The organism is Clostridium sp. AM34-11AC, assembly GCF_003435375.1.
Taxonomy (GTDB): domain Bacteria; phylum Bacillota; class Clostridia; order Lachnospirales; family Lachnospiraceae; genus Pilosibacter; species Pilosibacter fragilis.
This window is the reverse complement of sequence record NZ_QWGL01000002.1, coordinates 57,672-153,942: the sequence shown is the minus strand read 5'-3', so window position 1 is coordinate 153,942 and position 96,271 is coordinate 57,672. Positions and strand designations below refer to the sequence as shown.

85 protein-coding genes and 1 tRNA gene (1 of these 86 running past the window's edge) are annotated in these 96,271 nt (G+C 49.4%); 21 read left to right on the top strand and 65 right to left on the bottom strand.

What is annotated here, in order from left to right:
- Positions 1–631: transcriptional regulator (locus DW826_RS03835; protein WP_117552071.1), on the top strand; the 631-nt coding region annotated here is incomplete at its 5' end.
- 69 nt (positions 632–700) lie between these two features.
- A complete protein-coding gene (locus tag DW826_RS18045; protein ID WP_015521721.1) occupies positions 701–1,036 on the top strand; it encodes a hypothetical protein in 336 nt (111 codons plus the stop codon).
- Between the two features lie 776 nt (positions 1,037–1,812).
- Here DW826_RS18045 and DW826_RS03825 read toward each other — a convergent pair.
- The 9 genes from DW826_RS03825 to DW826_RS03785 all read right to left on the bottom strand — a co-directional run bounded on the left by DW826_RS03825 (position 1,813) and on the right by DW826_RS03785 (position 9,486).
- A complete protein-coding gene (locus DW826_RS03825) occupies positions 1,813–2,295 on the bottom strand; it encodes a zf-HC2 domain-containing protein (RefSeq protein WP_066545390.1) in 483 nt (160 codons plus the stop codon).
- Complete coding sequence (locus DW826_RS03820) at positions 2,288–2,773, bottom strand: sigma-70 family RNA polymerase sigma factor (RefSeq protein WP_117552070.1); 486 nt, start codon at positions 2,771–2,773, stop codon at positions 2,288–2,290. Before DW826_RS03820 ends, DW826_RS03825 begins: the two co-directional genes overlap by 8 nt.
- 204 nt (positions 2,774–2,977) lie before the next feature.
- A complete protein-coding gene (locus DW826_RS03815) occupies positions 2,978–3,349 on the bottom strand; it encodes a TnpV protein (RefSeq protein WP_066545385.1) in 372 nt (123 codons plus the stop codon).
- A 32-nt stretch (positions 3,350–3,381) separates the two neighbouring features.
- A complete protein-coding gene (locus DW826_RS03810; protein WP_117552079.1) occupies positions 3,382–5,328 on the bottom strand; it encodes a recombinase family protein in 1,947 nt (648 codons plus the stop codon).
- Positions 5,309–5,539 (bottom strand): helix-turn-helix transcriptional regulator, encoded by a 231-nt coding sequence (locus DW826_RS03805; RefSeq protein ID WP_007488123.1) that lies wholly within the window; start codon positions 5,537–5,539, stop codon positions 5,309–5,311. The genes DW826_RS03810 and DW826_RS03805 overlap by 20 nt, the downstream gene beginning before the upstream one ends.
- 89 nt (positions 5,540–5,628) lie before the next feature.
- Positions 5,629–5,814: a hypothetical protein gene (locus DW826_RS03800; RefSeq protein WP_007488117.1), complete on the bottom strand. Its 186-nt coding sequence runs from the start codon at positions 5,812–5,814 to the stop codon at positions 5,629–5,631.
- A gap of 15 nt (positions 5,815–5,829) precedes the next feature.
- Positions 5,830–7,119: a plasmid recombination protein gene (locus tag DW826_RS03795; RefSeq protein WP_117552069.1), complete on the bottom strand. Its 1,290-nt coding sequence runs from the start codon at positions 7,117–7,119 to the stop codon at positions 5,830–5,832.
- Positions 7,120–7,499: 380 nt separating this feature from the next.
- Positions 7,500–8,891, bottom strand: coding sequence for a phage/plasmid primase, P4 family (locus DW826_RS03790; protein ID WP_117552068.1), 1,392 nt, complete (start codon positions 8,889–8,891; stop codon positions 7,500–7,502).
- Entirely contained in the window at positions 8,866–9,486 is a 621-nt protein-coding gene (locus tag DW826_RS03785) for a CHC2 zinc finger domain-containing protein (protein ID WP_117552067.1), read from the bottom strand. Before DW826_RS03785 ends, DW826_RS03790 begins: the two co-directional genes overlap by 26 nt.
- 223 nt (positions 9,487–9,709) lie before the next feature.
- Here DW826_RS03785 and DW826_RS03780 point away from each other — a divergent pair, with 223 nt between their 5' ends.
- From DW826_RS03780 to DW826_RS03760, 5 genes are all read left to right on the top strand, one after another.
- Positions 9,710–10,837 carry a DUF6076 domain-containing protein gene (locus DW826_RS03780; RefSeq protein ID WP_117552066.1) on the top strand — a complete coding sequence of 376 codons (1,128 nt, stop codon included), beginning with the start codon at positions 9,710–9,712 and terminating at the stop codon, positions 10,835–10,837.
- On the top strand, positions 10,830–11,462 hold the full coding sequence (locus DW826_RS03775; RefSeq protein WP_021683574.1) for a hypothetical protein: 633 nt from the start codon (positions 10,830–10,832) through the stop codon (positions 11,460–11,462). Before DW826_RS03780 ends, DW826_RS03775 begins: the two co-directional genes overlap by 8 nt.
- 44 nt (positions 11,463–11,506) lie before the next feature.
- Positions 11,507–12,679, top strand: coding sequence for a hypothetical protein (locus tag DW826_RS03770; RefSeq protein ID WP_117515287.1), 1,173 nt, complete (start codon positions 11,507–11,509; stop codon positions 12,677–12,679).
- Between the two features lie 85 nt (positions 12,680–12,764).
- Positions 12,765–13,436, top strand: coding sequence for a response regulator transcription factor (locus tag DW826_RS03765; protein WP_117515285.1), 672 nt, complete (start codon positions 12,765–12,767; stop codon positions 13,434–13,436).
- Between the two features lie 2 nt (positions 13,437–13,438).
- Positions 13,439–15,664, top strand: a complete 2,226-nt coding sequence (locus DW826_RS03760) for a HAMP domain-containing sensor histidine kinase (protein ID WP_117515283.1) — start codon at positions 13,439–13,441, stop codon at positions 15,662–15,664.
- Between the two features lie 67 nt (positions 15,665–15,731).
- On the opposite strand, the gene DW826_RS03755 is transcribed toward DW826_RS03760, so the two are convergent.
- From DW826_RS03755 to DW826_RS03710, 10 genes are all read right to left on the bottom strand, one after another.
- Positions 15,732–15,977 carry a DUF6061 family protein gene (locus DW826_RS03755; RefSeq protein WP_117484580.1) on the bottom strand — a complete coding sequence of 82 codons (246 nt, stop codon included), beginning with the start codon at positions 15,975–15,977 and terminating at the stop codon, positions 15,732–15,734.
- A 24-nt stretch (positions 15,978–16,001) separates the two neighbouring features.
- Entirely contained in the window at positions 16,002–17,672 is a 1,671-nt protein-coding gene (gene rlmD, locus DW826_RS03750) for a 23S rRNA (uracil(1939)-C(5))-methyltransferase RlmD (RefSeq protein ID WP_117484581.1), read from the bottom strand.
- Positions 17,673–17,838: 166 nt separating this feature from the next.
- Positions 17,839–18,156 carry a hypothetical protein gene (locus DW826_RS03745; RefSeq protein ID WP_015554931.1) on the bottom strand — a complete coding sequence of 106 codons (318 nt, stop codon included), beginning with the start codon at positions 18,154–18,156 and terminating at the stop codon, positions 17,839–17,841.
- 835 nt (positions 18,157–18,991) lie between these two features.
- Positions 18,992–21,352, bottom strand: coding sequence for a UvrD-helicase domain-containing protein (locus DW826_RS03740; RefSeq protein WP_117552065.1), 2,361 nt, complete (start codon positions 21,350–21,352; stop codon positions 18,992–18,994).
- Positions 21,353–21,700: 348 nt separating this feature from the next.
- A complete protein-coding gene (gene ilvD, locus DW826_RS03735; protein ID WP_345941748.1) occupies positions 21,701–23,440 on the bottom strand; it encodes a dihydroxy-acid dehydratase in 1,740 nt (579 codons plus the stop codon).
- Positions 23,441–23,588: 148 nt separating this feature from the next.
- Positions 23,589–24,944: a gluconate:H+ symporter gene (locus DW826_RS03730; protein ID WP_117552063.1), complete on the bottom strand. Its 1,356-nt coding sequence runs from the start codon at positions 24,942–24,944 to the stop codon at positions 23,589–23,591.
- Positions 24,945–25,306: 362 nt separating this feature from the next.
- On the bottom strand, positions 25,307–26,044 hold the full coding sequence (locus DW826_RS03725; RefSeq protein WP_117503007.1) for a FadR/GntR family transcriptional regulator: 738 nt from the start codon (positions 26,042–26,044) through the stop codon (positions 25,307–25,309).
- 173 nt (positions 26,045–26,217) lie between these two features.
- Positions 26,218–27,885, bottom strand: coding sequence for a Na/Pi cotransporter family protein (locus DW826_RS03720; protein WP_117552062.1), 1,668 nt, complete (start codon positions 27,883–27,885; stop codon positions 26,218–26,220).
- A gap of 205 nt (positions 27,886–28,090) precedes the next feature.
- Positions 28,091–28,804, bottom strand: a complete 714-nt coding sequence (locus tag DW826_RS03715; protein ID WP_117552061.1) for a peptidoglycan recognition family protein — start codon at positions 28,802–28,804, stop codon at positions 28,091–28,093.
- A gap of 167 nt (positions 28,805–28,971) precedes the next feature.
- Positions 28,972–29,628 carry a Crp/Fnr family transcriptional regulator gene (locus DW826_RS03710; RefSeq protein ID WP_117552060.1) on the bottom strand — a complete coding sequence of 219 codons (657 nt, stop codon included), beginning with the start codon at positions 29,626–29,628 and terminating at the stop codon, positions 28,972–28,974.
- Positions 29,629–29,917: 289 nt separating this feature from the next.
- On the opposite strand from DW826_RS03710, the gene DW826_RS03705 reads away from it, so the two are divergent.
- Positions 29,918–30,673, top strand: coding sequence for a 4Fe-4S binding protein (locus tag DW826_RS03705; protein ID WP_117470645.1), 756 nt, complete (start codon positions 29,918–29,920; stop codon positions 30,671–30,673).
- A gap of 120 nt (positions 30,674–30,793) precedes the next feature.
- Positions 30,794–31,297, top strand: a complete 504-nt coding sequence (locus DW826_RS03700; protein WP_117470644.1) for a hypothetical protein — start codon at positions 30,794–30,796, stop codon at positions 31,295–31,297.
- 364 nt (positions 31,298–31,661) lie between these two features.
- On the opposite strand, the gene DW826_RS03695 is transcribed toward DW826_RS03700, so the two are convergent.
- The gene (locus DW826_RS03695; RefSeq protein WP_117552059.1) at positions 31,662–32,486 is read right to left on the bottom strand and encodes an EFR1 family ferrodoxin; all 825 of its coding nucleotides are present in this window, start codon (positions 32,484–32,486) and stop codon (positions 31,662–31,664) included.
- A 525-nt stretch (positions 32,487–33,011) separates the two neighbouring features.
- Here DW826_RS03695 and DW826_RS03690 point away from each other — a divergent pair.
- Complete coding sequence (locus DW826_RS03690) at positions 33,012–33,935, top strand: Rpn family recombination-promoting nuclease/putative transposase (RefSeq protein WP_117552058.1); 924 nt, start codon at positions 33,012–33,014, stop codon at positions 33,933–33,935.
- A 124-nt stretch (positions 33,936–34,059) separates the two neighbouring features.
- On the opposite strand, the gene DW826_RS03685 is transcribed toward DW826_RS03690, so the two are convergent.
- Positions 34,060–35,181: a DNA/RNA non-specific endonuclease gene (locus DW826_RS03685; protein ID WP_117552057.1), complete on the bottom strand. Its 1,122-nt coding sequence runs from the start codon at positions 35,179–35,181 to the stop codon at positions 34,060–34,062.
- A 167-nt stretch (positions 35,182–35,348) separates the two neighbouring features.
- A complete protein-coding gene (locus DW826_RS03680) occupies positions 35,349–35,756 on the bottom strand; it encodes a ribonuclease Z (RefSeq protein ID WP_117552056.1) in 408 nt (135 codons plus the stop codon).
- Between the two features lie 201 nt (positions 35,757–35,957).
- On the opposite strand from DW826_RS03680, the gene DW826_RS03675 reads away from it, so the two are divergent.
- Positions 35,958–36,030, top strand: a tRNA-Ala gene (locus DW826_RS03675).
- A gap of 256 nt (positions 36,031–36,286) precedes the next feature.
- Here DW826_RS03675 and DW826_RS03670 read toward each other — a convergent pair.
- The 5 genes from DW826_RS03670 to DW826_RS03650 form a co-directional block, all read right to left on the bottom strand.
- Positions 36,287–37,441: an N-acetylmuramoyl-L-alanine amidase gene (locus tag DW826_RS03670; RefSeq protein WP_347472272.1), complete on the bottom strand. Its 1,155-nt coding sequence runs from the start codon at positions 37,439–37,441 to the stop codon at positions 36,287–36,289.
- Positions 37,442–37,599: 158 nt separating this feature from the next.
- Positions 37,600–39,840: an SH3 domain-containing protein gene (locus DW826_RS03665; RefSeq protein WP_242994034.1), complete on the bottom strand. Its 2,241-nt coding sequence runs from the start codon at positions 39,838–39,840 to the stop codon at positions 37,600–37,602.
- Between the two features lie 196 nt (positions 39,841–40,036).
- Positions 40,037–40,987 carry a DUF1177 domain-containing protein gene (locus tag DW826_RS03660; protein WP_117484586.1) on the bottom strand — a complete coding sequence of 317 codons (951 nt, stop codon included), beginning with the start codon at positions 40,985–40,987 and terminating at the stop codon, positions 40,037–40,039.
- A 200-nt stretch (positions 40,988–41,187) separates the two neighbouring features.
- Positions 41,188–42,165, bottom strand: coding sequence for a TAXI family TRAP transporter solute-binding subunit (locus DW826_RS03655; protein WP_181967980.1), 978 nt, complete (start codon positions 42,163–42,165; stop codon positions 41,188–41,190).
- Positions 42,162–43,448: a galactokinase family protein gene (locus tag DW826_RS03650; RefSeq protein ID WP_015554948.1), complete on the bottom strand. Its 1,287-nt coding sequence runs from the start codon at positions 43,446–43,448 to the stop codon at positions 42,162–42,164. Before DW826_RS03650 ends, DW826_RS03655 begins: the two co-directional genes overlap by 4 nt.
- A 361-nt stretch (positions 43,449–43,809) precedes the next feature.
- Between DW826_RS03650 and DW826_RS03645 the strand changes: the two genes are divergently transcribed.
- Positions 43,810–44,742, top strand: a complete 933-nt coding sequence (locus tag DW826_RS03645) for a TIGR01212 family radical SAM protein (RefSeq protein ID WP_117552053.1) — start codon at positions 43,810–43,812, stop codon at positions 44,740–44,742.
- Positions 44,743–45,103: 361 nt separating this feature from the next.
- Here DW826_RS03645 and DW826_RS03640 read toward each other — a convergent pair whose 3' ends face one another.
- The 6 genes from DW826_RS03640 to DW826_RS03610 form a co-directional block, all read right to left on the bottom strand.
- Positions 45,104–45,946, bottom strand: coding sequence for a DegV family protein (locus tag DW826_RS03640; protein ID WP_117484590.1), 843 nt, complete (start codon positions 45,944–45,946; stop codon positions 45,104–45,106).
- A gap of 429 nt (positions 45,947–46,375) precedes the next feature.
- Positions 46,376–47,557, bottom strand: a complete 1,182-nt coding sequence (locus DW826_RS03635; RefSeq protein ID WP_117552052.1) for an iron-containing alcohol dehydrogenase — start codon at positions 47,555–47,557, stop codon at positions 46,376–46,378.
- Positions 47,558–47,747: 190 nt separating this feature from the next.
- The gene (locus DW826_RS03630; RefSeq protein ID WP_117552051.1) at positions 47,748–48,170 is read right to left on the bottom strand and encodes a hypothetical protein; all 423 of its coding nucleotides are present in this window, start codon (positions 48,168–48,170) and stop codon (positions 47,748–47,750) included.
- Positions 48,167–49,717 carry a DNA methylase gene (locus DW826_RS03625; RefSeq protein ID WP_347472271.1) on the bottom strand — a complete coding sequence of 517 codons (1,551 nt, stop codon included), beginning with the start codon at positions 49,715–49,717 and terminating at the stop codon, positions 48,167–48,169. Before DW826_RS03625 ends, DW826_RS03630 begins: the two co-directional genes overlap by 4 nt.
- Positions 49,718–49,763: 46 nt before the next feature.
- A complete protein-coding gene (locus tag DW826_RS03620; protein ID WP_117470633.1) occupies positions 49,764–50,408 on the bottom strand; it encodes a DUF4317 family protein in 645 nt (214 codons plus the stop codon).
- Positions 50,409–50,783: 375 nt separating this feature from the next.
- Positions 50,784–51,002, bottom strand: a complete 219-nt coding sequence (locus DW826_RS03610; protein WP_015554955.1) for a hypothetical protein — start codon at positions 51,000–51,002, stop codon at positions 50,784–50,786.
- Between the two features lie 327 nt (positions 51,003–51,329).
- Here DW826_RS03610 and greA point away from each other — a divergent pair, with 327 nt between their 5' ends.
- Positions 51,330–51,812 carry a transcription elongation factor GreA gene (gene greA, locus DW826_RS03605; protein WP_015554956.1) on the top strand — a complete coding sequence of 161 codons (483 nt, stop codon included), beginning with the start codon at positions 51,330–51,332 and terminating at the stop codon, positions 51,810–51,812.
- Between the two features lie 97 nt (positions 51,813–51,909).
- Complete coding sequence (lysS, locus tag DW826_RS03600) at positions 51,910–53,850, top strand: lysine--tRNA ligase (protein ID WP_117515814.1); 1,941 nt, start codon at positions 51,910–51,912, stop codon at positions 53,848–53,850.
- 182 nt (positions 53,851–54,032) lie between these two features.
- On the opposite strand, the gene DW826_RS18175 is transcribed toward lysS, so the two are convergent.
- From DW826_RS18175 to DW826_RS03555, 9 genes are all read right to left on the bottom strand, one after another.
- Positions 54,033–54,200 carry a hypothetical protein gene (locus DW826_RS18175; RefSeq protein ID WP_015554957.1) on the bottom strand — a complete coding sequence of 56 codons (168 nt, stop codon included), beginning with the start codon at positions 54,198–54,200 and terminating at the stop codon, positions 54,033–54,035.
- A 30-nt stretch (positions 54,201–54,230) separates the two neighbouring features.
- Complete coding sequence (locus DW826_RS18555; protein ID WP_117552049.1) at positions 54,231–55,091, bottom strand: LPXTG cell wall anchor domain-containing protein; 861 nt, start codon at positions 55,089–55,091, stop codon at positions 54,231–54,233.
- 39 nt (positions 55,092–55,130) lie between these two features.
- Positions 55,131–56,084: a hypothetical protein gene (locus DW826_RS03590; protein WP_117552048.1), complete on the bottom strand. Its 954-nt coding sequence runs from the start codon at positions 56,082–56,084 to the stop codon at positions 55,131–55,133.
- Positions 56,085–56,130: 46 nt separating this feature from the next.
- Positions 56,131–57,966 carry an isopeptide-forming domain-containing fimbrial protein gene (locus DW826_RS03585; RefSeq protein WP_117552047.1) on the bottom strand — a complete coding sequence of 612 codons (1,836 nt, stop codon included), beginning with the start codon at positions 57,964–57,966 and terminating at the stop codon, positions 56,131–56,133.
- A gap of 76 nt (positions 57,967–58,042) precedes the next feature.
- Positions 58,043–58,759, bottom strand: a complete 717-nt coding sequence (locus DW826_RS03580) for a class C sortase (RefSeq protein WP_015554961.1) — start codon at positions 58,757–58,759, stop codon at positions 58,043–58,045.
- Entirely contained in the window at positions 58,740–58,883 is a 144-nt protein-coding gene (locus DW826_RS03575) for a hypothetical protein (protein WP_117470627.1), read from the bottom strand. The genes DW826_RS03580 and DW826_RS03575 overlap by 20 nt, the downstream gene beginning before the upstream one ends.
- A gap of 1,076 nt (positions 58,884–59,959) precedes the next feature.
- Positions 59,960–60,163 carry a hypothetical protein gene (locus tag DW826_RS03565; RefSeq protein ID WP_117552046.1) on the bottom strand — a complete coding sequence of 68 codons (204 nt, stop codon included), beginning with the start codon at positions 60,161–60,163 and terminating at the stop codon, positions 59,960–59,962.
- A gap of 120 nt (positions 60,164–60,283) precedes the next feature.
- Positions 60,284–60,862 (bottom strand): site-specific integrase, encoded by a 579-nt coding sequence (locus DW826_RS03560; RefSeq protein ID WP_181967979.1) that lies wholly within the window; start codon positions 60,860–60,862, stop codon positions 60,284–60,286.
- Positions 60,863–61,037: 175 nt separating this feature from the next.
- Entirely contained in the window at positions 61,038–61,883 is an 846-nt protein-coding gene (locus tag DW826_RS03555; protein WP_117552044.1) for a LysR family transcriptional regulator, read from the bottom strand.
- A gap of 241 nt (positions 61,884–62,124) precedes the next feature.
- Between DW826_RS03555 and DW826_RS03550 the strand changes: the two genes are divergently transcribed.
- The gene (locus DW826_RS03550; RefSeq protein ID WP_117552076.1) at positions 62,125–63,504 is read left to right on the top strand and encodes an MATE family efflux transporter; all 1,380 of its coding nucleotides are present in this window, start codon (positions 62,125–62,127) and stop codon (positions 63,502–63,504) included.
- A 48-nt stretch (positions 63,505–63,552) separates the two neighbouring features.
- Here the strand turns inward: DW826_RS03550 and DW826_RS03545 are convergent, their stop codons facing one another.
- From DW826_RS03545 to gap, 6 genes are all read right to left on the bottom strand, one after another.
- Positions 63,553–64,458, bottom strand: coding sequence for an RsmB/NOP family class I SAM-dependent RNA methyltransferase (locus DW826_RS03545; protein WP_117552043.1), 906 nt, complete (start codon positions 64,456–64,458; stop codon positions 63,553–63,555).
- A 197-nt stretch (positions 64,459–64,655) separates the two neighbouring features.
- The gene (locus DW826_RS03540) at positions 64,656–65,081 is read right to left on the bottom strand and encodes a PPC domain-containing DNA-binding protein (protein ID WP_117552042.1); all 426 of its coding nucleotides are present in this window, start codon (positions 65,079–65,081) and stop codon (positions 64,656–64,658) included.
- A gap of 154 nt (positions 65,082–65,235) precedes the next feature.
- Positions 65,236–66,120 (bottom strand): DegV family protein, encoded by an 885-nt coding sequence (locus DW826_RS03535; RefSeq protein ID WP_015554969.1) that lies wholly within the window; start codon positions 66,118–66,120, stop codon positions 65,236–65,238.
- Positions 66,121–66,449: 329 nt separating this feature from the next.
- Complete coding sequence (gene tpiA / locus DW826_RS03530; RefSeq protein ID WP_015554970.1) at positions 66,450–67,199, bottom strand: triose-phosphate isomerase; 750 nt, start codon at positions 67,197–67,199, stop codon at positions 66,450–66,452.
- Between the two features lie 225 nt (positions 67,200–67,424).
- On the bottom strand, positions 67,425–68,648 hold the full coding sequence (locus tag DW826_RS03525; RefSeq protein ID WP_015554971.1) for a phosphoglycerate kinase: 1,224 nt from the start codon (positions 68,646–68,648) through the stop codon (positions 67,425–67,427).
- Positions 68,649–68,744: 96 nt separating this feature from the next.
- The gene (gap, locus tag DW826_RS03520) at positions 68,745–69,764 is read right to left on the bottom strand and encodes a type I glyceraldehyde-3-phosphate dehydrogenase (protein ID WP_117552041.1); all 1,020 of its coding nucleotides are present in this window, start codon (positions 69,762–69,764) and stop codon (positions 68,745–68,747) included.
- A gap of 418 nt (positions 69,765–70,182) precedes the next feature.
- Between gap and DW826_RS03515 the strand changes: the two genes are divergently transcribed.
- From DW826_RS03515 to DW826_RS03485, 6 genes are all read left to right on the top strand, one after another.
- Positions 70,183–71,865, top strand: coding sequence for an ATP-binding protein (locus DW826_RS03515; RefSeq protein WP_117552040.1), 1,683 nt, complete (start codon positions 70,183–70,185; stop codon positions 71,863–71,865).
- Complete coding sequence (locus tag DW826_RS03510; protein WP_015554974.1) at positions 71,853–72,539, top strand: response regulator; 687 nt, start codon at positions 71,853–71,855, stop codon at positions 72,537–72,539. The genes DW826_RS03515 and DW826_RS03510 overlap by 13 nt, the downstream gene beginning before the upstream one ends.
- A gap of 236 nt (positions 72,540–72,775) precedes the next feature.
- The gene (locus DW826_RS03505) at positions 72,776–74,026 is read left to right on the top strand and encodes a sodium/glutamate symporter (RefSeq protein WP_021905281.1); all 1,251 of its coding nucleotides are present in this window, start codon (positions 72,776–72,778) and stop codon (positions 74,024–74,026) included.
- Positions 74,027–74,440: 414 nt separating this feature from the next.
- Positions 74,441–75,691: a sodium/glutamate symporter gene (locus DW826_RS03500; RefSeq protein WP_117552039.1), complete on the top strand. Its 1,251-nt coding sequence runs from the start codon at positions 74,441–74,443 to the stop codon at positions 75,689–75,691.
- 211 nt (positions 75,692–75,902) lie between these two features.
- Positions 75,903–76,916 carry a TAXI family TRAP transporter solute-binding subunit gene (locus tag DW826_RS03490; RefSeq protein ID WP_117552037.1) on the top strand — a complete coding sequence of 338 codons (1,014 nt, stop codon included), beginning with the start codon at positions 75,903–75,905 and terminating at the stop codon, positions 76,914–76,916.
- A 147-nt stretch (positions 76,917–77,063) separates the two neighbouring features.
- Positions 77,064–77,684: a DUF1836 domain-containing protein gene (locus DW826_RS03485; protein ID WP_117485051.1), complete on the top strand. Its 621-nt coding sequence runs from the start codon at positions 77,064–77,066 to the stop codon at positions 77,682–77,684.
- Between the two features lie 146 nt (positions 77,685–77,830).
- Here the strand turns inward: DW826_RS03485 and DW826_RS03480 are convergent, their stop codons facing one another.
- From DW826_RS03480 to DW826_RS03400, 17 genes are all read right to left on the bottom strand, one after another.
- Complete coding sequence (locus tag DW826_RS03480; protein ID WP_117485049.1) at positions 77,831–78,151, bottom strand: YerC/YecD family TrpR-related protein; 321 nt, start codon at positions 78,149–78,151, stop codon at positions 77,831–77,833.
- Positions 78,152–78,345: 194 nt separating this feature from the next.
- Positions 78,346–79,179 carry a Cof-type HAD-IIB family hydrolase gene (locus DW826_RS03475; protein ID WP_117552036.1) on the bottom strand — a complete coding sequence of 278 codons (834 nt, stop codon included), beginning with the start codon at positions 79,177–79,179 and terminating at the stop codon, positions 78,346–78,348.
- A 34-nt stretch (positions 79,180–79,213) separates the two neighbouring features.
- Positions 79,214–80,836, bottom strand: a complete 1,623-nt coding sequence (gene ptsP, locus DW826_RS03470; RefSeq protein ID WP_117552075.1) for a phosphoenolpyruvate--protein phosphotransferase — start codon at positions 80,834–80,836, stop codon at positions 79,214–79,216.
- Positions 80,837–80,851: 15 nt separating this feature from the next.
- Positions 80,852–81,109, bottom strand: coding sequence for an HPr family phosphocarrier protein (locus DW826_RS03465; RefSeq protein ID WP_117552035.1), 258 nt, complete (start codon positions 81,107–81,109; stop codon positions 80,852–80,854).
- Positions 81,110–81,123: 14 nt separating this feature from the next.
- Positions 81,124–83,232, bottom strand: a complete 2,109-nt coding sequence (locus DW826_RS03460) for a PTS transporter subunit IIABC (protein WP_181967978.1) — start codon at positions 83,230–83,232, stop codon at positions 81,124–81,126.
- A gap of 115 nt (positions 83,233–83,347) precedes the next feature.
- The gene (locus DW826_RS03455) at positions 83,348–84,502 is read right to left on the bottom strand and encodes a M23 family metallopeptidase (protein ID WP_117552033.1); all 1,155 of its coding nucleotides are present in this window, start codon (positions 84,500–84,502) and stop codon (positions 83,348–83,350) included.
- Positions 84,503–84,567: 65 nt separating this feature from the next.
- Positions 84,568–84,984, bottom strand: a complete 417-nt coding sequence (locus DW826_RS03450) for a DUF3842 family protein (protein ID WP_117552032.1) — start codon at positions 84,982–84,984, stop codon at positions 84,568–84,570.
- Between the two features lie 48 nt (positions 84,985–85,032).
- Positions 85,033–85,947 (bottom strand): ketopantoate reductase family protein, encoded by a 915-nt coding sequence (locus DW826_RS03445; protein WP_117552031.1) that lies wholly within the window; start codon positions 85,945–85,947, stop codon positions 85,033–85,035.
- Between the two features lie 3 nt (positions 85,948–85,950).
- Complete coding sequence (locus DW826_RS03440; protein WP_117552030.1) at positions 85,951–86,937, bottom strand: TPM domain-containing protein; 987 nt, start codon at positions 86,935–86,937, stop codon at positions 85,951–85,953.
- On the bottom strand, positions 86,937–88,034 hold the full coding sequence (locus DW826_RS03435) for a TFIIB-type zinc ribbon-containing protein (protein WP_117552029.1): 1,098 nt from the start codon (positions 88,032–88,034) through the stop codon (positions 86,937–86,939). The genes DW826_RS03440 and DW826_RS03435 overlap by 1 nt, the downstream gene beginning before the upstream one ends.
- Positions 88,035–88,102: 68 nt before the next feature.
- A complete protein-coding gene (locus tag DW826_RS03430) occupies positions 88,103–89,425 on the bottom strand; it encodes an SPFH domain-containing protein (RefSeq protein ID WP_117552028.1) in 1,323 nt (440 codons plus the stop codon).
- A 90-nt stretch (positions 89,426–89,515) separates the two neighbouring features.
- On the bottom strand, positions 89,516–90,349 hold the full coding sequence (locus tag DW826_RS03425) for a deoxyribonuclease IV (RefSeq protein ID WP_117552027.1): 834 nt from the start codon (positions 90,347–90,349) through the stop codon (positions 89,516–89,518).
- Between the two features lie 3 nt (positions 90,350–90,352).
- Positions 90,353–91,291, bottom strand: coding sequence for an ABC transporter permease (locus tag DW826_RS03420; RefSeq protein WP_117552026.1), 939 nt, complete (start codon positions 91,289–91,291; stop codon positions 90,353–90,355).
- Positions 91,281–92,231, bottom strand: a complete 951-nt coding sequence (locus tag DW826_RS03415) for an ABC transporter ATP-binding protein (protein ID WP_117552025.1) — start codon at positions 92,229–92,231, stop codon at positions 91,281–91,283. The genes DW826_RS03420 and DW826_RS03415 overlap by 11 nt, the downstream gene beginning before the upstream one ends.
- Positions 92,231–94,708 carry a hypothetical protein gene (locus tag DW826_RS03410; protein WP_117552024.1) on the bottom strand — a complete coding sequence of 826 codons (2,478 nt, stop codon included), beginning with the start codon at positions 94,706–94,708 and terminating at the stop codon, positions 92,231–92,233. The genes DW826_RS03415 and DW826_RS03410 overlap by 1 nt, the downstream gene beginning before the upstream one ends.
- Before the next feature lie 109 nt (positions 94,709–94,817).
- Positions 94,818–95,954: a HAMP domain-containing sensor histidine kinase gene (locus DW826_RS03405; protein WP_117470607.1), complete on the bottom strand. Its 1,137-nt coding sequence runs from the start codon at positions 95,952–95,954 to the stop codon at positions 94,818–94,820.
- Positions 95,944–96,271: the 3' portion of a response regulator transcription factor gene (locus DW826_RS03400; RefSeq protein ID WP_117552023.1), read on the bottom strand. It continues 377 nt past the right edge of the window; the window shows 328 of its 705 coding nt (coding positions 378–705); its start codon lies off the right edge, out of view; the stop codon is at positions 95,944–95,946. Before DW826_RS03400 ends, DW826_RS03405 begins: the two co-directional genes overlap by 11 nt.

The following is a 96,271-nucleotide window of genomic DNA, read 5'->3' as shown; positions in this document are numbered from 1 at the left end:
AATTCAAGAGAGCGCCGCAGGCGGTCTTTCCTATAAAGCAAGAAATCACCCAAACGCTGATCTTGCAGACCTGCGTTTGAGTGATGATATGATTGAACTCTTGAAAAGTGGGTTGATAGATAATTCCCTCTTGTGTGAACTGGCAGTACACCCGGATTTTCCCCGGCTGATGGCTGACCTTGAAATCTATGTAAACGGTATCGCAGGAAAACAGGTACAGAGCGCAAACGCCATCGTGGACACCATGAGTGCAACGATTATGAAGCAGTACAATCCCGGCTTGTCCGACCCGCAGCTAAGACAACTTATCGCCGCTCATATTGATGATGACAGCTTTTGCCGCTATGTGATACAGCAGGACATAAACAAGATAGCCCTCGACCTGCGGGAAGCCCATAAGGACGATTTTTTCAGCGTTCCGGGGGACAACCCACTGGAAGATTTCTTGCAGACCGCCGAGGAAACTGCCAGTCCAGACAGCGACCCGGAGCAAGCAGCTTTGGCGTTTATCTGTAAGCGGCTCAAATTGAATTTGAAAAAGCTGTCCGAGGAAGAAAAGAAGTGGCTGAAAAAGATTGCACAGAAGTCGGACTTGCTGAAAAATCCAAACCCACAGCGGGGGAGGAAGTAAGGAAATGGCAAATACCAATTTATCGGAAGTTACACGGAGTGAGAAATCAGAAGTCGATGAGGAAAGCAAATGTATTATGAATTACAGCCGTTGAGAATTCAAGCAGGATGGAAAATACAATATAATAGCTTTACAGAGTACGATATTGAGATACATGGCTTAAATGATTTATTAGAGCTAAATGAAGATTTACTACAACTTTATAATGAAAAAGCAAATCTGATTATTGATTTAGGATGGTATCCCAGTCATAGTATAGACGGGAATTATATATTGCGGCTTGTTAAAAATTATAAATGGGATTGTCCCTTAGAGCAAATTACATCTAAATCAAAAAGAGAGATTATTGCCTGTATTGAAAAATGGACATGCTATGATTTTTTTGTGAAATATAGTAATCGCTAATTTCCAGTTTACCGGAAGATAGCAAATCCAGTCGAGCCAGTCAACGGTCAAGATGAACGGCACATTTTATGTGCCGCCGTTGACAGTCCTGCCCGTCTTTGCTAATAGTCAATCAAGGCGGGAAAGCCTTAAAATGGCTTCCCGCCCATTTCAATTTTGAGAGAAAAATCCGTCTGCTTTTTCGTAAGTGTGGCCACAAGTTCGGGACATTTTGTCCCGAAGTCCGGCGTGGGACAAGGGACGGGGGCTTTCATATACGCCCTGTCTGCTGGCGAAACCAGTCCTGCGCTTGCGGCTCCACGCCACGCAATCACAGCCCTGTTTTCCTGCCGTTTCAAATGCCCTTGCCCTCCCTGGGGGCAACCGCATTTTCGCGGCAACGCCGACAGAGCGTATAACACACTACACTTTGCAAGCAAAGTCGTGTGCCAAGGGGCAAGCCCCTTTGGAAACCCCTGACAACAAAACAGGCTGAATATCCCGCACTTTCCCGGTGCTTGATACTCAGCCTTTATTTGTTGTCAGCAGCCCCCGTTTCGTGGTCTGCGTGTAGTTCCTTGTAAACTGACCTAAGCTGATATTCATAGCACAATCGAGCAGTTGTTAATCATGGAGATAAAAACTTAACCACAAGTTAAAAGCCACGGCTTTCACTCTGATATGGAGTGCAGTCATGGCTCTTTCTAAATGATGTAAAAGGGCGATAGCATTTTATGCTGTCATCCCTTATATTTATTGCAAAACCAGATTGAAGCGATGGATACAGACCACTCTCTTTACGGTTGACTATTTCGACTGGTTTTGCTGTTTAGCTTTTTCTTGATTATAAACATAATAATCATATAAATAAGGCACACTATTACTCCAGAAACTGTCATTTTCAAAAGACCGATATGCCATGCGATTTGAAGTCGTGCCAGATAATAATCAGGGACTGCTCCGTTTAGAAGTACAGGTATGCCAACTTTCAATACAGGTAAACATGCCCCAAACAGGAAGCTGATGATTGCACCCAAAACAAAATTCATTTTTTGATATATGTTTATTTTTTTCAGATAATCAATCTCTTGCATTTTTGTAGCATTATTCCTGTTGGCTGAATTACTTAATTCTGCTTTAAACGTCCGGTATTCATTCTGACAATTTTGGCATTCTTCCAAATGCTTTTTAATAAATGAATTTGTTTCCTCGGATGTCAAATCATCCATGTATAAAGGTAGTAAATCATTGACTATATTGCACTGCAATTCTTTATTCATTTTTCTTCATCTCCTCAAATATTCTTTTTTTTCCACGATAAAAATTAACACGAGCCCAATTTTCACTTTTGCCTATTATTTCACCGATTTGAGCGAAAGATATTTCTCCAATCAACTGTAAATACATAACTTCCCTCATCGGTTCATCAAGATTATGTAGCGACTTCAATATCTCTACATTTTCCCACTGGATAAATAGTTCATCTTCAGCAGAAGAAATTGTCAACATGTCTTCATAATTTGATAAATCTTCAAATGATTTATTGTCTCTTAAATACTTGAGCCAAAGATTTTGAGCAATACCACAAAGCCATGTCAATACACTGCTATTTCCTTTAAACTTGTTAATACTATTTACAGCGCAAAAGAAAGTTTCCTGTGTTAATTCTTCTGCAAGTTCATGGTTACATGTTTTACTTAGTAGAAACGTATAGACCTTTTTTGAGTGGTTTTGGTATATTTCTTCCATTGATTCCATCGTACTTCCTCCTTTCTGCTAAGTTAGTACCCGGAAATCATCATTCGTTACACATAAATAAATAATTTGTAGAGCTTTGTATTTCCTTATGTGCATTTTAGTATATAAGCATAAATTTTTCTACAAAATCCCTTTTCATTCTCCAAAAGAGATGATATCTTCAGAATCGAGAAGGAGGGAATTCATCACTCCCTCCTTCTCGATTTAACAACATATCAATTCATTCAAAACAATTTCCTCTGCCGCATTTCGGATGTTATTGCAAGCACCAACCCATGCCATCTGATCACGAGCCTTTAATGCTTCGTTTATGCCCTGCTGCTCCTGCATTTGCAGGGTCAACAGTTCCATTCTTTGATTAGCGGTATCATCCACCTCATTCAGATGTTTGACCAGTTCTCCATCCAGCAAAAGTGTGTTGTACAGCATCTTATGGTGTTCTTTCAGATAGCGCAGACGCATTCTGCCGTACTTTCCGTAATGCGGTTCTTCCTCCGGAAGTTCCAAATCCGGATAATACATTCCATCTGCTCCGAGCGTATATGTACCGCCCATTTCTTCGAATAATGACTTCATATGCTATTCCTCCTTGAAATCAGCAATGACCTTTAGATCATCGCAAAATGTTCAAGAGCAGCTCGGATAGCATCTTTCTTTTCTTTCGGGCATTGTGGTACTTTCTGATTTTCTTTCTGTGAAATATTGTAATGTTCTCCTACATCAATACCACATTTGCGTTTAATTTGGGAAATATATAAAGTTGAAACCTTTAAGCCAAATTCTTTCAGCACATAATCCTTGATTTCCTGATAGGTAGCCTTTGACTCAGCAGCGGTAATATCAAGCTCATCCAAGTCTAAGTCGACCTCTATCGTATCATCCGGAGTTTTTCTGGACAAAAGAACTACCGTCTCGACTGTTGTTTCAGTTTCCAAGGGAAGTTCTTTCACTTCCTCGCCATCAACAGGCACAGGGAAGTTGAATACAATCTTCTTTATCCAGCTTCCGTCTTTTCTCTTTTCCGGGAACATCTCAATTCGCTCAATAAAGGCTTTCATAAACTCTTTCTGTTCTGCTTCCGTTGCGGAATGGTAGACTTCATCAAATGCCAGTAAGAGCCGATAAATGTTATCGCCGGAGATTTTCTCCTGCTGGATGCTGCGTATCTGACTTTGCAATTCGCCAATCTGAACTTCGATTTCTTCTATCGTATCATACTGTTCATCATATCGGCGCTGCAAATCCAAAATTTTTCTGTCATAGTGGGCATCGTTGATGTCCAAAGTATCCATCTGACGCTCCAAGCGGCTTTTCGTTCCAAAGGCTTGCTTTAGCTGTCCTTGCAGAACGGCGATCTGCTTTTCCATATCCTCTGTATCAACCGCCGTTCCAATTTTCGCTTGAATTGCTTCTATAAATCGGGGATTGCTGACCATAGCGGAGATGACCTTCGCCACAAATTTGTTGATTTCCGTCTGCTCGATATTCAGCCGGAAGCTGCACTCATGTCCCGTCGGCGTAACCGTATTTTTGCAGTAGTAATAATACCGTGTTTTCTTGTCCTTGCTATGAGCCTTGGCAATATTGCCGTACATACTCTTTCCGCAACACGGGCATTTCAAAATACCGGATAGGATGTGTGCGTGGTCTGGATTGTTGACCTTTTCCCGCTTAAAGGAATTGATCTTGCGCTTTTCCTGTGCCAGATACCAATCTTCTTCGGAAATGATGGCTTCATGCTGACCATCGTAAACAGGGAACTCCGACTGCTCGACCACGTGCATCTCATTTCTTGTACCTTGCCTCTTTTCGGTTCTCCGTCTGCCATAAGCAATTTTACCCATATAAACGGGATTATCCAGTACGTCCTGCACGAAGTTCCTTGAAAATCCGGGGATGGTGTTATTTTGCCGCAGCTTCTTCACAAACCCGTTGCGGTTGAGATATTTAGCAACTCCGGCAACGCCCTCATTGGTATGGATGTAGCGGTCATAAATAACACGGATTACTTCCACTTCATCCTCCGCAATGACAAGGTTTCCGCTTTCCAATTTGTATCCATAGGGAGCGAAACCGCCGTTCCATTTGCCCTCACGAGCCTTTTGCTCCCGTCCTGCCATTGTCTGTGTGCGGATATTCTCTCGCTCGATTTCCGCCACCGCAGACAGCACGGAAATCATAAGCTTTCCGGCATCCTTGGAGCTGTCAATGCCATCCTCCACGCAAATCAGGTTGACACCAAAATCCTGCATGAGCTGCAAAGAGTTCAGAACATCGGCTGCATTTCTGCCAAATCTGGAGAGCTTAAAGACAAGCACATAGGAAACGCCGTCTTTGCAGTCCTGGATGTCGTTCAGCATCCGTTGAAACTCCTGCCTCCCTTGGATGTTCTTGCCGGAAAATCCTTCGTCAGAATACTCCCCGGCAACGACCATATCCTCGTATGCCGCATACTTCCGCAACTTGTCCCGCTGGGCATCCAAGCTGTATCCGTCTACCTGCATGGAGGTGGACACTCTCGTATATAGATAACATTTAAGTTGCTTCTTTTTCAGAATCGCCACCTCCTTCGCTCATTTCTTTTACCATCAATCCCTCGTTGCGGATATAATACTCCAAAAGTCTAAGCACATAATCCGGTGCATGGCGGTTGTCCAATTCCCACTCGGTCATAGTCCGGTAAGGAATATGGACGAGCTTGCAAAAATCTTTCCGGTTCAGTCCTGTGCTTTCACGCAACTTAATAATTCTGTTTTTACAATCCATTCGTCTTTTCTCCCAAAAAGCAAAAATACACGTTGCGTACATATTATAGCATAGCCGCAACAAGTACGCAACGTGTAAATTGTAAATTTTTACGCAGCCTTATCCGTCAAAGGCTGCGCTTGCTTATCATCCTTGGAACACTCCACCGTTTGCGGTGTATCCTGCTCTAATTTATCCAAAACCTGATGCCCGTACTTCTGGAGCATCTGGCTCATAACATCCACACAGCGGTCAAATGCCGCATTATATTTCGCTTCCTCATAATATTTCTTCAATAGGCGATTCCTCCATCAAAGTTCCATATCCTGTCCACGCTTCCGGTCAGGGTGTTTGTGTTCCTGCGTTTCCTTTCCTCTGATGAGGATAGAATTGATAAAAGCCCGAACCCTTTCGGATGCAATTTCCAGTGCATCCAGAAAAGGCTGGGCTTTCTGTTTCAGTTCCATATATTTTTCGTTTACTGCTTCATACCGCTGTTTCCAGATGGAAACCGTCTTTTCAGCGGAAGCCAGTTTCTCCTTCAAGCGCTTGTTGTCAGCATTGGCGATAATGCCGTTGACCGCATAGCGTTTGAGCGTGTCGCACTCATCCGGTGTCAGCGTGATATTATTTCCGAATGTGGCTTTCTTTCCCATCGTTTCAATCTCCTGCACCGTCAGAGCAACGGTCTTTGCTGTTTTGGTTTCCTTTTGCAGAGCTTCCAGTTTCTTTTTCTGTTTCTCCGTGGCATCTTTGGCATTCTCCAACCCCCGCTCCGCCTGTGCCACCTGTCCGGTCATAGCTTCCAAACGCTGCTGTTCAGCCTGAACCTTGAACTGTGTCACTGTCAGATGTTCCTCGGTGCTGCCACGCTCTCCACGCTCCACATCGGTATATCCGGCATTTCGCATGAAATGAAAAAAGTCATCCTGCAACACACTGTAGGACGACTTCAAAATCTTTTTTCCGTTTGCGTTGAGCATGGGATTTCCGTTTTCATCAAGCAACGGCTTGGAGTCCCATTTCTTACTTCGGCTGACCTGTGTAATTGTTTCCTTTACCGTTCCCCGGAGTGCTTCATCCTTACACCGCTTCGACCAAAGAATCTGCTTTTCCACCACCGGGATATAAACCACATGAAGGTGATAGTGGTACACATCCTCGCCAAGAGCTTCGGACATTGCCCGGTTGCGCTCATCGGCGTGCATCACAGCGGAGAGGATATACTGCTCACCACCCACGATCTCCACAGCGGCTTTATAGGCATCGGTATAAAACTGTTTCGCAAATTCATAGCCGCCGTGGTTGTAGAAATAGGCGGAGTTCACATCAAACACCAACTCGCCGTATTTCACAGCATCCGGTTTCAGACCTCTTGTGGAGATCACATTATCATGCTCCATCTGCTCAAACATTTTCACATAATCATCCGTGGGTGCTTTGAAATGAACGTTCAGAGAAGTGCGCTCCGGCACGATGTCCTGATTGCTGTAGCTGTCCTTTTCACGCTCATTGTGTTCCTGTACCTTCGCCACATCCGCAGGCGTTTTCAAGTCCTGATTTCTGGCTATGGTACGGTCTATTCCATCATTTCTTGCCATTGAATTTTTGTCCTTTCTTTGAGATTTGCAGACAGTGGGGAGCTACGGAGAGGCACTTTTTCAAAGTGTAATAACCCACTATGACACTTTCATCCATACTGGCTGCAAAGTGCCGTGGGCTCTCCGAGGGCTCTCCCGAGGGGGAATGCGGTCACTGCGGTGACCTCTGCTGACCAAGGCGAAAATGTCTGCGCCTTTTCCCATGGTCAGCCCGTCTGCATGAAGCTGTTCTGTGTCAACTTCCTCTTGCAGCCGGTGTCCACAGACACTTTTTCAAAAGCCTGTGGACATAGAAACAGCCCGAACGAGAGGATGTGTGCTGTTTCTATAACAAGCGTTTTACGCTCTTTTGCTGCGTACATACATACCAGCAATGGGATTTACTCGACCTGCCGCCATTCCTCCGGAATGTCCTCCGGTACGTACGTACACGGCGAATCTCCGTAAAACCCATTTATATGAGGTCGTGCAATGGCTTCCACTCCCATGAATCCCCACACCCGCCGTCCGGCTGAGTTGGTGATGTTGTTGCAATGCTCCAGATTGAATTTCTTGGCATTGGCAATCATGGCGTCGCTGAAGCTGCGGACTTTCAGCGGAGCAAGAGAATTTTCCTCGCACCACATCCGATAGATTTCATAGAAATCCTTGGAGCTGATGGACGCATCCGCTTTACGCCGGATGTATCCCTCGGAATCCATGAAATCAAAGATATTGTTGTTGTCACGTTTGACCGCTTCCCGGTTTTCCCGGATACGGTCACTCTCCGTAAACTTAAAGTTGTTGGCAACAAGCCGCTGCAAGCCTTCAAATGCCCACAGGAAGATACCCTCGGATTCGGCTTTCATCTTCTCCGCAAGGTCGGGATCGTCAGCTCTGTCCACTGGCTTTTCCTTGGTGGTCAGCACAAGCTGTCTGCGGTAAAAACCATCGCTGCGATCATAAAGAGCTTGCAAATCGCCGTTGCTGAACGCAAGCAGCCGGGCGAACATCCAGCCCTGATAACTCTGCTTGCCTTTGCGTTCCAAATCCATCTTGCCCTGTGCTGTCACGATGGATTTTACATAGTTGGTCTGGCGCAGAGCTTCCATCCGCATATCATCATCCACGCACAGCAGGATGTGTTCCAGATCAGCACGGGCGAAGCGGTTTTCAGAAATCTTGCCGATGCTGCCGTCTTTCATATTCGTGCCAAAGATAGCCGAAAGCACAGCTCCGATTTGGGATTTGCCCTCGCCGCCATTGCCCTTAATCACCATCATACGCTGTCCCTTGTTGGAGGGAATCAGGCAGTAGCCGATGAACTCCTGCAAGGTGGGAATGTCCTCCGCATGGAGCAGTCCGTCCAGAAAGTTCAGCCAGATCACCGGCGCAGTAGCATCGGGATTGTAGGCAACCGGCAGACGGCTTCGCACGATAGTCGGCCTGCCCTTGGTAAATGTGCCGTCCAGCAGCACCGTACCGTTGGACACATGGATGCGATCCTGCTCCGGTGGAAAGTCAGGCACTTGCGCTTCCAGTTTCAGCACTTCCAGAATGTTGGTGATCTTCCGGGGGATGTTGTTCACGGCACAGAATTTCAGCTTGTCGTAAATCTCCCCACGCAGAGGAAGATCGTCCGTCACTCGACCATCGGGCGTGAAAAAAGCTCCGTTTGCGAAGATGATCCTGCGCTCTTGCAGAAATTCTTCACAAAACAGAGCTTCGTTGATGTTCTGCCCGTCAAACCACATGGGCAAGTTCATATCAGGCGTTTTCCGGTTCTTCGCCATGGTGCGCCACCTCCTTTTTCTTTCGTGCGGTATACTCTTGCAGAAAAGCAATTTTGCCGTCCAGCATCAGCTTGTCCACCAATGCCACCCGTTCTTCCAGATCACCCACCGTCAGCACATCTGCCATATATTCGATATGGCAGTGCATCTGGCAGGCTTCCACAAAACGGTCATCCAGAGCATCTTCCGGTGTCTTGGGAGCATAGCGCACTTTCCAATCTTCCAACAGATGCAAATAATCCGTCAGCACCCGGAAGCACAGCATTTCATCCTCCCGGAACTGACGGATATAGGGACGCTTCGGCTTGACCATAGCTGCGGCAGTGGGCGATTTCGGGTCAAGCCCGAAGTCCAAAGCCAGCTTTTGCGCTGCTTCATAACTGCTCAGATTGAACAGCCTTGCCACAAGGTCGATCACATCCCCTTTGGCTCCGCAGCCGAAGCAGAAAAAATAGTCCTCATTCAGCTTCAAGCTCGGATGCCTGTCGTTGTGGAACGGGCAGCAAGCCATGCCGTTGTGGCTCACTTTCAGCCCGTAGTGTTCGGCGGCTTGCTTGACGCTGATTGCCGCCTTGATGGTTTCATAGATTGTCATAGAAAACCCTCCGTTCATAATATTCTGGAAAGCACGAAGCAGCCGCCGTGATTGGCAGGTGCTTCGCTCCTTCTATTATGGTTATGACGGATTTTTCAAAAAACAGGGTAATCGGAGGACAACCCCGTTTCAAAAAACAGGACAACTTTTCAGAGAATATGGATTTCTTTACATTTGCATGATACAATCAAGAAAGTAGAAAAACAGGACAGGAGGGGCAAGCATGAACCAAGAACTGATGACATTGGATTTTTGGCAGGATACGGTTATATATGAGGGAAAAACACTTCCTGTCGGCACGCTTGCCTGTGATGCGCTGAATGTCCCTGCGGATACCATTTCAAGGATGAACGAGCAATGCGAGAACATCAATCTGCTGCTCGGAACATTAAACGCCGGACAGGATGCTTCTGCACTCTGTCCCATTGCAAGGGAAGCTACTCTGGCGATGTTGGATATTCTCAGCGAAACTCCGCCGTTCTCCTATATGGATATACCAAAGCACAGAAAACGGATTGAAAAAGTCTTTACTGTGGACAATACGCTGAAATATGTGGAGTTTGCCATAAAAGCCGCAACCAATTCTTTGCAGTTTGAAGAAATCCAGAACTTTACCGATGCGATGATGCTCCAACGCTATACCGCAGTTTTCGGGCATCTGGCATACTCCCTTGGGGAATACCAAACGGCCATGCTTGATTTTGCAGAAAAAACAGACGGCAACGAAGCAGACCGCACCGCAGAGGGTTTTGCAAAAATGTTCGGCAGCTATTTCCCGCCGGAGTTTTCCATCACGGAAGGCAATGCCTGGATGTCTACCCTGAACAATTCCGTTCAGTATGTATCCGTCATCCGTCCCGGCGAAAAAGTTGCGAAGCTGGTCAAGCGGATGCACTATGTATCCTTTGTAGGGATGTTCCGGTCTGATCTCTTTGAGGGCCTGTGTGTTGGTCATGCACCGAAGAAATGCAAAATCTGCGGCAAGTGGTTTCTGACCACCAACGCACGGCACACCAAATACTGTGGCGGCTATGCACCGGGGGACAAGCTGCACCGCACCTGTCGGCAGATCGGCAACCTGAAAGGCAGAGAACAACGGGAGCTTGCGGACGATCATCCGGTGAAACAGATTTATGAGAAACGGCTGAACACCATAAACCGCTATGTGAAGCGTGGTACTCTGGACGCTGATCTTGCAGAGGTTATGAAAAAGCTGGCAAAAGATAAGATGCTCCGGGCATTGAGCAATGTAGCCTATGCCAAGGGAGCTTATGAAAAAGAAATGGACCAGGCGGCTTTGAAAAAGGAAGCAAGTGCAAAAATATACAAAGAAAGGGACAAACATGAATAGAAAAGAACTTAGTCAGAATCATTGGAAATACTACTTAATGCTCGAAAAGCGTTTTGTTGAATCAATAGAGTTTGTAGAACTACATGAGGACAATTTTGATGCATTTTCTAACGGATATGCCCTCTTAATTCAAGCCATAGGGGCAGAGTTGGATACTGTATTCAAAGAGTTTTGCGGTTTCAATACAACGGATCGAAAAACGGTTGCAGACTATGCACAGTATATTTTGACCAACACACCGGATATAAAAAATCAAAAAATCAGTGTACAGGAATACGATATCGAAATACAACCGTTTATGAATTGGGATATTACCCAGCCCGCACAGTCGTTGCAATGGTGGGGAGCATTTACAGATGTCAAGCACAACCGCTATGAGCAGTTGAAGCAAGCAAAGCAGGAGAATGTACTAAATATCTTGGGAGCTTTGTATTTGATAGAAATGTTGTACTTGAAGAAAATCACTGATGGGACAGACGAATTTGATGTGTTTGATGAATCTTCCAACTTGTTTAGTTTGAAAAACTGGACTTCTAAGGCTGTGCCGCTGAGCCAAGCTTTTGCCGTGCTAAGCGATATGATGGACGACGAAAATAATACTACTAACAAAAAGTTCGATGCATAATTACTGTCGATATTGATAGAGAAAGAACCGAAAGGAGGTGCGCTATGCTGAGTGATTTTTCATGGGACATGACCGGATACATACCAAAACACGCTGTCAATCCGCACGGTGACGGCATCATTCCTTATGCGGCAGAGCGCATCTTCCAACTGGAACCGGAGCCTCCAGCGGTGGGCAATCTGAACGAATATATCCTGTCTGCCTTGCAGGAAAAGAATTTGATATATTTCTCATTCTTCCTACACCACTACGAGCCGCAACTTAACAAGCGCATCAAAGACTTTCTCGGTGTGGATGGCGGCGATCTGTACGACACAGACCGATTTATAGATATAAAGCTCTCCTGCCGGGAGCAAATGCTCCAAAAGCTGATGGACTATGATCCTGCCAAGGGTGCGAAGTATGCTACATACATTTTTCCATTCATTCGGGATGCTATGCTACGTTTTCGCATGGGAGAAGAAAAATGGTCGGTATCCTCCCTGACCAATTACAAAATGGTGCGGTCAATGGCTTGGCTCTACCATAACAGCAAGGATGCAGTCAGCGAATTTGCCAAGAAGTACAACTGTGATCTTGCCCTTGCGGAAGAATATCTGAAAGTTGTCCGTGGCATCCGCAATCAGCAGCCTTTCTATGTGACAGACGAGGACGGCGAGGAAACCGACGAAGATGTTGCCCTTGATGATACTTGGAACTATGCCGACATTCTCTGGAACGGCATACAGGCGGAAAAGGTGCAGCGGGCTTTTGAGAAACTGAACTACCGGGAGCAGACCTTGCTTGAAAAGCGGCTGGCAATCTGCATGACCTGTGGGCGTGTCGGCTCATGGAAAGGTCGTCCCACCTTTGAGGAACTTGCAGTTATGTTCGAGGGCAGCACAGCCAGCGGTGCAGAGCGAGCCTACCGGAAAGCGGTGGACAGGCTGACGGAATTATTGGTTGCCGAGGGCGCAATCCATGCTGTCCGGCTGAAACAGAAGTCCAAAACCAAGCGCAAAAAGAAAATTGCCGCCGCAATCTACGAATACCAGGCAGACTGCGACGGCGAATGGGGCGAGATTTCCTTGGATTTTGAAAACGGCACAGCGGAGATTATCCGACTTGCCGATTGGGATACCATGAAAACAAACCGCTTTGCCAACAAGGTAATATCCTACCTTTTGAGCTGCGAGAATGAGAAGCTGCCAAAGGAAACTACAGTAGCGTTTGAATAAGCTTATAAATATTAAAAATCATTTCTTTTGACACAGAGAATACAAATCGGTGTTGTACAGTAAGGGCGAAAGGAGGAAAAGTATTATGAACAGTAAGATTTTGATTGTAGAAGATGAGGCCAAGTTGCGGGAAATCCTGTGTGACTATTTCAGCAGCAAGGGAGAACTGCCTGTTGAAGCAAGCAACGGAATACAGGCGCTTGAGCTGATTGATGAAAATGAATTTGACGCAGTTTTGCTTGACATTATGATGCCGGAGCTTGATGGGCTTTCTGTCTGCCGTGCTGTGCGCAGAACAAACGATGTTCCTATCATTTTCCTCACAGCCCTTTCCGACGAGGAGGACAAACTGCTGGGTTATGAACTCGGTGCAGATGATTATGTGACGAAGCCATTCACCATGTCTGTCCTTTATGCAAAAACTATGGCGCTCATCAAGCGTAATCAGCGCAGTGTCCTTGCCGGTGACCGGATGGAGGTCAGCGGGATCACTCTGGAGCTGACTGCAGGCAGAGCTTATGCTGGAGGCAAGGAAGTCTTTTTGACGCCGAAGGAGTTTGCTCTCCTTCGCTGCCTGATGCAGAATAAAAACCTTGTCATGAGCCGTGAGCAACTTCTGGTTAAGTGCTGGGGTTACGACTACGAGGGCGAATCTCGGGCTGTAGATACCCATATTAAGCGATTGAGAGAAAAACTTGGCGACTATGCCGAATGCATCAAGACCGTTATTAAGGCGGGTTATAGATTGGAGGGGTGACGATGAAAAAAATCTCCAAAGGCTATCGGATTGCATCAGCTCTTTTCCTAATCTGGGCGATTGTTGATTTCCGCAATTATGCAACAATCGGGAAAGACCTTGTAGCTTATTATTCTGGTGAAAGCATTATTTGGGAATTAGTACAGGATAAACTGTTTCAAGGAATTGTAAAGGTTGTTTTGGCTGTCGCCATCATCGTGGTTGGTCTAATCAGAGCAAGGAAAAAGAAACAGCGTACCGCTCTGACAGCTATTACTTGCCTACTTTCCCTCGCATTGTTTGTAATTTGGGGAGCAGGAATGTTCTGCTTGACCTCCGTTACTGCTGAGTATGCCGCCACAAGATATCTAAATGGCTATCGCGATTTTGCATCTACCATCGCAACTCGAAGCTTTGAACACTGGTTGGGGAAAGGTTTTGATTCCAGTTATGCGAACTACGATGCAAATCGCCGGTGGGAGGCGGTAGACGACGGCGGACATGCAGATACTTTTTATGGTGCGAGATTTATAGTTGGTGAAGATGATGAATTTCTAAAGCGGCCAAACAGCAACAAGGTATATTCTGCTACTGCTGTTTATGATGCAGGAGGAAATCTTCTTGAATGTAGTTGGTCGGATTTCTTTTACTTCGAGTATTTGACAGAAAACCAATGGGATAATCGAGAGGAAAGATCCGGGAATAATGCCCGTGCTTTCTTTGATAGAGAAATGCTTACTGAGAAAGGTAAGGAGATACTCAGCAACAGCGTTCTGACATTCGATGCTGCCGCAATGCGCTTTACCGGGACTTTTGATGGTGTCGAGTTCACACCCATCAAAATTGAATATATCGATTGGGACGAATTCCAGCATGCCTTAGATTCAAAGGGAAGTGGTCAGTATACCGTTTCCGGCATCGTAGAGGATTACGATCTTCAATGGAACACCATGTACGAAGATGCCTCTGACGCTTTATCCAGTGAGGACGTTGTTGTATTCTACTCTGATTGGTTTGATGTTTGCTATAATGAGATATCTCCTGCTTTTTCGTACAAAGGAACAGACTATGAAAATGTAGCTTCCCTTGTTGCCAAACTTGGACCGGAACTGGCTGCCGGAGCAAAGAATTTGACTTTCTACGATGGCCTTGACCTTTTAATCCCAAGTGTGAACTACTGTCACAGCTTCGATGGAGAAACCTATTATGACCCATACTATTATGGGGAGGCTGCCTATGCAGAAGAAGCGCCTGATCTCCATTTTTATACCGTGAGTGTCGTGTACTGCTCTCCTTGGCGCACCGCATTTGGCGAACTGAGCGTTGTGTACTTAATTACACTTCTTATTGCAGTGGCACTTGTGTTCGTATTACGCTCCATAATAAAAAATCATTTAATCCAACCTGTCCTATCGGTTGGAGAAGCGCTGATGAGCGAAGAAGAGAAGAACTACCTATATCCGGAAATGTCAAAAGCTTGGTATGAAAGCAAGTTGCTACAAGAGGGTTTCGCCAAGCATAGCGATAAGAGCCGGATGCAAAGAAACGAGATTACACGCTTGAACACGGCACTTGAGTATGCAAAAGCAGCTGAGGAAAACCGTCGTCAGATGACCTCTAATATTGCCCATGAACTGAAGACTCCGCTGGCGGTGATTCACAGCTATGCAGAGGGACTGAAGGAACACATTGCAGAAGACAAACGTGATAAGTATGTGGATGTGATCCTTGCGGAAGCCGAGCGAACGGACGGTATGGTTTTGGAGATGCTGGATTTGTCCAGACTTGAAGCGGGTAAAGTGAAGCTCTCACGGGATGAGTTTTCGCTTGCCGATCTTACGAAAGCCATCTTCGAGAAACTCCAAATGGCGGCAGAGGCAAAGGAACTGCAGATCAGCTACGAGTTCCCGGAGCAAAGCACCATCGTTGCGGACGAGAATCGAATTGCACAGGTGGTTGAGAATTTTGCGACCAATGCAGTCAAGTACACCCCCGCCGGTGGCAGTGTCACAGTACGGATTCAGAACAATCGTGGTAAAACCACATTCTCCATCGAAAATGACAGCAAGCCTCTTTCCGCAGAAGCTTTGGCTAAAGTATGGGACACTTTCTATCGAGTTGATGAATCCCGCTCCGGAGGCGGCACGGGGCTTGGTCTTGCTATTGCGAAGAATATCGTGGAACTGCACGGCGGCAAGTGTTCTGTCCGAAACACGAAGACGGGTGTGGAGTTCCAGTTTACAATTTAAAACCTTGTTAGAAACAACACGGCCCACCGATCATTTTGACCGGTGGGCTGCGCTATGTTTATTCAGTTCAATCCATCAACTGATGTTCCGATACGCCTTGCACAAACCGTTCTAAATCACCGCCAAACACAAGCTGTGCATATTCCAGCGGCTTGTTGTAGATTAGCCAGTCCAGCTCCGACCGCTGATACATATTATCGGCAACCTCATTCTCCACGGCAATCGTGTCAATCGCAATCATGCTGCCATCTGCAAATTTCAGCTCCACACAGGCGTTATCCATGTTGAACTCACAAGAAATCAATCTATCCATAAGAAACCTCCATTCTGCGGGATGTTAGATCATCCCAAAATATTTGAATGCTTCTCGGATTGCTTTCTCTTTTTCTGGTGGACACTGGGGCTGTCTGGAATCCTCGGATTTCGGCAGATTATAGTTTTTGCCTACCTCAATCCCGCATTTCCGCTTAATCTGTGAGATATAGAGGTTGGACACCTTTAACCCGGTATGCTCCAACACATACTCCTTGATCTGCGGATAGGTAGCTCCATCTTGGAACTCTGACATATCCATATCTTCCAAAGAGAACTCAACCCGAATCTTTTTCGAGTCGACCTCGCCCTTGGAAAGCAAGACAACCGTCTCCACCTGCGTCGTCCCCGGGAACATGTCGACACAGCATACTCTTGTGACCTCATAACCTTTTGCCTGCAGCACAACGAGATCTCTCGCAAGGCTCGTTGGTTTGCAGGAAATATAGATCATTTTTTCACATCCATAATGGTCGATGATCTTTGGAAGCGCCTTCGGATGGATTCCGTCTCTCGGCGGGTCCAAAACGATGAGATCCGGGCGTTCCTCTAAGGTATCTAATACTTTTAAAACATCCCCTGCGATGAAGTCGCAGTTTGTCAGTCCATTCTGCGCCGCGTTCACCTTCGCCGCCTCAACAGCTTCCTCAATGATCTCCACGCCGGTCACATGTTCTGCCGCCGGAGCCAGGATCTGGGCAATGGTACCGGTTCCGCTGTAGAGATCGAAGACCTTTCTTCCGTCTGTCTCACCGATGTATTCGCGGGCTGTTTCATAGAGCACCTCCGCACCGAGAGAGTTGGTCTGGAAAAAGGAGAATGGAGTGATCTTAAATTTTAATCCCAGAAGCTCTTCCATAAAGAAGTCCTGTCCGTAAAGGATCACCGTACGGTCATTCTGAACCACATCCGCAAGGCTGTCGTTTTCTGTGTGGAGGATTCCGGCAAAAGAGCCTTCCAGATCCAGTCCCAGAAGTTTTTCTTTCCAGCCCTCAAGCAGCGCTTCCTCATTCTTATCACTCTTCCAGGTTCCCTCCGTCTGGGTGGAGGTCACAAGATCCACAAGGATCTCCCCGGTCTTCACACCGCGGCGGACGAGAAGATGTCTCAGATAACCGACATGCGCCATTTTTTTATAGAAGACTGCTCCGTGCTCCGTAAAATAATCCAACGTCGCTCTTAAGATCTTACAGCAATCCGGATGCACCAGCACACACTGGTCCACGGTCACGATATCATAAAAGCTGCCGCGTTTATGCATTCCCAGAGTCATGGGACCGTCCTTAAACTCATCTCCGAAGGAAAATTCCATTTTGTTGCGGTATGCCTTTGTCAACGGACTACCTTTGATCCCCTCAAAATTGTAGCCGGCCGGCAGAACCGGATCTAAAAGAGCCCGGACCTGCTGCTCCTTGATCTTTAACTGTTCCTCATAAGGAACCGTCTGGTACGTACATCCACCGCAGTCCGCACGATGAGGACATGCGCCCTCTGTATTTTCGTATGCTGCAGGAGTCACGACCTTAAGGAGTCTTCCCTCGCATCTTCCTTTGCGCTGCTTGGAGATCGCGATCTCGACGGTCTGCCCCGGGAGCGCGTTCTTTACAACTACCTTTTCCTCTCCGATATGGAGGATTCCTTTATTTGGAAAATCCATCTTTTCCACTGTACCGGTGTAGATCTCACCTTTTTTCATATAATTTTTGTACTCCTTTTTCTGCCGGGAATCGGATTTTTCCGTTTCTGATCGCACAGCGCGTAAACGATGCCTCGTTCCCTGATATGTTTTTATGCACAGAAAAAGGCTGTGCAAGCGATCCCTGCCACAGCCTCGTTCTCATTGTGTTTGTAAGCATTTCGGCTTAAGCTTCTTTCTCGTCATCCTTCTCGACAGCTTTTTTCGGAGTTTCCTCCTCTTCCTCGAAAAAGTCATCGTCGAAATCATCGTCGAAATCGTCTTCAAAATCTTCCAGATAATCCGGTGTAAAGAAGCGATATACTGCGTATGCGATTCCGGCTACAGCAGCAACAGCGCCGATGATAGCAAGCACCCAGAGGATACAATTCTTTTTCTTATCCTCTTCTTCTTTTTTATGAAGCAGTTCATTCAGCTTGGACGCGTTTATAAGCTCTTCCATTTTGCTGAGTGCGTCTTTACTCATCGTATCGAATTTGTTCATCCTCACACATCCTTTCTGTTTCACAGCCGCCCCGGACAAGAATGATCCGCACGGACAGATACTTTGTAATAGTATATCATGATTTTATGGTTTTTACTATCCCTAAATTTTCACAGTTTTATGCATCTCTTTTTTATACTTCGATATATGGAGTTTCACAAGCAAACATGATAAAATTAGGTCGCTGTCGAACCTCCAGTAGAAGGGAGGTGTTGTTTGTGGAATTCCTAAGTACATTTCTTCTCTCTGTTATGGCAAGCATAGTTGGCTACTATGTGTGCAAATGGTTGGACAGGGATAACAGACAGTAACAACCTAAATGGATCAGCTCACCGTAACGAGCAAGAAAACCCCTGAAGCGGCAACTTCAGGGGTTTTCGTGTGTCTGTGGACAATAAGTACATTTCTTAGCTACATTTCATTATATGCGATTATTTAGGAAAAATCAATACCAAACTTTTTCAATCACGTTTTGACTTTCCTTTCTCTTTTTTATACTTCGATATATGGAGTTTCACAAGCAAACATGATAAAATTAAGTCGCTGTCGAACCTCCAGCAGAAAGGAGGCGGTATTTATAGATTACATAAACACTTTCCTTGTCTCTGTCGCGGCAAGCATAGTTGGCTACTATGTTTGCAAATGGCTGGATAGGGACAACCGACAGTAACAGCCTAAATGGTTTAGCTCACCGCAAAGAGCAAGAAAACCCCCGGAGTGGCACCTCCGGGGGTTTTCGCGTACTCATAGACATATAAGCACTTTCCTTAGCTGTTTTTAATTATATGCGATTGCCTAAAAAAAATCAATACTAAATTTCTTTTGGCTGATTTATTTACAGCTTCTTCAGCTTCGCAAAGGAAGCAAACATCTTCCTTGTCCCGATCGCCGCATGATCAAAATCGACTGTGACCTCGAAATCTTTTCCGCCGTCCGCGATGGATTTCACGGTTCCGTCACCAAAACGCATGTGATGGACGCGGTCGCCTTCGGAGAAATCCAAAGACTTCGGTTTTTCTACGGTAAACGCCTTTCCGAAGGTCGGCGTGTTCTTCGGCGCCGCAGAAGTCCCGGAGGCATATGGATTCTTATAGGCATCGGATTTCTGTCCAAAAAGACTCACCCCCGCCGGGCGGTTCTGGAATCTTCCGGTGTGACCGTCAGCCGCTTTTCCGTCCGCGCCGGAAGCCTTCGCCCACGGAAGTCCTGCTTCCTCCGGAAGATTCCTGTATGCGTCCGCCATTTTCTTCCATCCGGTCTTTGAATCATCCCGATCCGGACGTTCCAGGCACACATCCGGGATCTCGTCAATAAACCGGCTCGTTCTCGCGTACTGCATCTCGCCCTTCACCATACGGCTCTTTGCGGCGGTCAGCGTCAGCCGCTTCTCCGCCCTCGTGATTCCCACATAGCAGAGACGGCGCTCTTCCTCCAGTGCCTCCGGTCCCTCCATCAGAGACATCATACTCGGGAAAAGTCCATCTTCCATTCCCGCAAGATACACATACGGGAACTCCAGACCTTTCGCGGAATGCAGTGTCATAAGGATAATTCTATCCTCTGACTCATCCATACTGTCGATATCCGCAACCAGGGCAACTTCCTCCAGGAACGCGGAAAGACTCGGTTCCTCGGCGCTCTCCCAGTAGGAGACTGCCTTGTTGATCAATTCCTCAATATTTTCCATTCTGGACTCGGCTTCCACCTCGCCCTCTTCCTTCAGCTCATCACGATATCCTGTCTTATCAAGGATCGCCTCAATCACATCCTTGATCGGAGTCTCTTCCTTTAACATCTTCCGGAACTCGCTGATCTGGTCTGTAAATACTCCGATCTTTAACGCCGCTTTTCCGATTCCCGGAACAGCCTGCACCCTCTCCAGCGCCTCATAGAAACTCATATCGTTTTCCATCGCGAACATGTTCACCCGGGCGACACTCATAGCTCCGATTCCGCGCTTCGGAACATTGATGATCCTCTGCACAGCCAGGTCATCCCGCCCATTGGCGATCGTCTTTAAATAGCAGAGAACATCCTTGATCTCTTTTCTCTGGTAGAAGTTTACACCGCCCACGAGACGATACGGGAGATTGTACGCAACACATTTCTCCTCGAATATACGGGACTGGGCATTCGTCCGGTAAAGGATCGCGTAATCCTTCCATGGACCGCCCTTTTTTACGATATCCCGCACGATCCACTCCGCTTCCTCAAAGGAAGAGCTGAACTCCCGGAACACCGGCCGCTCGCCCACCTCATTCTCGGTCCAGAGCGTCTTATCCTTTCTTCCGGTATTGTTCCTGATCACTTCATTCGCCGAATCCAGGATCATCTTCGTAGAACGGTAGTTCTGCTCCAGCTTGATCACCTTCGCCCCCGGGAACGTCTCCTCAAAGCTTAAGATATTTCTGATATTCGCACCGCGGAACCGGTAGATCGACTGGTCATCATCGCCCACCACGCAGATATTCCGGTATTTTGCCGCTAAAAGGCTCACAAGCTTAAACTGTACCGTATTTGTATCCTGATACTCATCCACCATAATATAGCGGAAACGGTCCTGATAATACTCCAAAACTTCCTGCTTTGACTGGAACAACTCCACGGTCTTTACAAGAAGGTCATCGAAATCCAGGGCATTGTTCTTTTTTAAACGTTTCTGGTACTCCATATAGAGCTCCGCGATCCGTTTCAGTCTCGAATCACCCTCAGCCTTCGCGCTGAGCATAAATTCTTCCGGACTGATCATCTCGTTCTTTGCGGAGGAGATCACGCCGAGGACGCCCCGTTCTTTTAATACCTTCGTATTCACCTCAAGATCCTTGAAGATCTGTTTCATCAGGGTTTTTGTATCATCGGAATCATAGATGGAAAAATCCGTCGTGTAGCCGATATTCTCAATAAATCTCCTTAAGATCCGCACACAGAGGGAGTGGAAGGTGCTGACCCAGACACTATCCGCGCCGTATTCCACAAGGCTGTTGACGCGGTCCCGCATCTCTCCCGCCGCCTTGTTTGTAAAGGTGATCGCCAGAATATTCCAGGGCTTCACACCCTTTTCCTCTATTAAATAAGCAACCCGGTGTGTCAGCGCCCGTGTCTTTCCGGATCCTGCACCCGCCAGCACTAAGAGCGGACCTTCCGTAGTTAAGACAGCTTCCCGCTGCATCGGATTTAATGTATCGTAATTGTTCATTCTGTTCCCCTTTCACGTTTCCGGATACCGACAGTTCTGCTCGTATCTCCCACATACTGAAACCACCGGTATTCCGGCAACAGATACTACCATTCTACCACAGGAACACTCGTTCGTGCAATCTTTATTATATGAAAAGTATGTGGCTGTTCCTGTATGCAGATAGGAATTTTCTGAACTGATAATTCCGTAACAGTACAGTGGCAGCAGTAGATTTTGCCGATTTGGAATGCGAAATGGTAATGATATAAAAACGCCCCGGATCAGAGAGAACTGTCATCTCAGGATCCGGGACGTTTCTTTTGCAGGCCGGCAGCCAGCATTTACTGCCAGTCTCATTTTATTTTTTTAGAATTCCAGATATGCACCTTTCATCGGGCTTGCCGCATGCTCACTGAACATGCGGAGCACACCGCTCTTGTAGCGGAGCTCTCTCGGCTTCCAGTTTTTCTTTCTCTCAGCAAGGACTGCGTCGATCTCCTCCGGAGTCTTTCTCTCGCCCTTGATACCGATGATGTTTAACTTTCTTTCCATCACATCGATCTCGATGAGATCGCCTTCCTCAACGAGAGCGATCGGGCCGCCGTCTGCCGCCTCCGGACTGCAGTGTCCGATAACCGGACCTGTGGATGCACCGGAGAATCTTCCGTCTGTGATCAGGGCGATGGAACGGCCAAGCTCCTTGTCGCTGCTGATGGCCTCGGAGGTGTAGAACATCTCCGGCATACCGCTTCCCTTCGGTCCCTCGTAACGGATGAAGACTGCGTCACCTTTCTGAACTTTATGTTTTAGGACAGCATCCAGACACTCTTCCTCGCTATCAAACGGTCTCGCCTTGAGAACTGCCTTGAACATCTCCTTCGGGCATGCGGTGTGCTTGATAACCGCACCTTCCGGAGCAAGGTTTCCGCGCAGAACTGCGATGCTGCCGTCGGTTCCGATGGCCTTGTCAGCCGGACGGATGATATCCTGTCTTGTGATGGAGATTCCGTAGCGCTCATTGAACTTCCGGAGCCATTTCTCGCAGCGCTCATAGAATCCGTTCTCTTTTAATTCCTTTAAGTTCTCACCGAGAGTCTTTCCAGTCACGGTCATGACATCAAGGTGAAGGTGGTCTTTGATCTCCTCCATGATCGCCGGAACGCCGCCTGCATAGTAGAAGCACTCTGCCGGCCACTTTCCTGCCGGGCGGATATCAAGAAGATACTTCGCGCCGCGGTGGAGTCTGTCGAAGGTGTCACCTGTGATCTCGATTCCAAGTTCATGAGCGATCGCCGGAAGGTGGAGTAAGCAGTTTGTACTTCCGGAGATGGCCGCATGTACAAGGATCGCGTTTTCGAAGCTGTCCATCGTCACGATATCACTCGGACGCATGTTGTCCATCTTCGCAAGCTTAACCGCCTGTTTTCCGGCCTCTCTCGCGTAGTTTAAGAGATCCGGGCTTGTCGCAGGCATCAATGCACTTCCCGGAAGGGCAAGGCCAAGAGCCTCGGCCATGATCTGCATGGTGGATGCAGTTCCGATAAAGGAACAAGCGCCGCAGCTCGGACATGCGTTATGCTTTGCCCAGTTTAAGCGTTTCTCATCGATCTCACCGCGCTCATACTGGGCGCTGTACATGCCAAGCTGTTCCAGGGTTAACATCTCCGGACCTGCATTCATGGTTCCGCCCGGAACAACAACCGCCGGAATATTCACGCGGAATAAGCCCATGAGGTTTGCCGGCATTCCCTTATCACAGCTTGCGAGATATACGCCTGCATCGAAGGGAGTCGCGTTCGCGTGGATCTCGATCATGTTCGCGATCATCTCACGGCTTGCAAGGCTGTAGTTGATTCCATCGGTTCCCTGGCTCTCGCCGTCGCAGATATCGGTGCAGAAATATTTCGCGCCGTGGCCGCCTGCCTCGGCGATTCCTTTTTTTACTTCATCTACAAGGATATGGAGATGTCCGCTTCCCGGATGGCTATCACCTGCCGTGCTTTCGATGATGACCTGCGGCATCGCAAGCTCTTCCGGCTTCCAGCCCGTTCCGATTCTTAACGGATCAAGCTCCGGTGCAAGTTTTCTCATTTCCTGACTCTTCAGACATTTCATGATATTTCCTTCTTTCTTCGTGGGGTGCTGCTCGTTACTGAGCGAATGATATATTTTATTGGAACTGTTTTTTCAATTTTGTTCATTCTCTGTGTTTCGAATGTACCGCGGCTTTAAGCTGCGTATCTGCATCTTTCTATTACGCAAAGAATGAAATTACAAGTGCTACAAGGAATCCGGTCACGCCGACTAAGGTCTCCATGATGGTCCAGGTTTTCAGAGTCGTCTTCTCGTCGATTCCCACGAGGGATCTTACCAGCCAGAAACCGGAATCATTGAAGTGGGAACATACGGTGGAGCCGCCCGCTACTGCCGCTACGGTACATGCCAGATATAACGGGGACAGCTCGCTGATTCCCGGAAGCGCCGCAACAATACCTGCCGCCATGGTCATGGCAACCGTCGCGGAACCGACGCTGATACGGACAAGGACTGCGATGATAAATGCAAGGATAACGATCGGAAGATTCATGGATGCAACCGCGTTTCCGATCACGTTTCCGAGACCGGAGTATTGAAGCACATAGCGGAGCACGCCGCCGCAGGCGGTAACAAGAAGGATGAGACCGGTCGGCTCTAAGGACTTTGTCATAACCTTCTCAAGCTCTTTCATCGTGTAGCCATGTTTTAAGCCGAGACCAAACATAGCAGCCAGAGTCGCAAGTAACAGTGCTACGAACGGCTCACCTAAGAACTCAAAGACCGGAGCAACACCGGCTAATGCCGGAACGACGCCGCAGATGGAGTCCAGAATGATGAGCACCAACGGGATCAGGATGATCCCAACGATCAGCCAGAAGCTCGGAAGCTTGGACTCATCGATCTCTTCCTGATTTGCCACGCTCTCCGGCACCGGAACATAAAACTTCTTACCACAGATGGATCCCCAGACCGGACCGGCTACGATCATCGCGAAGATTCCGCAGAAGATTCCGACTAAGATGACCCAGCCAAGATCTACATTTAACATCGTTGCTACGAGAACCGGTCCCGGTGTCGGCGGAATGAACGCATGTCCAACCGCAAGTCCTGCAAGGAGCGGGATCACATAGTGAAGAGAGGAACGCTTTGTCTTCTTTGCAAGGGAGAATGCTAACGGGATCAGAATGATCAGTCCTGCATCGAAGAATACCGGCATCGCGATCACGAGACCTGTGATTCCAAGCGCCCACGCGGCCTTCTCGTCACCGAATTTCTTTACCATCGTGACGGCGATCGTCTGTGCACCGCCCGAGACCTCCAGGATCGCGCCGAACATGGATCCTAAGCCTACAAGTAAGGCAATTCCTTTTAACGTGTTTCCAATTCCATCATTGACTGCCGCGATAATATCTTTCGTCGGCATTCCCGCAAGAAGTCCGATGCTGATCGCTCCGATCAGGATCGCGATCATTGCCTGCACATTAAACTTGATGATCAGGACGAGCAGGATCACAAGACCGATCAGTGCTGCCAGAACAAGGCGGGTCGGGTTGAGTACAACTCCTTCAGACATAGTGGATTTACCTCCCAGTGTATTTGTTTTGGTTGTTCCGCGCAAAGATCCGTATCATACCCCGAACCGGACTGCTCTGCGCTTCATGGTTTCATTCCGGAAAAACAGTTCACGTTTTGACTTTCCTGTTTTCCGTTTTCATCAGACATGTCAAGCCGTTTAGCAAGTTTTTTGATATATTTATCTGATGTCTTATGTCTATGTGCTTAATCTACCATTTTTCTGTGGAATTTGCAATACTTGTCTGATGTATTTTGCCTTTTCTCTTTTTCGCACAAAAAAAGCAGGGGAAAATTGTGCATTATTTTTCCCTGCTCGCTGCATTCTTATTCCATTTGAATGGCTTCTGACATTTTACTCTCCTACTGCTCTTTCTCCTCTTTTGTCTCGCCCTGCGCCTTATAAGCCGTCCGGCGTCTCAAAAGCTCCTGCCTGTTATACGTCAGATGCATCACCATTGCACACCGCGCCCCGGTGGAATCATGATTTGCGATGGCTTCCGTGATGGCCCGGTGGGTCGTGATCGTCTCTGTCCGCAGTGAGCGCCTCGTCAAGTTTACAAAGGTATTGATTCCCGAATTGATGATCGGGATCAGGGACTCCATGACCTGATTCTTACTGCACCGGGCGATCCAGGTGTGGAACTCAATGTCTTTCGGCATGTGATCCTTGTCCGCCAGATACAGTTCCTCCGTCTCCTTACACAGCCTCTTTAATGTCGCGATATCCTCGTCCGTCGCATAAACTGCCGCCTTAGCGGCGATCTCCGGCTCTAAGATCAGGCGGACGTCAAAGAGATCCAGCGCCAGCTTAAACCTGTCATGGAGCTTTGCGTTAAGCCTTAACGGATCATCCTCCGCAGGCGTCAGACTGCTGACATACGTTCCCGCTCCTCTCCGCACCTGCAGAACTCCTTTCGTCACCAGACCTTTTACCGCCTCGCGGATCGTGCTTCGTCCCACCTCAAACATCTCCGCAAGTTCAAACTCGTTCGGAAGCCGGTCTCCCACCTCCAACGGTTTCTCTTTTATATACTCTAAGATCCGGTCCTCGATCTGGCTGCCCAGAAGTTTCCGGTCATCTTTTTTCTTCGTCTCCATAGTTTCCCCCATGTTCTGTTACAAGTTGTCTGATGTCTTCATTATACGGAAGATCGCATATGCTGGCAAGCTGATTTTTCCAAATGACCGCAAATACTAAAAAAATCCCGCACACAGTCCGGATATTATCCGTAATCTGTATGCGGGATCAAAATCATCAGATGAAATGCGCTTTACAGCTCATCCTTCACATATCCGGCCACATTATAAGCATGGTCGGAGATACGTTCCAGATTGCTTAAGATATCTAAGAACACAACGCCGGCGGACGGGTTGCACTCGTTCTTGGAAAGACGCTCGATGTGCTTGTCACGCATCTCCTCCTCGAGAGTATCCACACGGTCTTCCAGCTTGCTGACCTGACGGATATCCTCCATTCCGCCATCCTGACGGGCAGCGACTGCATGGTCCACAGCTCCGATGGCCGCGCTCGAAATCTCTTTGAGATCCTCGATCCCGGTCTCTGAGAAAGCGAGTCCATGTTCCTTCAGGTACTGTGCCGCCTCCGCGAGGTTTTCCGCATGGTCGCCCACACGTTCTAAATCGCTGATGCTATAGAAGAGGTTGCTGACCTGAACTTTCTGCTTCTCATTTAAGGACAGGTTGTTGACCTTAATGAGATATTCGGTAAGCTTCTTATTTAAAATATCGATCTCTGTCTCGTTCTTAAAAACCTCATCCAGACATTCATATTTGTTTTCCAGAAGGACGCTTGTTGCAAGCTTTAAGTTTGCAAGGGCCATCTTACCCATATGAACGACTTCCATCACACCGACTTCAAGGGCAAAGGTCGGGGATTTGAAGATACGTTCGTCGAGAACCGGAAGCTCGTCCTCCTTTGTTTCCTTCTTCTCCTCTTCCTCGCCTGTCTCACGGACGATCAGACCGGAGAACGCAACGAGCTGTTTCGCGAACGGGAATAAGAGCAGGGTGTTCGTCACGTTAAAGAATGTATGGAACACCGAGATCTGGAAGGAATTGATGCTGCTCTGGGCAATATCCGGGCGCATCATGGAAATGATATACATACCGATTCCGAATACGATCGCACCGAAGCTGTTGAAGGTCAGGTGGATCACAGACGCACGCTTAGCGTTGCGGCTTGTACCGGCACTGGATAAAAGCGCAGTCAGACATGATCCGATATTCTGTCCAAGTGTAATATAAATCGCGGCATTTGCGGATACCACTCCACTCATCGCCAGAGTCTGTAAGATACCGACAGAAGCGGTGGAACTCTGGATGATCGCAGTTACAAGGGCACCTACAAGAATACCGAGGATCGGGTTCCTTCCGAGTACCGCAAACGCCTTCGCAAAGATCGGGGCATCCGTGTACGGTGCTACCGAACCTGACATGAAGGTCAGGCCCACAAACAGGAGGCCGACACCGATACAGATCTCACCTGCCAGACTCTCCTTTTTCTTCTTGGAAAACATCAAAAAGGCTGCACCGATGGCAACTACGAGCGGTGCGAAAAACGACGGCTGCAAAACCTTCATCGCATCCCCCAGAGAGTTTAAGGAAACCATCCATGCGGTGATCGTTGTACCGATATTCGCGCCCATGATGACCCCGACCGCCTGGGTCAGATTCAAAATTCCGGCGTTTACGAAACCAACCACCATGACGGTTGTGGCTCCGCTGCTGTGCAGGATCGCGGTGATCAGAGCGCCAAGACCGACTGCCAGAAGTCTGTTGTCCGTCACCATTCTCAGGAACTTGTTCAGCTTACTTCCCGCCGACTTCTGCATGCCGTCACCCATGATACTCATACCGTAAAGGAACATGCCCAGACCGCCGAGGAAGCTGAAGATACTTTCCAGATATCCGATATTCATAATGCCTTCTCCATTCTCTTTTGTCGCTGCCTGTTGTCTTAACACGGCGGCGTGGCAAAAGCGCAGTTTCGATCCGATTCTGCAAAATTTGCCTTCGTGTTCCATCATATCATAGAGCACACGCTTTTTTCAATTATAAATATAATATTTGTAAATTTTAGGTAAAGAATACAAAATGAATTTCGAATTTTTAGTGAATGTCCCGTTACTTCTTCAGAATCTTTATCGCTTTCTTTACATCCTTATGGAAGTCCTCCCATTTCTCCGGATAATCCACAAAATATTTCGGGCAGATCTTTCCCGTCACGTCGTAGTGGCGGATCACGTCATCCGGCTTCAAATCAAATTCCACACAGAGGTACGCGCATAAGTTTACAAGCGTCTGATATGTACTGTCATAAAATTTTCCGGTCTCATCCGGGTGGCAGCACTCGATGGAGATCGTGTCGCTGTTGCGGTTGTTGGATGCGTAGGCCACCTCATTTAATGGAACGCACTGGACGACCTCACCCTCCAGACCGATCACAAAATGGCTGCTGACAGAGGTGGTCTTCGAACCCGTCTGGTCCTTTAATCCCTCAAAATAATTCCGGTTTTCCAGAGCGGTGCTGCAGGGATTTGCGACATAGTGTACCACGATGCCGTTTACTTTCTCAAGCGGGATCTGCGGCCGTGAGTACTCATTCGGGGTCAGGAGATTCACGTTCACATACTCTGGCACTGCCACGTCCGCTGGATCCACCTGTTTTCTTCCTATAAGTCTCTTTGTCACGAGCACAGCTGTTGCGATCACGGCGATTCCGATCACGGCTGTCAGACCTCCTAAGATCATCCGGCGGATCCGCTCCTGTTTCCTTCTTCTTCTCCGGTTTTCTTCCCGGCGGATCCTGCGCTCTTCGATATCATCTCTGTATAGCATTGTTCTTTCCTTTCTTCTATATATAGAATTGTGATGTAACTTTTCAGTAAGTCTGCGCACTTGCTGCGCTGGCCGTAAAGGAACCTGGATGGAAGGCAAAAAACCATCGGCACAGCTGATTTGGAATGGATTTTTGCACGTAACCGCGAGGACACTGAACAGTTACGTTATAAAAGCGTAAAAAGGTTCTTCTCAAATTCAATCAGCCCGTCTTTTTTCATTCTGGAGAGTTCTGCGGACAGAGCGCTCCTGTCCACCGCGAGATAATCCGCGAGCTGCTGGCGGTTAAAGGGGATCCCGAAGGTCTTTTTCTTCTGTTTTTCAGACTCAAAGGACAGGTACGCCATCACCTTTTCCCGGATGGACCTCTGTCCCATGTGGTCGATCTTCCGCGTCAGCATTAGATTTTTCTTCGCCATGATATAGAGAAGGTTGTGGATCAGGCGGTTGTGATGCGAACATGCCGGGGTGCAGACGTTTAGGATCTTTCCGATGTCCAGAAACAGGATCCGGCACTTCTCCGCCGCCTCCACATTTACCATCAGAGGCTCGCCGGGCATACAGGCATAGGCCTCTCCGAAGAGCTCGCCGCTCCCAGCATGTCCAAGGACCTGCCTGTTTCCCCAGAAATCGTCCCGGGAGATATCGACACTTCCGGAGAGGATGAATCCCATGGAGCGGATCGCAGTTCCTGCAAGAAAGACCGCGTCGCCTTTTTCGTATTTCTTTTCGACTGCGGAGAGACATTTCAAGATGCTCTCCTTTTCTTCCGGGTGGATTCCGGCGAAAAGCGGGGAATCCGGAATTTCTTCTTTGTGGATCATAGTTTTCCTTTCCTTCACCTAACACAGGCGGCCATTTGCACTTTCCTGTTTCCTTCTTCCATCACGTGCGGTCTACCTTTTTTCAGTTCTGAATGTACCGCATTGTGAATTTTTCGTTGGAAATACAACATACTTTTTGTCATCATTGTAGTATATTGACGATACAAAAGTCAATACGTGACACTTACAAAATCTGCCACGATCCGCTTTTTCCGGATGCATGGCAGCAAATACACCGCAATGAAAATCACTGAGACAATATTTACACGCTTTGAAAGGGGAACTTAAATTGAAAAGAACGATCGTAAAAATTGATGAAGAAAAATGCAACGGCTGCGGAGCATGCGCAGCGGCCTGTCAGGAAGGCGCAATCGCGATGATCGACGGAAAGGCGAAACTGATCCGCGACGATTACTGTGACGGTCTTGGAAACTGTCTTCCGGCCTGTCCGGCGGACGCCATCAGCTTTGAGGAACGCGAGGCTGCCGCTTACGACCATGAGGCGGTTCTGGCACACATGGCGGCAAGAAAAGCTGCTTCCCTCATGCCGACAGAGGCACCGTCCCCGAAGCCGGAATTTACAGGATGCCCGGGAAGCATGAGCCGCACGATCACACATGCCTCCGCGCCTGCATCTAACAACGCAGCGATTCCGGGACACACTGCACCTGTCTCCATGGAGAGCAGACTATCCCAGTGGCCGGTTCAGATCAAGCTCGTCCCGGTCCGCGCCCCGTACTTTGACGGTGCGAAGCTTCTCGTTGCCGCGGATTGCACCGCTTACGCATACGGAAACTTCCACAACGATTTCATTGACGGACATGTGACACTGATCGGATGTCCGAAGCTGGATTCCGTAGACTATTCCGAGAAGCTTACAGAGATCATCCGCAATAATGATATCCAGAGCGTGACAGTTGTTCGCATGGAGGTTCCGTGCTGCGGAGGAATCGAGGCGGCTGTGAAGAACGCGCTGATGGCAAGCGGGAAGTTTATTCCGTGGCAGGTATATACAATCGGTACCGATGGACGGATCTTGAAATAAGATCTCGTCCCTGCCAGTTCTTCTGGAAAATCCCATCGGCATAGCCGATCTGGAATAGATTTTTCCTTGTAACTACGAAGGTACTGAATCGACATTTTTATATTTAAGAAGGTAACTGATATGTCTCTCTCAACTACTACAAACACCTCTGGCCGCACCCCGGAGCAGGACGCTGTCATCTGCGCCCTCATCGGACTCGCCCGCGCCGCGGAGGCAAAGGAAATCCCGGCTGGAACTGCTCCGGTCCTTTTTGCAGCCCTGGCATCCGTGGCTCCGGGCGGCTCGCTCTCCTCTTCTGCCGCCAATGACCTTGTGGAACAGATCCACAAGCAGAAATCTATTGTCTCCCCAGACTGCGCCGCTTGCCCATCCCCCTGCGGAAGGACTGCGGACTTTCTTCCGAAGGACTTAAACTGCACCGACAACGGCCTCTTCGAGGACCGGAACCGGCTGCTCGCAGAACTCAGCCAGCACGCGAAAGAGGAATGGAAGCGCATTCTCGCGGAGCAGGAAGATCCGGAGATCACACGACTCTTTATGGACTGCGTGTTCATGGCGGGATATGCATATGAAAAGGAGCTGTTTGCGCCGTATTTTGAAAAATTGGCGGCACTGAATGACTGAATGCAGGAGTCAAAGTCCTGTGCCAGGTCTCCCACGGATCATCCCGGGAACAGGCTCCGGCAGGCAGGCTTCAAACCTGTTTATCTCAGTCGGAGACCTGACTCCCATTGAGACAGATTTGTGATTACTCACCACCTGTTATGAAGTGACTTTTGTCAAGAGTTAATTTTTAGAAATTCTTCTTAACTCCAGTCACATTTTTTCTGACAGCATTAGAAAAGAGTTCTATTTTAACAGTCCCCGGCAGTTGGCCACTCTAAAAAAGTGGGAATCTTCTCGAATGAGAAAAAAATTGATACAGGGAGCCTATGTTCGCCCTCTGTATCAATCTTTTGCATTGATTTTTTATACAATCATAGAATCATCAGATAAACCACTCTGCCTCAGCCCGTCTCTGGTAATTCTGTTTTAACATTTCCACATGAGATAAAAATGCCTCGTCATCAAAATACTTTGCGCCTGCCGGACATGCCTTGATGCAGGCATGGCACTTGATGCAGATTCCGGTGCAGGTATCCGGCGCGTCCTTCGGGATGGATCCCATCGGACAGACTGTCGCACAGATTCCGCACTTCGTGCATTTTTCCGGGTCTGTCTTCGGTTTCGCCTTTAAGAACACTGCAGGTTTTCCATCCGTTCCAAGCGGTGTATAGTAGGCAGTCACCGGATCATCGCCGCGGACCTCGATCTTTGCCGGGATCTCCGTCATATCAGCAACTTTCTTCGCGACCTTCTCACCAAATTCCGCAATCTTCGCGAGATCATCCGCATCCGGACGTCCTGTCGCAAGCTTATTGCTGAACACATGCTCTGTCGGAATTCCCGCAGCCGCAATCGTATGGAAGCCGTGAAGTTCCAGCTCGTTGCGAAGCTCGATCAGACCGTTGTCAAAGTTTCTGTTTCCGAATACCGATACCGGTACTGCAAATGCGCCGTTTCCCTCAAAAGCGCTCTGCACATACGGCAGCATCTTATTCGGAATTCTTCCCGCGTAGACCGGTGTGCTGAAAAATACAAGATCCTCACTTTCAAAGCTCGTAACACCTTCCCGGTTCTCCGGAAGTGTAAAATCAAATGTCTCCATCGGCGCAGAAAGAACTTCCGCCGCCTTTTTCGCCATCGTTGTGATTACTTTTTTCGTGTTTCCTGTGGGGCTGAAATATACCGCCCATACTTTTGTGATCTTCATAATACCTCACCTTTTCCCTTGATATATGATTCTTTATTAGCAGATAAAATCTGCTTTATGAATTTCTTCCCATCAGTATAGCATATTGCAATGCAAAAAGAAACCTCCTTCCCACAAAAACAGAAGCCCCTGGAATTTTACTTCCGGGGACTTTTCCATTTTCTGTTTCGTGAAATTTACAGTTCCGGTGCCTCATCGAGTACGAACTCTACGCTGGCATCTTTCTTGATTTCTACGGTGTCTTCAGCTTCCTCGATTTCGGTGGAATCTTCTGCTTCTGTGTCCTCAATGAGTTTATCAATTTTTAATATTTTTTAATACCCAACTACATTGCCATCCCCACTCCTACATGCTAATATAATCCCAAGCAAGGTTTCTAACGAATTCTATGATCTATTTTCTATTCTGGCCATTACGGCATCTGAAGACTCTTTGCTGAAATCACCCAAACAACTGGCAGGGAGTCGGGGATGTCTCGTATCAATTCCTCTCCTGCCCAATTTTCCAGGAAAGGAAGGTAACTGAATGGAAAATCAAGTGATCCATGCTCTCATCTCCACTGAAGAGTATAGGGAATCGCCCGATTTTATGAATGTCAATCTCAGCGATTTCGCCCTGTTTCTCGCGGTAATGAAGCACAAGGAGGCGCAGGAATGCGTACTCAGTATTATCCTGGATGAACCAGATCTCAGGCTTACACAGGTAAGGGTTGAGGACGTTATTCTCAACAAAAACGGAAGACGCGGAATCCGGCTCGACGCCTGGGCATTGGCGGAAGATTCCAGGCAATTTGCTACAGAGATGCAGAATGATGCGTCTGAGGACGATCTCAGGAAGCGCTCCCGGTATTATCAGGGACTTCTTGATACACCGGCGCTAAAGGCAGGAAAACACACAAAATACCGCCACTTGCCATCAACGATCGTGATATTCATCACCCAAACTGATCTCTTCGGAATGGATCGCGCAATGTACACATTCACAGAGCGCTGTCACCAGATTCCGGGGATGGAACTGGGGGATGAGACAATGAAGATATTTTTGAATATGAGCAGTAAGAACGAACGGGATGAACTCGTGAGTCTTCTTCAATATATGAAAAACTCTACGCTCTCCAATCCCGAGATTATTATCCTTGATGACAGGATCCGCAGGCTGGACGCAATTGTTACTGAAGTAAAGCAGAGTGAAGAATGGGAGGATGCACATATGAGTATTTTATCTACTGGTATTGACATCGGACGTAAGGTAGGCCATGAAGAGGGCCTTGAAGAAGGGCGCAAAGAAGGGCGCAAAGAAGGGCGCCTTGAGGGAATCCATGCGATCATAAATGTTCTAAAAGAACACAATCTTACCGATTCCGAAATCATTCAGCAGCTATGTAAATCTTTTCGCTTAGATACAGGCACTGCAGAAAAAATGTTTCATGATTTCTCACATCATGATTAATCTCTGATATTTCAGTTTAATCTTATGTCAAATATGGACTGAATAAACGCCCGGCTCCATACACTGATTGCATAAAGCCGGGCGTTTGATATTGTCTTAATTTTATATGTTTTTGAAATATTCTCTATGGTTTACAACTTTTACAAGCTTCATATCCCTCATCAATCAGCTTCTCCCGCTCCCCCGTATACTTTTTTCGGTTCTCAGACTTGATATTCTTCACAGAATCGCAGTCCGTGCGGTGGAATTTCATGGTCTTCGTGTTGAGGATATAGGTTCCGCTCTCTTTTCCAGAGGTTCCTGCATCGTTTTTTCCGGTACCTCCAGATGCCCCTGATGAATTGTTTCCAGTAGACGATGTACCTGACGTTTTCCCGGTACCTGACGCACTTCCGCTTTGACTGCCTCCTGCACCTCCGCTCTTCGCCAGTTCACTCTTTCCCGTCGCGTAGTCAATCGTGACTCCCGGCTGAACATTGTAAACATAAACACAGAACAGGACTCCGTCGCCTTCGTCCTCCACGGACTTCGCTTCCATCAGAACTCCGGATGCCACAAGATTATCACCTTCGAAGATCGGCGTCACACGGTACATCACATGGTTTCCGGTTTCTTTTACATAGTCGGCTGTCAGGTTCTCAAACGGCAGCATTCCCTGAACATTAAGGTATCTCGTACCCGTAATCAGATTCTTTTCGTTCGCGTTCTCCGCAGTCAGCTGATATCCGATCAGATGGCATCGGTTATACAGATATTTTCCATCCACAAAATCATATTTCGCATTGATCCACCCTGTTGGCTTTACCTCTCCGATGGAACCCCGCTTTTCCGTCGGCATCGTATCGGTACTGACGGAGGCGTAAGCCACACCGCAGCGTCCTAATGAATCCAGATCACTGTAGCGTTCAAAGGAGACATCCGTCAGGTCATCCTCCGTAAAATACGGAACATTTCCATTGACCGCCACATAAGGGGAGTCCGTATACTCCGGAATATCGGAGAGACGGAATTCCCCGGTTGCCGACGGGTTTCCTGCCATCCCCGATGACGTTTTATTTCCCTGTCCGCCGCTGTTTCCGGCGCCGGAGTTCTCCGCCGCCTCAGCAAGGCTTTCAAGGATATTTCCTGCCGCATGGGCAACATCTGCCGCCACACTGGCTTTAGCGGCCGAATCGCCCTCACAGGCCGTTACAGTCAAAGAGACCGCCGCGATCACGCAAAGCAGCCATTTTCTTAAATTCTTCATATTCTGTCATTCCCCTCTGTTGCCATACTTTCTATCGCAGTCCACCTTTCCGCCAAATGCTCTGTACATGCTCCCCCTGTCCCAATCTCCAATATCCCGCTATATTTTCTGAAATATCGGAATTGGAACTGTCTCCAGCGCCATTCTGCCTATCATACATTCATATTTTAACGGGTATACCGCTCTCTGGTAATTTTCTCATGGGAAGATCCCGCAAATTCTTTCGTCTCCATGCACTTCCACACGCTGAGATCCACTGGAAAATACACCTCCGCGGGATAATCCCTGTTCCAACGGTAGAGATAGATCTCCTCGATCCGCTCCACACAGCCAGAGACGTCCGCATTCTCCACAAAGCAGAACTCCCCGTCCCCCGCAGCATCGAGAAACGTCTCATCCACCAGGATTTTCTCCGCATCACTCTCCGCAAACTGTTTTCTGCTGTAGGCATTCATCCAAAGTTTTTTTCCATCCGTAAGTTCCAGAATATCTGCCCGCAGGACGCGGTCCTGGCTCTGGCGGCGGTGATTGAACATCATTCCATTATGGTCGTCCACACATACGATCAGTATCATATAGTCCCCTCCCTCTCCGTTACATCTGCCTTCTGCCTTCTATTTTACCACGTTTTCCGCAATGATACAACCATACGTTCGATTCTTTTATCTTGTACCGCGCCAGCGGTCCCGGCAAAATTTCTTCACTTTTCCTTCTGGAAAATCTTGACATCTGTCCCCCGTGGTGCGATAATAATGAGGTCAAAAAAATATCGTTATGGGCTTGTAGCGCAGTTGGGAGCGCACCACATTCGCATTGTGGGGGTCGTCGGTTCGAATCCGATCAGGTCCACTGAAAAAACACCATTTCCATTGAGAGATGGTGTTTTTTATATGGAAAGAGGCCCCCCCCCCCCGTAGTTTTCAACATCCTCGCATTCACCTGCGTTAATCTACATCTTCGCGCAAATGCACATCTTCGTCATGTAATTTTTTTTTGATTACCAGGAAGTTCCGGTATAACCTCCCATTAATTCCAAAAACCGCCGCCAGGTATTTTCCCCAGCAGCGGCATTCCATTCATTCTGTCTTGAACTTACGAGCCCGGATCACTGTCCAAAATAACTGTTCACACCGACAACAAGCCCATCCGCCAGTTTTCCTAACGTCGCATCATCATGAGCAGATTTCCCATCCCCCAGTTCGATATCAATACTCGGAACCGTAGAATACGACGTCTGGGTCAGATCCATCTCCATGGATCCCGACGAGAAGATCTTCACACCGTTCTGCTTCAATCCGCCAACCAGCGCGCTTCCAAGCTTATTGTGGGACTCCCAGTGGGACGCCACCGGCTCCATGGCACGATAGGCGGCATTATTCGGCACACTCATGTAAAATGCGCCCTTGTCCGTCTTCGTGGAATCCCAGTGCAGGGCGATATGGCAGTCTGCCTTGTTGTTCGCCATGACGGTTCTCGCCACATTGTCGAGCTGCACATCACTTCCATCGCGGATCATCAGCACATCATATCCCGCCGCCAGAAGCTTATCCCGGAAGATCTGCGCCATACGGAGCGTCACGGTACTCTCCGCCGTTCCATCCGCGAACGTCATTCCGCCGGATACCGCCACCGCCTTTGTCGCGCCTGCGCCCGTCGTTCCGCCTGTCACCTTCGCCGTCTGATCCGGGTGACAGAATGTCTTTACCTTCGATCCGCCGGATGTACCATGTCCAGCATTTACAGCAACCACCTTATTTTTCCGGTTTGCAGTCCCATTGTGGTAGAATACCGCACATCCGCTGTTGATCGCGGACATCCCCGCGTATTTCCAGTTGGGATCCATTCCAACCTGATAAGCCTTATCCACATACGCCTTTAAGGAGTCCGGTACTGTCACAGTTCCATCGGCGGCAACTGTGGATGTTCCGCCCGCAGTTGCCGCCCCCGTTTTCGCAGTGCTGCTCTGCGGCTTGCTGGTCGTCAGATAGCGGCTTGCCACATAGACGGTCGTCTTCGCCCCGCCGATCTGCACCTCGCTCCACTCCCCATTGTTTTTCACTCTGGAAAGTACTGTCCCGCGGGGCAGTGTTCCGAGAACCGCCCCGGATACAGTGGACGGCTGATTCCTGTAATTTAATTTCGACGCGTTCACATAAACCGTATCCGCAAACGCCGTCATCGGTACCGCTGCGGCGAACAGGATGCCAAGTCCCGCGCAGAGACCTGCCGCATGTCTCTTAATACCCTTCTTTTTCTCCATATTCTTTCCTTCCCATGCATTCCAGAACTGATCCACCCGGAAAAATTTTAATATGTCCCGGCTTCCCAGTCTGAGGAATTCATTTCTTCCAAATTTACTTTCCTTATCAAGACAGCCCGGCATCTCTACCGGGCTGTCCGAAATCTTCCAATTTTCAATTAATCACCAAGTACATTCACGATCTTCGCCGGAGTACGATAGTTCCATGTGGAGATCTTGATACCGGATCTCGCGTTGGACGCATGGCACACCTGACCATTACCGATATAGAGCGCAACATGGTTGATTCCGCCGCTGCCGGAGTAGAATACAAGGTCACCCGGACGCATCTGGCTCGAGGTGATCGACTTTCCGCTTCCCGACTGCGCGCCGGAGTTGTGCGGCAGGGATACACCGAATTTCGCCATGACAGACATCGTAAATCCGGAGCAGTCCGTTCCGTTTGTCAGGCTCGTTCCGCCGTAGACATATCTGTTTCCGACGAACTGAACTGCGTAGTTTGCGATCTGGGCACGTTTGGAGGAAACACTTCCGGACTTCGATCCGGCAGCCCCGTCGTTTGCGCTGTTCTTCTTACCGGAATTATTCTTTGAACTGTTCTTTGAACTGTTCTTAGAATCATTCTTCGAAGAGGTATCTGCAACCTCAACCACCGGCGTATACTTGATCGCCTCTTCCAGACCGTACTTAACGTCAACATAATCGCTGGACAGGTATGCGTCCTGATCATCGATCTCGATCTTTACCCAGCCATCCTGCTGATCCGCTACAAGGAATCGCTCGCTGTTGGAGATCTGTGTGTAGATCGAAGAATTCGTGTTCGGCTCTGTGCGGACATTGACGCCGTCCGTGTTGGAGATCGCCATCAGCTTTGCAACCTGAAGCGCTTTGTCCTTCGCCTGCTGTCCTGTCAGGATATACTCAGATTTTACATAACCGGTAATGTTTCCGGAACGGATCTTGTACCAGCCCGACGTGGAGGTGTCCAGGATATCACAGCCTGCGTTGCTCGGCAGCTTCGCGATGATCTTGCCCTTCTTCTCATCCGGATTGTCGCGGACATTCAGGTAATTGGACACATTGGATACACCGAGATTATCATAAAGGCTTAAGACCGTCTGTCTCATATCCTGCTTGATCGCCTCATCCAGAGCGTATTTTACGGTGACATAATCCGCAGAAATATATCCGGAAGAAATCTGGATCCAGCCGTCCTGCTGCCCCCTGATGTCATATCTTTCGTTTTTAAATACCTGCTCCACAACATTCGCATCCGCCTTCGGCTCTGACCGGACATTTAACTTATCCGCATCGATCACGGCACGCTCAGCCACATTTTCCGCAGCCAGTTTTTTCGCCTCATCCCCGGTATAGACATACTGGGAGCTTACATAACCGGTCACACCGCCGGATGAGATCTTATACCAGCCATCTGTGGAGGTATCCAGAATCTCGCAGGCACCGCCCTTCGGCAGCTTTCCTATGACCTCACCGAAGCTCTCCGGGGTCTTTCTGACGTTCAGATAGCCTGAGACCTCCGCAATCCCAAGATTTGCATAGCTGTCCACAATACTCTGGACCGTCTTTTCATATTCCTTAGACGCAATCTCCTCGGCAGAAAGCGTGGTCTCCAGAACAATATTTCTCTCCCCGGTGCTCTCAGATGCAGCCTCTGTTGTCTCTAAGGAAGCCGCTGCGGTCTCAACCTTCATCCCTCTGGAAAAAGTGTCCCTGTGATTTCCGATCACAGTTCCTGCAACCGCAACCACCGCGACCACTGCAACAGCCGCTCCTCCTGCCGCGAGGATCTTCATATACGGCATCGCCGCCTTTTTCTTTTTGATCTCACGCAGTCTTAAGATATTTTCACGCTGACTTGCCTGATGCTCTTTTTTCGGGCGCACGGGCTGCAGTTTTTCCCTTCGGTTTCCGGAACGTCTTCCCGCAGAACGGGATCTCTGTCCCTCTGTCTCCGATTCAGCGCTGGCGGCTTCTGCGGTCTTTGCCTCCGGTTCTGTGATGTCGGCTTCTGCAGCCTCTGCCTCCGGCTCTGTGATGTCGGCTTCTGCTGCCTTTGCCTCCGGCTCTGCGCCGTCAGCATCTGCGGCCTTTGCCTCCAGCTCTGTGCTGTCGGCTTCTGCTGCCTTTGCCTCCGGTTCTGTGCTGTCGGCTTCTGCTGCCTTTGCCTCCGGCTCTGCGCCGTCAGCATCTGCGGCCTTGGTCTCCGGCTCCGTGCTGTCGGCCTCTGCGGCCTTTGCCTCCGGCTCTGTGCTGTCGGCCTCTGCGGCTTCGATCTCCGGTTCTTTCTCGGATTTCTCCGCCGGGATCTCCGGGATCGCCGGCTCCATCTGATCCGGAACGTCTTTCTTAGTTTCTTCTATCATTTCTCTGTCTGACATGTATGTTCTCCATCACCCCGTCCCATAGACGGTTATCGCATATTGTTACAATTTTTGCTCTACCCGTAATTGTAACAATCCCGGCAGAACCTGTCAAATTTTTTCCGCCGGGATTTATGATAAATTTCTGTCAAATTTCTTAAAAAATTACATCTGCTGCCGGAATCCAGCTGAGATCCGGATCTTTTCCCGAAGCTTACGCCTCTTCACTCTTCTTTCCAAGCGTCTGGAAGTGTTCCATGTTGCCGTAAAGCTCCTTGATCCGTGCAAACTCCTCCTTATCCAGAAAACTCAGTTTTCCTCTTCCGAATGCCTTCGCCGACTCGATCATAAACCGGGCTGCCTCATCCAGATCTTCCATATGGGTAGCTCCCGTTGCACATCCGGCAACGGTCGTCTCCGTCGTGATCGCAACGCCTACCACCGGGGCTTTTGTCGCCGTCGCAGGCTGCAGGATGCTGTTTAAATGGAAGATTCCATTTCCATAAGGCGTGATATCCTGTTGTGTCAAAGCAAATACATAAGGAAGTTTTCCTGTTGTCATCTGCATCACATCGAGAAGATCCTCGCTGACTCTCAAAATATATCCCTGACATACCGTCGGTGAGATTGCGAATCCACGGTGGTTGATGATCCTGTTTCCCTTTGTGGTATCCACAACCAGAACTGCGTCCAGATCGTCCGTCACTTCCTCCTTATTCACCTGCCAGGTCTCCACCGGGGAGTTCATAAACGGCACCGGTTCATGGGGAGCTGTCGGAGCGTCCGGGCAGACATGCGTAGATACGAATACGTCGCCCTCAAGGAAATCGCCCTTTGCCTGCATTCTGAGAAGCTTTGCGGCAACCGCTAACGCTGTCAATGCGCCGTCACCGTCGGAGACAAACCCGATCTGTTCCGGTCTTGCCCCCAGACCGCCGAGGCGTCCGAGAATGCCGATCGTTCCAGCGTTTCCGCCCTTTGATTTTCCGTTTTTTCCCGGAATCAGGATTCTCACCATATCCGTATGGCCTTTTGGTCCTTCAAGCGGATACGTTTCCACCTGACACATGGGATCGATGGATCTAAAATACTCCACCACCTCGCTGCCGGACGCTGATGCGCTGTCTAACATGTCAAATAATTCAATCAATTCTTTGTACAACATAGGACATCTCCTTTTCCCGGTCTCTTATAAGACCGCTTGTTATTTTGAGGGATATTGTAACTGTTCAGTACCCTCACAGTTACGCGCAAAAATCCATTCCAAATCGGCTGTGCCGATAGGATTTTTGCCTTCTATTCTAAGTTTTCTTACGGTCAGCGCAGTAAATGCGCAGACCTACTGAACAGTTACGGAATATTTTACTATTTGAAATATCCCTGCTCCTCATAATACCGTTTTGCTCCGTCATGAAGTGGAATCGGGATCTCAGAAGCCCGGAACTCCCTGTCATCCATCGCCCGCATAAACGGTTCTCCGGCTGTATACACCGGTCCGTTGACCTCCAATGCCCAGGCGATCTCATGAACAAGGTCTTCATCCATATCCGCAGACACGCAGACAAGGACTTTTTCGCAGAAGGTCCCGACCTCATCGTCCTGATTTTCATAAGTCCCTGCCGGAACTTTGATCTTACTGTATTCCGGATGGCCGTCTAAGATCTCATCCAGTTCTTCGTCCGTGTAGGATAAGAACCGGATCCCATCCTCTGCCGCCAGCTCCTGGTAAACCGGGACAGGGGACTCCGTGAACGCATGGATCCCGTCAGCCCACTGGTCCCGGACCCCGTCGGCTCCACCCTGGATCCCATAATACCAGATCTCCGTGTTCTCCTTGTCGATTCCAAGGACATCAAACACTTCTCCGGATACCTTTGCCGTCTCAGAACCTTCATTTCCCACGGCAAGCGGATGCCCCTTCAGTTCCTGTACCTTCGAAAGTCCCAGTTTCTTCGGGGATATCCACGTGGAGACGATCGGATAACATGCCGCTACTGCACGAAGTTTTTCCTTTTTTTCTCCCTCACAGGCACCGGTTCCCGTATACGCCTCGTAAGCTGCCCCAGCCGGAACGATCACGAGATCATATGTCCCGTCAAACAGATGCTCTATATTCATATAGGCGCCTTTTGACGGCCAGGTCTCCACATAGACTCCGGGAACTGTGTTGCTGATGGTCGCCGCCACGGCTTTTCCAGCCCGGTCAGTCACGCTGTCCTCAGTGAAGGTCCCCATAATGAGTTTTCTCGTCTCCCCCATACCGGGATCCGGCTTTGAGCATGCAGTCAATACACCGGAAGCGGCAGCTATAAGAATCAGGCTCCGTGCGTGTCTCCGATTCATGCGATATATCCGTCCACGCATACCGCTCCGTACGGGCGGATGCTCATACGGTATGCGCTTCCCTCTCCCATTGCCTTTTCAATATAAGCGATGTACTCGTCTGTCACGGAATTCGGCAGCATCGCCATAATAACGCCCGCAAATCCGCCGCCGTGAACACGGCATGCGCCGCAGCCTTTTTCCTTGATAAATAACTCTGTGAGCGCTAACGCGGAAGTGATCCCCTGCTCCTCAGATCCCGGAACATAGCAGTTCTGGAGCCATTTCCAGGAAGAATTTCCGGATTCAGTGATCAGGCTTAAGAATTCGTCAAAACGGTTCTCCTTTAATGCCTGAACCTGTTTTTCAACACGCTTGTTCTCCTCAAAGAAGTGAAGGGCACGTAAGAACGCGCGGTCACCCGCCTCTTTTCTCACTTTCGCCGCATTTTCGATCACTTCCTGTTCCGTGATCTCCGCGCAGACTTCCTTTCCAAACACGGCTGCCACCCTCTTCATCTCATTCGGGATGGAGGAATACTCAGCGCTTAAGTCCGCATGGCCTTTTCCGGTCTGGACAATGATCAGGCTGTGATCCTGAGCACCGAAATCATAGTTGAGTTTCTCAACAACCGGTTCTAAAGGATTCTTGAAGTCGATGGTGATCATGCCGCCCACCGCGCATGCCATCTGGTCGAGAAGACCTGAACCTTTATTCCAGTATTTGTTCTCCGCGTATTTGCCGACATGGGCATATGTAACGACGTCCACTTTTCCGTCATTGAAGAACTCGTTGATCATGGAACAGATCAGCATTTCGTAGGAAGCGGAGGAGCTGACTCCGGCGGCGCTGATCACGTTGCTTGTGATATAAGCATCAAAGCCGCCGATCTGATATCCCATCTCCTGAAATCCGGCCAGCATTCCCTTTGTCAGGTCGATGGTTCCGGCCATCTTGTCGCTCGGCTTTAAATTTTTGATATTGATCGTGAATTTCTGGCTGTATGTCTCACTGATAATGTGGATCTCATCGGTTCCGTTTGCCGCCGCGCAGGCAACACAGTCAAGGTTGATGCTTCCAGCCAGAACTTTTCCATTATTGTGGTCTGTGTGGTTTCCGCTGATCTCGGTACGTCCTGCGGAAGTAAAAAGACTCACCTGATCCCCCCCGAATGACTTTTCGAATCCCTCAAGAACATGCTCATAGCGCTTTTCATTCTCAGCGGCACCGTCCCCATACATTTCTGTAAAAAATCCGGTCGCTTTCGCGCTCTGTAATGCTTTCTTTGCAGCTTCTCTATCCATAACCCCAGTTCTCCTTTTCGATCCGCTTTGGCGGATATTTTAATTTTCTTCACAGCCAGCATCTTGTCCGGAAGCTTTGCTGTGTTTTCCGGGTTACTGTACCCACAGTTACTGTACACGGGTAGGAATTTTCTGAACTGAAAATTCCGTACAATACAGTGGTGGTAGTGGATTTTGCCGATTCGGAATGCGAAGCATCGGCAAAATCAGTTACTGTTTGCGCAAGGCGTGAACAGTAACTACGCGCAAAGCAGGCGCAGTAACTTTTCCGGAAATCAGGTTGAAAAGAAACCTCTTATTATTATATAATACCTCGTATATGTGTTGCAAGGAAAACTTATTTTTTGAAAGGATCTGTTTTATGCTTCAGACAGACTGGAATGGCAAACCGTACCACTCTCTCGACTATGAATTAAAAAAGATATTTGGGAAAAAAGTCTATAAACTCGCTCTGGACGGCGGCATGACATGTCCAAACCGGGATGGCACACTGGGAAGAGGCGGCTGTATCTTTTGCAGTGCCGGCGGATCCGGTGATTTTGCAGAAAAGCAGGCCGGATCCCTTAGAAAGCAGGCTGACCTTGCGAAGGCCCGCGTCAGCCGGAAGATCTCAGGAGATGACGCTGCCTATATCGCATATTTCCAGTCATACACAAACACATATGCCCCGCTCTCCTATCTGAAACAACTCTTTTCTGAGGCAATCTCTCTCCCGGAGATCTGCGCGCTCTCTATCGGCACACGGCCGGACTGCCTCCCGGATGAAACCGTAGAGCTTCTTTCCCGGTTAAATAAAGAAAAACCGGTCTGGATAGAGCTCGGTCTGCAGACGATCCATGAGGATACGGCAAAACTCATCCGCCGGGGATATGCGCTCCCTGTTTTTGAGGATGCCTACCGCAGGTTAAAGGCTGCCGGACTCACGGTGATCGTCCATGTGATCCTCGGACTTCCCGGAGAGTCGAGGGAACAGATGCTGGAAACTGTAAATTACCTTGGAAAGCTCCATGTGGATGGGATCAAGCTGCAGCTCCTTCATGTGTTAAAGGGGACAGATCTTGCCGATCTTTATGCATCCGGCAGGTTTCAAACACTGGAACTGCCGGAATATCTGGAACTGATCGGTGACTGCTTAAAAATCCTCCCACAGGAAACTGTGATCCATCGGATCAGCGGCGACGGGCCAAAGTCGATCCTGATCGCACCGGAATGGAGCGGGAATAAAAGACTGGTTTTGAATTCCATTGCAAAATATTTAAAGGAACATCATATTTTTCAGGGGATGGACCTGTAACTGCTTTCTCATTTCGATAAAATGAATGTGCCTTGTCACATTCCTGCGCCTCGTGCGGTCGCTTGCGACAGTCTACATCTTCGCGCGAGTGCGCATCTTTGGCACGTCAGTGCCTTTTTATGTAACAGGGAATTTCCTGCTACATAAAAAAGGCGTTAAATCCATCATCCGGATTTTTCTCCGGGTGGATCGAACGCCTTTATCATTTCTTTTCCATTATTTATACTGCCACGTAACTATTCAGTACCTTCATAGTTACGTGCAAAAATCCATTCCAGATCAGCTTCGCTGATGGGATTTTTGCCTTCCAGCCTATGTTTTCTTACGGTCAGCGCAGCAAGTGCGCAGACCTACTGAACAGTTACACTGCCACAATGATTCCGCCGTCCCCTGCATAAACGGTAGCAAGTCCGGCTGTCTCGGTCACAATGATCTTTTTGAACTTTGCGGCCTGTTCAAATTTTTCTTTTACATACTGGGCACGTTCCGGCGCATTACAGTGAGCGATCGTAAGACACTTATCTTCCACTGTTCCTGCATCTTTCACAACGATCTCCACCATTCTCTGAAGTGCCTTCTGGATTCCGCGGGCCTGATCCAGTTTGATGATCACGCCGTGATCCGCACCCATAACAGGCTTAATGTTTAATTTTGTCGCGAAGAACGCCTGAAGTCCGGTGAGTCGTCCGTTCTTTCTCAATGTATCCAGAGTTTCCAGAACGAAATACGTCTTCTGTCTGTCGCGGTACTCGAGAGTTTTCTTTACAATCTCTTCAAACGGAATATCCTGCTCACAGAGTTCCTGAACATAAAGCGCGAGATTTACTTCTCCGGTAGAAGCAGACTCAGAATCGATCACCACGATATTCTTCTTTCCGGTTCCAAACTCTTCCTCATAAAGATTCTTTGCGAGAACCGCACTGTTATAGCATCCGCTCAGGTGGGAAGAGATCGTAATAACAAATACATTCTCCTCCTCGCAGCAGTAAGCTTCCTTAAATGTCTCCGGAGACGGGCATGCAGTCTTCGGACACTCCGGGCTTTCCTTTACGATCTTTAAGAATTCCTTCTGGTTAAAATTCTTATCGTCGACAAACTGGTGGTCTTCCACCATAAGCGTAAACGGGATCAGGGTAAAATGCGGGTCCTTCCTCTGCTCCTCGGTAAGATCCATGCAGCTATCCCCAATAATTCTATAATTCATACTGCTTCCTCCAGCTCTATTCCCTATCACAGTTCTCATTTATTTTTCCCTGTGATGTAGTATTCAATACCATATATTATAGAGTGGCTTCTACAGAAAGTCAATAGAATGATAGAAAAACCTCGCTTGATATATCCTGGAAACGTTACTGTACACGGGTAGGAATTTTCTGAACTGAAAATTCCGTACAATACAGTGGTGGTAGTGGATTTTGCCGATTCGGAATGCGAAGCATCGGCAAAATCAGTTACTGTTTGCGCAAGGCGTGAACAGTAACCTGCAAACAGAAAATCTCTGCCGAATATTCCCGGCAGAGATTTTCCCAATTCGATCTCCTTACAAGATCTGATTACACCACAATATTTGTATTATGCGGATAATCTTTCCAGCAGCTGCTTAGCACCCTCACAGCTGCATCTCAAATTATCGTCAAAAGTCAACTTCAGTTCCGTAATATGTGCAGGTAAGCAGCTTCGCCATATTCGCAGGATCGATCTCTCTCGGGTTCGATCCGGTACATGCATCGCCCACTGCGAGTTCCGCGATACGGTCCACCTTCTCCTTAAATTCGTCCTCATTGATACCGAATTCTTTCAATGTCTTCGGAATATTCAGCTTCTCATTGAATTCATTGATCTTCGCGCAGAGACTGTTGATCAGGGCCTGTCTGGATCTTCCCTCTAATCCCATTCTTCTTGCGATCTCCGCGTAACGATCAGCTGCGACGGTATCCTTCGCGTTATACTGGATAACATACGGAAGATAGATCGCGTTCGCGCATCCGTGCGGAATATGTCCGGTGGAGAATGCAGCTCCCGTCTTGTGGGCCATAGAGTGAACGATTCCAAGAAGCGCATTGGAGAATGCCATTCCCGCGAGACACTGCGCGTAATGCATCTCCTCTCTCGCATGGGTATTTCCATTGTAAGATGCCGGAAGGTATTCCAGAACCATCTCGATCGCCTGAAGTGCCAGCGGATCCGTAAACGGTCCGTTTAATGTGGAGACGTATGCCTCGATCGCATGGGTCAGGGCATCCATACCGGTATAGGCAACCTGTTTCACCGGAAGTCCCATAACGAGATCTGGATCTACGATCGCTACATCCGGGGTGATATTAAAGTCAGCCAGCGGATATTTCACTCCTGTCTGATAGTTTGTGATAACAGAGAACGCGGTCACCTCGGTAGCTGTACCGGATGTGGACGGAATCGCCGCGAATTTCGCTTTCTGTCTCAGTTCCGGGAAGCTGAACGGAGTGATCAGATCTTCAAATGTAGTCTCCGGGTACTCATAGAACACCCACATCGCCTTCGCCGCATCGATTGGGGATCCGCCGCCCATGGATACGATCCAGTCCGGCTCAAATCTGCGCATCGCTTCCGCGCCTCTCATAACGGTCTCCACCGACGGATCCGGTTCTACGCCCTCAAAAACTTCAACTTCCATTCCACCGTCTTTTAAGTAATGAACAGCCTTGTCAAGGAATCCCTGGCGTTTCATAGAACCGCCGCCTACTACGAGAAATGCTTTCTTTCCCTTCAGATTCTTCAGTTCTTCCAGACATCCTTTTCCATGATAAATGTCTCTCGGTAATGTAAATCTTGCCATACGCTCTCTTCTCCTTTCACAATTCTGTCATTACAGACAGGGATCTCACGTTTCCGACCTGTGTTTCACAGGTTTTACTAAGAACCAATCACGCTTCGTTTTCCTAAGCTCTATAAACATTATACTATTGTTAAATAATTAACGCAAGCATTTTGTTGTTAATTTAATAACATTTTTATATCGTCTTTCTTTACTTTTCATGAGCAGTGAATGCGAGATCAAAAATATCTTCCAGCAGAATTCTTTCCCCTTCCTCTAAAATCAAACAATGACTCTCCTCGTCCACTCTCTTTATATGACCGGAGATCGTCCGATATGCTCCTCCGTCCTTCTTTTCATCGGGTACAAAAAAGGTTACTGTGATTTCCGGACGGGATTCCTGTTTTTCCAATAGAAGCCGCAGCTTCTCATTCAGTTTTTCCTTTTCATATTCATCCAGCTCGATCCGCTTTTCCGTAATACGTTCCGTCTCTTTTAACACTGCTCCAAATCCGGTGAGCGCAGCAAATGGAGCAAACTGGGCTGCCCTGTCCCTCACCGGCATCCGGGTATGCTTTGATTCTCCCGGATATGGAAGATCGATCATATCCTGATATTTCTCCCATGTACTCATGCCCTGTGACCTCCGATCTGGCTGTTCCGCGTTACCGCGGTCGCGCCCTCTTCCAGATTCATTCCCTTTAAGACCGCATTCTTTCCGAACTTTTTCTTGATCTCCAGAACCGCCTGCTGCATTCGTTTTTCCCGCGCTAATTCTTCCTCTTCCTTCTTTTTCTGCTCCACCTGTGTGCCGTAATCGGTAAAGAGATTCAACTGTTCGTACTCCTGCACTTTCTGTTCCGTTCCCTCACAGACCACATGGTTTGCGGAAATCGCGATCCGGCGCACAAGAAGCTTTGGATTCATGATCTCATCGTAGAGCTCCATAACCGCCTCCGTGATCCGTTTCGTGGAGGAAGTTTGCCCGCCAAGATTTCTGGAGCCGTGGGCGTGTTTCGGGATCCGTCTTCCATAACGGTCCGTGGATATCTCCCCGCTGTAGTCCTTTCTGAGTTTTGAATCCGTCAGGTTTTCGATATCGTATCCCACCGTCAAGACCACCTGGTCCGCTGTCAGCTTTTTGTCCACAAGATCCAGAGCCAAAAGGTCCGCCATCTCCCGCACGACGAGCCTTGCCTTCTGGACGGTATATGGACAGGCAAGAACCTGCCCGGATCCGACGCTGTGGTTTTCCGGCTGGTACGCCTTGACATCCGCTATCGTACACGGCTCATACCCCCAGGCATGGTCGATCAGAAGTTCCGCGTTGACACCGAACATCCGGTACAGAAGATCTTCGTTATAATAATCGTTTTCCTTCCCGAGGGAGCATCTGGCGATATCCCCCATCGTGTAGATTCCCCGTTCTTCCAGTTTTTTCGCGTATCCCCGGCCCACACGCCAGAAATCCGTCAGCGGACGGTGTCCCCACAGATATCTCCGGTAACTCATCTCATCCAGTTTTGCGATACGCACTCCGTCCGCGTCCGGTTCGATGTGCTTTGCCATAATATCCATCGCGATCTTTGCAAGGTACAGATTCGTTCCGATCCCCGCAGTCGCCGTAATTCCGGTTTCTTTCTGCACATTCCGGATCATCCGTGTCGTCAGCTCATGCGCCGACATATGGTATGTCTCAAGATAGGAAGTCAGGTCGATAAAGACCTCATCGATCGAATAGGAATGGATATCTTCCGGTGCCACATATTTTAAATAGATCTGGTAAATTTGTGAACTTTTCTCCATATAGTGGGCCATCTGCGGCGGCGCAGCGATAAAATCCAGCGCAAGATCCGGTCTTTTCGTCAGTTCAACCGCATCACAGGAACTTCCCGTGAATTTTCCACCGGGGGCCCGCCGCCTTCTCTCCCGGTTCACCTCTTCCACCTTCTGCTCCACCTCAAAGAGGCGCGCGCGTCCGGGAATCCCATACGCCTTTAAAGAAGGCGATACCGCAAGGCAGATCGTTTTCGATGTCCGGCTCCGGTCCGCGACGACAAGGTGCGTCGTCATCGGATCAAGTTTTCGATCCACCACCTCAACAGAGGCGTAAAATGACTTCAGATCGATCGCTGCGTAAATTCTGTTTGATCTATCCATCTTGCTCATTCTATCCGCCATAGCCCGTCTCCCTTCCGATATCAATTTCCATTTTCCCCACATACCTTCACAAAATATATGCACTCACCGGCAAGATCAAATTCAAAAAATCCCTATGCGGCCGCGCCGGATCCGCTTCAAACACCTGGATCCGCCCATTATCCGGTCCCCGGTCCTTAAACGCCGGAAACATAAATCCGCAGACCGGCATCCCCGGCTCATAATCTCCGCTCACCGGGCACACCGCACAGATCAGGAAACGGTAAACTTCCTCCGATTCCCAGAGGCTTTCCTTATCCTTTGCCTTTCTCGGAACATCATAATTCCCGTGAAAGAAATAGACCGCATAATCCCCTGACGCCGGATATTTTTCCCCAAACACTTCATAAAAAATATCAAGCAGTGCATCGTTTTTTAGCTCACACTCCCGCAGCGCGCAGAGCAGCTGCCACACACTCCCGGGCTTTTTCTCCTCCCCCGAAAAGACATATTCCTTCAACGCCACATTCGTCTCCGAAAACGGGATCGTCTTCGCGATATCAAGATTCTTCTGCTGATCCGGCAGGGAGAGCTGACGGAAATTCTTATTAAATGTCCCGTCTACAAACCCATCCCTATCCAGATACGCCCCGGCGATCCGGTCAAAGCAGTTTCTCTTCAATGTCATTCTTCTCGTAAGTTCCAGCATATCCTCACGGTTGATCTGATTCATATATTTTCTCCGTTTTCTCTGTTATTTAGTCTTAGCTTTTATTCAGTCTTATCCGTCATCTTCCAGCACTCCAAAAAGTCTACAGAACCTGTCGCCAACGGCTTCTTCCTAATACATGGCCACTAAATGTCTCTGCGGCTTTCCTGATATGATTTATCTCGATTCCAGACTCAATCCTCCCTGTAATTCTCCCTGAAATCTTATGTCTCCATTATACAACCAGAACATATGTTCGTCAAGTTTTTCTATCTTTTCCTTCTTACAAGACTTACAGGACCTGCTGCCGACAGCCTCTTCCAACTTCATCGCAACAAAAAAGACCCCGCAGAGCATTCACACGCCCCGCAGGATCTCCCCAATTTCTCTTTTCCAAATTTAAATGGAATGCTGTCTCACATACTCCCAGGTATAAGTGCCGCTTTTTCCCTCATCCTCAAGGATAAACGGTGTGATCTCCTTATATCCCTCATCCTCCATCATATTTGCCGCCTCAAGACATGACTCAAGGTTATTTTCAAAATCTACGGAAATATATGGATTCTTGTCGGAATCTCCGTTGCCGTCCTGATCTAAATGTGCAATCGCGTACTGCATATTGGTAACTTCCTTTCTCATAAATATTTTTGATCAACCTGATTATAGCATAGCGCGGATAGGATATCAAGTAAATATCAGTAATTATTCCTGTTTTTGCCTTGTCTGTTATTTCCTGTCCTTTCCCTGTTTTCTGTTTCTTCCTAATAAAATGCAGCCTCTGTCCATACGAGTCGTTTTGAATCGAATGATACCGTGAAAATCCTCAAAAACAAAGCCTTTCGTCTTCTTGACAATCCCCAGTGTTCACGCTATAATACAGAGAATGTAAAGCTAAAAATTATAAAGGGTCATTCTGCCCCGAAACAATAAGAAAGGTAAGACGTCATGGCTGATAAGAAACATATTTTAACTTATGCAGGACTGAAAAAATACGAGGATGAGCTTCAGGATCTGAAAGTAAACCGCCGTCGTGAGATTGCCCAGAAGATCAAAGAGGCAAGAGAACAGGGAGACTTATCCGAGAACGCCGAGTACGATGCTGCGAAAGACGAGCAGAGAGATATTGAGTTAAGAATCGAAGAGCTCGAGAAGCTGTTAAAGAACGCGGAGGTCGTTGTTGAGGACGAGGTAAACCTTGACAAGATCAACGTCGGATGTATCGTAAAGGTTTACGATGTCGATTTCGACGAGGAGATGGAATTCAAGCTCGTTGGTTCCACAGAGGCAAACAGCCTTGAGAATAAGATCTCCAACGAGTCCCCGGTCGGACACGCGCTGATCGGAAAACGCGTTGGCGACGTTGTTGACGTTGAGACACAGTCCGGAGTTATCCAGTATAAGGTACTCGATATTAAAAGAGTCGATTGATCGCCGCCGTGTACAGACGGGAAGCTTCCGGACTGAAAATTCTGTACACGACCGTATCGATCATACACAAAGACTACAGTGAAGGAGAAATAGAAAAGTGGCTGAACAGCAGAATCAGAACAAGAATGCAAATGCAAAAGAGCAGGATATCCACCAGCTCTTAAAGGTGCGCCGCGAGAAGCTTTCTGAGTTACAGACAGAGGGCAGAGACCCGTTCCAGATCACAAAATATGATCAGACAGCTCACAGCGCAGATATCAAGGATCATTACGCAGAATATGACGGAAAGGAAGTTTCCATCGCAGGACGTATTATGTCCAAGCGTGTCATGGGTAAAGCTTCCTTCTGCAACGTCCAGGATCTCAAGGGCAACATCCAGTGCTATGTATGCCGCGATGACCTCGGTGAGGATTCCTACAAAGACTTCAAGAGAATGGATATCGGCGATATCGTCGGCATCAAGGGCTTTGTATTCACAACAAAGATGGGCGAGATCTCTGTTCATGCCCATTCCGTAACACTTCTCTCCAAGAGCTTACAGATCCTTCCGGAGAAGTACCACGGACTTACAAACACAGATACCCGTTACCGTCAGAGATACGTTGACCTGATCATGAACGAGGACGTTAAGAAGACATTCGTTATGCGTTCCAAGATCATCAGCTGCATCCGCAGATACTTAGATGACCTCGGATTCCTTGAGGTCGAGACTCCGATGCTCGTCGCAAACGCAGGCGGTGCTGCCGCGAGACCGTTCGAGACACACTATAACGCTCTCGACGAGGATGTAAAGCTTCGTATCTCCCTTGAGCTCTACTTAAAGAGACTCATCGTCGGCGGTATGGAGCGCGTTTACGAGATCGGCCGTGTATTCCGTAATGAAGGTCTTGATACAAGACACAACCCGGAATTTACTCTTATGGAGTTATATCAGGCATACACGGATTACCAGGGAATGATGGATCTCACAGAGGATATGTTCCGTCATATCGCAAAGCAGATCTGCGGATCCACAACGATTCCGTACGCAGATGTCGAGATCGACCTTGGAAAGCCGTTCGAGCGCCTTACCATGATCGACGCGATCAAAAAATATACCGGTATTGATTTCAATGAGATCACTACGACTGAGGAAGCAAAGAAATTAGCAGATGAGAAGGGCGTTCACTACGAGGATCGTCATGTCCGCGGCGACATCATCAACCTCTTCTTCGAGGAATTCGTTGAGGAGCACCTGATCCAGCCGACCTTCATCACAGACCATCCGATCGAGATCTCCCCGCTTACCAAGAAGAAACCGGGTCACCCGGAGCAGGTTGAGCGTTTCGAGCTCTATATCTATGCCCGTGAGATGTGCAACGCATACTCCGAGTTAAACGACCCGATCGACCAGAGAGAGCGTTTCAAAGCACAGGAAGCAGCACTTGCTGCCGGTGATGACGAGGCAAATACCACTGACGAGGACTTCTTAAATGCCCTTGAGATCGGTATGCCGCCGACCGGTGGTATCGGATACGGTATCGACCGTCTTGTTATGTTATTTACAAACTCCCCGGCGATCCGTGACGTACTGCTCTTCCCGACAATGAAGTCCTTAGATTCCGACAAAAAATCTTCCAAGTCTTCCGTAGCCGCTCCGGCAGCAAAGACTGTTGAGAAGATCGATTTCTCCAACGTTAAGATCGAGCCGATCTTCAAAGAAATGGTTGATTTCGAAACATTCGCAAAATCCGATTTCCGCGCAGTTAAGATTTTAGCCTGTGAAGCGGTACCGAAGTCCAAGAAACTCCTGAAGTTCACATTGGACGACGGAGAGCGCAAGGACCGCGTGATCTTAAGCGGTATTCACGAGTATTACGAGCCGGAAGAGCTGGTCGGAAAGACAGCAATCGCGATTGTGAACCTTCCGCCGAGAAAGATGATGGGAATCGATTCCGAAGGTATGCTGATCTCAGCAGTCCATGAGAAAGATGGCCATGAGGGACTGAACCTCCTGATGGTCGATGACAGAATCCCGGCCGGTGCAAAGCTGTACTAATAACGAAACAATCTACTGTGCCCGGGTGGTTCCTTACGGAGCCGCCTGGGCACATTCTTTTTACATTAAAATACGCATCACATCGCCATTGATCTGATAACGGGAATGTGATGCGTACTTTTTTCATATGAATGTCTCCTGATCGCGGGTTACAGGATCCGCGATTTTACCATTCAGCCGTTCTACTTCGTGATCTGGAAGGACCGGTTGATCGGGGAGGCCAGATAGTTACCGCCAAGGACAACGACTGTCATGGTATAACGTCCCGGTTCTGTCGGCGGAGTTGTGGTGCTGGAGTATGCTCTCCATTTGCTTGTAAATCCGGAGGGATGAAGCGTTTTCTTTTTCATATCTGTATCCTCATGTTTCTCTTTAATTTTTTATTTTTCCTTACTTCTCTTTTTCATCACAAGACCTGCCGCCAGAAGGACCGCGCCTGCGGAGAGCAGAATCCCTACCGGCCACCACAGCTGTCCTGTCTGGGGAAGCTTCTTCTCGTTCTCCACGGTTGTCTCCGTAGATGTCTCTGTTTCACTCTCTGCCGTACTCTCCTCCACTCTGGTTTCCGACTGTGTCTCCGCATCTGTGATCGTCACCGTCTCGTCAGCCGCTGTTGTGATCGTCGGCTTCTTATTCGGAGTCGGATCCCAGTCATCATCATCGCTGTCATCATGATAACGGGTCGGAGAGGTCGGATTCGACGGATCCGTCGGGTTTGTGGGTTCGGTCGGATTCGTCGGTTCCGTTGGGTTTGTCGGGTTTTCCGGCTCTTCAATATCACACTTGATATCTGCTTCCGCCGCGGCACCGCCCGCTTCCACGAGAACCGGTGCCGGAATGTAGGTCTTGCCGCCAACGGTCATCGGATCCCCCGTCACAAGGTAGAGAGCCTCTCCATCCGAAAGATTCCGAAAAACCACATGCTTTCCGCTTCCCGTTCCGGTCCGGTAAGGCTGGATCCCCTGCGCCTTCGCAAAATCTGCCAGAGTGATTGCAGCCTCTCTGGAGCCTCCTCCGGAAACATCCGCACCGGATGCCTGAAATTTCTCATTCAGCACATAGACACCCGCCTGTTTTTCGGCAACCCGATAGAGATATACCGTCATTCCGGCCTGTTCTGTTTTTACGTTCAGACTGCCCCGCTGTGCCGCGTAGGACGGATTTTGAAATATCACCATCCATACCGCAAGCACGGTAAAAATAAAGCCCAGGATCTTATTCTTTTTCCGAATTCCTGTCATCTTGGATTCCTTCCTTCTACATCGATTTCTGTATCTGATCTATATGCTTCTTTTTCTCTTCCATGCTGCTGCCGCTGTGACCATAAACAGGAGTCCCAGACCCGTGTACAGTCCCCGTCCCGTTCCGCCTGTGGACGGAACCTTCTTATCAAGGACATCACCTTCCACGGAATCATGTTCTCCATCGTTGATCCAGGCTTCGTTAAACAGCTCGTCCCCCTGGATCGCGTCGTCTGTCACGATCGCTTCATAGGTCACTGTAATCGGATTTTCACCCGTCAGATCTTCATAATCGATGATTCCGGTATTAAAGAGGTTTACAAGATCAACCTCAACCCGGAATGCGTTGGAACCACTGGCTGTTACCGTGTAATACCCGGAAGGAACTTCTTTTCCATCCCTGCCCGCAGTCACACGGAGCGTACCGTCGATAAACTTCAGATACCGGTTCATCTCATCGTGGAAGACCATGGTCTCCACAACAGAATCCGGGATCGCATATTTTTCATCTGCTAAAAGGAACTGGGCACCGGACGCGCTGTACACACGGACTGTCTCCGCACTGGACGCGCTGTGTACGCGGACTGTTCCCGCGCCGGACGCACTGTGTACGCGGACTTTGCGAATCTCCCTTGCGGAGTTTGCCGGTGAGGCGTTAGATGCCGTTACAACATAGCGTGCAAGCAGCTTTGGAAGACTGGAGTTCAGTGTAAACTCGATCTTCTTTCCCTGACTTACGGTTCCGATCTCATCCTCGCCGTCTGCCTTTTTATCGATCGGATAACTTGTCGTCTCGTAGATGTCCGCGCCATGAGCCGCCTTGATCTGGAATCCCGTCTCATATCCGCCGGAGGCTACCGATACGATATGACGGTTTTCCGGAAGGTCATCATCTACCTTCGCCACAGCCGCCAACGAAGAAAATGCCATGGCAGCCGTCATCGCAGCAGCGGCTGCGGTGACGGTCATGAAACTTTTCCATGATTTTTTCATGTCTCTACCTCGTTCTCATAACTAGCAACAATCCGAAAAGTCTGAATTACTGTTCTTCTTTCTTTTTCTTACCTGTCACGATCACAGCACCTGCTGCAACTCCCATCAGGGCGATTCCTGCTGCTGTGAAGGCTTTTGTTCCAACTCCACCGGTGGACGGAACATCTGGATCGATGACCGGGCCGTCAACGATATCCTCTTCGCTGTCGTTGACCCATGCACGGTTCTCCACCTTGTCTCCATTGATAACACTGTCTTTTACCGTTGCGTCATAAGATACGACGATCTGTGCCGCATTCTTCAGCTGATCATACGAGATCTGACCATCATTAAACGCTGCCACAAGTCCTACTGTTACCCGGAAAGTCTCACCTTCAAGATCTGTACGCACCATGTAATATTTCTCCGGCAGTTCCACAAGCTTTCCATTATTCATGATTTCGACTTTCAATGTAGCCTGATTAAGAGAAAGATTACTGCTCATCTTATCATGGAATATCAGCTGATAAGACTGCTTTTCTATAATATATGGTCTGTCATCATCTGGTCTGTCGTCATTTGGAGTACGTCTTTTTACCTGCGCTGACAGTGACTGCGGCAGATTGGATTCCAGTGTAAAAGAAATAACATCTCCTGGCCTTGCTGCCTCGATACGGTCCTGACCATCCGCTTTTTTGTCCACCGACGGTTTACTTTCCTTATCGCTGTCCCAGTAAATTCCATCTTTAAAATAAGTGAACGTTTTGATCAGATTGTTTTCATCAATTCCCGTAATGCTCAACGTTCTGGATCCACTTTCATTCGCTGCATCCACCAACTCCTCGATCTTTGCTTTGGATCCATCCGGATTTAATCCGGCATCAATGCCAAAATCTTCAATTCCTGTCACTCTCCAGCAGCCTTCGCTGTTCTCCGGCGCATGATATGTCGCATAAAATTCAATGGTTCCCGGCTCCACCGCCTCAACATAAAAACTGTTTGCGCCCATCTCATTGGAGGTCAATACTGGTGAGATCGTTTTCCCGTTTTCTCTCAGATTCACAAGTCCCACAAGTGCATTCACAAATGTGTTTCCAGAGATATCCGCGCGAACAGCCCCTGTATTACTCTGATCCTGAATCACTACTTTGGCGCGCAGATCATCCGTACCGGTTACCTTATTATTCTTAAAACTCAGCACTCCGCCATCCGAGCCGCCGCCAAAATATCCATGAATAGCAAAGCTACAGTCACGGAACGTATTCCCACTGACCATATTTCCAGATTCCGGAACTACAAAATTATCTCCAAAGAATTCAACTGCCTGCTTAAAACCTGAAATTTTACAATTTTTCACATCAAATCCCGGACTGTCAAATAAAATACCATCCGCAAATTGTGAATCTGTTCCCTTGATCGTACAGTTTTCAACATGAAGAGAAAAGCCAGTTCCACCTACTGCGCCATTGTGATTGGAAACCGCTGCTGTAAACTTTCCCTCTTCAGCCGGTACATTTCCAGCATCAATTGTAAGTCCTTTTAAAGTAATATTACTGCCAAACGCGTTAATTCCGCCAGCATCTGAAAGGTTGTCTGCCACTGACGCATTCATCACCTGAATAACGCTGTTTTTCTCTCCCTCAACCGTGATGTTCTTAAAATCTGCCGGAATTGTAAATCGGTCATATGTACCAGACTTTATTTTGATGGTCCACCCATCTTTATTTCCGTTCCCCGAGATCTGATTTATGGCCTCCTGGATATCCCCGGCTCCATCCTTCGCGTCAGCAACCGCTGTCTTTGACTCCAGATCGAGAGTTGCCCCAAAAGCGGTTCCTGAAAATGCTGTCATCGCTGCTGCCGCTGTGCAGACTACTAAAACCTTGTTCATTTTCTTTTTCATTTTCGATTCCCTCCATGTCAATTTATGTCGAAAAAAGCTCCGTTTTCACTTTTTGTGAACCGGCGCATTTTTTCCATCATTCTTCCGGTTCTGTTACCCGGTGTCCGCGGACAAGGAGCCTGTGGGTATTTACCCCATACGGAGTACAGGTATAAAGCGTCACAAGGTCTTTTCCGTTCTGGACATAAAGTTCTTCCGTCTCTTCCGGAAGTGTTACGAGGATCTGATCCACCTCATACGTGAATGTCTCGTTTAAGACATCCAGAGTGAACCGATCTCCCACTTCTAGTTTGTCCAGGTCAGTGAACAGTTTCGCCTTCACAAGACCGTTATGGGCGGCCAGCACACAATGGGTATTTTCACCGCCCACCGGCAGGCTTGTCCCATACCAGAAACCGGCGCCCGACTGAAGCGCCCGCTCTTCCGTTCCGTGGTAAATGGGAACGTGGACCCCGATCTTCGGAATGTCCACATATCCCATCATCCCTGTTTCCCATGGATCTAGAAGGTGGTCAAGCTCCTCCCGTTCCTCTGCGGGAACCAGAAACTGTTCCTCTTTCTTTGCAAGTCTTTCATTGTACTCTCTGGCCGCCTGGATCATTCCTTCGCAGTCGATCCCCTGAAACCGGTCATACGCCGCGATCGCCTTGTTGAACTGATACTGATAGTACCAGTCACAGATATGCGGGTACAGAAAAATTCCCAGTCCCAAAAGAAACATGACTGCTATGAGGATCCCGCGCCCGGTGAGCCATGAAGGTTTCCTGCCGGAATTACCGGATCCATGCTCCATTTGCATCTACCTGATATCCATCCGGTGTTGTGGTGTTCGCAAGTATTGCGCCAAGTGTTCCCTTGTCGGATGCTGTGTTGAAGTAATACCACTTGCCGTCGATCTCATGCCAGCCGGTGTACATGTGTCCTCTTGTGTTGTCCCGTTATCCTCCGTGAACTCGCCGCCCTCTAAGATCCAACGTCCGGACTTACCAGCTGCGTTTGTGGCTTTGCCTCTTGTGGAGGTGCTATAGTCATAATCACTGCCACTGCCGCTTGATCTCCACTTGTAGGTGATCGTGAAGGTCGTTCCATCTTTTCCTACAATATATCCAACCGGGAATTTATCCCAGGTCTGATCGCTGTAACTGCTGCTCTTACCCTTGGATGCAGGAATATCCGCAAGCGTGAGTTTCGTTCCAACCTCAAAGGTCTTTGTAAGTTCTGTCTGACCGTTCTCAGTAAATGTTCCGTTATATGCAGCTGTCTTGTTAAGCTCAATATCCGGGGCTGCTTCTGTTGACGCTGTTCCATCAAAGTTATGTTTCTTTGCAGCCGGTGTCAGCGTACCAGATGGTTCACCCGACACATCCGCCAACGACACTCCCGGCACAGACCCAACGACCATACAGGCCGTCATGAGTGCTGCCATAACACGTTTTTTCATTCCGCGCTTCTTCATCTCTCTTTTCCTCCTTCTTTGAATCGTGGATCGTAACTGTATCTCTGTCGAACAGTTACTGTGAGTCAATATTTCAATTGCTGCACACAGGATTCTTCTGCCTCTGTATGCTCACAAAGCTCCTCCTTTCCCCCTTGCTCCTTAAAAATTTATAAAAATCACTCCCTAAACTGCATTCTATGCAGCAAAGCTGCCCGGTATTCCTGCGGTTGGAAGTGTTTTTATCAGTATTGTGATCCCCCTGCGTCCTCAGGAATTTTCTTCGCGATATTTCGCTAAAAATGGATCATATAACCGCTTTTCCGCGTCCAGCCGCGCCTGAACTGCCTCCTCATAGGTTGCGAAGCTGCCAAGATTGTAGGACTTTCCCTGAAAGCCAATGGATGCTCTCCATCGGTTGTTTTCTCTTCTGTATACTCCGCGATGACCGGACGATCCGCGCGATCCCCTTCGGACGATCCGCTTTGCTCCACTGCGCCATCACATTTTTTCTGCCGTTCCCGCTGCCGGTCCCAGAACGACAAGCCTGCCGTACCGCTATCCGGTGGGATCGAGGCGTTTTTCCTGGAGTCGGATCCGTCTTCTGCATCCACAGCTCTTCGTATGTCCGTTTTTCAGGTGAGAATCTTCCAAGGTGCATGTATTCCCGCAGTCACACCGGCACCGCCAATAGGTTTTCAGTTTTCCCGGAATCTTCACTTTTTCAATTACCACAAGACTTCCGTATCGTTCTCCGATCATACATTTTTTCATTCAAAAAAGCCGTTCATGACATAATGTGTATTATGTCATGAACGGCTTGTCTTAAAAGAGTATGCATCGTTCTTACATGAAATCTGTATACTTTTATGCTTTCTAAAGTTATCTTCCGTTCCTTGAGCGGAAAATACTTCCTTCCTTGATCTTGTGCTTTCGGCAGTAGTCCTTCAGGATGATCAGAAGTGACCTTGGAATCAGGATAATCCGCACTTTTCCTTTAAAATCGATCCGTATCTTTCGCTCCTCCAGAGTCTCCGCTGTCAGATATTTTAATTCCCCGATCCGCATCCCCGTTCCCGCGATGGTCTGAAGGATGCAGAACAGACGCCCGCGATTCTCCCGGTTCGCGGTCATAAGAAGCCTCTGGCACTCTTCGCGCGTCAGTTCCCGCTCCTCCTCTCGAAAGATCAGTCTCTGCATTCTGCACACGCGCACCCGGAGATCGTCCCGGCCGATCCAGCTCAGATATCCATTCACCGCGATCAGCATGGAATTTACGCTGGAAGTCCGATATTCTTCTATGAGGAGTTTTTTATACTCCAAGATGATCTCCTTGCTCAGCTCTCGTTCTCCTGAAAATATCAGGAAAGTCCGCACATCTCTCAGATACTTTTCGATCGTATTTTTACTTTTCTCGCATTCTGCTAAATATTGCCCATAATGTTCCAGATCATACTTCATGAACGATTCCTCTCCTGTTCTGTCAGACTCTCTGTATCTGACATGTTTTATAATATGAAGCTTTTCATTATTTCTCATTATGGCACATATTTCAGAAAATTGCTCGTATAATCTGCCTATAGAAGCTACTTACAAGATTATTTTGCAAGATTCATGCATTCCACGAATACATTTCTCAATTCCAAAATTCCAGAAATTCCTGTATTTCCGACGAAATCCGACTTTTTCTCCAGGCGAGAAGAACCTCTGTTGTAAAATCAGCATCACTGACCTCACATGCTTTCAGCTTATCAGAAAGTTCCAGCATCGAAGTCGGCAGGATCGCGATCCCCATTCCCCGTTCCGCCATCGTGATCGCGGTCCTTGCATCTTCACAGGCAAGGTAGATATCGCAGACAAGTCCCGCCTCCTCAAACTTCGAGGCGATATATTTCTGAAACCGGTGGGACAGGATCAGGGGCTGTTCCGAGAGCTCCTGCAGATGCAGCGATGCGCGTCCTTTTAAAAGAGGGAACTCCGGAACTGCCATGGCGAGAAGGCGTTCCTCGGCCAGAGTTTTCGTCTCACAGCCCCTTAACGTAATTGGCGTGCGCAGGGTCGTGAGGTCGAGGATCCGGTTCTCAAGCTGATCCCTCATAGTGAATGTGGATCCCTCGTGGATATCAAAATGAATATTGGGATGACTTTTTGCAAAACGCATCAGGTAATGGGACATCATGGACACGGTGGACGGAGTCATTCCGATATGGATCGTCGCCGCCTGACTCGATTTTATGACCTCCCGCTTCGTTACCTCCGAGAGCATCAGGATCTTTCCCGCCTGTTCGTAGAGCGTTTTTCCCGCCTCCGTCAGTGTGATATGCTTCATACCGCGGATAAAAAGCGGCACCTGAAGTTCCTCCTCCAGCATTTTCATCTGGTAGCTTAACGGCGGCTGTGTCATATGAAGCTCCCTCGCCGCCCCACTGATGGTTCCGGCGTCAACGATGGCCCGGAAGTATTCTAACTGTCTGATCTCCATAGTCTCTCCTTCTGACCGGCGATCTGCGGACCTCCACTCCCGCAACAGTGCGAATTGTGGGATCTGGATCCCGGATCGTAAACATCATAGTCTGAATGTAAAGAATCTTCTTATATTATATAATATTTATTATATTTCTATACAAAAACAATAATTTACATATATTATAGGGGATGCTATACTTGAAATGCAAGAAAAAATTTAGAAAGGATCAAATCGTTACAGGAAATCTATCATGCATATGAAACGTATTGATTTTGAAAACGGAACCATAACGGGCAATATACTCGGAGCCGCGCTCCCCATGCTGGTTGCCCAGATCTTAAACCTTCTATATAATATCGTGGACCGCATCTACATCGCGCGGATCCCTGAAATCGGAACAGCCGCTCTCGGCGCGGTCGGCTTATGTTTTCCGATCATTGTCATCATCACAGCCTTCAGCAATCTCTTTGGAACCGGCGGTGCGCCGCTCTTCTCGATCTTCCGCGGGAAGAAGGACCCTGACACAGCAAGGTGTATTATGAACACTTCTTTTACGATGCTCTGTGTCTGCGCTATGATCCTGATGACGGTCGGCTTTCTCTTCGCCCGCCCGATCCTGATCCTCTTCGGCGCTTCCGCTGAGGCCATCGTTTACGCCTATCCGTATATGATGCTCTATCTGATCGGAACCCTGCCGTCGATGATCGCGGTCGGAATGAACCCGTTTATCAACGCCCAGGGCTACTCCAGCATCGGCATGTTATCCGTCGCGATCGGTGCCGGAACGAATCTGGTACTTGATCCGCTCTTTATTTTTGCCCTCGGACTCGGTGTCCGCGGCGCGGCTATCGCCACCGTGATCTCCCAGTGCCTGTCCGCCGCCTTCGTCGTGTTTTTCCTCACGAAAAAATCCGAGTTGAAGCTGCGGTTCCTTCATAAGAATGAGATCCCGGAATGTACCGGGCACGCGAAAAATATCCTCAGCCTCGGCGCTGCCGGATTTATCATGCAGCTCACAAACAGTCTCGTGACGATCTGCTGCAACAATATTCTTTCCGTCACCGGCGGTGATATCTATATCTCCGTCATGACCATCATCTCCAGTGTGCGCCAGCTTGTTGAGACACCGATCCACGCCATGGTAGAGGGAACTTCCCCGATCCTGAGCTACAACTACGGTGCCCGCAGACCGGGACGTGTGCGGAAATCCATTCTGATCATGAGTCTCCTCGTTTTCGGTTACACGGCCGTCATGTGGAGCATGATCATTCTCATCCCGGAAACGCTGATCCGTATTTTCAGCTCGGACACGGCGCTAATCCAGGATGCAGTTCCGGCGCTGAACATGTATTTTGCAGCTTTTATCTTTATGGACCTCCAGTACATCGGTCAGGCGGTATTTAAATCCCTGAACAAGAAGGTCTTTGCGATCTTCTTCTCCCTGCTCCGCAAGGTATTCATCGTTGTACCGCTGACCTACTTTCTCCCCTACGCCATGCATATGGGAACCGACGGCGTATTCCTCGCCGAGCCGGTTTCCAATGTCATCGGCGGAACCGCCTGCATTCTCACGATGCTGATCACGGTCTTGCCTGAGCTGAAACGGATCGAGGTTGAGAACCACAGGGCGGCATAAAAACTTAAAGCGTTTTTTGCAAAAAAATAGAAGCTCTCCTCTGAGCCTCTATTTTTTTCTGATCTTCGCCACAAAGAATCCCTCAAAGAGGTCATTCGGTCCCACAAGGAGCGTCCCCGGCATCGCATTCGGAAGTAACGGAAGTTCCTTCGTCCACTCTTCCCCGATCGGCACAAGTTCTCCGCCTGAACTCTTTAACACGCGCTTTAAGAGACCTTCATTCTCCTCTTTTAAGATTGAGCAGGTGGAGTAGACCATCTCATGTCCGGATTTTAAGAGCTTCAGCGCTTTTTTTAACAGTTCTTCCTGGGTTCTCGCGGATCTTTCCACAAGTTCCTTTGAGATTTTTGTCCGGCAGACACCGTCCCGCACTTCTACGGTTCCGCTTCCGCTGCAGGGCGCGTCTAAGAGGATCCGGTCGAAGGAAAAGAAATCGTCAAGCTTTCTTGCGTCCTCCACCATCACGTAGGTTCCGGATGCCCCCTGCTTTTCCAGATTGTATTTTAACTTTTCCGACCGCGCCTTATTCTTCTCGCAGGCCGTGATCTGCGCCTGATTTCCCGTCATCGCCGCCATCTGGGTCGTCTTTCCGCCCGGGGCGGCAGCCATATCGAGGACAGACTCTCCCGCCTTCGGGCCGAGAAACAGCGGCGGTAGCATGGAGGAAAGGCTCTGGAGATAGATTCCGCCTTCCTTATAGATCGGAAGTTCCTGGATCTCCGGCTCCCTTGCGTCCTCGATGATCATCGCATCCTCATACCATGATACATTTTTAAACGCGATCCCTGCACCGGTAAGTGCCTGTTCTACCGTGTTCCGGTCCGCCTTTAAGGGATTGACCCGGAGTGTCACCGGGCGTCTCGCCTGATATCCCGCGAGGATCTTCGCGAAAGCTTCCTCTCCATACTGTTTTTTCAACATCTCTTCCAGAAATCCCGGAATCATCTGTTCCATAGCCTGCTCCTTATCGATCTTTTCTTATCTCTTATCACAATACACAAAAAGATGTAACGATTCAGTACCTTCGCAGTTACAAGCAAAAATCCATTCTAGATCGGATGCGCTGATAGGATTTTTGCCTTCCAGCTTAAGTTTTCTTACGGTCAGCGCAGTAAATGCGCAGACCTGCTGAACAGTTACCTTACTGCACTTTAGTACCTAAAGTTAAAGATATTGAGTCCTGTCTCCTCATCTTTTACGCGATCCACAACTCCGTCGATCACCGTGATCACCATCTCGCAGGTCGCTCCGATAATGCCATGACTTAAATGCCCGCCGTATACATTGCCCTTCGCGTCGGCTGCCGCCGCGTGGATGTGGCTGTAATACTTTCCGTCCATCGTGTTGATGGTTCCTGTAAAGGAAACGATCTCAAACATTCCCTCGAAATCATTTCCCATAAACTGGCGTTTTTCGAGGTCATAGATGCCGACCGTCATGGATGAAAAAGTTCCAAGTGCGCTGACACTCGCGAGTTTTACGTCCTCGAGCATCGCGATGCGCTTCATCTTCTCGAGCACATCCTCGTCCTTATCAATTCTTGCTACGATCGTATTTCCAAATCTGCGGTATTCCATAATGATTGCCTCCTTATTATGCACGTTCATACAACCGAAACTCTGATTTCAAACTTCTTTTGTAACGGTTCCATATACTCACAGTTACGAACAAAAATCCATTAAAAATTGTCTGCAGCAATGGTATTTTTACTCGCAGCCAATATTTTCTTACTTATACTCTCTTATAATCCGGTGCCACCGCACAACCAATTCCCATTCCGCCAGGTCCGATATGGCAGGAAACGCCGAGAGAAAGGTTATCATAAAGGATCGGAACACCCGGGAATGCCTCTTTGATCTCCTCGACCCACGCTGCATTCTCCTCATCCGTTCCGCTGGAAGACGCTAAGAGATGCAGAGCGCCATCGTTTAAGGCATCCTGGAAATTCTCGCGGATCTCTGTCTGCATCGCCTCAATGGCTGTCTTTTTGGCCTTCTGCATTCCGTGGCACTTCTTAAAGGAATCCAGTTTTCCGGTCTGGAGCTTTAAGATCGGTTTGATATTAAATACAGATCCGAGCGCAGCTGCAGCCGGAGTTACTCTACCGCCTTTTTTCAGGAATTCCAGCGTCTGAAGGGCGATATAGATCATCATCCGGTCTCCCGCCTTTTCCAGGAGTTCGCGGATATGTTCCGCTTCATATCCTTTTTCGATCATATCCAGTGTGTCCAGGATCATCTGGTGAAGCGGCGCCGCAACCTGTCCGTCGTCCACAACGAGGACGCGTCCTTCATATTTTTCCTCCTGCGCCAGCATCATCGCCGTATTGTAGGAACTGCTGAGTCCGCTGCTGATCGGCATATACAGGATCTTTTCATATTCTTCGAGTGCTTTGTCCCAGATTTCCATCACAGCGGTCGGAGATGGCTGGGAAGTCGAAATATCGGCTCCGGATGTCAGCTTTTCAAAAAACAGTTCCCTGGAAAGCGTCACACTCTCATAATAGCACTCCCCGTCGATATAGAACGGCATCGGCAGAACAAAGATCCCGAGTTTCTTTGCCTCTTCCTGGCTGATGCTGCTGTGACTGTCTGTTACGATTCCAATTTTCTTCATATATGTATTTCCTCTTTATATCCTGGATTCACGCAAGAGATTGCTGTCTTTTGCGCAATTTTAACGTTTTGCGTATCTAATAATCGTAACATCCAAAATCCTTCCAGTCAATAGGGTGGAGGCAAAAAATGACAGATTGTCACTATTTTCTCTTATGTAAAAAGAATGTGTCCTGGCACATTCTCGCACCGGGCGCGCGGTCGCTTGCGACGATCTTCATCTTCTCGCGAATGTGCCTTTTTTCATAGGAAGTTCCATTGAAATCTTCTATGAAAAAAGCGCTGTGTCACAGCCCATTTTCTATGACACAGCGCCAGGATGTACATGTACTATTTGTAGTTGACGATCTTTCCGAAATCAGCCTTTAAGGACGCGCCGCCTACAAGTCCGCCGTCGATATCCGGCTGTGCGAACAGTTCTGCCGCATTGCCTGCGTTTACAGATCCGCCGTACTGGATGCGGATTGCTTCCTTCGTTGCTTCATCGTAGATCTCACCGATGCACGCACGGATCGCGCCGCAGACTTCCTCGGCCTGTTCTGTCGTTGCTGTCTTTCCGGTTCCGATCGCCCAGATCGGCTCATAAGCGATCACAGCAGTCTTCGCCTGGTCTGCTGTCACGTTCTGGAATGCGATCTTGACCTGTTTGCGGATCCAGTCGAGTGTGATCCCCTGCTCTCTCTGGGTCAGGGTCTCACCGCAGCAGATGATCGGGGTCAGACCATGCTCGAATGCCTTTAAGACTTTCTTGTTGACGGTCTCATCTGTCTCTGCAAAGTACTCTCTTCTCTCGGAATGTCCGATAATGACGTATTTCACACCGGCATCTGTCAGCATGTTCGGGGAAATCTCGCCTGTATATGCGCCTTTCTCCTCGAAATACATATTCTCCGCGCCAACCTCGATGTTCGTTCCCTCGCATGCCTTTACGACAGGAATAATGTCGATAGCCGGTACGCAGAATACAACGTCCGCTTCCTCCGTCTTAACGAGCGGCTTTAATGTCTCAACAAGTGCGACAGCCTCGGACGGCGTCATGTTCATTTTCCAGTTTCCAGCGATGATTTTCTTTCTTGCCATGGTTATTTACCCCCATATATACCAATTTTATATCACAAAATCCGGGACGGGATCGCCGTCCCGGATCTGGAATCTCGGACACTATAATATTTACAGCCAGGGAAGTAAATGCATACATTTGCTCCCCACCGTGCCTGAAAAGACCTGAAAGGGCTTATGCAAGCGAGCTTGCAGCGCCCTTCCACGCCTGTTCCGGCGCACGGTGTACTGGTTTCATTCATTCATTTACTTATCGTCAGCTGCTGCAACGCCCGGGAGTTCTTTTCCTTCCAGGAACTCTAAGGATGCGCCGCCGCCTGTGGAGATGTGGCTCATCTTGTCGCCGAAGCCGAGCTGGTTGACAGCTGCTGCGGAGTCACCACCGCCGATGATCGTTGTCGCATCTGTCTCAGCGAGTGCCTTTGCCACTGCGATCGTACCAGCAGCAAGTGTCGGGTTCTCGAATACGCCCATCGGTCCGTTCCATACAACGGTCTTCGCGTTCTTCACTGCGTCCGCGTAGATCTTGCAGGTCTCCGGTCCGATATCAACGCCCTCTTTGTCAGCCGGGATCGCATCTACGGAAACATACTCAACCTCGACCGGAGCATCGATCGGGTTCGGGAACTCAGAAACAACCGTCGTATCAACCGGAAGAAGAAGCTTCTTGCCAAGCTTTGCTGCCTTATCCATCATCTCTTTGCAGTAATCGATCTTTGTATCGTCAACTAAGGACTTACCGATCTCCTTGCCCTGTGCCTTTAAGAAGGTGTAAGCCATACCGCCGCCGATGATAAGAGTATCACACTTCTCAAGGAGGTTGGAGATTACATTTAACTTATCAGCAACTTTCGCACCGCCGAGGATCGCAACGAACGGACGAACCGGATTTTCAACCGCATTTCCAAGGAACGCGATCTCTTTCTCCATCAGGTATCCGACAACGTTGGAACCGCCCTTTGCGGAGATGAACTTTGTAACACCAGCTACGGAAGCATGTGCTCTGTGGGAGGAACCGAATGCGTCGCATACATAGTCGTCTGCGAGGTCAGCCAGCTCTTTGCTGAACTGTTCGCCGTTCTTTGTCTCCTCAGCTCCGCGGAAACGGGTGTTCTGAAGAAGAACGACATCTCCCTCTTTCATTGCGTTTACAGCCTTTGTTGCAGCTTCGCCGGTTACGTTGTAATCGGATACGAAAACAACTTCTTTTCCGAGTTTCTCAGAAAGGCTCTTTGCAACCGGAGCCAGGGATTCTCCCTCGTTCGGGCCATTTTTTACTTTTCCAAGGTGGGAGCAAAGAATCACTTTGCCGCCATCGTTGATCAGCTTCTGGATTGTCGGGAGAGCTGCGTTGATACGTGTCTCGTCTGTGATCTTACCGTCCTTTAACGGTACGTTGAAATCGCAGCGGACCAGCACTCTCTTTCCCTTTACGTTGATATCATCAACTGTTTTCTTATTTAAAGACATGTTGGAATTCCTCCTTTTTATAAATCGAAAAAAGGGTCCGGTCCTCATCAGACCGGACCCTTTGCTGAGTCTATTTTCTTCGATAACTGCGCGAAATTAAGCATTTAACAGTTTTCCGAAGTGCTTGATGGTACGAACCATCTGGCTTGTGTAGGAGTTCTCGTTGTCGTACCAGGATACAACCTGAACCTCAGATGTGTTCTCGTCGATCGGGAGAACCATTGTCTGTGTTGCATCGAAGAGAGAACCGTATCTCATACCAACGATATCGCTGGAAACGATCTCATCTGTGTTGTAGCCGAAGGACTCGTTGGAAGCTGCCTTCATTGCTGCGTTGATGGATTCCTTTGTCGGCTGGCCCTTAACAACAGCTGTTAAAATTGTTGTGGAACCTGTCGGTGTAGGAACACGCTGAGCAGAACCGATGAGCTTACCGTTTAATTCCGGAATTACAAGGCCGATTGCCTTTGCAGCACCTGTGCTGTTCGGAACGATGTTGATCGCTGCAGCACGGCTTCTTCTCTTATCGCCCTTTCTCTGCGGTCCGTCAAGTGTCATCTGGTCACCTGTGTAAGCGTGAATTGTGCACATGATACCGGACTGGATCGGGTAAGCATCGTTTAATGCCTTTGCCATCGGAGCAAGGCAGTTTGTTGTACAGGAAGCAGCGGAGATGATGTGGTCATCTTTGCTTAATGTCTCATGGTTTACATTGTAAACGATTGTCGGAAGATCATTTCCTGCCGGAGCGGAGATGATAACGTGCTTAGCACCAGCATCGATATGAGCCTGTGCTTTTGCTTTGGATGTGTAGAAACCTGTGCACTCAAGAACAACGTCTACACCGATCTCGCCCCACGGAAGCTCTGCTGCGTTTGCTTTCGCGTAGATCTTGATCTCTTTGCCATCAACAGTGATAGAATCCTCACCGTAGGATACTGTATCCGCAAGAGCGTATCTGCCCTGTGTGGAATCATATTTTAAAAGGTGTGCGAGCATCTCCGGAGAAGTTAAGTCGTTGATCGCAACGATCTCGAATCCCTCTGCGCCAAACATCTGTCTGAATGCAAGACGGCCAATACGGCCAAAACCATTAATCGCAACTTTAACTGCCATTTTTCTTTTCCTCCTAGAAAATGATGTGTGGTCGTTTCATAACCATTCAGCATGTCCGCACGTTTCACGGAACATAAAGGATACTCTGAAACGCCAAACAGTTATGATTGTTAAATATTAATCAACCTTGGTTTTATTGTACATAATTCTGCCAGAAATAGCAAGTCCTTTTTACAAACTTTTCCCAATATGAATCGAAGATTTTCTCCTTTTTTCGGCAAAAGCCGGGAATCCCTCTTTTTTTCGTCATCTTTCCTCTTGAAACTCCTTCTTTTTTTTTTTATACTAAGGCATAAATATGATGTTCTACGTACTCACGCGTCTACGCTCCGCTCCGGTCGGTGCTGGACATGTGCCATCGGCACATAGCACCCTCAAAATTTCAATACCCTGTATTCCACTATGGAGGACACGTTTCATGATGCAGAAATTTCGAAAACTATCCCTGGAGAGCCAGTTGTTTTTCAGCTTTATGGCAGTGTCCGTCTGCCTGCTGCTCCTCTCCTTAAGTATAACCCTTTTTTCGACGATTACACGTCAGCGTCAGGAGATCGATAAAAACATCAGCGCCCTCGCCGCCTATGTCGCCTCCATGGACAATGTTGTCTCCATGCTGGAAAACGGTTATCCGGACGGATCTGCCAATGAAGAGCTGGATTCCCTGTCTGAAAATTTTCCCGATCTCAATGTCATAGCCATTTATAACACGACCGGGCTGCGGTTCTACCACACAAACCGGAAGGAGACAGGAGAAACCTTCGTCGACGGTGAGGAGGAGGCGATCTTAAAGGGCAGCCAGCCCTATATCACCATCGGCTACGGTACAAACGGTTCCCAGCGGCGGGCTTTCCATTCGATCCGGAACAGCGACGGAGCGATCATCGGATTCGTTATAGCGTCGGTCTTCAACACTTATATCTCCGAGCAGATCCACGAGGTCTTTCCTACCTATTTATTGGCAGCGATGGTCATGCTGCTCGTCAGCATCCTTCTGTCTCACGGACTCGTCTCCCTTCTCCGGGATTCCCTGATGGGACATCATCCGACGGAGCTTCTCGACCTGTATCTGCGTCAGGATACCGTTCTGAATGCACTGGAGGAAGGTCTTGTCGCCACGGATTCCACCGGTTCCGTGGTCTACGCAAATCAGGCGGCAGAAAATCTCTTTCATGTCCTGCCTGAAAAACCGGAGGATCCGCCGTCTGTCTCCCCGGACGATGGGACTTCTGGTCAGGAACAGACTAAACCTCTTATGGAAGGACGCACTTTCAGGGATTTCTTCCCGGAATCCCAGGCAGACCGGGTCCTCGCGTCCGGCACACCGTCCTACCACCGTGCCTGCACCTGTGAGAACCGAAGACTTCTGGTCAGTGAGATTCCGGCAGACACCCAGACGGAGCATCCGGTGATCCTCACGATCATCAATGACCAGACGGAGATGGAGACGGTCATGGACGAGCTCACCGGAGCAAAGGCGATGCTTGACACACTGCGCGCCTTCAACCACGAATTTTTAAATAAGCTCCACGTGATCCTGGGCTACCTCCAGACCGGTCAGACGGAGGAGGCCATCAACTTCATTATCAACAGCAACCTTGTCTCCAGCCAGTCGATCCGCCAGACAGCGGACTGCCTGCGCGTGTCAAAGATTTGCGCCCTTGTGATCGGAAAAATGATGCATGCCGCGGAGCTCGGCATCCTGCTCACCGTCTCCCCGGACAGCCGCTGTCTGGAAAAGGATCTCCTTCTTCCGGTCGAAAACTATATCACGATCGTCGGAAATCTTCTCGAAAATGCCATTGAGGAACTTTCCGCCGGCAGTCCTGAGATCCGGGAGATCACACTCGGGATCTACTGTGACCCGGGCTGCAATATCATCACCTGTGAGGACACCGGGCGCGGGATCCGTCCGGATCTGATCGACAGGATCTATGAAAAGGGCGTCTCGTCCAAGGGCACAAACCGCGGGACCGGACTTTTCCTGATCAAACAGCTTGTAGACAGCGGGAACGGCGAGATCTCCATCGAGACAGAACCGGGAGAGGGCACCTGCTTTACCATCACATTTACGGAAAGGAAGCATACACCATGTACCATGTAATCATCATTGAGGACGATCCGATGGTCGCCTCCATCAATAAACAGTATGTCGAGGTCACTCCGGAATTCCGGGTGGACCGGATCTTTAAAAACGGGTCGGAGGCGCTCCCCTACCTGAAGACGAATCCCACTGACCTGATCATTCTCGATTACTATACTCCTGTCATGAACGGAGGTGAATTTCTCGATGCCCTCCACAATGCCGGTCTCACACCGTCCGTCATTATGGTCACCTCCGCGAACGATACGGATATCGTCCGCTCCCTGTTAAATCGCGGGATCACCGACTATCTCGTGAAACCCTTCGAATATACGCGTTTTAAGACAGCTCTTGACCGTTTTACCGAGACAAAAAAGTATCTGGAGCACAGCCACGGGGGACTCGGCCAGCACGATATCGACCGTCTCTTTTCCGTGAATGACCAGAGGGCAGACGCAAAGCCATCACTCGCAAAGGGATTAAACGAGACAACCCTCGCCATGATCCGGGAATATCTGCAGAACAACCGGAATGGCTTCTTTACCAGCGAGCAGATCGCCGAGCAGATCCACCTCTCCCGCATCACGATCCGCAGATACATGAACTATATGGTAGACACAGGCGAGATCATCAGCACGATCGATTACAAGACCGGCGGCCGCCCTTCGATCAAATATGGATTCGGGCAAAAATGATTTGCCCTCCGGCGGCAGTTACGATATTTACAAAACCTGTTACTTACTTACTTAAATTGACACCATGCACAAAATCTTTTATTCTTTTTATAAAGTTTTTACACATTTTCATCAATGTAAACGGGGTATAAACAGATGGAGCGCTTTTCTTTTCATCTGTGAGCTGTTTCCGGATTCCCGGGACAGGAAAAGAAGAGTGGAATGTGTAAGGCAAAAAAAGGATAGGAGGATATTTTATGGAAAATATCATCAGCTATTTCGGCACCTACACACCAGCTGCCGATGGCGCAATCGCAAATTTTAAATTTGAGTATTTATGTACTCTCGGCTTTGCAGCAATCGTAATCTTCCTCGGACGCGCAATCGTCGCACATTCCGCGGCATTAAGAAAATACGCGATTCCTGCTCCGGTTGTTTCCGGTATCATCTTTTCACTCCTGATTTCCGCGATCAAGATGACCGGCACAGTCAGTATCAGTTTTGACGCAAAGGTCATGAAAGACCTCTGTCAGAACCTCTTCTTCCTCTGCGTAGGCTTCGGCTTCAGCGCAAAGATGTTAAGACATGCAGGCGGAAAGCTCTGCGTCATGATTGCATTTGCAGCCTGCCTCCTGATCACCTGTCAGGATGTTCTCGGTGTTGCGATCGCTCACCTGATCAACTTAAATCCGCTCCTCGCTCTTCAGTGTTCTTCCTCAGCGATGTCCGGTGGTGTTGGTACCGCATCTGCCTTTGGTCCGATTTTCGAGGGCTGGGGTGCACAGGATGCTACAACGATCGGTGTTGCGGCAGGTACTCTTGGTAACGTTATGGGCTCCCTCATCGGTGGTCCGGTTGCGGCTTTCCTGATCGCAAAGCACGGTTTAAAGTCTGACCCGAACGATAAGCCGGAAGCAAAGGCAACCGGCAAGGCACCGGAGCTTGACAACACAAAGATGATCATGATGTTCGCAATGTGCTTACTTCTCGCAGCTCTCGGCATGCCGATTTACTGCTTACTCGACAATATCCCGATGATTGAGATGCCGAAATTCATCGGCTGCCTCTTCGCAGGTGCCATCGCAAGAAACGTCATGGAAGCTGCAAACATCAAGTTCTATGTTCCGGAGGTTGACGCTATTGAACACATGTTCTTAGAGCTCTACCTTGCCCTCGTACTTATGACCACCGACTTCACGAAGCTTGCCCCGGTTGCAGGCCAGATGGGTATCATCCTCGTAGCACAGGCGATCCTCATGGCTCTGTTCGGTATCTTCGTTTCCTTCAACCTCTTTGGCCGTGACTACGGCGCAGCCGTTATGACAGCCGGCAACATCGGTTGGGGCTGCGGTTCCGGTCCGAACGCAGTAGCGAACGAAAAGGCTGTTATGGATCAGTACGGATGGCATAACATCGCATGGGTTCTTTACCCGTCCTTCGCTGTTATCATCGATGATATCTATAACCCGATCTTCCTTTCCATCTTTGGTGGCTTATTCAAAGGCTGATCGCAAGTCGTATCCCATATACAGTTTTTGATCTTGAAACATACCCCTCTTATATCCGCCCGGAGAGATTCCCACTCTTCCGGGCGGATTTTTTGCGCAAAGATACCGGCTGCGCGGGACGCTCAAAGATGTCAAGTCCTTTCCCGCTAATTTTCCGTATAGCTTTATATTCTCTCTGTATCCGTTTTTGTAAGTTTTTTACTGTATTTTTATTACTTAAGTTACAATTATTGGTTAATACTTATTAAAATTGCATTTTATTTGAAAATATTTTATTCTTTTTTCATAAAGATTTTACCTTCCCAAACACCTCCGGCAGATTCCTCTGTGGGGAAATAAAACAGTTCCATTCACTGTTTTATTTTCGGGAGTCTATCGGAACACACCTACTAAAAAAGGATTGGAGGAACTCTTATGGAAAGTATCATCAGTTATTTCGGCACCTACAAACCGGCAGCCGACGGAGCAGTCGCCTCTTTCAAGTTTGAGTACCTGTGTACTCTCGGTTTCGCGGCCATCGTGATCTTCCTCGGCAGGGCCATCGTTGCCCGTTCTGAGGCGCTCAGAAAATACGCGATCCCGGCGCCTGTTATTTCCGGTCTGATCTTCTCGATCATCGTATCCTGCATCAAGGGTGCCGGAATCGTCGGAATCTCCTTCGACGCGACGATCATGAAGGATCTCTGCCAGAACTTATTCTTCCTCTGCGTAGGCTTCGGCTTCAGCGCGAAGATGTTAAAGCACGCAGGCGGAAAGCTCTGTATCCTCATCGCATTTGCAGCATGTCTTCTGATCACCTGTCAGGACCTCTTAGGATACGCACTGAGCCAGCTCATCGGAATGCACCCGCTCTTAGCTCTCCAGTGTTCTTCCGCAGCGATGTCCGGCGGTGTCGGCACCGCGTCTGCGTTCGGCCCGATCTTTGAGGAATGGGGCGCGCCGGATGCCACCGTTGTTGGTGTTGCGGCAGGTACCATGGGAAATATCATGGGCTCCCTGATCGGCGGTCCGGTTGCAGCCTTCCTGATCGCAAAGCACGGCTTAAAGTCTGATCCGAACGACAAACCGGAAGCACATGCAACCGGAAGAGTTCCGGAGCTTAACAACACGAAAATGATCATGATGTTCGCGATGTGTCTTCTTCTCGCAGCACTCGGAATGCCGATCTACTGCCTGCTCGATAACATCCCGATGATCGAGATGCCGAAATTCATCGGCTGCCTCTTCGCCGGTGCCATTGCGAGAAACGTCATGGAAGCAACCGGAATCAAGTTCTATGTACCGGAGGTTGACGCTATTGAACACATGTTCTTAGAGCTCTACCTTGCCCTCGTACTTATGACCACCGACTTCACGAAGCTTGCTCCCCTTGCAGGACAGATGGGCATCATCCTCGTAGCGCAGGGCATCTTCATGGCACTCTTCGGAATCTTTGTATCCTTCAACCTCTTCGGCCGCGATTACGGCGCAGCTGTCATGACAGCCGGAAACATCGGCTGGGGCTGCGGTTCCGGTTCCAACGCCGTCGCAAACGAGAAAGCGATCATGGACCAGTACGGCTGGCACACCATCGCATGGGTTTTATATCCGTCCTTTGCCGTTATCATCGACGATATCTACAACCCGATCTTCCTCTCCATCTTCGGAGGTCTGTTCCGGAGTTGACAGAGCCCTACAACGTTTATTGGTTTCTCATTTGTATAACCCTCTTTTCCGGTCGGAGATCCCCCCTCTCCGACCGGTTTTTGTTTGTTTTTCTAAAATACATTGTATCTGCCGCGGATTTTATGTTATACTCTAAAGATATAAAGTTACAAAAGCTGTCCGGAGCTTTTTCCGGTTTTACAGCCTGACACACAAGGAATGGGATATCTTCATGCATAAATTTTCACACATAATTTCTTTGTTCCTCGTCTGTACCGGTCTCGCGCTTGGCGGGTGCGGAAAGGCTTCCGCGCCCCCGCAGGACCAGACAGGGGCAGCATCAGATTCATTAAAAATCCTGACGATCGGAACTGCCGACAGCGGCGGGACCATGTACCCGGTCGGAAAAGCGATCTCCGGGGTCGTTGAGGATGCTGACTCCACCCTCAAACTGAACATCAGCGCTTCCACGGGCTCCGCCGGGAATGTCCGTTCCCTCGAACAGGGAAGCATCGATCTCGGACTCGTCAGCGGTGACGTGGCCTTTGCCGCGGTAAACGGAAGCGGGGAATTCAAGGACGCTCCGTTTAAAGGACTCAAGGTCATCGCAGCCCTCTATCCAAGCATCTCGAACTGGATGGCCCGGGATGATTCCGGTATTTTTTACGTGCATGATCTGAAGGGGAATAAACTTGGGGTCGGTCCTCATGATTCCACCACGGAGCTCGCCGCAAAGATCTCCCTGAGTGTTCTCGGTGTCACGGAACAGAATTCCACCCTTGTCAACTGCGGCCTCGGCTCGGGCGCTGAGGAGGTTAAAAACATGACCCTCGACGCGATCCACGGGTTTACCGGTGTGCCGATCTCCGGACTCGCAAATCTGGCGGACGCGGTTCCTTGCCATCTTTTAAAATACACGGATTCTGAGCTCCGCTCCATCATCCGCTCCAATCCATTCTATTATATGGAGGAGATCCCCGCCGGTACCTACAACGGTCAGGACGAGAATGTTGCGACCTTTGGGATCAAATGTCTCCTCTGCGTCAGCGAAAGCATGGACGACGATCTCGTCTATGAGATCACCTCGATCCTCTACGAGAACCGTGACCGCTTAAAGGATCTCCATCCCGCCCTCTCCTATGCCTCACAGACGGGATTCATGTACGAGGATCTTCCGATCGAGCTTCATCCGGGAGCTGAACGGTATTATGCGGAACAGGGACTGCTGCAGGAGCATAGCAGATAACTCTTTTCAGTATAAAAGTATAAACAGTCGAAAGCGCACCATCCGGGATATCGTCCCCGGATGATGCGCTTTTTGTTTAAAATCATCTTTGCCCCTTGTCATATAGTTTTTAATACTATATAATAGATGGATGAAAGGAGTTTCACCATGAGAACGAATGAAGAACGACTGAATGAGCTGCTTGCCCACCTGGACAGCCTCGACCACATTCATGTGGATGAGATCCCGCAGATCGACCTCTATATGGATCAGGTGACGACCTTTATGGAGAAGCACCTCGGTGAGTTAAAACGCTACCCGGAAGACAAGGTTCTGACAAAGACTATGATCAACAACTATGCGAAAAACAACCTGCTTCCATCCCCGGTACGGAAAAAATATACCCAGGAACATATCCTGCTTCTGGTATTTATCTATTATTTTAAAAATCTGCTGAGCTTCACGGATATCGAGACAGTTCTTTCCTATATTACAGAGAACCATTTCGGCACATCGGAATCCTCCCTGGCGGAGATCTACACAAAGGTCTTCTCCATGGAACATGATCAGATGGACCGGCTGAAGGAAGATGTGAAGGAGAAATTCGAGAAAGCGAAGGAGACCTTCCCCACTGCCGCGGAGGGATCGGAGGATCCTGAGAATGCAGAATCGCTGCAGCTCTTCGCATTTATCTGCGAGCTGGCTTTCGACGTGTTCTTAAAGAAGCAGATGATCGAGCGTCTGGCCGACGAACTGCGGGATGCGAATCCGCCGAAAAAAAAGAAATAATTGTATCGTTTCCAACATGTCGAAAGCAAGCTTTTGACGCTAAACAGCACTGAAATTACAAATTCAAAAAGACCTTCCTTCAGAAGCAATCCCCAATTTGCTTCTGTCAGAAGGTCTTTCTTGTTTTCATATCAAAATACTTTCTCTTATTTCTCCGCGCCGTCCTCATCATCGAGTTTCTCGAATCCAAGACGTTTGAATACCATATCGTATCCGTCGCTTCCATAATTTAAAGACCGGTTTACACGGCTGATCGTAGCGGTGGAAGCACCTGTGCTCTCCGCGATATCGAGATATGTCCGTTTCTCTCTCAGCATCTTCGCGACTTCATAGCGCTGGGACAGGGACAGGAGTTCATTTACCGTGCAGACATCCTCGAAAAATGCATAGCACTCTTCCGGCGTCTTCAATGTCAGAATCGCCTCAAAAAGGTGATCAACTGCATCTGTCTTGATTTTCTTATTCATGTTTACTATTACCCCTTCTGCTTCATATTTGCAGCAAACTCAGAACAATATTTTTGCTGCATCTTTATGGATCATTTCGTTCAACGCACTAATCACAGTTTAACACGTTAGATTCAAAAAGTCCAGTGTTTCTGCATAAAAAAGCAAAAAGAGTTATGGCTGCCATATCCTGTTGGAATATAAGCAGCCATTTTCTATGCCAACATAAATTTCTCCACAACCAGCCCGACACCATCATCATTGTTGGAGGCCGTGATATAGTCCGCCGCGTTCCGCACCGGAAGGACCGCGTTCTCCATTGCAACGCCAAGTCCCGCGTACCTGATCATCGTGAGATCATTGTAGCCGTCACCGCAGGCGATCATCTGCTCTCTCGTGAGCCCAAGGACCTCCAGCAGGCGCTCCAGGCTCTGGGCCTTATCAATTCCCTTCGGCAGTACCTCAAGAAAGAACGGATCTGAGCGGTAGACGCTGAAATTCTTTCCCATCGCCGCCTTTACCTTCGGTTCCACCATCGCAAGGTAATCTCCGTCCTCCATCATAAGAAACTTCGGGACTTCAAAGTTTACGTACTCCTTCATGTCCTCCGGTTTCCAGAGCTCCATCCCGTTGATCCGGCTCTCCAGCCTTCCGTACGGGGACTCCGGATTTGAGGAAATGATCCTGCTGCCCTCGTATGTGGCGATGTCCACCTGATGTTCCTCTGCAAGCCCGATGATCTTTTTGTTGGCAGAAACCGGCAGGGATCTCGCAAACACGGTCTCCCCGGTCTTACAGTTGATGATCCGTCCGCCGTTGAAGGAGAGAATATACCCGCTGTACTCGTCCAGGTGCAGCTCTTTCGCAAGCGGCATCACACCCTGGGTCGGGCGTCCCGACGCGAGAACCACCTTTTTTCCGCGCTCCTGCGCCTTCATAAGTGCCGCCTTCGTCCGCGGTGTGATCACCTTGTCCCGGTTTGTCAGCGTGCCGTCCAGGTCCAGGACGATGATCTCGTATGGACCTGCCATATTTTTTTCTGTCTGCATTTATAACTCCTCTATGCGCAGGATGCGCTCGATTTTACTTTGTAAGATCCGTCTGTCTGATCGTCTCTCTCACTTTTAACAGGAAGGACGGGGACACCGACAGTTCATCGATTCCCATCTTCAAAAAATCTTTCGTGAGATCCGTCTCCGCGCCAAGCTCGCCGCAGATTCCAACCATACAGCCATGCTTATGGCCGCTCTCCGCCACAAAGCGGATCAGCCGCAGCACCGCCGGATGTTTCGGATCGTAGAATTCATCCAGTTTCTCGTTTTGTCTGTCGATGGCTAACGTGTACTGGACAAGGTCATTGGTTCCGATACTGAAGAAATCCACCTCTTTTGCCAGATCCTCGCTGATGATCGCCGCCGCCGGGGTCTCGATCATGATGCCGATGGCCACATCGCCGAATGGAACGCCCTGTTCCTTTAGTTCATCACGGACAGATGCCGCGATCTCCTTCGCCTTCTGGACCTCCCAAAGGGATGCAATCATCGGGAACATGATGGAAATCTTTCCGAATGCGCTGGCGCGGTAGATTGCCCGAAGCTGGGTGCGGAAGATTTCCGGTCTTGTGAGGCAGATCCGGATCGCGCGGTAGCCCATCGCCGGGTTTTCTTCCTTCTTCAATTTAAAGTAGTCCGCCTGCTTATCGGCGCCGATGTCCATGGTGCGGATGATGACCTCTTTTCCTGCCATCATCTCCGCCACCTGACGGTATGCGGCAAACTGTTCTTCCTCCGTCGGGTATGTCTTCTTCTCAAGATATAAAAACTCACTCCGGAACAGGCCGATGCCCGCCGCGTTGCTCTTTAAGACCTCCGCAACATCGGAGACATCCCCGATGTTGGCGTAGAGCTTCACCTTCGTTCCGTCCAGGGTGACATCCTCTTTGTCCTTTAATTCCTGCAGCAGGCGCTCTTTTTCTTCCTCCGCCCGCTTCTTTTTCTCCATGGCAGCCAGCGTCTCCTCGTCCGGATCCACATAGAGCATTCCCGTCTCGCCGTCGATGACCGCCATCTTTCCGTCCCAGGCTTCCTTGACCTCCACGGACACAAGGGCCGGGATGTTCATGCTGCGGGCCAGGATCGCCGTGTGGGAGTTCGGGGAACCCTGCTCGGTGATAAATCCAAGCAGCATGTCCTTTTCCAACTGTACTGTCTCACTGGGGGCCAGGTCCTCCGCCATCAGGATCACTGGCTGGGTCAGGAAGCCCGACTCCACCGCGTCACCGGAGAGTATCTTTACAAGGCGGTTCGTGATATCCTTCACATCCGCCGCCCGTGCGCGGAAATATTCATCCGACATATCCGCGAAGAGACGATAAAAGTTGTCACCGGTCACCGCCGCCGCGTACTCCGCATTCGTCTTCTGGTTTCTTATAATGTTCAGCACAGAATCACGGTAGTCCGCGTCCTCCAGCATCATCATATGGACCTCAAACACCGCCGCCCCCGTCTCTCCTACCTGTTCGCAGGCTTTCTCATGGAGTGTCTTTAATTCGTCCTCCGCGCACGCCACAGCCATCTCGTACCGTTTTACCTCCGCCTCGGTATCCTCCACCGTCCGGCGCTTTACCTGGCTTTCCGTCTTCCTGTGGTAAAGGATCGGCCCGATCGCTACCTTATTTAAGATTGATTTTCCTTTAATGATTTCCATGCTCATATATCTGCCTCACAGTTTTGCCTCAAAAAACTTTCGCACTGCCTCTGCCGCCTCTTCTTCGTCCGCACCGCAGACCTCCACTGTGACCGTCTGACCGTGACGGATCCCGAGGGCCATCACCGCCATGAGCCTTTCGGCATCTGCCTGTTTTGTCTCTGTCTTTATCGTGATCTTCGACTGGAATTCCTTTGCAAGCTTCGCAAGCTCTCCCGCCGGTCTCGCATGAATTCCGATCTCGTCTGTAATTGTATACTGAAATGTCTCCATAATCAACCCACTTCCTATTTTTCTTTATTATGCAGCTCTAAAAAAGGTTCCCCGCTCCGGATCTTTCCGCGCTTTAAAATATGAACTTCCAGGCAGTCCGGAAGATCTGTGAAAAGAACCGGGGATGCCAAAGATGGAACTTTATCTTTAATTTCCTGAATATCTGCCTTCAAAAGCTTATCCCCGGTCCGTACATGATCCCCATCGTGCACAAAAGCCTCAAAGCTATCTCCTGATAACGATACTGTATCGATTCCAACATGGATCAACATCTCATGTCCACCATCAGTCTGGAATCCGATTGCATGCTTTGTCGGGAATACAAATGTTACTGTCCCGTCCGCCGGTGCGTACACATATTCATCATCCGGAATTACCGCCGCACCGTCTCCCATCATTTTTCCGGCAAATGCTTCATCCGGGACTTCCGAAAGCGGGATTACGGTTCCTGTCATGGGACTTTTTATAAGTTCATGACTATCACCTTCATCACTTTCATCCCCGTACTTTTCCAGATACTCTTCCAGATCCGATTTGATGACCGACACCTGCGGACCATAGATGATCTGAACACCTTTTCCTTTTTTGATGACACCTGACGCCCCGGTCGCTTTTAATACGGACTCGTCTACTTTTTTCTCATCCTTTACGGTGCACCGAAGTCTCGTCGCACAGCAGTCCACATCCGTGATATTGTCCGGCCCGCCAAGCCCCTTAAGGATCTCCCCGGAACGTGTTCCCGTCTTCCCCGCAGATTTTTCCCTGCCGGCCTGTCCGGGACCAGTTCCTTTTCTCTCTTCCTTCCTCTGCTCCACATCGCTTCTCGTATAGAGCTTCGCCGCAGCCCCCACTTCCCGCCCCGGCGTCTTATAGTCAAGTTTCCGGATCAGAACCAGGAACACCGCACAGTACATGAGAAAATAGAAGACTCCGACCACAACGATCCAGAGCCACCCGGTCTTTTTGTTTCCTTGAAGGATTCCAAACAGAAACAGATCAATGAGCCCACCGGAGAATGTCATTCCGACTCCAACGTTGAGCATGTGCATCAGCATGTACGCCAGTCCTGCGAACACGCAGTGAATCCCGTAGAGAAGCGGCGCGGTAAAGAGGAATGTAAACTCCAGCGGCTCTGTGATCCCCGTGAGCATGGAGGTCAGTGCTGCGGAGAGGAGAAGTCCCGATACCTCCTTTTTCTTTTCCGGCAGCGCCGCCTGGTACATGGCCATGGCCGCTCCCGGAAGTCCGAAAATCATAAGCGGGAACTTTCCTGCCATAAACCTTGTGGCCTCCACGGAAAATCTCGTATTTCCTGGGTCCGCAAGCTCCGCGAAGAAGATGTTCTGGGCACCTTCCACGATTTTTCCGCCGATCTCCATGGTTCCGCCCACTGCGGTCTGCCAGAACGGGATATAAAACACATGGTGCAGGCCGAAGGGGATCAGGGCACGCTCCATGAAGCCGTAAAACCATGTTCCAGGATACCCGGAGCGGAGCACGAAGCCGCCGACTCCTGAGATCGCCGCCTGGACCGGAGGCCAGATAAAGTACATGAGAATTCCCACGAGGACATAGAACAGGGCACTCACGATGGGGACGAATCTTGTCCCGCCGAAGAAGGACAGCACCTGTGGGAGCTCGATCCTGTAATACCGGTTGTGGAGCCATGCGGTCCCAAGTCCCACCAGGATTCCGCCGAACACCCCCATCTGCAGGGACTGGATCCCCGCCACCATGGCACCGGCCCCCTCTTTTAAGGCATCCGTCCCACCGTTTACCGCGATCATCGCACCGATGGCCGCATGCATGACGAGAAAGGAGATGACCGCAGCCAGCGCAGCCACTTCCTTCTCCTTTTTTGCCATGCCGATGGCGATGCCCATGGCAAACAGGATAGGAAGGTTCGCGAACACGATATCCCCCGCCTGACTCATCACCGTGAACAATGCGTTCCAGAAGGTTCCCGGTCCCATGATCCGCGTGAGCCCGTACGTTTCAAGCATCGTGGTATTCGAGAAGGAACCGCCGATACCAAGTAATAGTCCCGCCACGGGCAGCAGTGCGATCGGCAGCATAAACGACCTCCCGATCCTCTGCAGGACGCCAAAGACCTGATCTTTCATGAATCTCACCCTTTCGTTTCTTTATTAAGAAAAAAGTTCCGGAAAGTGATACCGGAACTTTCTTACCTGGGTTATTATGGGGAGATTTCTGAAATTCTATCCATGTTTCCCGCCTTTAGTCAGTCGTTGGACCTTCACTCTCCTCCGGCTGTTCTAAATTTTCTGTACGTTCTGAGCTCTCTGGAATTCCGGGGTCCTTCATATTATAGACTCTCGTCCACTCTTTCGTCCCTTCCACCTTCACCGTCTCACTCTGGTTCATCCGCAGGAATTTCACGATCTCATAGCAGTTGATCCAGATCTCATTGTTTCCTTCTTTCTGTGACTCATCAAAAATGAGCTGGATTCCGAAGTGAAGGTGCGGTGTCGTGATATTGTTCGTGTTCTCCGTGGTGCTGTACCCGGTCCTGCCGAGATATCCGATCACATCGCCTGCCGTCACGATACTGCCCTCTTTTAAATTCGCCTGATACGGGTAGTTCTGGCGCAGGTGGGCGTAATAGTAATACCTCTTTTTATCGAAGCTTCGTATTCCGATCCGCCACCCCCCGTACTGGTTCCAGCCCAGAGCCTCCACATACCCGGATTCCACCGCGATCACCGGCGTCCCCACCTGTCCCATCATGTCATGACCCAGGTGCTTCCTCTTAAATCCGTAGGACCGGGACGCGCCGAAATCGTCAAAATCGCTGTAGGGAAAGTTTTTCGCGATCGGTGAGAACACCTTCAGGCCATATTTTCTGAGCCAGATCTTATCATTGCCGCTCTCCTGCTCAAAATATCCAACCATGCCATCCAGGACCGCCCCATATGCCTCACGGTAATAGGCATAATATTTCATGTCCTTTGCGATCTCCTCCATCGCTGACCCGGACTTCAGTTTCTCCACCACTGCGTCCAGATCTGTCTGCCGGAACCGCTCAAAATCTCCGCCATACTTCGCCCCGAGATATGCCAGCAGTTCCACCCAATTAAAATGCACCTCTTCCTGCACCGTCCCCATGTCCAGCCGGAACGCCTTCTCCATCACATCCGACGGAACATTAAATTCCACCCAGTGGATGTACTTCTTCTTCTGGCTGTCCCCCGCTTCCCCGGCTTTTCCAGACTCCCCAGCCTGACTGCCTTCACCGCTCTTCTCCATCACCGCATATGTATTCTCCGCTGCCGCTTTCCTGCTCTGAACGCACAGGGAAACCGTCAAAATAAAAAGGATCACCAGCTGTGCCCCGATCACTGCTGCCGATCCCGAATGCTCTTTTTTCCTCATGGCACACTCTCCTTCCCACATACATCCCAGTGTATGCGGACAGGCAGATAATTATGCCATGAAATCTATATTTCCCCACGGCGGATCTTCAAAACTTCCTCCACCGCAAGCTTCACATACTCCCCCATAGAAATATCCCTGCAGCCCACGACAAAGTGCTGGCAGCGGTTTACGGGGATCAGAACTTTTTTGGCTGGGCTCTGGCCAATGGCGACGGCCATTTTGGGCGTGATCTCACCCATGAGGGAATCAGCGATGACGATTCCCATGGGACCGACGATGATGTCGGCGGTGCGGCTTGTGACTACCGCCGGGTTCTCCCCTGTGGCGCCGGCATCCGCCCCCGATTTCAGCATTGCTGCTGTGGCAATGCTGTTCGTTCCGATCGCCAGGATCTCATCTTCCGGGCAAAGCTTCTTTAACTGTTCCACCAGGCCCTTGCCCATCTTTCCGCCCTGGCCGTCTATTACCATGATCGTCATGTGTTTCTTGGTCTCCTTTGTCTGAATGATAGCATTGACTCACCGCGTTCAATCCGAAGCGCCTTCTAATTCCTTCAGCTTCTCATATAAAAACGTATTCACAGGAAGAGAAAATCCCTCTTTCTTTGCGATCTTAAGCATCGTTCCCGCGAACAGGTCCACCTCCGTCGGGCGTCCTGCCAGAACATCCTGGCACATGGAGGTATGTCCCTCCGGGTTTAAGGTCGCAAGAAGCTCCAGCCAGTAATCGATGTCCGCCTCCGTAAGATCAATGTCCTGGGTGTCCGCCACACGGAGAACCTCCCGCATGGCCTCGATCATCATGGTACGCGCCTCTCCCTCTTTCTGGATCAGGCTGTATGGCGCACCGTAGACCGCTGTCACCTGATTCACACCGGTGTTTAACATGAGCTTGTTCCACTGTTCCCGAAGAATATCATCCGGAACCTTGTAGGCCAGCCCCGTCCGGTCAAAAAGCTCCGTCACCGCCTTCAGCTTCTCATCATGGCTCCTGTCCTTATTTCCGATGGTGATATAACCCATATTTTTGTAGGTGACCTCATTTCCGTCCTTTCCTGCGTCCATGCCCTGCACGCAGGCGTAGAGCACATGATCCGCGCCGTAGGCTTTCTCGATCATCTCCTCGCTGGAAATTCCATTGAGTACCGACAAGAACAGGGTATGTTCCCCGACAAACGGCTTCACGGTCTCAAGCGCGCTCTCCATTCCCATGAACTTCACCGCAAAGATAATGAGATCCGCCGTCACCGCCTCCGCCGGAGACCGGTAGGAAAATCCACAGGCTTCCCCGTTGCAGACCATATCCGCGCTCCGGTAGCGGTTTACGCGCCCCTCATCCGCGATAAAAAAGACATTCTCATTTCCCATCCGTTTTTTCAGATAATTTCCGTACATGACGCCGAGAGCGCCCTGTCCGATAATTCCGATCTTTTTGATCTCCATAACCTAAAACTTCCTTCCTCCGCCGCCGTGGCTGCTTCCTCCATAGCTGTGGGTGGATGATCTTCCGCCGCCGGAAAAGCTTCCTCCGCCTGACCCCGGTCTGTTATTCTTTTGTGTCTGGATCACCTGCTGGGTGATATAGGATGTCAGCAATGCATCTGCCAGGACATTTCCCATGGTGAACCGGCTGTCTCTCCGGTAAGAGAGTTTAAAGTTTGCGGCCATCCGCTTATCTTCCCCATGAAGACTGTAGCTGCGAAGCACCGTGGCCACTGCCGTTCCGCCGCAGGCCGCCGCCACACCGATGGCGATCAGGATCTCGTACCAGTCCAGATGATGGTAACGGCTGATCTTTCCCGTCTCCGTGTCATAGTTGTACTGATCTCTTGAAATTCCGTTGGAATAGCACTTTTCCGTATCCGTCAGAAACGCCGCCGCTGCCCCGTAATAATCGGCATCTGCCGCGTAATTATAAACATCGTCCAGAACATCATTGATGCGGCTGTCCGTCATGTAACGAATCATCTGTCCGTTTGTGGATATGTAGAGTTCCCTGTTATCCATATCGATAAGAAACAGGATTCCCGATTGGTCGGAACCGGTTCCGAAACCGCCTTCCATGTAAAATCCGTCCGCGAACACCTGGGCGGAGTCGGAATTCTCCTCGGTGGTGACGATGACTGCTTCCATCTTCATAGTATCTGAAAGGACCTGTGCCTGCTCAGAAAGCTGTTTTTCTTCCTCATCGGTAAACAGATCCGCCATGTCGTAGACATCCGCATAGCTCTCCGTTCCCTCTGCCATCTGATAGGCATCTTCTCCAGCTGCCGCAAAGGCGGTTCCTGCCAGAAGCACTCCAAGAGCACTCGCTGCAAAGACAGTTCTCGCCGCTGTCTTTACAGCATGAAAAACGTTTTCCACCGCACTTAACTTTCTTACGTTCTCCAGGCTGTTCCCTGCTGTTTTTCCATTTATCTGCTTTGTTTTCATTACAGGAACCACCCCCCGATCATCAGAATCGCCGCAACCGGCACAAAGATCTCCAGGAACAGTTTCACAAGTTTTCCCTTCGCCACCGGGAGCTTTCCGCAGATTTTCCCTGTCTGCCCGTTCATGGCAAAGTAGTAGAGCTCGTCTTTTCCCGCCTTATCCCGGTAGGTCAGGACCCACACCGGAAGCAGGGCGTAGTGCCATCTCGCGTCCCGGATATTTGTGTCGCTCTGGTCCACCCGCACTGCGGAATACTGCCCCATAACATCAGCTTTCAGCTGCTCCACCGTGTACTGTTTTACCTCGCTCTCCACCTCCGGGGTCAGGGACTCTTTCTCCATGTCCCGCTTCTCCGCCTGAAAACCGGAGAGGTATCCCATATCAAAGGGCTGGAGTTTTTCCATGTCAAAAGGCAGGACGCCTTCCACGAGAGCGCTGTTATTCTTCTTAAGCGCGTTTCTCGTGACATTCTTTACATCAAGCTGTCCCGCACGTTCCATCCGATATTTTTTATGCTCCGTGTAGCGGATATTTCCCGTCACCCAGGTCCGGTTTTTCTCACCTTCCGCCTGGATCCTTCCGTCGACCCTGCAACTGTACATCAGGTACGGGAAGTACACACCAGAAAACTTCTCGATCTGGTCCTTCGAGAAGAAGTCATCCGGGATATATTTTTTCTTCTTGATCCAGTCAAGGAATATCCCCGTTGCTTTCTTCTTATCCATGGCAAAGGGGATCACATAGTCCGGCAGGAATTCGCCGGAAAGCTTTCCTGAAAGCACTACCGGGTTGTGACAGTAGTAACAGAATGTTGCCGCCGTCGTTACGTCCGTCACGACCTCCGCGCCGCAGCTCGGGCAGATATAGACCAGGGCATCCTCGTTCTGCTTCGTGCTGCCCGCGTTATTATTCTGTGCTGTATCTGCCGCACTGCTTTCCTCCTGCGTGCCGCTGGTCTCCGTAGATTTTAACGCCGCAGCTTCCATCTCTTCCTTCGTAAATTCCGACATGCAGAACTCACAGCAGAACTTCTGCTTCTTCGGATCGAAGACTACCGAACCTCCGCAGTTGGGGCATTTATAACTTACAAGTGCCATTTCTTTTCCCCCTGTATCTGGCTTAAGCTCCCTATCTGCCCTAAAAGGCAGCCAGGGAGCTTACATTTTTACTGTCTCGGTTTTCCGCAGTTCGCGCAGAAGTTTCCTTTATTTTCCTGTCCGCAGGAGCAGGTCCAAACGGCATCCGGGCGTTTCTTTCCGCAGTTGGAACAGAAATTGCCTGTATTCTCCTGTCCGCAGCTGCAGGTCCAGGATCCGCTCTCCTCCGGTTTCTTCTTTCCGCAGTTGGAGCAGAAGTTTCCGGTATTTCCTTCCTGTCCGCAGGAACAGGTCCATCCGGATAACGGTGCCATCTTCGCCGGACCGCCCGATGCCTGCTGTGCTTGGTCTGCCATAGCAGGATTTCCCTGCTGTCCCTGTCCGGCTGCCATGTTAAACAACCCCTGGGTGTTGAATCCGCCGTTCTGCGCCGCCATATTCATTCCCGCGAAGGCCATCATCGGGCCTGTGGAAGTATTCTTCGCCGCGCTCTGCATCGCCTCAGCCTGCGCGCTGACTAAATGCGCCGCCGCCATTCCAGGATTTCTGAATGTGGCATTTCTCTGGAGTTCCTTGATCATCGCCTCGTCTTCCTCGGAGGCCTTCACGGAACTCACGCCGATCTTGCTCACAGTAATTCCGTATACATCGTCCCAACTGTCGGAAAGGATCTCACGGAGCGCGTTCGCAAGCTCCACCGTATGACCCGGAAGCGCGCTGTAGCGGACTCCCATCCCGGAGATTTTCGCGAAGGCCGGCTGCAGAGCTGTCAGAAGCTCGCTACGGAGCTGGGAATCGATCTTATCTCTCGTGTAATCTTCCTCGATATTTCCACAGATGTTCTTATAGAAGAGGATCGGATCCACCATTTTGTAGGAATATTCGCCGTGGCAGCGGATCGCGATGTCCACGTCGAGGCCGATATTCTGGTCCACAACACGGAACGGGACTGCGTTCGCTGTGCCGTACTTGTTTCCGACGATCTCCTTTGTGTTAAAGAAGTAGACTCTCTGGTCCCTCGCCGTGTCGCCGCCCATGGTGAAACGCTTTCCAAACTGCTTAAAGCTGTCCCCGATGCTCTTTCCAAGGTTTCCGTAGAAAATACTCGGCTCTGTGGAGGTATCATAAACGAACTCACCGGCCTCCGCACATACCTCGACGATAGCGCCCTGGTCAACGATCATCATGCACTGTCCCTCGTTGACTGCGATGATGGAGCCGTTGGAGATCAGGTTGTCGCTACCCTTTGTGTTATAGCTTCTCTTTGATTTCCGGTTCTCACCTTTCTTTACAAGAACGTCCGCCTCCATGGACGGGCAGTAAAAATACTCGCGCCACTGGTCTTCCAGCACACTCTTTAACGCGCCGGCACCAACTTTTAAAATACCCATATCCCGTTTCCTCCTTTTATCACTCACCGGTCGGATTCCTGGACAGCGGTTTTCGCCGCCTATACCCGCCGGTCCTGATTTTTCCGAAAATTATCCGATTCTATGATCTTTCAAGAACCTGATCTCCGCCGCATATCCCGGAAGCTCGTTCGGCGTCTCCAGACAGAATGGCAGATCCCTCAAAGCCGGATGGTTGATCACCCGCACAAGCGCCTCCGCGCCAATCTCGCCTTCCCCGATCCGCGCATGGCGGTCCTTTCTGGCTCCCCTGACATTCATGCTGTCATTTAAATGGACCGCTTTCAGGCGTTCAAGCCCCACAACACGGTCAAATTCCGCCAGCACTCCGTCGAGATCATTCACGATGTCATATCCGGCATCCCATACATGACAGGTATCCATACATACACCCATCTTATCAGAAAGTTCAACTCTGTCAAGAATTTCCCGAAGCTCCTCAAAACTTCTTCCGACCTCGCTGCCCTTTCCCGCCATGGTCTCCAGGAGCACCGTGGTGTGAAGCTCCGGCTTCAGGATCTCATTCAACATCTCCGCGATATAGGTGATTCCAACCTCCACACCCTGCTTCACATGGCTTCCCGGATGGAAATTGTAGAGGTTTCCGGGAACCGCCTCCATGCGCTCCAGGTCATCCGCCATGGTCCGCTTCGCGAAATCCCGGATTTTTTCATCCGCTGAGCAGCCGTTCAGTGTATATGGCGCATGGGCCACCAGAGTCCCCAGCCCCAGCTCCTCTTTTAGTTTCAGGAACGCTGCGATGTCCTCATGGTCTAACGGCTTCGCGCTTCCGCCCCTGGGATTTCTTGTAAAAAACTGAAACGTCGTCGCGCCGATCTTTTCCGCGTCCTTTCCCATGGCAAGGAATCCCTTCGCCGAGGAAAGATGGCATCCGATATAAAACATTGTCTATGACCTCCGTCCTGTTCCTGTGGGCTTTCCAAAGGAACCTGTTTTTTTCGATCTCTCCGGCTTTAAGAAAAATACCGCTCCCCAGGTAAAAAGCACAGAGAGCACCGCCTGGATCACCAGACTGCAGAATACCCAGTGGTTTGTGATAAAATTTCCGCCGTTGTCACCGAGGAAATGTGTGATCGTAAAGTTTCCGCCGCCACCTGCCACCTGATTCTCCAAAAGCTCCGCGAACATGATTGCCGGATTCAGGAGAAGAAGGTATACCGACGCTCCGGAGCTCGCCTTCGGGATCGTCTCCCCGGAATTGAGCGCCATCGTGCTGATCTCTGTCTCGGAGATCTTGAGGAGGAACACATTCAGCATGTATGTTCCAACGACAACAACTAACATGATCCCGTAAGTGATCACATTGGAGAATGTGGACCGCTTCATGAGGGAGGACGCGAAGATTCCGAGGCTTCCACAGTACAGCGCCCCCACCACATAGCTCACAAGAAGGATCATGAGATCCCCGGAGCTGATACTTCCATAGATAAAGGTCAGCATCAGGATCGGCAGACTCGATACCACTAAGATCATAAGCTGGGAGAACGCGGACATGAGCTTCCCGACAACGATCTCCACAGGACGGATCTTCGTGGTAAACATGAGTTCCAATGTGTGCCGCTCCCGCTCCCCGCTGATGCTGGCGGAGGTCAGAGCAGGCATGATAAACATCAGAAGCATAAATTCCAGCGCTGCCACAAAGGCGTAGAGCTGGAGAAAATTTTCATAGCGCACCGAGCCGCTGACCTTCACCTGGGCGATGCTCTGGTACATGTTTAAGAGTGCCACCACAGCCAGGATCCCGTTGAAGATCATGATGATGAACGGAATCCGGAAGCTTCTCGAACGTACCAGCATTTCCCTCTTATAGACCGGATTATTCTTCACTCGTCATCACCACCTTTTCCATATCATGATCCGTGATCTGCATGAAGATGCTCTCAAGGTCACCAGGCTCTCTCCAGAATCCGCAGATTCCAATATTGTGGGCCACAAGTTTTGCAAGCAGCATCGCCTCAGCGTCTTTTCCGCCGTGGAATCCCACGACGATATCGTTTCCCTCCACCGTGATGGTCTGGACCTCCGGCTCCGTTCGGAGAAACTTCACCGCTTCCCAGACATTCTCCACAACCTGGATCCGGATCGGGTTAGAGTCATTCACCTTCTTTAAGATCTCCCCCATGTTTCCCGATAGGACGACCTTTCCGGCATCGATGATCCCGATATCCGTACACATCTGGGCCAGCTCTGAGAGGATGTGGGAGCTGACCACGATGGTTTTTCCCTCTGCGCAGAGTTCCTTTAAAAGCTCCTTAAACTCGATCCTGGCTCTCGGATCCATGCCGGATGTGGGCTCGTCTAAAACAAGGAGCTTCGGATCGTGGATCATGGCCCGCGCCAGGCAGAGTCTCTGTTTCATTCCCCTGGACAGGCTGTCCACAAAGAATTCCTCTTTTCCCGCGAGTTTTACCTGTTCCAGAAGCTTTGTGCACCTCTCTCTCGCCACAAGGCCGGAGAGTCCGTAGCAGGAGGCGAAAAAGTCCATGTATTCCCAGACTTTTAAGTTGTCGTAAAGTCCGAATTCATCCGGCACATAGCCGAACTCACTTTTTACCTGCTCCCTGTAAAGGAACGCGTCCTTTCCGCCGATCATGACGGTTCCCTCATCTGCTTTCAGGAGTCCCGTGATAATGCGGATCGCCGTGGTCTTTCCGGCTCCGTTCGGTCCGACAAAGCCATAGAGCGCCCCCTCCTCCACTTTCATATCAAGCCCGGAGAGAGCCTCAAAATTTCCAAATTTTTTTTTCAGTCCCTGTATCTTCAACATCAGTTTTCCCTCCCCGTCACCATCAGGAGTGGAAGTGTCTGGCTCACTCCGGTTTCCGCATCGCTTCCGGCTGTGTAGCGGACCGTGATCTTTCCGTCGGCAGCGATATAATCTGCCAGCTCTTCCCTTGAGAAATCCTGTTTCCGGATATCCACCGGGTCATAGCTTCCTGTCTTTTCGTTGTAAAAACTCGTCTCCCCGGAGAATGGGCGGATATAGGAATTCTGGTTGCCCTGGAAAAAGTCGTCGGACACCGGAAGAAATGAGAATTTCTCGATCACAATGTCCGTTCCCGGGTCATATTCCACCACCACCGGGTCTGTCCCGTAGAGGATCATGGAATTTCCATAATTTGCCCCTATACCGGAGGTCACGGATGGTTCCCGGATCTGACCGCAGCGGTAGACCTCGCCATCTGTTCCCATGGCGCAGTCGATCTTCTGGGTGTAGAAGGTCCTTCCGTCCCAGTTTTTTCCGAAGAGATCGTCGTTTCCCTCATAACCTTCCGGGAGGAACGCGCCGAAGCGCACCTCGCCATTGTAGGACGAGTAGTAACGATCCGTAAAGTATCCGCTGAGGTTGGATTTCTGGACATTTTTAATGTACTCCTCATCGGAGTCTTCCTGACGATCCGGAGTTCCGGTCAGGGTGTCCGAAAGCATCCATGTCATGCCCAACGGCCATACCTTTAGCGGTTCCCGGTCAAATTCCAGACGCTGTCCTGGTTCCATGTTTCCAATGATCAGCACCTGGCCATAGAGATAGACTGCCGCGTTCTCAAGCGTCACAGGAAGCCTGTTCTCCACATACCCCGTGATCATCCCATCCGACACAGTAAAGTCCGCCTCCACATTTCCAGCCCTCAGGTCTTTCTGCCGCTCCAAAAGGAAAAATCTGGAATCGAAGGCCTTGGACTTCCGACTCCAAAGCACGGTCTGGTCTGCCTCTTTCCGGATCCCGATGGATGCCTGGCGCTTTTTCGGGTAGTCTTCCAGCTGGTTCATGTCGTAGCGGGCGCTCCTCGTAAGGGGTGTGACCCTGTAATCCGTCGGAAGATCCACGGTAAATCCGCTGCTGTCCGGAGTCCGGACGTTTAAGAAGGTCATCTCCCCCGCGCTGTCCCCGGATGCGTCCAGGATCGTCGCTGTCGTGCAGAATTCACTGGTGAATCTCGTCTTAAATCCCATGCCCCAGATCACGACACAGGAGGCCGCGGAAAAAATAAACACTGCAGTCCCGTAGTACCGGTTGATCCCACGCTTCTTTAAAAGAAGATACAGCCCGGGTCCCACGATCACCAGATATCCCGCAACGCTGATCCCGTAGATTGCGAGATTGGGGATCCGCTCCCCATTTCCCCCGCTGACGAGATTGTAGGCGTTCCAGTAATCAGCATCGCCGCCCTGGGAATAATAATAGATCGTATTCAGTTCATCCTCGTTAAAGATCTCACCGAGAAAATATGACGCGAAGGACGGGTTCTTTTTCGCAAAGCCGGAGAGATCGGACAGGCTTACCCCGTAGACACCGATGGTCCCCTTTCCGTACTTCATGGTCTTAAGAAGCGGCGTTCCATCCGTCACCATCCGCTCTTTGGCCCCGGAGATCACAGGTTCCGTGTAGGTCACGCGGACTTCCGAGTCCTCAGGACTGTTTTTCGTGTATTCCGTTCCCATGCCGACCAAGAGAACCTCCGGATCCCTTAAGCTGACCTTCGGCTCTGCCTCTCCCAGGATATCCAGGGTCTTATCCCTGTCTCTTCCCGTTCCGATAAGCAGTGTTCCGCCATTTTCCACCCATGTGAGGACGGCTTCTTTCTGGACATCGTTCAGTGTCCGGCAGTCATATCCGTTTATGAGGAGCACATTAAACATGGAAAATCCCCGGGAATCTTCCGGGAAGTCTTCCCCTGGGATCTCAACGACCCGTGTGGTGAGCATTCCATAATTCAGCCCAATCCCGTCAATCCATGAGAGACTTCCTGACTTGTTCTCCAGGACACCTGCAAACAGACGGCTTTCGTCCTTAGAAACGTCAAAATCCATGGAGGTCTCCCCCATGGTCTTCTTCTTCCCGTCTTTTAATGTCAGGTGGATCGTCCCGCTCTTCTGTCCTAAGGGGACATAGAACTCCATCGTCTTCGTCTCCGCCGGTCCCACCTCTACTTGGTACGAATACTCGTATTCCTCCGTGCCTTCATCGTTATCACTCTCCAAAGTAGAGACAGTAAGTGTGCCGGAAAACGGTGCCTCCGTCTGGCCGTAGATGCTGACCTTTATGGGCACAAAGCTTCCGGGCTTCGCATTTCTTCCGTAAACTGCCGTGATGTCCACCGCCACCGGCACAGAATTCTGCGAGCCGGACTCCATGTTTGTGCTGAAGCTGTCCTGGTCCTGGGCAAAGGCCGGGAATGCCCCCGCGGACAGGACCAGGGCCGCAAGACAGCCAAACAGCAGCTGTTTCTTTTTATTTCTCATACATTCTTCCTATCATTGATCAACGGGTATCCCTGTTCAGTATTCTCAGCCGCTTTTCTGCCGTCAGAGCAGGAAATATGCGTTTTTGCTGAACAGCTGTTATCTCTCTTTACTGGATCATACCAAAATTTTCTTTATTCACATCAAAATCCACCTTCAGCTTCACCGTGAACACCGTTCCGTTCAGGTCGCTGGCCACGGAGATCGTTCCGCCGTGCATGTCCACGATATTCTTCGCGATGGCAAGACCGAGACCCGTTCCACCTGTCTTTGAGGACCTCGACTGCTCTACCCGGTAGAACTTGTTGAAGATCAACGGCAGTTCCTCCGCCGGGATCACATAGCCATAGTTCGTGACAGACACCGTGACGATATCGTCTTTCGCGAATACCTGGATCAGGACCTTCTTTCCCTCGGCACCGTACTTGATGGCGTTGTTGATCAGATTATCAAAAAGTCTCGCCAGAAGGTTTCCGTCCGCCGTGATGATCTGGGACGGGACATTGCTCTTGAGCTCATAGGTCAGGTCCTTGTCCGCGAAGCTCGGATAAAATTCCTCCAAAAGCTGCCCTAAGAGCTTTACGATATCCACCTTTCCAACATTCATGGATATCTTTCCGTAATTCATCTTCGTGAATCCGAACAGGTCCTCAATGAGTTTTTCCAGACGCTTTGCCTTCACATAGGCGATATCGATATACTTTTTCTGCATATCCAGGCTGATGGCCGGTCCGGAAGACAGGAGTTCCAGATAACCGATAATGGAAGTCAACGGTGTCCTTAAGTCGTGAGCCACGTTCGTGATCAGCTCATTCTTCGTCCGCTCCGACTCTCGTTCCTTATCCATGAGCTTCCGGATATCCGCTTCCATCCGGTTCAGGTTCGATGCCATGGCGGAGAACTCGTTGTCCCCCACCACCTCGATCTGGGTGTTTAAGTCGCCCTCGGAGATATTCTGGATCGCCACCGCGATCTTCCCTATATACTTCATATTTTTCTTCTCGATCATGAGAAACGCCAGCGCAAAGATTCCGATTCCAACGATCACATAGAGGATCGTGGTGATCGTACCCATCTTAAAGATCTGCAGGATCAACAGATTCGCGTATCTGGTCTGGTCCAGGTACGCCAGAAGGAAGTTCATATTCATGATGAGGAACGCGTCCACCAGACATGCGATCAGGGCACTGTAACAGATGTTCACCGCGATCTGCCTGTAAAAGCTTCTGCTCCAATCATTTTTCAATTTTGTATCCTACCCCCCAGACCGTTGTGATGATCTTATCCTGTCTCGTGTCCTCTTTCATTTTTCCGCGGAGTCTCCGGATATGTACCATGACGGTGTTGTTTGCCTCGTATACTTTCTCGTTCCATACCTTCTCAAAGATCTCGTCGGTGCTGAACACCCGGCCGGGATTCGATGCCAGAAGGTACAGGATATCGAACTCGATGGGCGTCAGCTTGATCTCCTCTCCGTAGACAACGACCTTGTGGTTATCTTTATTGATGGAGAGGCCACGGATCGAGATCTCGTTCTTTGCCGCTTTTCCGGTGCTGCTGTTA

What these genes read in the sequence shown, in the direction of transcription:
- DW826_RS03590 (WP_117552048.1), bottom strand. Translation starts at nt 56,084, where the DNA reads ATGAAAAAATCATGGAAAAGTTTCATGACCGTCACCGCAGCCGCTGCT.
- DW826_RS03585 (WP_117552047.1), bottom strand. Translation starts at nt 57,966, where the DNA reads ATGAAAAAGAAAATGAACAAGGTTTTAGTAGTCTGCACAGCGGCAGCA.
- DW826_RS03730 (WP_117552063.1), bottom strand. Translation starts at nt 24,944, where the DNA reads ATGTCTGAAGGAGTTGTACTCAACCCGACCCGCCTTGTTCTGGCAGCA.
- DW826_RS03575 (WP_117470627.1), bottom strand. Translation starts at nt 58,883, where the DNA reads ATGTACACCGGCTGGCATGAGATCGACGGCAAGTGGTATTACTTCAAC.
- DW826_RS03450 (WP_117552032.1), bottom strand. Translation starts at nt 84,984, where the DNA reads ATGACGATCATGGTAATAGACGGCCAGGGCGGAAAGATGGGCAAGGGC.
- DW826_RS03665 (WP_242994034.1), bottom strand. Translation starts at nt 39,840, where the DNA reads ATGTCAGACAGAGAAATGATAGAAGAAACTAAGAAAGACGTTCCGGAT.
- ptsP (WP_117552075.1), bottom strand. Translation starts at nt 80,836, where the DNA reads ATGGAAATCATTAAAGGAAAATCAATCTTAAATAAGGTAGCGATCGGG.
- DW826_RS03650 (WP_015554948.1), bottom strand. Translation starts at nt 43,448, where the DNA reads ATGGATAGAGAAGCTGCAAAGAAAGCATTACAGAGCGCGAAAGCGACC.
- DW826_RS03565 (WP_117552046.1), bottom strand. Translation starts at nt 60,163, where the DNA reads ATGATCGGAGAACGATACGGAAGTCTTGTGGTAATTGAAAAAGTGAAG.
- DW826_RS03680 (WP_117552056.1), bottom strand. Translation starts at nt 35,756, where the DNA reads ATGATACTGATCGTATGTGTGGACGACCATAATGGAATGATGTTCAAT.
- DW826_RS03480 (WP_117485049.1), bottom strand. Translation starts at nt 78,151, where the DNA reads ATGAATAAGAAAATCAAGACAGATGCAGTTGATCACCTTTTTGAGGCG.
- DW826_RS03725 (WP_117503007.1), bottom strand. Translation starts at nt 26,044, where the DNA reads ATGGAGACGAAGAAAAAAGATGACCGGAAACTTCTGGGCAGCCAGATC.
- DW826_RS03780 (WP_117552066.1), top strand. Translation starts at nt 9,710, where the DNA reads ATGAACCAAGAACTGATGACATTGGATTTTTGGCAGGATACGGTTATA.
- DW826_RS03640 (WP_117484590.1), bottom strand. Translation starts at nt 45,946, where the DNA reads ATGAATTATAGAATTATTGGGGATAGCTGCATGGATCTTACCGAGGAG.
- DW826_RS03825 (WP_066545390.1), bottom strand. Translation starts at nt 2,295, where the DNA reads ATGAATAAAGAATTGCAGTGCAATATAGTCAATGATTTACTACCTTTA.
- DW826_RS03635 (WP_117552052.1), bottom strand. Translation starts at nt 47,557, where the DNA reads ATGGCAAGATTTACATTACCGAGAGACATTTATCATGGAAAAGGATGT.
- DW826_RS18045 (WP_015521721.1), top strand. Translation starts at nt 701, where the DNA reads ATGTATTATGAATTACAGCCGTTGAGAATTCAAGCAGGATGGAAAATA.
- DW826_RS03790 (WP_117552068.1), bottom strand. Translation starts at nt 8,891, where the DNA reads ATGGCGAAGAACCGGAAAACGCCTGATATGAACTTGCCCATGTGGTTT.
- DW826_RS03415 (WP_117552025.1), bottom strand. Translation starts at nt 92,231, where the DNA reads ATGTTGAAGATACAGGGACTGAAAAAAAAATTTGGAAATTTTGAGGCT.
- DW826_RS03550 (WP_117552076.1), top strand. Translation starts at nt 62,125, where the DNA reads ATGAAACGTATTGATTTTGAAAACGGAACCATAACGGGCAATATACTC.
- gap (WP_117552041.1), bottom strand. Translation starts at nt 69,764, where the DNA reads ATGGCAGTTAAAGTTGCGATTAATGGTTTTGGCCGTATTGGCCGTCTT.
- DW826_RS03560 (WP_181967979.1), bottom strand. Translation starts at nt 60,862, where the DNA reads ATGAAGTATGATCTGGAACATTATGGGCAATATTTAGCAGAATGCGAG.
- DW826_RS03525 (WP_015554971.1), bottom strand. Translation starts at nt 68,648, where the DNA reads ATGTCTTTAAATAAGAAAACAGTTGATGATATCAACGTAAAGGGAAAG.
- DW826_RS03435 (WP_117552029.1), bottom strand. Translation starts at nt 88,034, where the DNA reads ATGGCACTTGTAAGTTATAAATGCCCCAACTGCGGAGGTTCGGTAGTC.
- DW826_RS18175 (WP_015554957.1), bottom strand. Translation starts at nt 54,200, where the DNA reads ATGAAAAAGAAAACGCTTCATCCCTCCGGATTTACAAGCAAATGGAGA.
- DW826_RS03555 (WP_117552044.1), bottom strand. Translation starts at nt 61,883, where the DNA reads ATGGAGATCAGACAGTTAGAATACTTCCGGGCCATCGTTGACGCCGGA.
- DW826_RS03670 (WP_347472272.1), bottom strand. Translation starts at nt 37,441, where the DNA reads ATGGAGAAAAAGAAGGGTATTAAGAGACATGCGGCAGGTCTCTGCGCG.
- DW826_RS03785 (WP_117552067.1), bottom strand. Translation starts at nt 9,486, where the DNA reads ATGACAATCTATGAAACCATCAAGGCGGCAATCAGCGTCAAGCAAGCC.
- DW826_RS03430 (WP_117552028.1), bottom strand. Translation starts at nt 89,425, where the DNA reads ATGGGTATTTTAAAAGTTGGTGCCGGCGCGTTAAAGAGTGTGCTGGAA.
- DW826_RS03685 (WP_117552057.1), bottom strand. Translation starts at nt 35,181, where the DNA reads ATGAAGAATTTAAGAAAATGGCTGCTTTGCGTGATCGCGGCGGTCTCT.
- DW826_RS03505 (WP_021905281.1), top strand. Translation starts at nt 72,776, where the DNA reads ATGGAAAATATCATCAGCTATTTCGGCACCTACACACCAGCTGCCGAT.
- greA (WP_015554956.1), top strand. Translation starts at nt 51,330, where the DNA reads ATGGCTGATAAGAAACATATTTTAACTTATGCAGGACTGAAAAAATAC.
- DW826_RS03630 (WP_117552051.1), bottom strand. Translation starts at nt 48,170, where the DNA reads ATGAGTACATGGGAGAAATATCAGGATATGATCGATCTTCCATATCCG.
- DW826_RS03805 (WP_007488123.1), bottom strand. Translation starts at nt 5,539, where the DNA reads ATGGATTGTAAAAACAGAATTATTAAGTTGCGTGAAAGCACAGGACTG.
- DW826_RS03740 (WP_117552065.1), bottom strand. Translation starts at nt 21,352, where the DNA reads ATGAACAATTACGATACATTAAATCCGATGCAGCGGGAAGCTGTCTTA.
- DW826_RS18555 (WP_117552049.1), bottom strand. Translation starts at nt 55,091, where the DNA reads ATGACAGGAATTCGGAAAAAGAATAAGATCCTGGGCTTTATTTTTACC.
- DW826_RS03775 (WP_021683574.1), top strand. Translation starts at nt 10,830, where the DNA reads ATGAATAGAAAAGAACTTAGTCAGAATCATTGGAAATACTACTTAATG.
- DW826_RS03655 (WP_181967980.1), bottom strand. Translation starts at nt 42,165, where the DNA reads ATGAATCGGAGACACGCACGGAGCCTGATTCTTATAGCTGCCGCTTCC.
- DW826_RS03610 (WP_015554955.1), bottom strand. Translation starts at nt 51,002, where the DNA reads ATGCAGTACGCGATTGCACATTTAGATCAGGACGGCAACGGAGATTCC.
- DW826_RS03820 (WP_117552070.1), bottom strand. Translation starts at nt 2,773, where the DNA reads ATGGAATCAATGGAAGAAATATACCAAAACCACTCAAAAAAGGTCTAT.
- DW826_RS03440 (WP_117552030.1), bottom strand. Translation starts at nt 86,937, where the DNA reads ATGAAAACAAAGCAGATAAATGGAAAAACAGCAGGGAACAGCCTGGAG.
- DW826_RS03410 (WP_117552024.1), bottom strand. Translation starts at nt 94,708, where the DNA reads ATGAGAAATAAAAAGAAACAGCTGCTGTTTGGCTGTCTTGCGGCCCTG.
- DW826_RS03690 (WP_117552058.1), top strand. Translation starts at nt 33,012, where the DNA reads ATGGAAAATCAAGTGATCCATGCTCTCATCTCCACTGAAGAGTATAGG.
- DW826_RS03795 (WP_117552069.1), bottom strand. Translation starts at nt 7,119, where the DNA reads ATGGCAAGAAATGATGGAATAGACCGTACCATAGCCAGAAATCAGGAC.
- DW826_RS03620 (WP_117470633.1), bottom strand. Translation starts at nt 50,408, where the DNA reads ATGAATCAGATCAACCGTGAGGATATGCTGGAACTTACGAGAAGAATG.
- DW826_RS03815 (WP_066545385.1), bottom strand. Translation starts at nt 3,349, where the DNA reads ATGAAGTCATTATTCGAAGAAATGGGCGGTACATATACGCTCGGAGCA.
- DW826_RS03625 (WP_347472271.1), bottom strand. Translation starts at nt 49,717, where the DNA reads ATGGCGGATAGAATGAGCAAGATGGATAGATCAAACAGAATTTACGCA.
- DW826_RS03700 (WP_117470644.1), top strand. Translation starts at nt 30,794, where the DNA reads ATGTCTCTCTCAACTACTACAAACACCTCTGGCCGCACCCCGGAGCAG.
- DW826_RS03765 (WP_117515285.1), top strand. Translation starts at nt 12,765, where the DNA reads ATGAACAGTAAGATTTTGATTGTAGAAGATGAGGCCAAGTTGCGGGAA.
- DW826_RS03485 (WP_117485051.1), top strand. Translation starts at nt 77,064, where the DNA reads ATGAGAACGAATGAAGAACGACTGAATGAGCTGCTTGCCCACCTGGAC.
- DW826_RS03720 (WP_117552062.1), bottom strand. Translation starts at nt 27,885, where the DNA reads ATGAATATCGGATATCTGGAAAGTATCTTCAGCTTCCTCGGCGGTCTG.
- DW826_RS03710 (WP_117552060.1), bottom strand. Translation starts at nt 29,628, where the DNA reads ATGATCCACAAAGAAGAAATTCCGGATTCCCCGCTTTTCGCCGGAATC.
- DW826_RS03760 (WP_117515283.1), top strand. Translation starts at nt 13,439, where the DNA reads ATGAAAAAAATCTCCAAAGGCTATCGGATTGCATCAGCTCTTTTCCTA.
- DW826_RS03745 (WP_015554931.1), bottom strand. Translation starts at nt 18,156, where the DNA reads ATGAACAAATTCGATACGATGAGTAAAGACGCACTCAGCAAAATGGAA.
- DW826_RS03465 (WP_117552035.1), bottom strand. Translation starts at nt 81,109, where the DNA reads ATGGAGACATTTCAGTATACAATTACAGACGAGATCGGAATTCATGCG.
- DW826_RS03660 (WP_117484586.1), bottom strand. Translation starts at nt 40,987, where the DNA reads ATGTTGTACAAAGAATTGATTGAATTATTTGACATGTTAGACAGCGCA.
- DW826_RS03540 (WP_117552042.1), bottom strand. Translation starts at nt 65,081, where the DNA reads ATGGAATACCGCAGATTTGGAAATACGATCGTAGCAAGAATTGATAAG.
- DW826_RS03580 (WP_015554961.1), bottom strand. Translation starts at nt 58,759, where the DNA reads ATGGAGCATGGATCCGGTAATTCCGGCAGGAAACCTTCATGGCTCACC.
- DW826_RS03645 (WP_117552053.1), top strand. Translation starts at nt 43,810, where the DNA reads ATGCTTCAGACAGACTGGAATGGCAAACCGTACCACTCTCTCGACTAT.
- DW826_RS03500 (WP_117552039.1), top strand. Translation starts at nt 74,441, where the DNA reads ATGGAAAGTATCATCAGTTATTTCGGCACCTACAAACCGGCAGCCGAC.
- DW826_RS03425 (WP_117552027.1), bottom strand. Translation starts at nt 90,349, where the DNA reads ATGTTTTATATCGGATGCCATCTTTCCTCGGCGAAGGGATTCCTTGCC.
- tpiA (WP_015554970.1), bottom strand. Translation starts at nt 67,199, where the DNA reads ATGGCAAGAAAGAAAATCATCGCTGGAAACTGGAAAATGAACATGACG.
- DW826_RS03490 (WP_117552037.1), top strand. Translation starts at nt 75,903, where the DNA reads ATGCATAAATTTTCACACATAATTTCTTTGTTCCTCGTCTGTACCGGT.
- DW826_RS03475 (WP_117552036.1), bottom strand. Translation starts at nt 79,179, where the DNA reads ATGCAGACAGAAAAAAATATGGCAGGTCCATACGAGATCATCGTCCTG.
- DW826_RS03460 (WP_181967978.1), bottom strand. Translation starts at nt 83,232, where the DNA reads ATGAAAGATCAGGTCTTTGGCGTCCTGCAGAGGATCGGGAGGTCGTTT.
- DW826_RS03755 (WP_117484580.1), bottom strand. Translation starts at nt 15,977, where the DNA reads ATGGATAGATTGATTTCTTGTGAGTTCAACATGGATAACGCCTGTGTG.
- DW826_RS03455 (WP_117552033.1), bottom strand. Translation starts at nt 84,502, where the DNA reads ATGAGGAAAAAAGAGCATTCGGGATCGGCAGCAGTGATCGGGGCACAG.
- DW826_RS03445 (WP_117552031.1), bottom strand. Translation starts at nt 85,947, where the DNA reads ATGGAGATCAAAAAGATCGGAATTATCGGACAGGGCGCTCTCGGCGTC.
- DW826_RS03545 (WP_117552043.1), bottom strand. Translation starts at nt 64,458, where the DNA reads ATGGAACAGATGATTCCGGGATTTCTGGAAGAGATGTTGAAAAAACAG.
- DW826_RS03510 (WP_015554974.1), top strand. Translation starts at nt 71,853, where the DNA reads ATGTACCATGTAATCATCATTGAGGACGATCCGATGGTCGCCTCCATC.
- DW826_RS03515 (WP_117552040.1), top strand. Translation starts at nt 70,183, where the DNA reads ATGATGCAGAAATTTCGAAAACTATCCCTGGAGAGCCAGTTGTTTTTC.
- DW826_RS03535 (WP_015554969.1), bottom strand. Translation starts at nt 66,120, where the DNA reads ATGAAGAAAATTGGAATCGTAACAGACAGTCACAGCAGCATCAGCCAG.
- DW826_RS03715 (WP_117552061.1), bottom strand. Translation starts at nt 28,804, where the DNA reads ATGCTATACAGAGATGATATCGAAGAGCGCAGGATCCGCCGGGAAGAA.
- DW826_RS03695 (WP_117552059.1), bottom strand. Translation starts at nt 32,486, where the DNA reads ATGAAGATCACAAAAGTATGGGCGGTATATTTCAGCCCCACAGGAAAC.
- rlmD (WP_117484581.1), bottom strand. Translation starts at nt 17,672, where the DNA reads ATGAAAAAAGGTGAGATCTACACCGGTACAGTGGAAAAGATGGATTTT.
- DW826_RS03770 (WP_117515287.1), top strand. Translation starts at nt 11,507, where the DNA reads ATGCTGAGTGATTTTTCATGGGACATGACCGGATACATACCAAAACAC.